General features: G+C 63.1%; 100 protein-coding genes and 1 pseudogene (2 of these 101 only partly in view). 59 read left to right on the forward strand and 42 right to left on the reverse strand.

Annotation, left to right across the window (positions count from 1 at the left end; translation table 11 throughout):
- Positions 1-1306, forward strand: partial view of an MDR family MFS transporter gene (locus VVR12_RS07350; protein WP_368550545.1) — the 3' portion only. It extends 674 nt beyond the left edge of the window; 1306 of the gene's 1980 nt are visible here — the last part of the coding sequence; the start codon falls outside the window, past its left edge; the stop codon is at positions 1304-1306.
- A gap of 19 nt (positions 1307-1325) precedes the next feature.
- On the opposite strand, the gene VVR12_RS07355 is transcribed toward VVR12_RS07350, so the two are convergent.
- The 4 genes from VVR12_RS07355 to VVR12_RS07370 all read right to left on the reverse strand — a co-directional run bounded on the left by VVR12_RS07355 (position 1326) and on the right by VVR12_RS07370 (position 6349).
- The gene (locus VVR12_RS07355) at positions 1326-1889 is read right to left on the reverse strand and encodes a PLDc N-terminal domain-containing protein (RefSeq protein ID WP_368550546.1); all 564 of its coding nucleotides are present in this window, start codon (positions 1887-1889) and stop codon (positions 1326-1328) included.
- 76 nt (positions 1890-1965) lie between these two features.
- Positions 1966-3420, reverse strand: coding sequence for a TIGR01777 family oxidoreductase (locus tag VVR12_RS07360; protein ID WP_368550547.1), 1455 nt, complete (start codon positions 3418-3420; stop codon positions 1966-1968).
- Between the two features lie 105 nt (positions 3421-3525).
- Complete coding sequence (locus VVR12_RS07365) at positions 3526-6045, reverse strand: 5'-nucleotidase C-terminal domain-containing protein (RefSeq protein WP_368550548.1); 2520 nt, start codon at positions 6043-6045, stop codon at positions 3526-3528.
- A 94-nt stretch (positions 6046-6139) separates the two neighbouring features.
- The gene (locus VVR12_RS07370) at positions 6140-6349 is read right to left on the reverse strand and encodes a hypothetical protein (RefSeq protein WP_368550549.1); all 210 of its coding nucleotides are present in this window, start codon (positions 6347-6349) and stop codon (positions 6140-6142) included.
- Positions 6350-6685: 336 nt separating this feature from the next.
- Between VVR12_RS07370 and VVR12_RS07375 the strand changes: the two genes are divergently transcribed.
- Positions 6686-8353 (forward strand): GH25 family lysozyme, encoded by a 1668-nt coding sequence (locus VVR12_RS07375; RefSeq protein ID WP_368550550.1) that lies wholly within the window; start codon positions 6686-6688, stop codon positions 8351-8353.
- On the opposite strand, the gene VVR12_RS07380 is transcribed toward VVR12_RS07375, so the two are convergent.
- Positions 8350-9510: an alpha/beta hydrolase gene (locus VVR12_RS07380; RefSeq protein WP_368550551.1), complete on the reverse strand. Its 1161-nt coding sequence runs from the start codon at positions 9508-9510 to the stop codon at positions 8350-8352. The two genes, VVR12_RS07375 and VVR12_RS07380, sit on opposite strands and share 4 nt — an antisense overlap.
- Before the next feature lie 156 nt (positions 9511-9666).
- Here VVR12_RS07380 and lysX point away from each other — a divergent pair, with 156 nt between their 5' ends.
- The 3 genes from lysX to VVR12_RS07395 are packed head-to-tail and all read left to right on the forward strand — an operon-like array spanning position 9667 to position 14472.
- Entirely contained in the window at positions 9667-12999 is a 3333-nt protein-coding gene (gene lysX, locus VVR12_RS07385) for a bifunctional lysylphosphatidylglycerol synthetase/lysine--tRNA ligase LysX (protein ID WP_368550552.1), read from the forward strand.
- 6 nt (positions 13000-13005) lie between these two features.
- A complete protein-coding gene (locus VVR12_RS07390) occupies positions 13006-13746 on the forward strand; it encodes a hypothetical protein (protein WP_368550553.1) in 741 nt (246 codons plus the stop codon).
- A 3-nt stretch (positions 13747-13749) separates the two neighbouring features.
- A complete protein-coding gene (locus VVR12_RS07395; RefSeq protein WP_368550554.1) occupies positions 13750-14472 on the forward strand; it encodes a hypothetical protein in 723 nt (240 codons plus the stop codon).
- Positions 14473-14523: 51 nt separating this feature from the next.
- Here the strand turns inward: VVR12_RS07395 and VVR12_RS07400 are convergent, their stop codons facing one another.
- The 3 genes from VVR12_RS07400 to nhaA (VVR12_RS07410) all read right to left on the reverse strand — a co-directional run bounded on the left by VVR12_RS07400 (position 14524) and on the right by nhaA (VVR12_RS07410) (position 17814).
- The gene (locus VVR12_RS07400; RefSeq protein ID WP_368550555.1) at positions 14524-14871 is read right to left on the reverse strand and encodes a thiol-disulfide oxidoreductase DCC family protein; all 348 of its coding nucleotides are present in this window, start codon (positions 14869-14871) and stop codon (positions 14524-14526) included.
- Positions 14872-16284 carry a Na+/H+ antiporter NhaA gene (gene nhaA, locus VVR12_RS07405; RefSeq protein ID WP_368550556.1) on the reverse strand — a complete coding sequence of 471 codons (1413 nt, stop codon included), beginning with the start codon at positions 16282-16284 and terminating at the stop codon, positions 14872-14874.
- 168 nt (positions 16285-16452) lie between these two features.
- Positions 16453-17814, reverse strand: a complete 1362-nt coding sequence (nhaA, locus tag VVR12_RS07410; RefSeq protein WP_368550557.1) for a Na+/H+ antiporter NhaA — start codon at positions 17812-17814, stop codon at positions 16453-16455.
- A gap of 300 nt (positions 17815-18114) precedes the next feature.
- On the opposite strand from nhaA (VVR12_RS07410), the gene VVR12_RS07415 reads away from it, so the two are divergent.
- The 7 genes from VVR12_RS07415 to VVR12_RS07445 all read left to right on the forward strand — a co-directional run bounded on the left by VVR12_RS07415 (position 18115) and on the right by VVR12_RS07445 (position 22854).
- Complete coding sequence (locus VVR12_RS07415; protein WP_368550558.1) at positions 18115-18657, forward strand: MarR family winged helix-turn-helix transcriptional regulator; 543 nt, start codon at positions 18115-18117, stop codon at positions 18655-18657.
- 169 nt (positions 18658-18826) lie between these two features.
- Positions 18827-19105, forward strand: coding sequence for a hypothetical protein (locus VVR12_RS07420; protein WP_368550559.1), 279 nt, complete (start codon positions 18827-18829; stop codon positions 19103-19105).
- Positions 19106-19198: 93 nt separating this feature from the next.
- Positions 19199-19741: a stage II sporulation protein M gene (locus tag VVR12_RS07425; RefSeq protein ID WP_368550560.1), complete on the forward strand. Its 543-nt coding sequence runs from the start codon at positions 19199-19201 to the stop codon at positions 19739-19741.
- 10 nt (positions 19742-19751) lie between these two features.
- Complete coding sequence (locus tag VVR12_RS07430) at positions 19752-20330, forward strand: hypothetical protein (RefSeq protein ID WP_368550561.1); 579 nt, start codon at positions 19752-19754, stop codon at positions 20328-20330.
- Positions 20327-20698: a hypothetical protein gene (locus VVR12_RS07435; RefSeq protein WP_368550562.1), complete on the forward strand. Its 372-nt coding sequence runs from the start codon at positions 20327-20329 to the stop codon at positions 20696-20698. Before VVR12_RS07430 ends, VVR12_RS07435 begins: the two co-directional genes overlap by 4 nt.
- Positions 20699-20704: 6 nt before the next feature.
- Positions 20705-22198, forward strand: a complete 1494-nt coding sequence (locus VVR12_RS07440) for a hypothetical protein (protein WP_368550563.1) — start codon at positions 20705-20707, stop codon at positions 22196-22198.
- Positions 22186-22854 carry an ATP-binding cassette domain-containing protein gene (locus tag VVR12_RS07445; protein WP_368550564.1) on the forward strand — a complete coding sequence of 223 codons (669 nt, stop codon included), beginning with the start codon at positions 22186-22188 and terminating at the stop codon, positions 22852-22854. The genes VVR12_RS07440 and VVR12_RS07445 overlap by 13 nt, the downstream gene beginning before the upstream one ends.
- On the opposite strand, the gene VVR12_RS07450 is transcribed toward VVR12_RS07445, so the two are convergent.
- A complete protein-coding gene (locus VVR12_RS07450; RefSeq protein ID WP_368550565.1) occupies positions 22851-23510 on the reverse strand; it encodes a response regulator in 660 nt (219 codons plus the stop codon). The genes VVR12_RS07445 and VVR12_RS07450 overlap by 4 nt on opposite strands.
- A gap of 311 nt (positions 23511-23821) precedes the next feature.
- On the opposite strand from VVR12_RS07450, the gene VVR12_RS07455 reads away from it, so the two are divergent.
- The 3 genes from VVR12_RS07455 to VVR12_RS07465 all read left to right on the forward strand — a co-directional run bounded on the left by VVR12_RS07455 (position 23822) and on the right by VVR12_RS07465 (position 26359).
- Entirely contained in the window at positions 23822-24976 is a 1155-nt protein-coding gene (locus tag VVR12_RS07455) for a sensor histidine kinase (RefSeq protein ID WP_368550566.1), read from the forward strand.
- Between the two features lie 168 nt (positions 24977-25144).
- Complete coding sequence (locus tag VVR12_RS07460) at positions 25145-25894, forward strand: trypsin-like serine protease (protein WP_368550567.1); 750 nt, start codon at positions 25145-25147, stop codon at positions 25892-25894.
- A 108-nt stretch (positions 25895-26002) separates the two neighbouring features.
- Positions 26003-26359: a hypothetical protein gene (locus VVR12_RS07465; protein ID WP_368550568.1), complete on the forward strand. Its 357-nt coding sequence runs from the start codon at positions 26003-26005 to the stop codon at positions 26357-26359.
- Positions 26360-26909: 550 nt separating this feature from the next.
- Here VVR12_RS07465 and VVR12_RS07470 read toward each other — a convergent pair.
- Positions 26910-27983, reverse strand: a complete 1074-nt coding sequence (locus VVR12_RS07470; protein WP_368550569.1) for a pirin family protein — start codon at positions 27981-27983, stop codon at positions 26910-26912.
- Positions 27984-28478, reverse strand: coding sequence for a carboxymuconolactone decarboxylase family protein (locus VVR12_RS07475; RefSeq protein ID WP_368550807.1), 495 nt, complete (start codon positions 28476-28478; stop codon positions 27984-27986).
- Positions 28479-28675: 197 nt separating this feature from the next.
- On the opposite strand from VVR12_RS07475, the gene VVR12_RS07480 reads away from it, so the two are divergent.
- From VVR12_RS07480 to VVR12_RS07490, 3 genes are all read left to right on the forward strand, one after another.
- Positions 28676-29308 carry a superoxide dismutase gene (locus VVR12_RS07480; protein ID WP_368550570.1) on the forward strand — a complete coding sequence of 211 codons (633 nt, stop codon included), beginning with the start codon at positions 28676-28678 and terminating at the stop codon, positions 29306-29308.
- A gap of 296 nt (positions 29309-29604) precedes the next feature.
- Positions 29605-30678: a thermonuclease family protein gene (locus tag VVR12_RS07485; RefSeq protein ID WP_368550809.1), complete on the forward strand. Its 1074-nt coding sequence runs from the start codon at positions 29605-29607 to the stop codon at positions 30676-30678.
- A gap of 14 nt (positions 30679-30692) precedes the next feature.
- Positions 30693-31802, forward strand: coding sequence for an aminotransferase class I/II-fold pyridoxal phosphate-dependent enzyme (locus tag VVR12_RS07490; protein WP_368550571.1), 1110 nt, complete (start codon positions 30693-30695; stop codon positions 31800-31802).
- Positions 31803-31805: 3 nt separating this feature from the next.
- Here VVR12_RS07490 and VVR12_RS07495 read toward each other — a convergent pair whose 3' ends face one another.
- Together VVR12_RS07495 and VVR12_RS07500 are read right to left on the reverse strand one after the other, a co-directional pair.
- Positions 31806-32627 (reverse strand): thermonuclease family protein, encoded by an 822-nt coding sequence (locus VVR12_RS07495; protein ID WP_368550572.1) that lies wholly within the window; start codon positions 32625-32627, stop codon positions 31806-31808.
- A 14-nt stretch (positions 32628-32641) separates the two neighbouring features.
- Positions 32642-33481: an NrtR DNA-binding winged helix domain-containing protein gene (locus VVR12_RS07500; RefSeq protein WP_368550573.1), complete on the reverse strand. Its 840-nt coding sequence runs from the start codon at positions 33479-33481 to the stop codon at positions 32642-32644.
- A 234-nt stretch (positions 33482-33715) separates the two neighbouring features.
- Between VVR12_RS07500 and VVR12_RS07505 the strand changes: the two genes are divergently transcribed.
- Both VVR12_RS07505 and VVR12_RS07510 read left to right on the forward strand, forming a co-directional pair.
- Positions 33716-34786, forward strand: a complete 1071-nt coding sequence (locus VVR12_RS07505; RefSeq protein ID WP_368550574.1) for a flavin reductase family protein — start codon at positions 33716-33718, stop codon at positions 34784-34786.
- Positions 34787-34831: 45 nt separating this feature from the next.
- Positions 34832-35932 (forward strand): fatty acid desaturase, encoded by a 1101-nt coding sequence (locus VVR12_RS07510; protein ID WP_368550575.1) that lies wholly within the window; start codon positions 34832-34834, stop codon positions 35930-35932.
- 62 nt (positions 35933-35994) lie between these two features.
- Here the strand turns inward: VVR12_RS07510 and VVR12_RS07515 are convergent, their stop codons facing one another.
- Positions 35995-36315 (reverse strand): putative quinol monooxygenase, encoded by a 321-nt coding sequence (locus tag VVR12_RS07515; RefSeq protein WP_368550576.1) that lies wholly within the window; start codon positions 36313-36315, stop codon positions 35995-35997.
- 93 nt (positions 36316-36408) lie between these two features.
- On the opposite strand from VVR12_RS07515, the gene VVR12_RS07520 reads away from it, so the two are divergent.
- The 4 genes and pseudogenes from VVR12_RS07520 to VVR12_RS07535 all read left to right on the forward strand — a co-directional run bounded on the left by VVR12_RS07520 (position 36409) and on the right by VVR12_RS07535 (position 40819).
- Positions 36409-36885 (forward strand): SRPBCC family protein, encoded by a 477-nt coding sequence (locus VVR12_RS07520; RefSeq protein WP_368550577.1) that lies wholly within the window; start codon positions 36409-36411, stop codon positions 36883-36885.
- Between the two features lie 20 nt (positions 36886-36905).
- Entirely contained in the window at positions 36906-38429 is a 1524-nt protein-coding gene (locus tag VVR12_RS07525) for a YdiU family protein (RefSeq protein WP_368550578.1), read from the forward strand.
- A gap of 147 nt (positions 38430-38576) precedes the next feature.
- Positions 38577-40037, forward strand: coding sequence for an amino acid permease (locus tag VVR12_RS07530; RefSeq protein WP_368550579.1), 1461 nt, complete (start codon positions 38577-38579; stop codon positions 40035-40037).
- Positions 40038-40453: 416 nt separating this feature from the next.
- Positions 40454-40819, forward strand: a pseudogene (locus VVR12_RS07535) (ASCH domain-containing protein).
- 295 nt (positions 40820-41114) lie between these two features.
- Here the strand turns inward: VVR12_RS07535 and VVR12_RS07540 are convergent.
- From VVR12_RS07540 to VVR12_RS07550, 3 genes are read right to left on the reverse strand one after another with little or no spacing between them, the layout of a single operon-like run.
- Positions 41115-41948 (reverse strand): glycosyltransferase, encoded by an 834-nt coding sequence (locus VVR12_RS07540; protein ID WP_368550580.1) that lies wholly within the window; start codon positions 41946-41948, stop codon positions 41115-41117.
- Positions 41945-42988, reverse strand: coding sequence for a glycosyltransferase (locus tag VVR12_RS07545; protein WP_368550581.1), 1044 nt, complete (start codon positions 42986-42988; stop codon positions 41945-41947). The genes VVR12_RS07540 and VVR12_RS07545 overlap by 4 nt, the downstream gene beginning before the upstream one ends.
- A complete protein-coding gene (locus VVR12_RS07550) occupies positions 42985-45141 on the reverse strand; it encodes a glycosyltransferase (protein ID WP_368550582.1) in 2157 nt (718 codons plus the stop codon). Before VVR12_RS07550 ends, VVR12_RS07545 begins: the two co-directional genes overlap by 4 nt.
- Positions 45142-45243: 102 nt before the next feature.
- Between VVR12_RS07550 and VVR12_RS07555 the strand changes: the two genes are divergently transcribed.
- The 3 genes from VVR12_RS07555 to VVR12_RS07565 are packed head-to-tail and all read left to right on the forward strand — an operon-like array spanning position 45244 to position 48706.
- Positions 45244-46176 (forward strand): WcbI family polysaccharide biosynthesis putative acetyltransferase, encoded by a 933-nt coding sequence (locus VVR12_RS07555; protein WP_368550583.1) that lies wholly within the window; start codon positions 45244-45246, stop codon positions 46174-46176.
- Positions 46173-47315: a hypothetical protein gene (locus VVR12_RS07560; protein ID WP_368550584.1), complete on the forward strand. Its 1143-nt coding sequence runs from the start codon at positions 46173-46175 to the stop codon at positions 47313-47315. Before VVR12_RS07555 ends, VVR12_RS07560 begins: the two co-directional genes overlap by 4 nt.
- Positions 47312-48706: a glycosyltransferase family 2 protein gene (locus tag VVR12_RS07565; RefSeq protein ID WP_368550585.1), complete on the forward strand. Its 1395-nt coding sequence runs from the start codon at positions 47312-47314 to the stop codon at positions 48704-48706. Before VVR12_RS07560 ends, VVR12_RS07565 begins: the two co-directional genes overlap by 4 nt.
- A gap of 15 nt (positions 48707-48721) precedes the next feature.
- Here VVR12_RS07565 and VVR12_RS07570 read toward each other — a convergent pair whose 3' ends face one another.
- On the reverse strand, positions 48722-49078 hold the full coding sequence (locus VVR12_RS07570) for an ArsR/SmtB family transcription factor (RefSeq protein ID WP_368550586.1): 357 nt from the start codon (positions 49076-49078) through the stop codon (positions 48722-48724).
- Between the two features lie 104 nt (positions 49079-49182).
- On the opposite strand from VVR12_RS07570, the gene arsB reads away from it, so the two are divergent.
- On the forward strand, positions 49183-50265 hold the full coding sequence (gene arsB / locus VVR12_RS07575; protein ID WP_368550587.1) for an ACR3 family arsenite efflux transporter: 1083 nt from the start codon (positions 49183-49185) through the stop codon (positions 50263-50265).
- A 30-nt stretch (positions 50266-50295) separates the two neighbouring features.
- Positions 50296-50610, forward strand: a complete 315-nt coding sequence (locus VVR12_RS07580) for a low molecular weight phosphatase family protein (RefSeq protein WP_368550588.1) — start codon at positions 50296-50298, stop codon at positions 50608-50610.
- A 117-nt stretch (positions 50611-50727) separates the two neighbouring features.
- On the opposite strand, the gene VVR12_RS07585 is transcribed toward VVR12_RS07580, so the two are convergent.
- From VVR12_RS07585 to VVR12_RS07605, 5 genes are all read right to left on the reverse strand, one after another.
- Positions 50728-51516: a glycosyltransferase family 2 protein gene (locus tag VVR12_RS07585; RefSeq protein WP_368550589.1), complete on the reverse strand. Its 789-nt coding sequence runs from the start codon at positions 51514-51516 to the stop codon at positions 50728-50730.
- Positions 51517-51835: 319 nt separating this feature from the next.
- Complete coding sequence (locus VVR12_RS07590) at positions 51836-52996, reverse strand: zinc-dependent metalloprotease family protein (protein WP_368550590.1); 1161 nt, start codon at positions 52994-52996, stop codon at positions 51836-51838.
- A gap of 301 nt (positions 52997-53297) precedes the next feature.
- Entirely contained in the window at positions 53298-55283 is a 1986-nt protein-coding gene (locus VVR12_RS07595; RefSeq protein ID WP_368550591.1) for a M13 family metallopeptidase, read from the reverse strand.
- A gap of 137 nt (positions 55284-55420) precedes the next feature.
- Positions 55421-56173 carry an NADPH-dependent F420 reductase gene (locus VVR12_RS07600; RefSeq protein WP_368550592.1) on the reverse strand — a complete coding sequence of 251 codons (753 nt, stop codon included), beginning with the start codon at positions 56171-56173 and terminating at the stop codon, positions 55421-55423.
- 18 nt (positions 56174-56191) lie between these two features.
- A complete protein-coding gene (locus VVR12_RS07605; protein WP_368550593.1) occupies positions 56192-57505 on the reverse strand; it encodes an NtaA/DmoA family FMN-dependent monooxygenase in 1314 nt (437 codons plus the stop codon).
- Between the two features lie 88 nt (positions 57506-57593).
- Between VVR12_RS07605 and VVR12_RS07610 the strand changes: the two genes are divergently transcribed.
- Together VVR12_RS07610 and VVR12_RS07615 are read left to right on the forward strand one after the other, a co-directional pair.
- The gene (locus VVR12_RS07610) at positions 57594-58166 is read left to right on the forward strand and encodes a TetR/AcrR family transcriptional regulator (RefSeq protein ID WP_368550594.1); all 573 of its coding nucleotides are present in this window, start codon (positions 57594-57596) and stop codon (positions 58164-58166) included.
- 100 nt (positions 58167-58266) lie between these two features.
- Positions 58267-59103 (forward strand): hypothetical protein, encoded by an 837-nt coding sequence (locus VVR12_RS07615; RefSeq protein WP_368550595.1) that lies wholly within the window; start codon positions 58267-58269, stop codon positions 59101-59103.
- Between the two features lie 60 nt (positions 59104-59163).
- Here the strand turns inward: VVR12_RS07615 and VVR12_RS07620 are convergent, their stop codons facing one another.
- Entirely contained in the window at positions 59164-59844 is a 681-nt protein-coding gene (locus VVR12_RS07620; RefSeq protein WP_368550596.1) for a DUF4839 domain-containing protein, read from the reverse strand.
- Positions 59845-59939: 95 nt separating this feature from the next.
- Here VVR12_RS07620 and VVR12_RS07625 point away from each other — a divergent pair, with 95 nt between their 5' ends.
- Positions 59940-60572 carry a hypothetical protein gene (locus VVR12_RS07625; protein ID WP_368550597.1) on the forward strand — a complete coding sequence of 211 codons (633 nt, stop codon included), beginning with the start codon at positions 59940-59942 and terminating at the stop codon, positions 60570-60572.
- A gap of 73 nt (positions 60573-60645) precedes the next feature.
- Here VVR12_RS07625 and VVR12_RS07630 read toward each other — a convergent pair whose 3' ends face one another.
- From VVR12_RS07630 to VVR12_RS07640, 3 genes are all read right to left on the reverse strand, one after another.
- Positions 60646-60978, reverse strand: a complete 333-nt coding sequence (locus tag VVR12_RS07630; RefSeq protein ID WP_368550598.1) for a hypothetical protein — start codon at positions 60976-60978, stop codon at positions 60646-60648.
- Between the two features lie 6 nt (positions 60979-60984).
- The gene (locus VVR12_RS07635; RefSeq protein WP_368550599.1) at positions 60985-61260 is read right to left on the reverse strand and encodes a DUF6355 family natural product biosynthesis protein; all 276 of its coding nucleotides are present in this window, start codon (positions 61258-61260) and stop codon (positions 60985-60987) included.
- Between the two features lie 480 nt (positions 61261-61740).
- Complete coding sequence (locus VVR12_RS07640) at positions 61741-62340, reverse strand: YdhK family protein (protein ID WP_368550600.1); 600 nt, start codon at positions 62338-62340, stop codon at positions 61741-61743.
- A gap of 189 nt (positions 62341-62529) precedes the next feature.
- Between VVR12_RS07640 and VVR12_RS07645 the strand changes: the two genes are divergently transcribed.
- Positions 62530-64089, forward strand: a complete 1560-nt coding sequence (locus tag VVR12_RS07645; RefSeq protein WP_368550601.1) for an MDR family MFS transporter — start codon at positions 62530-62532, stop codon at positions 64087-64089.
- 225 nt (positions 64090-64314) lie between these two features.
- On the opposite strand, the gene VVR12_RS07650 is transcribed toward VVR12_RS07645, so the two are convergent.
- From VVR12_RS07650 to VVR12_RS07660, 3 genes are read right to left on the reverse strand one after another with little or no spacing between them, the layout of a single operon-like run.
- Positions 64315-64896 (reverse strand): rhodanese-like domain-containing protein, encoded by a 582-nt coding sequence (locus tag VVR12_RS07650; RefSeq protein WP_368550602.1) that lies wholly within the window; start codon positions 64894-64896, stop codon positions 64315-64317.
- A gap of 27 nt (positions 64897-64923) precedes the next feature.
- Positions 64924-65775: a sulfite exporter TauE/SafE family protein gene (locus tag VVR12_RS07655; RefSeq protein WP_368550603.1), complete on the reverse strand. Its 852-nt coding sequence runs from the start codon at positions 65773-65775 to the stop codon at positions 64924-64926.
- Positions 65775-67457 carry an FAD-dependent oxidoreductase gene (locus tag VVR12_RS07660; RefSeq protein ID WP_368550604.1) on the reverse strand — a complete coding sequence of 561 codons (1683 nt, stop codon included), beginning with the start codon at positions 67455-67457 and terminating at the stop codon, positions 65775-65777. The genes VVR12_RS07655 and VVR12_RS07660 overlap by 1 nt, the downstream gene beginning before the upstream one ends.
- 65 nt (positions 67458-67522) lie before the next feature.
- Here VVR12_RS07660 and VVR12_RS07665 point away from each other — a divergent pair, with 65 nt between their 5' ends.
- Together VVR12_RS07665 and VVR12_RS07670 are read left to right on the forward strand one after the other, a co-directional pair.
- Positions 67523-67789, forward strand: a complete 267-nt coding sequence (locus VVR12_RS07665) for a metal-sensitive transcriptional regulator (protein ID WP_368550605.1) — start codon at positions 67523-67525, stop codon at positions 67787-67789.
- Positions 67790-69177: 1388 nt separating this feature from the next.
- Positions 69178-70176, forward strand: coding sequence for an aldo/keto reductase (locus VVR12_RS07670; protein WP_368550606.1), 999 nt, complete (start codon positions 69178-69180; stop codon positions 70174-70176).
- 91 nt (positions 70177-70267) lie between these two features.
- Here the strand turns inward: VVR12_RS07670 and VVR12_RS07675 are convergent, their stop codons facing one another.
- Positions 70268-71743: a metallophosphoesterase gene (locus VVR12_RS07675; RefSeq protein WP_368550607.1), complete on the reverse strand. Its 1476-nt coding sequence runs from the start codon at positions 71741-71743 to the stop codon at positions 70268-70270.
- Between the two features lie 589 nt (positions 71744-72332).
- Between VVR12_RS07675 and VVR12_RS07680 the strand changes: the two genes are divergently transcribed.
- Positions 72333-72539: a cold-shock protein gene (locus tag VVR12_RS07680; RefSeq protein WP_368550608.1), complete on the forward strand. Its 207-nt coding sequence runs from the start codon at positions 72333-72335 to the stop codon at positions 72537-72539.
- Positions 72540-72629: 90 nt separating this feature from the next.
- On the opposite strand, the gene VVR12_RS07685 is transcribed toward VVR12_RS07680, so the two are convergent.
- Positions 72630-74063, reverse strand: a complete 1434-nt coding sequence (locus VVR12_RS07685) for an APC family permease (RefSeq protein ID WP_368550609.1) — start codon at positions 74061-74063, stop codon at positions 72630-72632.
- 348 nt (positions 74064-74411) lie between these two features.
- Between VVR12_RS07685 and VVR12_RS07690 the strand changes: the two genes are divergently transcribed.
- Entirely contained in the window at positions 74412-76247 is a 1836-nt protein-coding gene (locus tag VVR12_RS07690; protein ID WP_368550610.1) for an excalibur calcium-binding domain-containing protein, read from the forward strand.
- A 108-nt stretch (positions 76248-76355) separates the two neighbouring features.
- On the opposite strand, the gene VVR12_RS07695 is transcribed toward VVR12_RS07690, so the two are convergent.
- Complete coding sequence (locus VVR12_RS07695) at positions 76356-77819, reverse strand: sodium:solute symporter (RefSeq protein WP_368550611.1); 1464 nt, start codon at positions 77817-77819, stop codon at positions 76356-76358.
- Between the two features lie 139 nt (positions 77820-77958).
- Between VVR12_RS07695 and VVR12_RS07700 the strand changes: the two genes are divergently transcribed.
- The 6 genes from VVR12_RS07700 (at position 77959) to VVR12_RS07725 (ending at position 83959) form a co-directional block, all read left to right on the forward strand.
- Positions 77959-78981, forward strand: a complete 1023-nt coding sequence (locus tag VVR12_RS07700) for a hypothetical protein (RefSeq protein WP_368550612.1) — start codon at positions 77959-77961, stop codon at positions 78979-78981.
- A gap of 251 nt (positions 78982-79232) precedes the next feature.
- On the forward strand, positions 79233-80099 hold the full coding sequence (locus VVR12_RS07705; protein ID WP_368550613.1) for a hypothetical protein: 867 nt from the start codon (positions 79233-79235) through the stop codon (positions 80097-80099).
- Between the two features lie 438 nt (positions 80100-80537).
- Positions 80538-81275: a glycerophosphodiester phosphodiesterase family protein gene (locus VVR12_RS07710; protein ID WP_368550614.1), complete on the forward strand. Its 738-nt coding sequence runs from the start codon at positions 80538-80540 to the stop codon at positions 81273-81275.
- A 260-nt stretch (positions 81276-81535) separates the two neighbouring features.
- Positions 81536-81964: a MarR family winged helix-turn-helix transcriptional regulator gene (locus VVR12_RS07715; protein WP_368550615.1), complete on the forward strand. Its 429-nt coding sequence runs from the start codon at positions 81536-81538 to the stop codon at positions 81962-81964.
- A 23-nt stretch (positions 81965-81987) separates the two neighbouring features.
- Positions 81988-82551: a cysteine hydrolase family protein gene (locus VVR12_RS07720; protein WP_368550616.1), complete on the forward strand. Its 564-nt coding sequence runs from the start codon at positions 81988-81990 to the stop codon at positions 82549-82551.
- 1 nt (position 82552) lies between these two features.
- A complete protein-coding gene (locus VVR12_RS07725) occupies positions 82553-83959 on the forward strand; it encodes an MFS transporter (protein WP_368550617.1) in 1407 nt (468 codons plus the stop codon).
- Here VVR12_RS07725 and VVR12_RS07730 read toward each other — a convergent pair.
- Both VVR12_RS07730 and VVR12_RS07735 read right to left on the reverse strand, forming a co-directional pair.
- Positions 83956-84606 carry a lytic transglycosylase domain-containing protein gene (locus tag VVR12_RS07730; RefSeq protein WP_368550618.1) on the reverse strand — a complete coding sequence of 217 codons (651 nt, stop codon included), beginning with the start codon at positions 84604-84606 and terminating at the stop codon, positions 83956-83958. The two genes, VVR12_RS07725 and VVR12_RS07730, sit on opposite strands and share 4 nt — an antisense overlap.
- A gap of 107 nt (positions 84607-84713) precedes the next feature.
- Positions 84714-87530 (reverse strand): multicopper oxidase domain-containing protein, encoded by a 2817-nt coding sequence (locus VVR12_RS07735; protein ID WP_368550619.1) that lies wholly within the window; start codon positions 87528-87530, stop codon positions 84714-84716.
- Positions 87531-87643: 113 nt separating this feature from the next.
- On the opposite strand from VVR12_RS07735, the gene VVR12_RS07740 reads away from it, so the two are divergent.
- The 5 genes from VVR12_RS07740 (at position 87644) to VVR12_RS07760 (ending at position 92487) form a co-directional block, all read left to right on the forward strand.
- Positions 87644-88144 carry a DUF456 domain-containing protein gene (locus tag VVR12_RS07740; RefSeq protein WP_368550620.1) on the forward strand — a complete coding sequence of 167 codons (501 nt, stop codon included), beginning with the start codon at positions 87644-87646 and terminating at the stop codon, positions 88142-88144.
- A 333-nt stretch (positions 88145-88477) separates the two neighbouring features.
- Positions 88478-89437 carry an MIP/aquaporin family protein gene (locus VVR12_RS07745; protein WP_368550621.1) on the forward strand — a complete coding sequence of 320 codons (960 nt, stop codon included), beginning with the start codon at positions 88478-88480 and terminating at the stop codon, positions 89435-89437.
- A 250-nt stretch (positions 89438-89687) separates the two neighbouring features.
- Positions 89688-90215 carry a hypothetical protein gene (locus VVR12_RS07750; RefSeq protein ID WP_368550622.1) on the forward strand — a complete coding sequence of 176 codons (528 nt, stop codon included), beginning with the start codon at positions 89688-89690 and terminating at the stop codon, positions 90213-90215.
- Positions 90215-91507, forward strand: a complete 1293-nt coding sequence (locus VVR12_RS07755) for a glycosyltransferase 87 family protein (protein ID WP_368550623.1) — start codon at positions 90215-90217, stop codon at positions 91505-91507. The genes VVR12_RS07750 and VVR12_RS07755 overlap by 1 nt, the downstream gene beginning before the upstream one ends.
- A 539-nt stretch (positions 91508-92046) precedes the next feature.
- Positions 92047-92487, forward strand: a complete 441-nt coding sequence (locus tag VVR12_RS07760; protein ID WP_368550624.1) for a hypothetical protein — start codon at positions 92047-92049, stop codon at positions 92485-92487.
- 174 nt (positions 92488-92661) lie between these two features.
- On the opposite strand, the gene VVR12_RS07765 is transcribed toward VVR12_RS07760, so the two are convergent.
- Positions 92662-93492: a VIT1/CCC1 transporter family protein gene (locus VVR12_RS07765; RefSeq protein WP_368550625.1), complete on the reverse strand. Its 831-nt coding sequence runs from the start codon at positions 93490-93492 to the stop codon at positions 92662-92664.
- Positions 93493-93746: 254 nt separating this feature from the next.
- On the reverse strand, positions 93747-94307 hold the full coding sequence (locus VVR12_RS07770; protein ID WP_368550626.1) for a hypothetical protein: 561 nt from the start codon (positions 94305-94307) through the stop codon (positions 93747-93749).
- Positions 94308-94592: 285 nt separating this feature from the next.
- Here VVR12_RS07770 and VVR12_RS07775 point away from each other — a divergent pair, with 285 nt between their 5' ends.
- Positions 94593-95183 (forward strand): peroxiredoxin, encoded by a 591-nt coding sequence (locus VVR12_RS07775; RefSeq protein WP_368550627.1) that lies wholly within the window; start codon positions 94593-94595, stop codon positions 95181-95183.
- Positions 95183-95716: a carboxymuconolactone decarboxylase family protein gene (locus VVR12_RS07780; protein WP_368550628.1), complete on the forward strand. Its 534-nt coding sequence runs from the start codon at positions 95183-95185 to the stop codon at positions 95714-95716. Before VVR12_RS07775 ends, VVR12_RS07780 begins: the two co-directional genes overlap by 1 nt.
- A 142-nt stretch (positions 95717-95858) precedes the next feature.
- Here VVR12_RS07780 and VVR12_RS07785 read toward each other — a convergent pair whose 3' ends face one another.
- A complete protein-coding gene (locus VVR12_RS07785) occupies positions 95859-97103 on the reverse strand; it encodes a hypothetical protein (protein ID WP_368550629.1) in 1245 nt (414 codons plus the stop codon).
- A gap of 180 nt (positions 97104-97283) precedes the next feature.
- On the opposite strand from VVR12_RS07785, the gene VVR12_RS07790 reads away from it, so the two are divergent.
- The 4 genes from VVR12_RS07790 to VVR12_RS07805 all read left to right on the forward strand — a co-directional run bounded on the left by VVR12_RS07790 (position 97284) and on the right by VVR12_RS07805 (position 102669).
- Positions 97284-98468: a lysostaphin resistance A-like protein gene (locus tag VVR12_RS07790; protein WP_368550630.1), complete on the forward strand. Its 1185-nt coding sequence runs from the start codon at positions 97284-97286 to the stop codon at positions 98466-98468.
- Between the two features lie 49 nt (positions 98469-98517).
- Positions 98518-99843, forward strand: a complete 1326-nt coding sequence (locus VVR12_RS07795; protein WP_368550631.1) for a M18 family aminopeptidase — start codon at positions 98518-98520, stop codon at positions 99841-99843.
- 189 nt (positions 99844-100032) lie between these two features.
- Positions 100033-101712 (forward strand): glycoside hydrolase family 13 protein, encoded by a 1680-nt coding sequence (locus VVR12_RS07800; protein WP_368550632.1) that lies wholly within the window; start codon positions 100033-100035, stop codon positions 101710-101712.
- A 156-nt stretch (positions 101713-101868) separates the two neighbouring features.
- A complete protein-coding gene (locus tag VVR12_RS07805) occupies positions 101869-102669 on the forward strand; it encodes a phosphatase PAP2 family protein (protein ID WP_368550633.1) in 801 nt (266 codons plus the stop codon).
- A 113-nt stretch (positions 102670-102782) separates the two neighbouring features.
- Here VVR12_RS07805 and VVR12_RS07810 read toward each other — a convergent pair whose 3' ends face one another.
- Together VVR12_RS07810 and VVR12_RS07815 are read right to left on the reverse strand one after the other, a co-directional pair.
- Positions 102783-104432 (reverse strand): alpha-keto acid decarboxylase family protein, encoded by a 1650-nt coding sequence (locus VVR12_RS07810; protein WP_368550634.1) that lies wholly within the window; start codon positions 104430-104432, stop codon positions 102783-102785.
- 101 nt (positions 104433-104533) lie between these two features.
- On the reverse strand, positions 104534-105883 hold the full coding sequence (locus VVR12_RS07815) for a YjiH family protein (RefSeq protein ID WP_368550635.1): 1350 nt from the start codon (positions 105881-105883) through the stop codon (positions 104534-104536).
- 316 nt (positions 105884-106199) lie between these two features.
- On the opposite strand from VVR12_RS07815, the gene VVR12_RS07820 reads away from it, so the two are divergent.
- Genes VVR12_RS07820 through hutH form a run of 5 tightly spaced genes read left to right on the forward strand, consistent with a single transcriptional unit; the run spans position 106200 to position 112732 of the window.
- Positions 106200-106898 (forward strand): IclR family transcriptional regulator, encoded by a 699-nt coding sequence (locus VVR12_RS07820; RefSeq protein ID WP_368550636.1) that lies wholly within the window; start codon positions 106200-106202, stop codon positions 106896-106898.
- Between the two features lie 19 nt (positions 106899-106917).
- Positions 106918-108927 carry a urocanate hydratase gene (locus VVR12_RS07825; RefSeq protein WP_368550637.1) on the forward strand — a complete coding sequence of 670 codons (2010 nt, stop codon included), beginning with the start codon at positions 106918-106920 and terminating at the stop codon, positions 108925-108927.
- Between the two features lie 30 nt (positions 108928-108957).
- Positions 108958-110172 carry an imidazolonepropionase gene (gene hutI / locus VVR12_RS07830; protein ID WP_368550638.1) on the forward strand — a complete coding sequence of 405 codons (1215 nt, stop codon included), beginning with the start codon at positions 108958-108960 and terminating at the stop codon, positions 110170-110172.
- Positions 110169-111176 carry a formimidoylglutamase gene (gene hutG / locus VVR12_RS07835; protein ID WP_368550639.1) on the forward strand — a complete coding sequence of 336 codons (1008 nt, stop codon included), beginning with the start codon at positions 110169-110171 and terminating at the stop codon, positions 111174-111176. The genes hutI and hutG overlap by 4 nt, the downstream gene beginning before the upstream one ends.
- Entirely contained in the window at positions 111173-112732 is a 1560-nt protein-coding gene (hutH, locus tag VVR12_RS07840) for a histidine ammonia-lyase (RefSeq protein ID WP_368550640.1), read from the forward strand. Before hutG ends, hutH begins: the two co-directional genes overlap by 4 nt.
- A gap of 412 nt (positions 112733-113144) precedes the next feature.
- Here the strand turns inward: hutH and VVR12_RS07845 are convergent, their stop codons facing one another.
- Positions 113145-114611, reverse strand: a complete 1467-nt coding sequence (locus VVR12_RS07845) for a family 16 glycosylhydrolase (RefSeq protein ID WP_368550641.1) — start codon at positions 114609-114611, stop codon at positions 113145-113147.
- 651 nt (positions 114612-115262) lie between these two features.
- A protein-coding gene (locus VVR12_RS07850) for a magnesium and cobalt transport protein CorA (RefSeq protein WP_368550642.1) crosses the window boundary here: on the reverse strand, positions 115263-115343 show its final stretch. The gene runs 942 nt beyond the window's last position; the window shows 81 of its 1023 coding nt (coding positions 943-1023); its start codon lies off the right edge, out of view; it ends in the stop codon at positions 115263-115265.

The raw sequence follows: 115343 nt of genomic DNA on the forward strand, positions 1-115343 counted from the left end.
CTGGTGGGGTGCGACCTTCGTCATCGTCACCCTGCTGCCGCTGCTGCTCGTGGCCGAACAGGGCCGCGACTGGGGCTGGACGTCCGCCGCGGCTATCACCTGCTACGCCATCACCGCGATCGGCCTGATCGCCTTCCTCATCGTCGAGGCGCGCCTGGGCGACGACGCGATCATCCCGCTGAAGCTCTTCCGCTCCGGTGCGTTCTCCATGTCGATCGTGCTCGGCACCCTGGTCGGCTTCGGCATGTTCGGCGCAATGATGACCATCCCGCTGTTCCTGCAGATCGTGCTCGGCCTGACCCCCACCGAGTCGGGCTTCGCGACCCTGCCGATCATGGCCGGCATCATGCTCTCCTCGATCCTCTCGGGCATCATGGTCTCGAAGACTGGCTCGTACCGCATCTTCCCGATGACCGGTACCTTCATCATGGCCTGCGGTTACCTGTGGATGACCTTCATGACCATCGACCGCCCGCTGGGGTACCTGATGATCGGCATGTTCCTCATCGGCGCCGGCCTGGGCCAGCTCATGCAGTCGCTGACCCTGGCCGCGCAGAACGCGGTCAAGCCGGTCAATATGGGCGTGGCGACCTCCTCGGCCACCTTCTTCCGCCAGATCGGCGGCACCATGGGCACCGCCGTGCTGCTGTCGATCTTGTTCTCGGTCATGCCCGGCAACATCCAGCACGCCATGGGTAACGAAACCGACCTGCGCGGCGGCCTCGACGCGGCACTGACCCCCGCCGTGGCGTCCGCACCCGAAAACCAGCGCGTGATGGACCAGATCTGGAACCCGATGATCGACCCGGTCAAGGAGAACGTACAGAAACAACTGGACGGTGCAACCGCCCAAGCCACCGCGCAGATCCCGGCCAACGCACCCGCCGCCGTGCGGGAGAAGGTACTGGGCACCGTAGCCGAGAAGGCCCACGCGAGCGTGCGCGACGGCAAGGTGCAGGTGGACTGGGCAGACGCCGGTCAGCGCTCCTACTGGGTGGATCAGCTGGCCCCGAAAATGTCGGAGGAGGTCTCGAAGAAGGCCGACGAACAGGGCGCGGGAGACTCGAAGGTCGAGGGTAGCACCTCGGATACTTCGTTCCTCAACGGTGCTGACGCACGCCTGACTCGCCCCTTCATGCAGGGTTTTAACGAGTCAACCCTGACCATCTACTGGGTAGGTTTCGCCGTGACGGCCCTGGCGTTCTTGCTCTCGCTGTTCTTCAAGGTGCCGCCGCTACGCAAGGTCTCTGGTCTGCAGGAGTCGGCAGACGCCGCCCGCGCGCAGGCCTCGGTGGCCGCCGAGTAAGCGCAGGGTAGGCGCAGAGTTAGAAACTCAACCCTCGGGTACCGTCGGGATTCCGTGTGATGTACGGATTCTCGGCGGTATCTGCCGTTTCGGCCTCGTGTGCGGGGGATGAACCGCGGGACGTGGCACCGGCCGCGTTCTGCGCGGCGGAACCCCAGGAGCTGGCGCGGGTGCGCTCGGGCCGAGGGGCGGCTACCGAGCCGCCGGCGGCGTCCAGGTTCAGCGAGTCGTGATTCAACGGATTGTTGCGCGCGAGGTCATAGTTCGCCGCGGCGTGGACGCCGTCGTCCGGGTCCCAGAGCGAGGCGCCGAGGGGGCCGCGGTTGCGCGGGGCGCCGCCTGCGGCGATGTGCTTGCGTTCGGCGCGGGCGCGGATCAGCCAGGCCAGCGGGCCGACGAGCGGCAGGGCCAGCGTCAAGAGTAGCCAGCCGAGTTTCTGGATCTCGTTGAAGTGCGGGTTGCGGTAAATCGTGAACACGCAGTACAGCGCCAGGCCCAGGCCGATGAAGAAGAGGGCGGTGAGCGTCCAGCCCAGCAGGTTGGGCGAGGCCGGGGTGGTGGCTGCGAGAGTCGTCGAGATCATGGCCTCAAGTCTACCCAGATCCGCGAACTCTCGATTTTTGCACGTTTATGACGCGCACAGTCGGGAATTCGCGGATCTAGCCGAGCTCGTGGTGCAGGGCCGTCGTGGCGTCCTGCGCGAAGAAGCGGTACCCACTGGCCTGCAATTTATCGCAGCTGACCGTCTGGTCCGCCATCGCCAACTGGTCTGCGCCCTCCTCGCCGAGCAAGAGCTTCGGCGCGGCTTGCGGGGCCTTCAAGAACACCGGACGCCGCACTACTTTACCGATCAGCTTGGCCAGTTTCCGCGCGGTCACCGGGGTCGGCGCGACCGCATTGAGCGGACCTTCCACCGCATCGGTGAGCACGGCGTGGGCGAAGACCCCGGCGATGTCGTCGAGGCCGATCCAGCTCTGTACGTTATCTCCGGCGCCTACGCTCGCACCCAGACCCGCCAGGAACGGCGGCAACTGCAGGCGCAAGGCCCCGCCCAGCGCCGAGAGCACCACGCCCACCCGCACGTTAACCACGCGCAAGCCGGCATCGCGGGCGGGTTGGCAGGCGTCCTCCCAGGCCTGGCAGACCCGGGCCAGAAAGTCACTGCCGGGTCGGGAGGTTTCTTCTAAGAGCTCCTGCGGGCGCGAGGCCCCGTAGTAACCGATGGCGCTGGTGCATACGAACGTGCGCGGTCCGCCGTGCGGGGCCAGGCGGGCCAGGGTGGCCGCCAGCAACTCGGTGGACTGCACCCGGGAGTCGAGCATCTTCTGCTTGTTGGCCTCGGTGAAGCGGGTGCTGATCGACGTTCCGCCGAGGTGGATCACCGCGTCTGCCCCGGTGAAGGCGGCCTCGTCGATGGTGCCCCGGGCTGGGTCCCAGGCGAACTCGTGCTCGGCCCGCGGTTCGCGCCGCACCAGCGTGCGCACGGTGTGCCCGCCCGAAGACAACAGCGCGGCCACCTGCTGCCCGATCAGCCCCGAAGCCCCGGCGATCACGACCGTCTGCGGGGTGGTGGAATAGCGGGCGTGGAAGGCCAGGTCGGCCTCGAGCCGGCGGGTGCGCTCGGCGAACATCGCCGCGAAGTACTTCTCGGCGCGCCACCCCGCCACGGACGCCGCCAGCGAGCGTGCGCCGCCGACCAGCTTGGTCGCGGCGGAACCCGCACCGCGCGTCCGGGGTGAGCCTGCCGCGGCGAGGTCTTGACCGGGCAAAAGTTCGTACTCGATCTCGTCCTCGATGAGGGTGCCACCGGTGGGCGCCTCGGAGAACCGGTGGGTGTGCTGCCAGCTGCGGAAGGGGCCCTTGACCATGCGGTCGGTGAAGCTGTGTTCGTTCACCGCGGCGACCTCGGCCACGAGCGGGACGCTGGCCAGCCCGCGCGTGCCGGGAACGGCGGCCTTGATCTCGGCGCGGCTGCCGACCTCCCGCGTGGCTTCGCGGATCACCGCACCGGCCCAGTGCGGGTTGAGTCGCGTGAGGGCGCCGGGGCGGGCGTGCCAGGCGAGAACCTCGCTCAGCGAGTAGGGGACGGTTGCTGCGGTGGTGAAGGTGCTCATAGGGTCAGCCTACTCTCGCCCGCGATCGACGAATCCCCGATTTTTGCACGTTTCGCCTGCGCACAGCAGGGAATTCGCACAAAATCGGGGACTCGCGGATCTGGGTTAGTGGGCGAAGCGGTAGAAGAAGGCCGCCGTTGCGTCGCGCTTGATCGGCTCGTAGGGGTGGTACGTGCCGTCATCCCAACCGGTGGAGAGCCCGCGGTTGTACATCCAGTTCATCTCCTTGTAGAAGGGGTCGCTGGTGGTGACGTCGGTGAACTGCGAAGTGCGGGGAGCGACATACGCCGGGGAGCCTGCAAAGCGGTAGAAGAAGGCAGCCATCGCGTCGCGCTGGATGTCTTCGTTCGGGCGGAAGGTGCCGTCGGCCCAGCCGGTCGTGATGCCCTGGTCGGCCAGCCAGCTGATCTCCTTATAGAAGGTGTCGGTGGGCTGAACGTCCTTGAACTTCGAGGTGGCCGGGGCGGTGTACTCCGGTGATCCGGCGGCACGGTAGAAGAATGCGGCCATCTGGGCGCGGGTGGTGTTGGTGTAGGGGCGGAAGGTGCCGTCGTCCCAACCGCGGGCGATGCCCGTATCGGCCAGCCAGCCGATCTCCTTGTAGAAGACGTCCTTCTCACTGACGTCCACGAACGACGAGGCGATCTTCACCGAGACGTGCGCCTCGGTGCCCACTTTGCCGGTGGGGTCGGTCAACACCACGTCGTGGACGCCGCCGGGGATGTTCTTGCCGGCCAGCGGCACATCGACGTAGGCGGTGCCGTTGGTGACGTCCACGGTGCCGAGCTTCACGCCGTCGACGGTGACGTCCAGGCTGGTCAGCGCCGGAACGTCGTAGCTGCGGGTGTTGAGGTCAGAGACGTCGAAGGTGAGGTTGCCGGAGGCAGAGTAGGAATCCTGCAGGTTCTCCACGCGCACGGCCTGCTTCTCGTAGCGGGGCGAGACGGTGCCCTTGCCCTTGAGGTATTCGATGAACGCGTCGGAGTCCACCAGCGCGGTGTCCTTGGAGTTGGTGCCCTTGGACAGGGTGGTGAAGTTGTCGCCGCCGCCGAGCAGGAACGAGGGGATCGCCACGGTGAAGGTATCGGCGTCGGTGACCTTCTTGCCGTTGACGAAGATGTCCTTGATGTGGTTGCCGCGCTGAGCGTAACCGGTGGCGTCGGGGGCGCCGGTGTAGGTGTAGGTGACGTTGGACGAGAGCCCCAGCTGCAGGTAGGGGCGGGTGGCCATCTGACCCGAGGAGTCCTGCTGCCACTGTTCCTCGAGCACCTGCTTGAGCTGAGCGCCGGTGAGTTCGGTGGTCCAGAGGTTGTTCGCGAAGGGGGTCACGGCCACGGCGTCGGCCACGGTGACCGCTCCTGCCGGGGTGGTGATGTTGTTACGCAGGCCGGCGGGGAACTCGTCGCGCAGGCCGCCGGGGTTGACGATGCCGATGTCGGCGGGGGTGCGTCCGGTGGAGTTAGCGGCCGAGAGGTACATGTCGGCGACCAGGTGGCCCATGGTCGACTCGAGCTGGCGCTGGTCGAAGCCACCCTTGGAGTCTTGCTTGGCGGCGTCCCAACCGGTGGTGATCTTACCGCCGAGCTGTGCGACCTGTTCGCTACCCTTCTGCTGGGCGTAGGCGTTGGCGTCGGTGAGGATCTGCTGTGCCTTGGCGAGCACGGGGTTCGCGGCGACCTGGTCGGCGGTGGGCACGGCGGCGCGCTTGTGCAGGGTGGAGGTGTATCCGGTGACGTTGTTCTGACCGTCAAGGGTCAGTGTGATGTCGCCCAGGTTGTCACCGTAGTTGCCGGTCTGCAGCACCGGGCGAGTCTTGCCGGGCTGGCCGGGCACGGGTGCGTCCACTACGTATTCCTCGTGGGTGTGGCCGGTGAAGATGACGTCCACGGCGGGGTCGGTCTTGGTCACCAGCGGGTCGGCGTTCGCGTCGGCGGAGCGGATGCCCTCGTGGTACTCGGCGACGATCACGTCTGCTTCGCCGTTGGCCGGGTCGCCGTCGGAGAGTTGCTTGGCGTAGTCGTTGGTTGCGGCGATGGGGTCGGTGAAGTTCACGCTAGCGAGGGCCGAGGGGTCGGTCAGCTGCGGGGTCTCCTGGGTGACGGTGCCGATCACGGCCACCTTGGTGCCGTCGGGCGCGTCCAGGATGGTATAGGGCTTCAGCGCGGGCTTGCCGGTGGCTTTGTCGATGACGTTGGCGCCGAGATACGGGAACTGGGCCAGCGGTTCGAGACGGTTCTGCAGGTCTGCCAGACCCTTGTCGAATTCGTGGTTACCCACGGCCGAGGCCTGCAGGCCCAGGGCGTTGAGGTATTCCACGGTGGGCTTGTCGTCTTGCACACTTGAGACGTACAGCGAGGCCGAGACGTTGTCGCCGGCGGAGAGTAGCAGCGAGTTGGGGTTCTCGGCGCGCTGCTGTTCAATGGTCGCGGCCAGGCCCATGCCGATGTCGTTGGTGATGCGGCCGTGGAAGTCGTTGATGTTCAACAGCTGCAGGGTGTGTTCATCGGCGGCCTGGGCAGGTGCGGTGCCCAGGGGGACGACGGTGACGGCCAGCGCTACCGTCGAGGCGATGGAGGTGCGGGTCAGGGCCTTGTGGTGGCGGCCCTGGGAGGTCTTGCGTGCCACGATCTATTCCTTATGAGTCAGTGGGTGTGAGCAGATAGTCAGAGCATAGACCGGGCGGGTGAATTGTGCGTGAACTGGGGCAACCTCTGCGGTTTTAAGATCGGTGGTCGGGCAAGGTACGCCCGGAGTTCTTCCGTGCCGAGTGGACGACGATGGCGGCGATGCCGAAGAACGCTACGGAAACGGCAATGAGCGCCAGAATGTGAGGGATGCTTCCTGCGGCCAGCAACTTGAAGCCAGCGATCATCACTACGGCGAACAGCACAATCAAAACGGACGAGCCTCGGGTAAAGATCTTTTTCATGGTTACTCCTGCCACTAGGGCTTTTAAGGTTAGCCAGCGCCTGCCCCGCCCTCAATAGCTGAGAGCGCGTATTACGAGCCTGCGGTGCCCCACATTTAGACAGGCCTACACGGTAAACGACACGTAAATCAAAGCGAATAATTCTCTCCGCGACTCTCAAATCTCCTAGTCAGCGCTGTGATGTTCAACGTTTATCCCCCAAAGTGTCAGCAAGGTCCTGCCAATCGCCACGCGAAAAGGTTATATTGCAGAGGCAGGGGTTCACTCGCCCCCGTACCGCAGGCACCACCCCATACAGCCTGCGTCCTGACCGCATCCCCCACCCCCTAGTGAGCTATGCACACCACGAATTCTCGTTTGCCCTTCCGCGCGCTCGCAGGCCTCTCCATCACTGCCGTTCTGGCTCTGAGCAGCCTGCCCGCAGCGAATGCCGCAACCGCCACCACCGACCAACTTTCCTCCGTCACCAATGGCGCCGAGACCCCGCAGGTACGCGAAATGCTCCCCGAGCAGGCCGCCCTGGCGCCCGCTCAACTTCCCGCCGCCCCCGACCGCACCGGCAAGAACCCCGGCGCTACCATGGGGCAGAGCATGAAATCTATGGACAACACCTCCCACCTCTCCGAGGCATCCTTGAACGACGCCCGCCAGAAGGTCGCCGACGCCAAGAACGGCAAAGACGTGGCCATCAGCGGCGACGAGTTCGGCCCTGCCCTGGCGCAGGCCACCGCCGCCGCCGAGAACGCACCCGTGGCCGGCGTGGCGAGCGCTGCCGCGGCCACCAGCCCTACCGGCACCGGCGTACTCGGCATGGACGTCTCCGGGTGGCAGCCCTCTGTCGACTGGGCCGCCGAATACACCGAGGGTGCCCGCTTCACCTACATCAAGGCCACCGAGGGCAACTTCTACACCTCTAAGGCGTTCAGCGACCAGTACATCGGCGCCACCGAGGTGGGCATGATGCGCGGTGCCTACCACTTCGCGATCCCCGGCGACACCTCCGGCGAGACCCAGGCCCGCTACTTCGTGGCCAACGGTGGCGGCTGGAGCCCCGACGGACGCACCCTGCCCGGCCTGCTGGACGTCGAGTACAACCCCTACCCCGAGCTGGGCGACATGTGCTACGGCCTGACCCAGACCCAGATGCGGGACTGGATCCAAGACTTCGTGACCACCTACGATTCGCTGACCGGCCGCGTCCCGGCGATCTACTCCACCACCAACTGGTGGCAGACCTGCGTGGGTAGCACCACCCAGTTCAACCACCTGCCGCTGCACATCGCCCGCTACGCCTCCACCCCGGGACAGATGCCCTTCGGCTGGGACACCTACGACATCTGGCAGTACAGCGACTCCGGCCCGTTCTCCGGCGACTCGAACGTTTTCAACGGCACCATGAGCGACCTGCACAGCTTCGCCACCCTGGCCAGCTACCAGCCCATGGGTAACCGCGCCCCCTCAACCGCCGGCTTCGTGGATGTCGACCCCAGCCACCCGTTCTACAACGAGATCAACTGGATGGCCGCGCAGGGTATCTCTAAGGGCTGGCCCGACGGCACCTACCGCCCCTTCGAACCCATCCAGCGCGACGCGATGGCGGCCTTCCTCTACCGCCTAGCCGGCGAACCGGCCTACACGCCGCCGGCGGTCTCGCCGTTCGTGGACGTCCCCACCAACCACGTCTTCTACAAGGAGATCAGCTGGTTGGCCTCTCAGGGCATCACCAACGGTTGGTCAGACGGAACCTACCGCCCCAACGAGCCGATTAAGCGCGACGCGATGGCGGCCTTCCTCTACCGTTTGGCCGGTCAGCCGCAGTTCCAACCGCCGGCCGCCTCGCCCTTCGTTGACGTGTCCTCTTCAGACATCTTCTACAAGGAGATCAGCTGGCTGGCCTCCCGCGGTATCTCCACGGGCTGGGCAGACGGCACGTACCGCCCGTTCAATAGCACCGACCGTGGCCAGATGGCGGCCTTCCTCTACCGCTACGTGACGAACGGTTAGGCCTTCACCGCCGCAAAACCCGGGGCCGCGTGGGCCAGTTTCTCGAGCTGATCGGGAATGCCACGCACCCACACCTGAGTACGATGCCCGCCGACCTTGATCGTGTCTACCACGAGCGAGGTCGGCGCGGTTACATGTGCCGAGAATTCGCGCAGGCCCGAGGTCGCCAACGGGTCGTCGAGGGCGGTGTAGAACAGGAGCGTCACGTCCGGACGCTCGCGGCTGACCAGATCGCCCAGCAGGTAGCGCGGGTCGTGCGGGTCGTTCCACTGTTGATCCTCGGTGTAGATCGGTGTGAAATACCCCGACTGGCTCATACCCGCCGAGAAAACCTCGGGGTGGCGCATGGTGAACATGGTCGCGCACCAGCCGCCGGCCGAGTAACCCGTGGTCGCCCAACCGTCGCGTTCATGATGCGTGCGCAGGTTCTGTTGTAACCAGGGCACCAGGTCTTTGATCACAAAGGTCTCGACGCGCGGAGAATCCTTCGCGGTACCGTCTACGCATTCGCTGTCGAGCTGGCCGGGGGAGACGTCCGGAACCACCACGATCGGTTCCTGCATCTTTCCGGCGTGCACCTGTTCCAGCACCATGTCGCCGTAATCTATCGCCTCCGAGTAGTTACTCGTGGCTCCGGGGAATCCCGTAAATCCCATGATCACCGGAAAGTACCGGTGGGGGTCGGTGAAATACGAGGGCGGCAACCAGATCAGAACGTCGTGGTTTTCGTGGCTGACGGCGCCTCCCACCGAGGCGTGCATGTACACGCCGCGGCTGCGGTCAGCGGGAATCTCACCGGTCAGGTGTGGGTTGTGCGCCGGGTCCCGCTGTAAGGACGTCGGTTCACCCGTAACCAGGTGCCCGGCGGGTTGCACTCGCGGTAGCTCGGCGCCGTAGGTCGTCTGGGTGAGGCTCTGCGCGGAGGGCGGGGTGAAGAGCGAACTCCACGAGCCAAACCAGTGGTTTTGCGCGTTGAGGATGGCCCCCACCGCGGCCAGGATCAAGAGACAGGTCACCAGCACCGAGACCGTCTGAGCCACAAACTTGAAAACCGGCCGGTGCCAGGTGTGGTGGGGGATCAGAATGATCGTTGTCACGAGGGAAAGCCCCGCGGCAACGCAAACGATGGTCACGAACAGGGCGCCGGTGATCTCCAACGTGGCCCCTCTCAAGAAAACAACAGGAAAACGCGGTACATTTTTGCACAAACCCGTATGGCATAATCAGACATTCGTCTGAGTTCGGCCTTGTCCGGAATAAATAGCTTGCCTCAGTATCCCCCTTGACCCCCGGAAAATCTAGAAAGACACCGAGTGAAAAAAGACCGTTCCGCCGGTAGCCTACCGCAGCGCATTACCGCACACCGTGAAACGATCGCCACGTGGCTCATCGGCATTTACGCTGTAGGTACGTTGCTCTCTCTCTTCTCGTGGATACTCTCGCCGTTGCATAAAGGCCGCGGTTACACGTGGTGGGAATACGCCTTCGGGCTGATCAACGTGCCCGTGAGCCATTCGTTGGTTTCGGTGATCGCCATGATGATCGTGACCTCACTGTTGCTCAAACGCCGCCGCCTGGGTCTCTACGCGGTGATGTTCTTTCAGATCGGTGGAATTCTGCTCACCTTGCCGATCGCGGCGAACCTGATTTTCAACGACACCTCCGTCACCCTTTTCACGCACTCCTACCGCCCGTTGGCCGATCTGACCTCGGTGGCGGTGGCCCTGGTTACCCTGGTGGTGTTGATCTTGATCCGCCCGGCGTTCCCCGCCCGGATCGCCCGCACCCACTGGCGCTGGGTCTGGTTGGTGGCGGGCCTGGGCCTGCTGTTTTCTGTCGGCCTGGCCTTCGCATTCGCGGTTATTCAGGAATCCCATCATCAGGGTGAGCTGACCCCCGTCGCCGCCGGGTACGTCCTTTCCGGTCTCGGAATTCGCATTCCCGAGTTGATGCCTACCGGGTACCGCCCGGCCATCTACTTTCGGCTGATCGTCGAGATCGCCTTCTCGCTGACCCTGCTGGCCACAACGATCACCTTCCTGCGTTCTCCGCGCGACCGCGAGAACTGGAAACCCGCCGACGAGGTGCGCCTGCGCGAGATGCTCCGCACCCACGGTGAGGACGACTCGCTCGGTTACTTCGCCACCCGCCGCGAGAAGTCCGTGATCTTCTCCGACGACGGCCAGGCGGCCGTCACCTACCGCGTGATCAACTCCGTGTGTCTGGCCTCGGGCAACCCAATCGGCGCGCCCGGATCGTGGGATTCGGCGATCGCCAACTGGAAGAACTACGCGCGCACCTACGGTTGGCACCTGGGCGCGATCAGCGTCAATGAGGCCGGAGCCAAGGCCTTCGCCACCGCCGGGCTGTCGATCACCTACATGGGCGACGAAGCCGTGCTTTCCACCGACCGCTTCAGCCTCAACAACACGACCCTCACCGAGGTGCGGCAGGCCACCCGCCGCCTGAACGCCGAGGGGCTGACCGTGCGCGTGCGTACCCACGGCTCGCTGAGCCCCGCAGAACTCGCCGAGGTTAACCGCGAGGCCGACTCCTGGCGTCACGGTGGCACCGAGCGCGGTTTCTCGATGGCTCTGGGCCGCGTGGGAGACCCCGCGGACGGCCGCAACCTGCTGGTCACCGCCCACGGGCCGGACGGGCAAATGCTCGGTCTGCTCTCCTTCGTGCCCTGGGGCCGTCGCGGGGTCTCCCTGGACCTCATGCGTCGTTCCCCGAAGGCACCCAACGGCATCGTCGAGTTCATGGTCGCCTCCCTCATGGAGGAAGCCGGCGAATACAACATCGCCCGCGTCTCACTGAACTTCGCGATGTTCCGCAAGACCTTCGTCGAGGCCGACCACTTCGGCGCTAGCCCCTGGACCCGCGCGTCCGCCTCAACCCTGGGCTTCTTCGACCGCTACCTGCAGCTGGAGCGCCTCTACCGCTTCAACCAGAAGTTCGACCCCGAGTGGCTGCCGCGCTACCTTGCCGCCGAGACCCTCTTCACCCTGCCGCAGGTGGCCGTGGCCGCCGGCGTGGCCGAGGGATTCCTCCCGCAGCTGTTCTCGGGCCGCTCCGCCACCGACCGCACCCTCGACGAACAGTCGCTGGCGCAGGTGCACGAGCTGCACCGTCGCGTGGATACCCCGGTGATCGAGCACCGCTATTCCGATCAGACCAAGCACCGCATCCGTCACCTGGAACAGCTGCGCGAGGCGGGCATGAATCCATACCCGCAGGGCGTGGGCGCACAGTACACCACCGCCCAGCTGGCGCGGATGCTCGAGGAGCCGAACTCGCTGGCGCCCTCCCATACCCTGACCGTCGCCGGGCGCGTGCGCAACATCCGCTCCTACGGTTCGGTGGTGTTCCTCGACCTCATCGAGGGCGCGCACACCGCCCAGGTGGTCTGCGAACGGTCCGCGCTACCCGCCGTGGGCGCGAACCTCGACCTGTTGCGCCGCACGGTAGACACCGGCGACATTCTGATCTTCACCGGCACGGTGGGGACCTCCCGCAACGGCACCCCCTCGCTGTTGGCAACCGGCTGGCAGATGGCGTCCAAGAGCTTGCACGCGATCCCGTTCGGCAACTTCACCGACCCCGAGGCACGCCTGCGCCGCCGCTCCACCGACCTGTTGGTCAATCCCGAGCAGCGGCAGTTCCTGCGGCAGCGCACCGCGATCATCACCTCGATCCGCAAGACTCTGGACTCCTCGGGCTTCCTCGAGGTGGAAACCCCGATTCTCAACACGATCCACGGCGGTGCGACGGCGCGTCCGTTCACCACGTTCATCAACGCCTACGGCGCCGACCTCTACCTGCGCATCGCCCCCGAGCTGTACCTGAAGCGCCTGGTGGTCGGCGATATGGGCCCGGTCTACGAGCTGGGCCGCGACTTCCGCAACGAGGGCGCGGATGCCACGCACAACCCCGAATTCACCGTGCTCGAGGCGTACAAGCCCTACGCCGACTACAACGTGATGCGCGAGCTGACCGAGGCGCTGATCAAGAACGCGGCGTTCTCGGTGTTCGGTTCTGAGTCGCTGCCGCTGGGGGAGAAGAACTCCGAGACCCGCACCCTGCAGGATGTCTCCGGCCCCTGGCCGGTGAAGACGGTCTGCGGTGCGCTTTCGGAGGTGCTCGGCCGTGAGATCACGCTGGAGACCGACTTCGAAGAGTTGCTGGCGCTGGCCCGCGAACACGAGATATATGTTCGCGACGGCATGGGTCCCGGCGCGATCATCGAGGAACTCTACGGCGAGCTCGTGGAGGCCGCGACCGTCTTCCCGACCTTCTACATCGACTTCCCCGTGGAGACTTCGCCGCTGGCCGGCCCGCACCGCAGCACCCCGGGCCTGGCCGAGCGCTGGGATCTAGTGGTCAACGGTATGGAGCTGGGTACCGCTTACTCCGAAATGGCAGACGCGCTGGAGCAGCGTCGTCGACTGACCGAGCAGTCGCTGAAGGCCGCCGCCGGCGACCTTGAGGCGATGGAGATCGACGAAGACTTCCTCTATGCCCTGGAAACCGGTCTGCCGCCCACGGGTGGTCTGGGTATCGGCATCGACCGTCTGGTCATGCTGATGGCGGGCACGCAGATTCGCGGCGTGCTGACCTTCCCCTTCGTGAAACCGCAACGGTAGGCGTAGATGGGTTCGGCACACTTCTTCTCGCTGATGGCCCCGCTGGCACTGGCGGCGATCGACCCGGTCTCGGTGTTCTTCGGCCTCTACTTCTTGGCGAAACACCCGGGGCCGCGCGGCCGGCGCACGGTCATGACCTTCTGCCTGATGCTCATCATCGGCATTCCGCTGTGGGGCATGGTGCTCTTGGCGTTCTTCGGTGAAGACGTAGAGAACATCCCCTGGGACCGGGTGTTAGAGACTCTGCACAGTGCGGCTACCGCCGTGGTGGCCGTGGAGGCCCTACTGGGTCTGGCTTTGCTGGGGTTCGCGTGGTTCCGCCTGCGCCGGGCGCGCACGCGGGTGCTCGTCTCGGGTTCGGTGGACGACCCCGAGTTGCCGGTGCAGAACGAGCGTAGTGCCCTGGGTCTGTATGCGCTGGGCGCGGGCATCATTCTTTTCGTGACCACGAATGTGCCGTTCTTGGCATATGTTGCCCTGGCGGCCCACGAGCCGGCGGGTGTGCAGTTTGTGGGGCTGCTGGGATGGAGTTCCATCTCGCAGATTCTCACCCTGAGCCTGTTGCTGGCGCTGATCTTCCGCAAGGAGCGCGGCCTGGCGCGGGTGCTGATCGCGATGCGGCGTCGTCTGGCGCCGATCTGGGCCGTGGTTTTCCCGGTGCTCTGCATGGTGCTGGGCGTAGCTTTGGTGCTGGACGCCCTGGCGTATCTTGTGCTGGGTGTGAACCTCGTGGAGTGGTTGGTGTAGGCCGTGGTGGGTCACTTCTTGTCCCTGGCCGCTCCGATGGGCGTGGCGGGTTTTGACCCGGCACCGCTCTTTGTGGCCCTCTATTTTCTAGCGAAGAACCCCGGCCCGGCCGCGCGCCGGGTGGTCGTCTGGTTCTGCGCGTTCTGCCTGGTGGGCGTGGCGCTGTGGGGTGTGACGCTCACCCGGTTGTTCGGCGATGCGCTGACCCGGATTCCCTGGGCGCGGTTTGTGCACGCCCTGTTGCACGCCGGCCCGTGGACGGTGGTGGGCAAGCTGGTGATCGCCTGCGGCCTGCTCGGCTGGGGCGTGTATGCGATGCGGAAGAAGCTGGCGGCCCGTGGGGTGGAGGCTCCGCAGAAGGAGCGGAAGAACCGGAGTGCGCGCGGGTTGTTCCTGTTCGCGGTCGGGTTCATCGTGGTGATCACCGCAGATATGACGTTTGCGGCATACGTTGCGATCGCCTCGCCCGAACCGCTCTGGGCGCAGTTCTTGGGCTTTCAAATCTGGAGCCTGGTGGCCCAGTTCCCGCTGACGATCTTCTTCGTGATGTTGCTGCTGGGGCGGGAGCAGATGTTCACCCAAGCCCTGGACCGCCTGCGGGCGCGCTGGGGTTCGAAGCTGGTGCTGACGCTGCCAGTCGTGGCCATCGCGCTGGGCCTGACGTTGCTGATGGACGTGCTACTTTACCCGCTGGCGAACCTGACGCTGCTGCCGTTTTTGCACTAGGGGTTATGGGTCTCGGGGGCGTGAGCAATCCAACCTGAGGCAACCAACTTACTAGAGCCTGCAACTCGACCCCGGCAGAGCACCGCGGTGCGCCGCCACGAAGGCGTAGACCGGTTCAGCCACGCGGCGCACCGGCGGGGCGAGGAGCAACCGCCCGGCCGCGCGCACCTCGCGCCGGGAACTCGAACCCAGCGCCAGGCCGAAGGCCACCACACCGAAGGCGACCCTGCCGTCCTTGCAAACCAGCGCCACCGCGTCGGCGAAGCGAGCAAGATCCACACGCTCGCGGAACTCATCCGTGCTGAAACCTGGCAGTACGCCGGCGCCCAGGGAGAGCCGCCCCAAAACACCGGCGCAACGGGTGCAGAAGCCGCAGTCGGCGTCGTAGTAGAGGTTCATCTAGCGTTGCTGCAGGCGAGCCGAATCGTCGGCGAAAACGTCGGGAACGCCGTCCTTGTTTTCGTCCACCTGCTCGCGCTCGAAGATGCCCTTGTAGTGCTTGTTGCGCAGGGCCAGCAGGGTGCCACCGATGAGCGCCGCAGAGACCGAGCCGACCAAGATCGCGATCTTGGCGTCTTCGGTGTGCGCCGAACCGTGCGAGAACGAGAGCTCGGCGACCAGCAGCGAGACGGTGAACCCGATACCGGCGGTGACGGCCATGCAGATCACGTCTACCCAGGCGACGTCCGGGTCGAGGTTAGCCTTGCGGAAACGGGTTACCAGCCACGTGGTGGCGGTGATGCCCGTGGTCTTACCCAGCACCAGGCCGGCGATAATACCGATCGCCACCGAGTCGGTCAGCGCGGTGCCCAGGCCAGAGAAGCCACCCACGTTCACGCCCGCCGAGAAGAACGCGAAGATCGGTACGCAGATCAGGGTCGAGAGCGGACGCAGGCGGTACTCGAGCACCTCGGCCAGGCCGGATTGCGCATCGGCTGCCCGGGAGCGCTGGTTGTAACGCACCGGCACACAGAAGCCCAGCACCACGCCGGAGATCGTGGCGTGGATACCCGACTCCAGGAACAGGGCCCAGGTGATCAGACCCAGCGGCAAGAGCAGGGCCCAGGCGCCCCAGGAGTGCAGGTGGAAGAATTTCTCGAGCTTGCGCGCCAACACCAGGTAGATCACCACGGGGATGACGGCCAGCATCAGGTACAGCGGCTTGAACGAGTTGGTGTAGAAGATCGCGATGATGAAGATGGCAATCAGGTCGTCCACCACGGCCAAGGTCAACAAGAAGGTGCGTAGCGCCGAGGGCAGGTAGCGGCCCACCGCCGTCACCACGGCCACCGCGAAGGCGATGTCGGTGGCGGTGGGAATAGCCCAACCATGTACGGCGGTCTCGTTGCCGGCGTTGAGAGCAAAGTAAATAAGAGCCGGGGCGGCCACACCGCCAAACGCTGCGGCCACGGGGACGATGGCGCGGCCGGGGTCGCGCAGGTCGCCGATCACGAACTCTTTTTTAAGTTCGAGACCGGTGAGGAAGAAGAAGACCACCAGCAGGCCGTCGGCGGCCCACTGGCTGACGTTCATGACGAGGTGATGAAAGCCGGGAATGTGGGGGCCGAGTTCGGTGTCTCGCACCCCAAAGTAGAAGTCTGACCACGGCGAGTTAGACAGCACGATCGCCAACACGGTGGCACCGAGCAAGATGAACCCACCCAGGGACTCCTTGCGGAGGATCTCAGAGATGCGTCGAGATTCGGCGTAGGTGCCGCGCGAGAACGACGCATCGACCTGGCGTTCACGGTTTTCGGAACCGTCGTGGTCGTGCGGCGGTTGCTCGGATGGTGCGGAGATAGAACTCGACATGGCTGAGCGATCCTTAGAAAAGTGAGTTGATGGACAACGCGTATTTTTTCACTTTACTGTGTGCCAGGGCCGCATCGAAAACATCCCGCTCGCTTAATTCCGAATGATGGATGGCCGCCAGGAGGGATTTCCTGGCGGCCATCTGAACCGTATTTGAGGCTATTGAATCTAGCGGGCGGCGCTGTCGTCTGCGAAAACGTCGGGAACACCGTCGCGGTTGACGTCCACCGTCTCTTTCTGCGCCAGCTTCATGTAGTGGCGGTTGCGCGACCCCAAAATGAGGGAACCTAACAGGGCGGCCAGCACGGAGGCGGAGAGGATCGCGATCTTCGCGGCGTCGTTCATCGGCGAGCCCACGCCGAAGGAGAGTTCGGCGATCAATAGCGAGACGGTGAAGCCGATACCGCCCAGCGCGGCCAGGCCCACGACGTCCACCCAGGCGATGTCTGGGTCGAGGTTGGCCCCGCGCAGGCGGGTGACCAGCCAGGTGGCGCCGAAGATGCCGAGGATCTTGCCGCCGACCAGCGCGACGATGATGCCCAGGGCAACCGGCTGGCTGATCGCGGAGGTGAAGCCTGCGATTCCGCCGATGGTCACACCCGCCGAGAAGAAGGCGAAGACAGGCACGCAGAAGCCGGCAGACAGCGGGCGGATACGGTGTTCCAAGACCTCGGCCAGACCGTGGTCCGCCTCGGCGGCGCGGGTGCGCTTGTTCTCACGCACGGGGATCATGAACGCCAGCACCACTCCGGCGATGGTGGCGTGGATGCCGGAGTTGAGGAATAGCACCCAGACGATGAAGCCAAGGGGCAACAGGATCAGCCACGTGGACGCGGCGTTGAGGTGGAAGAGTTTCTCACCCTTGCGTGCCACGAAGGCGTAGATCGCGATCGGGACGATGGCCGCCAGCAGGTAACCGATGTGCAGGTCGGAGGTGTAGAAGATGGCGATGATGATGATCGCGATCAGGTCGTCTACCACGGCCAGGGTGAGCAGGAAGGTGCGTAGCGCGGCGGGTAGGTAGGTGCCGATCACGGCCAAGACCGCCACGGCGAAGGCGATGTCGGTGGCCGCGGGGATCGCCCAGCCGCCCAGCGCTTCGGCGCCGTTGTTGAAGTTGATGGCGGTGTAAATTAGCGCGGGGACTGCCACGCCACCGGCGGCGGCGACCACGGGAACCAGGGCCTTGCCGGGGCTGCGGAGGTCACCGATCACGAACTCTTTCTTGAGTTCGAGGCCGGCGAGGAAGAAGAACACGGCGAGTAGGCCGTCGGCGGCCCAGTGGGCCAGCGAGAGGTCGAGATGCAGACCCGCGAAGTCTTTGCCCAGGCGGGTGTCGCGCAGGGTTTCGTAGAAGTGCGCGGCGGGGGAGTTTGCCAGTACCAGCGCGAGGACGGTGGCGGCGAGCAAGACCGCGCCGCCCACGGATTCTTTGCGCAGGATCTCGCTGATGCGCTGGGATTCTTTGTAGGTGCCGCGCGCGAGGGTTGTCTCGGGGGCGTGCTGGGGCGAGTGGGGTGGTGTAGACATGGTGAAGTCTTTCCGGTTGCGTACATTTCAAAGCTACCGGTTCTCAACGCCTGTTTCGCGGCGGAGAACCCGGTAGGCCGACCAGACTTCCCGGCACACCTGAATTGAACTGCCACCCTATCACGCAGCTGGCAGGTCGCGGGAGGGGGCGTGGTGGGGGCTGGCGGCACAGGGGGAGTGAGATGGAGCATAATGCACCTCACATCATCACTAGGGTGGATGTAGATAGCTTTCCGTTTGTGGTAAAACTACACTGGTATAAAGGTAAAAACTATTTACTTCGAAAATAATGAGGGTGAGATGACTGGGCAGAAAAAAGGCTCTGTAGAGAAGAACGCACCGTGGCTGAACGAAGAAGAGCGTGAGGGTTGGCTCTTTCTGTGCTCGGTGTTCTTTAGCCTGCCCGGCCAATTAGAGAACCAGTTGCAGCGTGATTCAGACCTGAGCTTCGTGGAGTACATGGTGCTGGCCATGCTTTCTGAGGCGAACAACCATGCGCTGACCATGACCGAGCTAGCCCAGCAGACCAATACTCTCTTACCGCGTCTTTCACGCGTGGTCTCTCGCTTGGAGAAAGATAACTTCGTGGAGCGTTCGGTCTGGTCGAAAGATCGCCGCGTCTCGATCTGTCACCTGCGCCCCGAGGGCCTGCAGAAGGTGCAAGACGCCGCGCTCGGCCACGTCATGGAGGTTCGCCGCCAGATCTTCAACCGCTTGGGCGCTCGTCAGGTCAAGCAGCTGGCGAAAATTGGCGAATCGGTGTTGGGCGCGCGCCCTTCGGAGGTCATCAACGTCTCGAACACCACCGACCTCAGCGATTCCGTGCCGCTGCGGGAGCAATAAACCGAAAGTACCGGTCTGCGGTACTTAAGTACTCCTCTGTGGGGAAACTGTTGAGGTGCCCTGATCGCTATGAAAGATTATTCATGTGATCAGGGCACCTGGTCATAAAAGCTACACAAGATGTTTGAAAAAAGTAGCTTTCAACAACCACACAAAGAGGAGAATATCCATGCAGAAGTCCAATGTAAAGACCAACGCCACCTCGCTCTTCGCTGCGGTTCTCGCCGTTGCTGGTATCGCTACCGCATCGATCGCTAGCATGTGGCTGACCGGCACCCTGGGTGTCAGCACCGCAACCGCAACCTCTATCGCAAACGCAGTCGAAGTCGGCAGCTGGGCGATGTTCCTGGCTTCCATCGCAGCTACCGGCGGTCTGGTCGGTGCCGCTATGTGGGGCGCGCTGAAGCTGATGCTGAAGAACGCCGGCAAGGCTGCCGTCGTAGCATAAGGGCAAATAACGGGTTCTCCCCACTGCGTTGTCTGCCATGGCACGTAGTGGGGGAACCTTTCCCTCTATCCCATGGTTAAGAAAGATGTATTTGTGGCCGCAGTCCTGGCCTGTGTTCTCTTTATTGTCTCGACGGTAGCTGGATATCTGCTACTGGACAACAACTCTCTAGCCTCTGCGATTGAGCCCCAAAAATCTCCCTCCTACTTCAGTTCAGTGGGGCATATTCTTCAGACGAATGTGCCGACTGCGCTTTCACTGTTTGCCGGAGTAATTACTTTAGGAGTCGCGGCGCTCTTTCTCCTCCCGCTCGTGGGAATGTTCTTAGGTGCTTCTATGAACGTGGCGGTGAGCATTTATGGCCCGGGTGAAGTCGTGGCCCGCACGGTTCTCTATACCCCCTTCGAGATCGCTGGTTTCGTGGTCGCTGCAACTGCGGGCGTACTTCCGTTAGTCGTCTTCACCCGCCGATTTATCGCGGGAGCACATTCAGAGACTTCCAGGAATGCACCCCGGAACAGCTTCCGGCAAACATTGCACTCGGTTCTCAATACATCTCTCAAACTTTTAGGTTTGAGCTTGGTCATCCTGGTGGTAGCGGCCTTCGTTGAAGGTTTTGCTGTTCTACAGGTGTAGGAGGAAAAACATGAGTTCTGCAAGCGTTTCTATTCCACGCTATCGTCGTCCCGATGAAAAACCAGCCGCTTCACTCGGTGACTACCGAGGCAGGATCTTCGCAGGTCTGCTTGCGGCATGTTGCGTGGGTAGCGTTCTCCGGTATCCCTTCACCCGTGAGTTTGTAGTATCTCGGTTGGATCCAGAGATGGTAGCAGAAGCCGGCGGGTCTACGGACGCGATGGTCACCTTCGGCACGGTATTCGGTTTGGTTATTTCCTCCGTGTGCGTGCTTTTCGTCGGGTTAGGGATCATCCACCAACTCGGTCGGGCCGCGCAGAACCGCCCGGACCTGGTGAGTTTCGCGAACATTTCCATCGTGGCAACGATGCTTGCGATGGTGGTGCCACAACTTCTCTACGTGGTTCTTCCCCTGCAACATGCCGGTGTGATCGCGGCGGTGATCTACTCAGTAGTTATCGCTGGTGCGGCGTGGGTAGCACGAAGAACACTGAGTGGGTTGAGATGGAAGGTGCTTCTTCCACTATTCCTCGCCATCGTGCTACCGCTGATATTCTTTGGTTCCCTATTTATTGGAGTGATGTCATGAATTACCGTCTCGTCTCGTGGGCCTGGGGGCTGAGCCTGTTAGGTCTGCTATTCCCGCTCTTTGCCACCGGTTATGAGCTCTTCAACGGTGATCTTCACTCCCCCAAGGGGCAGGGTAGCGCTGCCGTCTTAGTGCTCGTGACACTACTTTCTGTTCTGGGCATGGGTATCAGTAAGAAACGCCCGGGGTTGGGTCTGATCTTGGGCGCCATGAACGGGGTGATGGTTTTTGCCACCAACCAGTTCCTGCCCTCGGTCGTGCAGCCAATACTGATCGTCGTGGCCCTGATCTTCTTCGTCATCGCCATCTGGAGCGCCCTCGAAGCGATGAACCGTCAGAAAGATCAGCGGGCAAGCTACATCGACTAGCGCGCCATGACCTCAGCAACGAAAGAACGGTGGCGCCCCGGTACCACCCTGCGATTCCTGCTGATCGCCAGCCTGCTGAATCGCATCGGCGTGACAGGTAACCCCCGGCGTTTACTTAAAGCGGTGATCATCCCAGCGGTCCTGGCCGCTTGGTTGATTCTCGCGGTCACCCTGGCGATCCTGTTGCCGCAATGGGGGCTGATGCTCCGGCGCAGCTTCCCCAGCGTCCCGGGTCTGCCCGGTTTTACCGGCGAGTACTACCTGCTGATCTTCACCCTGGTGCCGATCTGGCTCGACTCGATGACTCGCGCCTCAGCGGTTCTCTTCGGCGCCTCGTCCTTTCAGAAATTTCAGGTTCCGACCGCCACCCTGAATCTGCTGGGCATCGACCGGAAGGCCTACTTCTGGCATGCCCACCAGGTGATCTCAGGGATCAAACTGGCCTTCTGTGTGCTCCCATTGATTTCCGTTGTGATCTGGGCCGGAGACAATGCCCCTACGGTGGCTCTGGGACTCGCCCTGCTGGGTTGTTACGTTGCGCTGATCGCCCTTGAGGCCGTGGCGAGCTTTCATCGCGCGTCCTACACAGAAACCCGCATCGGTACCAACCCGTGGCTGACACTGGCCAAGGTGACGGCCGCCATCGGACTGGGGTATCTCACCGCCCATGCGGTGCTGACAGTACTTGCCGCGCTTAACATTGGCATGCCGACAAGCAGTATCAACCCCCACGTGGCCGCCGGTGTTACGTTCCTTGGGCAACGAGGCGTTGCCACGTCGGTGGCGGCCATCGGTCTCCTCTCGGCGCTCGTCGGGTACGCCTACATCCTGCGGTCACCTCGCACGGCCACGGGCCTGTACGCACCCACCCGCAAGCGGAAAGCCAACGCCGCCGATTCCGGCATCTTCTTCCCCGTGGTGGGAACCCAGTATTTTCTGTGCATCTATGGCGCCCGTGCGGGTCTGGTAACCTTTTTCGCCGCCGGAGCGCTCTGGGCGCTGGGCGGAACCCTACACGTCCCCGAGTCGCTACGCACGGCCGTGGCCATCGCCTGCATCTCGTTCGTGGTCGGCAGCACCTTCGAACAGACCCTCCCGCTCAGTTTCAGCCGAAGTCGCGAGCGCTATCGCTTCATGTACGAAGTCGGTGCACCCATCACCGAGCTGGCACCCAAGATCGTTTTGGGGGTGATCGGTAGCGCTCTCCCCGGCCTCACCGTAGCAACTGCGGCACTATTACTGGCTGAAACACCTGCCTCAGACGCCCTCATCGTGGTCAGCGGCCCGATCTGGGGATTGCTACTCAGCGACAGCTTTCTCAGCACCCGAGTGCGCGCCGAGGGGTTCCGATTCACCTTCATCGCCCTGGCACAGATGGTTGTTTCCCTCATGCTCTACGCGGCAACCCTGGCGCCATTTGTGATCACCCTGGTGGTATTTCTGGGGGTCGGCGTTGCAACCGTCCTGGCTATTCGAAAGGCAATCCTATGTATGAACTAGATATCTCTGGGCTGTCCCTGGGCTATAGCCGAGATACCCCGATCTTCACCGGCCTCAACGGAAAGATCTCTGGCGCCGGTCTCTACCTGCTGACCGGTAAGAACGGTGCCGGAAAATCCACCCTCCTGGAAGCGATCGCCGGTTACCTACGTCCGCTGGCAGGGCAGATCAACTTCTCGACCAACGAGCCCGGCAGAGACTCTTCTGCGGCGCTAGTGCGCACCGCCCCCTCGCTCGTGCCCTTCCTGACGGTGGGGGATAACTTGCGGCTCTTCACCAAGCGTTTCGGCGCCGACCGGGACCAGCTGGATCGGGACATCGCCGAACTCGAACTCGAACCGCACCTGAACAAACTATCGCACGAGGTATCGACGGGGACGCTCCGTAAGGCTTGGTTGCTCTGCGGGCTACAGCTGAATCACGGACTCATCGGTTTCGACGAACCCTTCAACGGCTTGGATGCCGAATCCACCGATTACGTATGCGCTCGTATTGCGGAGCTGGGGGAGCGGGTCATGGTAATCGTAGTCAGCCACGTAGTTCCGTCGGCTTGGGCCGCCACGCGGGACGGTGCTTCCGTACCGCTACGTAGCGGCGGGGAACAGCTGATGGCTGTACGCCGCCTTGTAAGCGCAGGCAAGACACGGCAGGTTTAGGCGTCCAGCGGGAAGGAGAGCTTGGCCGCCTTGATAACGATCTGGAGGCGGCTAGAGACCCCCATCTTCTGCATGATGCGGGAGATCGTGGATTTCACGGTGGACTCCGCCAGGTAAAGTTCCCGTGCAATGGCGCGGTTGCTCAAGCCATCGTAGAGGGCCTTGAGCACCTTCTTCTCGGTGCCGGTCAGCGAGTCCCACAGGTCCTGATCGACCGTAGCGACCTGCTCTGGTTCGGCCAAGCTGGCGGTGATTGTCTCGATCGCGCGCTGGGAGATGACCGACTGGCCGCGGGTTACCGCAAGGATCGCGTCGGTGATCTCCTGGGGTCGGGCGTCCTTGAGGAGGTACCCGTGCACGCCGGCCTTCAGTGCGGGTATTACGTAGTCGTCGCTGTAGAACGTCGTGATCGCCAGGATCTTGGTGTGCGGGTTCTCCGCGATGATGCGCTCGGCGGCGGTGACGCCGTCCATGACCGGCATTTGTAGGTCAAGCAGAAGGACGTCTGGATCCACTTGACGAACCAGGTCGATCGCCTCGGCGCCGTTGGCAGCCTCACCAGCCAGAGTGAATCGTGGTTCTTGTTGCACGTAGGTGGTGAGCGCTTGGCGCATCAAAGGAATGTCATCGGCCACGGCAACGCTGATCTCGCTCATGAGAACCATTTTACCTCTGACCTGTTCGAACACATCCTAGATGACGCCATTGAGCGGAATATCGGAGTGCTTAAGAGACACATGGAGAAGTACTTAAGTTGGTACCCGCGTGGATCTTCGCTCAGTAGAGTCGATGGTGAAAGGAGACACACATATGAAAAAGAAACTCACTACCCTTTGTGTAGCCGCTTGCCTCATGGTTGGATCCACAGCACCCGCTCAGGCCATTGAAATTAGTAAACCACTGGATATCGGTACCTTCAGGTGCAAAATTTTCAAGACTTTCTGCTGACCCCCGTAAAGTAGCTCCCATGGCACACATCTGGGAGAGCTTCGTCCACACGCGATTTCGCGCACCGCACGTGCTGGTGCGCGTTTTTGCGTTGGCCATCATCATTCCCGTGGTGGTCTCGGCACTCACCAACATGCAGGGTGAACTGCGCGTTCTGACCGTATGCATTTGCATGGCCGCTATTGTCTCTGCGGTGCTCCTCGCCGCCAAGCTGTGGTTGGCGGTGTGGTGTTTCTGGATTGTACTCGCACTCGGATCTCTCCCTTACTTCGACGATCTTTTGACCGCCCTGGACATTGTCCTCTTCTATGGCGGCGCAGTGGTCTATAGCTCCTCCTGGCGGCAGAATATCGTCAACCTGTTGCTCCTGCTGGCCTTCTTTGTGCCCCGGGTGTGGACTGCTTCCCCCGTGGACATCGCCTACTCCCTGATCTTCGGGCTGGGAGCCACCTACCTCGTCCCGCTGGCTCTGCGGCTTCTGGTAGAGCGCCACAGCGTGCAACGCAGCGACTTCCAGGCGCGCATCGACGAGGGGGAACGCCGTCTGGACGAGGGGCGCAAGGAGCTCGCCCGGGAGCTGCACGACGTGGTGGCCCGGGAGCTGACCATCATCGCCCTGCACTCTTCGATGGCACGTACCTCTACGGATCAGCAGTTGCGGGATAACACCTTCGACCTGATCGGTGAGCAGTCACGCAATTCCCTGAACAACCTGCGACGCTTGGTGAAGGTGTTGCGGACCAGCAGCAATCCCAGCAAAGCACCGGTGTTGTTGGGGTCTACGGTGGACCTGCCGGCGGTTGCCTCTCGCGTGCGTTCCGACCTTGAGATGGCCGGATACGTGGTGCAGCTGACGACGGAGGGCGAGCTGGGAACGATCCCCGATGAGCTCAAGCCGACCGCCCAGCGTGCCCTCGAGGAATTGGGGATTAACGCGATCAAACACGGTGACCGGTCGCGGCCCGTGGAACTTGCGGTGCAGGCGGATGCCACGCGGTTGAGAATTTCTTGTCGTAACGCGATCAACAAGGACGCCCGCTTGTCGGGACAACTGGGGATGGGTTATGGACTGGCCGGGTTGCGCGAACGGTGTGAGTTGCTGGGTGGTTCTCTGGACTCTCGCCTGCGAGGAGGCGCGTGGGAAGTGCATCTCACGCTGCCGTTCGAGGCGTAATTTGATGTGTTCTGCGTCATATTTAAGCAATCTTTCCCTGCCCTAACAAAAACCGACATTTTCGCCTGGTCATGTCTGAAAAAACCGGGTAGGGTGGTGCGGGTCAAGCATTATGGCTTGTCAGAGACATATCGAACCATTCCCCACGTTCCCCGTGAAGGAGAAAAAATGTCCATCCGCACACACACCCGCGCATTCGGCGCGTGCGCAGGGCTGGCGCTGAGCGCCCTGGCAACCGTTGGTGCCGGCACCGCCGCTCAGGCCGCCCCGGTTCAGGAAGCCGCACCCAGCCCCTACATCATCGAGGGCCACGCCACCAATAGCTCCTACATTGTTCAGCTCGAGGGAACCTCCGGCCGCGACGCCTTCGGTTGCACCGGCGAAGCGCTGAATGACGAGTGGGTTCTCACCGCCCGCCACTGCATCGACGGCATCGACTCGATGACCGTCTACTATGACAACGACACCGTGAACCGCCAGAACCCGGTCGCCGCTGACCGCGTTCTCGCTTCCCCCAACGGTGGCGACGTTGCCCTCGTGCACCTTTCCCAGAAGAAAGCACTGAACAACTACGCCAACCTGGCCGACTCCTACCAGCCCCAGCGCGGCGACCAGGGTGACATCTTCGGTTACGGCCTGCGTGCTTGGCAGGTTCGCGCCGACTGGCTCTACACCGCTCACGTGAGCGTCCTCGGTGAGTCCACCGACGCCTACGGTGGCTCGGCCGTGCACGTCAAGGGTGTTGACGGTGCCGCTAACCACGGTGACTCCGGCGGCCCGCTGGTTATCAACGGCGAGATCGTGGGCGTCTGCTCCACCGGTGACGACGTCGATCCCGGCGGCAACGCACAGGCATCCAGCAACTACGCGAACTTGACCGAAAGCCGCGACTGGATCCGCCAGACCACCGGAGTCTAAGAACTCACAAACCTGACAGTGATGTAGCAGAGCCTCGGCCCACCTGTTTCCCGCAGGTGGGCCGAGGCGTATCTTGGGGGCGTTGGCCCAGAACACGAGGAGCTTGAGATGACCTTCAGCCGAGACCTTTCCCAACCGCGTTACGAAGGCGTGCGTGAGTGGAGCGGAGAAAGCCCGCAGCTGACCGTGCGCGCGCAGGTTCAGGACGCCGGCCGCGGCCTGGCCTTGCAGGTAGACACCACCGCGGGTGGGGAGATGATCCGCGTGGAGCAGGTGGATTTCACCGGCGCGACCGGCGGGGTGGTTTCTTTCTTTCCACAGGGGGAGGTACCCGAGATTCTTCCCGGTTCGGTGGCACGCCTGAGCTTTGTCTCCTCGGGGGAGATCCCGCCGGTGGTCACCTCGACGATGCTCCACGTTTCCTACACCGATCGCCCACTGGTGCCGCTTTTCCCGGTGGAGTAGACCGTCGTTTTTACTGTCTCATCTGTTTATCCACAGCGCTTATCCACACCGTGGAAAACTTACACAGGTGTGATTACAGCGCTGTGGCCGCGGTGGGTGTCGGTGACGGGTGCCTCGTTGCCCCGTGTGCATGCCTGGGATACCGGCTCGTCGATTCTTTGTAGTCCGCCGTTAAGGTAACTTGATCCGAAGAAATAGTCTCACCCACAGCCCGAGTTTCCACACCTGTGGATAACTCTGTGAACAATATCCACTTAAAGTGTGTAAAACCTTCAGCACATGTGCGCAACTGTGCACAAAAAACCGCCCAAGCCCCCGAAAACTCGCAGTTTTTCGGGGGCTCGGGCGGTTATTCCACAGGGTTTATCCACACGGTGGAAAACTTACACAGGTGTTATTTTCGAACGGTTTTCGGGTGTTCGAAGCTCGAAGACCTCCGTCTCGGCGACGTGCGGGGAAGAAAAACCTTAACAACCCGTAGACATGTTCGAAATACCCACAGACTTATCCACTGCCTGTGGATAACCTTGTGCACTTAATGCACAAAACCCTAGCCACGGAGCTTCAAACGCACATTGGGCAGTTGCGGTGCAGGCAGCGGTTCGGGTTGACCGGGTGGGAACTCACCGAACTGGGGATATTCCTGACCGTCCTCGTACGACCGACCGAGAGCGTCCTCGTCCACAGCCTCGCTCACGCGGCCCGTGGCGGCGGGGGAGGCCTCGTCGGCGGGGTCGAAGCCCATCTCTTGCATGTAGCGGGCCCGCCAGGTCTGAATCTCTTCGTTGGTGCGGCCTACGAAGTTCCACCACATCATGATCTGCTCACCCAGCGGCTCTCCACCCAGGATCACCAGCGTGACCGGCTCATCGCCAGAGTCGATTGTGAACTGGGTGCGCCCGGTCGGGGCCACGCCGATCGCGTGCTCGGGGATTTCCACACCGTCTAGCCACACGCGTCCGCGGGCCTGTACCACTCCGTGTTCGTGGTCGGCGGGTACGTCGATCGTCACGTTCTTGTGAGGGTCCAGGCGCAGCTCGGCGCCGGTCAGCGGAATGAAGGTCAGCACCGGCGAGGTGCTACCCAGCAGCGAACCGAGAAACACCTTGGCCGTGAAACCCTCACCGTGCACGGTTTCGGGGTGGTAGCTGGTCAGGTTGGGCTCGCTGAACCTGTGCTCGTCGGGTAGGGCGTACCAGAGCTGCAAGCCCTCGAGCACGGTGGTGTCTGCGGTGGAATACTCCTGGTGGGTGATGCCGGTGCCGGCGTTCATGAGGTTCACCCACCCCGGGCGCACTGTGGCCCAGTTACCCGCCGAATCCACGTGGTCGATCTTGCCCTGGAACATCCATGAGACGGTGGCCAGACCCGTGTGGGGGTGCCGTGCCACGGTCATGCCGCCGGTGGCCGAAACGTCGTCGGGGCCGTAGGCATCGCAGAAACACCAGGCGCCGATCAACGAGCGACCCTTCTGCGGCAGGGCGCGGTACACGGGCATCGCGCGCGGCCCACCGAGGGGCACTGCGCGGGGTGAGAGAATCTCTACCTGGCCGTTATCGGTCTCGTGCACGGTAACGCCGCTGGGTAGCTGCGGCGAGAACGACTTATTCTCTGCGGTGCTCATCTATTTCTCCTGACGCGGTGCGGGGTTTGGGCGGACGGGGTGATGCGACATGATCGAGACTCGGTTGGTTACGTTCATCACGATGGCAAGCCAGTGCACGGCGGCGAACTGCTCGTCGGTCAGCTGACCGTGGGAGATCATCTGTGCGAAGTCTCGATCTTCGGCGTCGGGCAGGGTGGTCACGGCCTCCGCCAGGCGCAGAGCCGCCTTCTCCTGCTCGGTGTAGACACCGGCGTCCTGCCACGCGGGGAGCAGGCCGAGGCGTTGCGGGCTCACGCCGGCGCGCACGGCCCGACGGGTGTGGTCGTTGAGGCAAAAGGCGCACCCGTTGATCTGGGATACGCGCAGGCAGACCAGTTCGACGAGCTCTTGGTCGAGGCCGGAGGACGCCGCCTGCGCCTCGGCCGCGGACGAGAGGGCCCCGACCGCCCGCCAGGCTTCGTCGTTGGACTTATCGAGATAAAACTTGAGGGGATCGCGTCTGCTGTCATGGATTCAAATGAACCTCTCGGGAAGTGTTAGACCGTTAACGTTGTAGGCCGGTTTACAATTCCCAATTGTCAGATAGATGAACGAAAATGACATACACCTGCAAGCCCGCTGACAATTCCCGGGGCAGAGGGTGCATCGAGCTGGCTTCATGCGTAGACTGATGATTGAAAGTTGTTCACGTCATAGAAAGGTGACTACTCATGGCAGAGCAGTACGTTCTTCCCGACCTCCCCTACGACTACGCAGCACTGGAGCCCCACATCTCGGCTCGCATCATGGAGCTGCACCACGACAAGCACCACGCAACCTACGTTGCCGGCGCTAACACCGCTCTCGAGAAGATGGAAGAGGCTCGCGCCAAGGGCGACTTCGCCAACATCGGCAAGCTCTCCAAGGATCTGGCGTTCAATCTCGGTGGTCACACCAACCACTCGATCTTCTGGCAGAACCTCTCGCCCGAGGGCGGCGACAAGCCGACCGGCGAGCTGGCTGCAGCTATCGACGAGTTCTTCGGCTCCTTCGACGGCTTCCGCGACCACTTCACCAACGTGGCAACCACCATCCAGGGTTCCGGCTGGGCAATCCTCGCCTGGGACACCGTCGGCAAGCGCCTCGTCATCGAGCAGCTCTACGATCAGCAGGGCAACATCTCCGTTGGCCTGATCCCCGTTCTGCAGCTGGACATGTGGGAGCACGCCTTCTACCTGGACTACCAGAACGTGAAGGGCGACTACGTGAAGGCATTCTGGAACATCGTCAACTGGGCCGATGTTCAGGAGCGCTTCACCCGCGCCACCTCGCAGACCAAGGGCCTGATCATCCCCGAGGCATAAGCCTCGTAACGATCACGGGCGGAGCCCCGGGTTATCCCGGGGCGCCTGCCTGATAGTGAAAAGCGCCGCGTCTCCTGTGGAGGCGCGGTGCTTTTGTGTATGAGGGATGGGCGGTAGGGAATTGACGACATAAAACAACCGATGTGTAGTGGGTCAATTCGTACAAAGTTTATTCAGCTAAAAGAAGGTCAATATCCAGCTAATATAAATTTTGTTATTCTCCACACTCTTTGATTAGGACTCCCCTCATGCATGCCCGCCCTACTGTGACACTTGTCGTCTTATCTACCTTGTTGATGACTGGTTGCTCTCAGAACTCCACCTCCTCAAACAGTTCAACACCTTCTGGTTCTCCAGAAGAGAATACGGTGAAAGTGGTGCGCGTAATTGACGGCGATACTGTAGACGTAAAGAAACCAGGTGAAACCGAAAATACACGGGTACGGTTGCTTAACGTGGATACGCCAGAGACTAAACACCCCAACAAAATTATTGAGTGCATGGGGCCCGAAGCCACGAAGTATCTAGAAGACCTGTTACCCGAGGGAACACCCGTGACCCTCGAACACGATATCGAGACCCACGACAACTATGGCCGTGAGCTTGCGGGGGTTTACAAGGACGGCACCCTCGTTAACGCAGACATCGCTCGCGAAGGCCTGGGTGCCGCAGTGCTGATCGAACCGAATAAGAAGTTTTATCCGGAAGTTCTCGAAGCGCAGAATGAAGCTGAACAGGTTGGGAAGGGTCTCTTTGATCCGACCGCCGAGTGCTCGATCCCTGCTCAGGCTCAGCAATTAAACCAAGCTCTGGACCAGGCACCGACTTCCGAGTTGGGTCAGTCGGTAGAAGAAGCCTCTCAATTCCTCAGCGACCTCGATGAGCTGACGAAGAACTACCCTCACCTTTCGGGATTGCTGAAGGTCGCTGCAGTTAAGGAAGCAGTGTCTGGGTTGAGGGAGACCCTCAAAGAAAAGCGTGAGGAACAAAAGGCCGCGCAGAACGCTACAGAACAAAATAATGATTCTGTTGTGGATGTTCCCGCCGCACCAGTTGCGCCCCCGGCTCAGACGGAGAACCGCGACGACAATCAGCCTATTCAACAAGCACCGGCGGCACCGGTTATCCCGGAGGCCCCGCGTCAACCTCAGGTGCCGGAACAGCAGCCGCAACAGCGAGCACCGCAACCGCCTCCTGTTCCGCAGGCTCCTCCGGCCCCTGCTCCTGCACCCGTTGAGCCTAATCCGGCACCGACGCTCCAGCGACAACAGCAGGCACCCGCCCCAGCCCCTGCTCCTGAACCCAAGTACACTGGTTGCCGATCGTATGCTCCAGGTGGAAAGTCTTGGACGCCTATCCCCTGTAACTAACACAAGGAGTCCCCGTGAAAATCACCCCGTTTGGAGTTGAGCTCTGGCTCAACGAATTCGAAGACCGCGCCCGGCTCAACCTCGCCGAGACCTCCATCTCGGCCCTGAGCACCCGCGAACTATTGGAACTGATTGGGGCGGGCCAGGCCCAGGTCGACGAACTTCTCGACGCCCGGCTGAGCTACGGTCACATTCCCGGATCCCCGCGTCTGCGTGCGGCCATTGCCGCCACCTACCGCACGGTGGCCGCCGAGCGCGTCCTGCTGGCACACGGCACCATCGGCGCCAACCACCTGGCCCACCTCGTGCTCACCGGGGCCGACGACCACGTGGTGACCTTCGCGCCCTCCTACGACCAGCACGCCGCCATCGCCGAATCCATCGGCGCCGAGACCACGGTGCTACCGCTGGCCGCCGAGAACCGTTACCTACCCGACCTCGAGCAGTTGCGCGCCGCCGTCCGCGACAACACCCAGCTGATCTGCCTGACCAACCCCAACAACCCCACCGGCACCCTGATCCCCACCGAGATGCTGCGCGAAATCGTTGAGATCGCCCGCGCGAAAGACGCCTACGTGCTCGTCGACGAGGTTTACCGCGGCGTAGAGGCCGAGGGCGTGACTCCCACCGAGTCCATCGCCGACCTCTACGAGAAGGGCATCGCTACCGGAGGGGTCTCCAAGGCTTTCTCTCTGCCCGGCCTGCGCGTGGGTTGGGTGGTCGTGCCCGACGGGCTACAGGCAGACTTCGGCGACCAGCGCGACTACTCGATTATCTCGGTGGGCGTGCTCGACGACCTGCTGGCCAGCATCGCGCTGGAGCATCGAGAGGTTCTGCTCGAACGCTCCCGCGGGATCATCAACCGCAACCGCCGCATTGTCGAGGAGTGGCTCGCCGAGGAACCGCGCGCCAGCTGGATCGCGCCGGACGCCGGGTCCGCCGCACTGCTGCGCCTGGAAACGTCCGTAGACTCCCGCACCTTCGCCAAGCGCCTGCTGGAAACCCACGGCGTGCTACTCACCCCGGGCTCGGCCTTCGGGGTGGAGGGACACTACCGGCTGGGTTACACCTGCTCCGAGGAGACCCTGCGTGAGGGGCTGCGGCTGATCAACGCCTCCCTTTAGGGGTTACTGAGGACGCCCGGTCGGGCTGGCCGTCGCCTGATCGGCCTCCGAGACGCCCTCCTTGTTGTAGTAGTTCTTACCCAGGTCGGTCTTCAACTCTTCCAGCTGCTGACGCACCGGTTCCAGGGTCACGATCGAACCCACCCACTGGGCCGGGGCCGAGACCTCATCGTTCAGGTCGTTGTACACGGTCGAGGCTTCTTGATAGGCGATCTTGCGCTGCTGTTCGTCCTTGATGTCCTTGGCCGACTTCGCTTTCTCTTGCGCCTGGGCGATCATGTGGGGGATCGTGCAGTCGACGTCCTTCGAGTACAGGCCCACGGCGTCCTTCGCGGCGTCCTGCTGTGCCTGCGAAATCTCGGGGTAGAACGTGTCGTTCTGCGTGGTGTAGGTGGTCGCGGCCATGCCGTCGCGAGCCACCTGCTTGTTGATGAACTGGTCGCCCGAGTACATCGCGGCGTCCAGGTAACCGGAGGTGCCGACCTGCGCCTTGTCGAACTTCAACGTGACCTCCGAACCGGCCGGAAGCTTCTTCTTCAGGTAGTCGGTGGACTCCTGAATCAGGCAGGAGCCCGAGGGCACATTGTTGTTCTTGCTGGGCGCGACCACGTTGAGCAGGCGCACCTGCTCGGTGGAGCCGTCAATGTCAACGGTCACGGTGTTGGCCGATTCCACCGACTTCACGGTGGCCTTCTGGCCGTCTTGGTAGGTCTTCTTCGCGGGGGAGGACGTCGGTGCGGGCGCCGCCGCTTCCTTCGAGTCGGTGCAACCCGTCAGGGCGAGGGCCGCCAAGCAGGCGACGGTTAGGGCGGAGTGAATTTTCATGCGTACCTCTGAAGTTAGTTATGTTGCGCCTCGTGTTTGGCCGCCCGGTACATACCGAGCGGGCCCTGGTCCGCGAAGGCCAGCGAGTGGTCGTAGCGGTACAGGCGCGGGGGACGGTGGCGTGTTCCCTCAACACGCTTTCCGGTGTCGATGATGGATTTCGACGCGGAAATCTGGCGGCGGAAGTTCGCCGGGTCGAGCTCGCGGCCTAGGATCGCCTCGTAGACCTCACGCAGCTGCGCGAGGGTGAACTCCTCACCGAGGAAGGAGTGGGCGATGCGGGAATGCTCCACCTTGCGCTGCAGGCGGTAGAGGGCGTACTCGATGATCTCGTTGTGGTCGAAGGCGAGCACGGGGAGGTCGTCGGCGGGGAACCAACGGATGTTCTCGTGCACGCGGGTGCGGCTGACCTCGGTGGCCGGGATGGAGGCCCAGTACACCACCGAGACGGTGCGGGCGGCGTCGTTGCATTCGATGTTTTCGGGCGGCACGGGCAGTTCGCCACCGGCCCGGCGCAGGCGCGCCTCGGGGGTGCGCTGCACCTCACCGAACGCGTAGAGCTGTTCGAGGTAGCGCGGCTCGAGCGCGGTGGCACGCTTCAGGGTGGACGCCGCGGCCTGCTCGAGCGAGAGATTCGAGGGGAGCGGGCCACCGGGTAGCGCCCACTGGCCCTTGTACGGTTCGCGCAGGCGGCGCACCAGCGGTAGCCACAGGGAGTGGCGGTCGGCGCCCTCTTTCTTGCGCAGCGCCAGGATCACCGTGGAGACCGCCAGAGTCACTGCGCCGGCGCCCGAGTGCTCGTGCTCGGATCGTTCGGATGCCAGGTGGTCGGAGCCGTGCGCAGGTACAGTCATAAAGTTCTACTCCCGGAAGATGCCGTGTCAGGTGGTTCTTACACCGTCCATTGTAGTGAAGAACCACGGGGATGCGCCGCCGCCCACGCGTTGCGGGGTTGGGTTGAACATAACTGCCTGCCGCGCCCATAAAATCTAATTTTTGAAATATTTGCGCTAATGTTTCAAAAAGGCCGTGGTTTTGTTCAAAATCCACGATTCTTCAACCGCTCGCATCACAGGAAGGGTAGAGACGTGGCCAAAAACCTGATCTCCCGGATTGCCCTCGGTGGCCTCGGGATGCTTACCCATCCGCAGGATCCTCGCGAATTCATCCAGGTGTTCAACCCGCTCGCCAGCAGCCACTACACGCGCGGGCTGGTCACCGGCGTCCACCGGGAGACCGCAGACAGCGCCACCATCACCTTCAACGCCGGCGAAGGGTGGGTCGCGCACAAGGCCGGGCAGTGGGCGCGCATCGGGGTGTCCGTGAACGGACGCCGCCTGTGGCGCCCGTACTCGCTGAGCGCCGGCGAAGACCACAACCCCAGCGTCACCGTCACCGCACGCGGGGTGGTCTCTAATGCGCTCGTGCACCACACCGAACCTGGCGACGTGCTCTACCTCGAAAAACCCGCCGGGCAGTTTCTGCTCGACGCCAGCCCCACCGCGCTACTCTTTCTCACCGCAGGCTCGGGGATCACGCCCGTAATGTCGATGCTGCGCACCCTCATGCCTCGCCGCCCCGACCACGATGTGGTGCTCATCCACTCCGCCCGCGACCGCGCGTCCGCCATCTTCTACGAAGAAATCCTCGAACTGGCCGACCAATTCCCCGGGCTGAAACCCACCTTCCACTTCACCGAGCACGCCGGGCGCCTACCCCTCGCCTGCGCCACCGACCTCACCCGCGCCTGCCCCGACGCCGCCGAACGGACCACCTACGTGTGCGGCCCCGACGAGTTTGTGCGCGACGTCGAAACCGCCGCTCAGCAGCTGGGCGGGGGAGTGGTCGTTGAACGCTTCGACACCGGTCCCCTGCTCGAAGACACCGGCGGGCCGGGAACCGTCACCCTCCGTACCGCACCCGGGCAAGAACCCGCCGAGGTGAACGTCGCCGCAGGTCAGAGCATCCTCACCGCCTGCGAGGACGCCGGTCAGCAGCTACCCCACGGCTGCCGAGTAGGCGTATGCCGCAGCTGCTCGATCATGATGACCGACGGCGCGGTACAGAACATGCGCACCGGCGAAGTCACCCGCGAACCCGGCATGATCCAGAGCTGCATCTCGCGGCCCGCACCGCAGGCGACCATCGAGCAACCCTAAGTTCTACCCTGAATCCCCAACAATACGCAGACCAAGGACCAATCCATGACAACAAATGCGACAGACGCCCCCGCCACAGCGAACCGCGACACCAGCGCCTACGGGCTCACCGAGACGCAACTGGCCGAGGTAGAGCAGAAATTTGACGCCATCCGCGCCGACATCTTCGATCAGCGCGGAGAACGCGACGCCCGCTATATCCGCCGCGTGGTGCGCTTGCAACGAAGCCTGGAAATGGCCGGACGCACCAGCCTGCTCTTCTCGCGCCGCAAGCGCTTCTGGTGGGCCGGTGTCGGCGCGCTGACCCTCAGCAAGATCCTCGAAAACATGGAGATCGGGCACAACGTGCTCCACGGCCAATGGGACTGGATGAACGACAAAGAGATCCACTCCACCACCTGGGAATGGGACTTCGTCACCCCCTCCTCCGGCTGGAAGCGCACCCACAACGACGCCCACCACGTGTGGACCAACGTGGTCGGCAAAGACTACGACGTGGGATACAACGTGCTGCGCATGGATGAAACCCAGCCCTGGCGGCCCAAGAACCTGCTCAACCCGCTCATCAACATGGTGCTGGCCCCCGGATTCGAATGGGGTATCGCCCTCTACGACATCGAACTCAACCGCTACTTCGACGGCACCAAATCCAAAGAAGACACCCTGCGCGACATCAAGCGCACCCTCGTGAAACTGGCCCGGCAATCGGCCAAAGACTTCGCGCTCACGCCGGCGCTCGCGGCACTGACCGGCTCGGGGAAGTCGGCGGTGAAGGGATTCGTGGCGGCCAACGTCCTGCGCAACCTATGGGCGCACTCGGTGATCTTCTGCGGGCACTTTCCCGACGGTGTGGAGGTGTTTTCGGAGGCCGATATTGAAAACGAGACCCGCGGCGGGTGGTACGTGCGGCAGGTGATGGGCTCGGCGAACATCGACGGCTCCAAGCTCATGCACTTTCTCTCGGGCAATCTCTCGCTACAGATCGAGCACCACCTCTTCCCTGACATGCCCTCGAACCGGCTTGCAGAAGTGGCCCCGAAGGTACGCAAGATCTGCCAGGAATACGGCATCTCCTACACCTCGGGGCCACTGCCGGCGCAGGTGTTCAAGGCATGGCGTAAGGTCTTCCGCCTCGCGCTGCCCTAAGCACGCGCTGGTTTTAACCAACACGGGGTGCGGACGCCCGCCGCACCCCGTACGCGAAAGCGCTAGTCGATCTGGAGCTCGCCCATTTCGTCCCAACCCTCGCCCTCGATCTGACGAGAGAGGATCTTGGGGGTCGCGGTCAAGAAGGGGCGCATGGTCTCCAGGCCCTTCTTGAAGTGATCGGAGTTCACGTGAGCCTCGGCGGCGTCGTCCTTGAAGGCCTCCACGAGAACGACCTCGTTGAGGTTAGACTCCGAACGCGACCACTCGAACCAGAGGTTGCCCGGTTCTGCGCGGGTGTGCTCGGTGAACTCTTGGGTGGCCTTAAGGAACTCACCGACGCGGCCGGGGGTAACGGGGAACTTCACCACAATGAAAATCATGTTTTCTCCTTTGCTTTGTTCTGTATCTATTCTCGGCAGACCGGTTCGGCAGGGTCAATCGACTTCGCTGATAGCCGGTCTTAGACTGGCGGTATGAGTAACCTTGTGACCTTTCTTGAATCTGAACCGCGCACCATCAGCGCCGAAACCACCCTGCGTGCCACGCCCGAGCAGGTGTACGCGCTGGTGGCGAACCCGGCTAACCATGCTGAACTGGACGGCGGCGGCACCGTCCGCTCCCTCCGAACGGGTCAGGACGGCCTGGTCTCGGTGGGAGACAAGTTCTGGCAAAACATGGTGCTGGGGATTCCCTACACCCTGCCGATGACGGTGACCCGCGCCGAGACCAACCGCGCGGTGACCTGGCGCCACCCCGCCGGCCACACTTGGGGTTGGGAGATCGACGACCACCACGACGGCACCGTGACCGTACGCGAGACCTTCGACGCCTCGGAAGCGGGCGTTTTTGGTCTCTCGCCCGCACCCCTCTACGCTGTGCTGGGTAGCTTCGCGGCCAACCGCAAGAACATCGCCCTGACGCTGGCGAACCTGCACCGCATCTTCGACTGACCTCTCGTTCTAAGGACGCCATGACTGAACCCCAGGTTTCTGCACCCCGCCTCGAGCGCACCTACGCCGAGGCTTTTCCCGCATTGGCGGCCGAGGCGCGTCCGGTGATCCCCGCGGCCTCTCGCGTGGCGTGGGTCAACGAGCCGCTGGCCGCCGAGCTGGGGTTGGACGCCGCCTGGCTGGCGACCGCCGAGGGGCTGGCCTGGCTCACGGGCTCGGGCGAGGATGCCCCGCACCCGGTGGCGCTGGCGTATTCGGGCTTTCAGTTCGGCAACTTCTCGCCAGTGCCCGGTGACGGACGCGCCCACCTGACCGGTGAGCTGGCGGGGGATACTCGGGTCGACCTACACCTGAAAGGGAGCGGCCTGACCGGTTTTTCGCGGCCGGGTTCAGACGGCAAGGCGCCGCTGGCCGCGGTGTGGCGGGAGGCCGCGATCGGTGAGGCGCTGCACGGGCTGGGGGTGCCGACCTCCCGCGCGTTGGCGGTGATCGAAACCGGTGAGCAGATTTATCGCCGCGGCCCGCGTCCAGAGCCTGCCGGGATTCTGGCGCGGGTGGCGGCTAGCCACCTGCGCGTGGGAACATTCCACTACGCGCATATGAACTTGTCAGTCGAGGATCGCGAGCGTTTGGTGCGGTATAACCTGCAACGGCATTACCCGCACCTGCTGACTGACGGTGAAGAGGCTGAACCTCAGGCGAAGACCCTGTTGCGGGCCGTGGCCGAGCGTCAGGCGCAGCTGGTGGCCGCGTGGATGGGGCTGGGCTTCGTGCACGGTGTGCTCAACACCGACAACGTGAGCATCTCGGGGCAGGCCATCGACTTCGGCCCGTGTGCCTTTATCGACGAGTTCTCCCGCTCGGCGGTGTTCAGTTCGATCGACCGCCAGGGCCGCTACGCCTACCGCAATCAACCGGGCATCACGCAGTGGAACCTGGCCCGCTTCGCCGAGTCGTTGCTGGACCTGATTCACGAGGATCCTAACCGTGCGGTCCACGAGGCCACCGACGTGTTGGCCGAGTTCGAGGAATCTTATCGACGGGCCTACCTCCGCGTGTTCGCCGCCAAGCTGGGCGTGCACCTGAGCGAGGGCGCCCCCGCCGCCACCGAGGACGACGTCGCCGGGCTGATCGAGGCCACCCTAGATATGCTCGAGGCGGCATCTATCGACTTCACCGGTTTCTTCCGCGCCCTCACCGAGACGGAAGACCCCGCCCACCTACGCCTGCCCGGCGATTCCCAGGTGCCCGAGTCGGGCGAGGTTTCGCTGGCTGAGTGGGCAGCTCGCCTGACCCGTGTGCGAGAGCTGACGGGAACGTCCGAACAGGCCGCCTGCGAACTTATGGAGGCCGCCAACCCCGTCTACATTCCGCGCAACTGGCGCTTAGAGGAGGCCCTGAACCAGGCCGCCGCCGGTGACTCCACCGAGGTGTTGCGCATCATCGACGCGGTGCGCACACCCTTCACCCGCGACCCCCGCTTCGCCGACCTCGAGGACGCCCCCGCCTCCTCGACCGGGTTCGTCACCTTCTGCGGGACGTAGGAAAACGCTTGGTTTGTGAGTCGACATTAGGGTGAGTCACGTCCTAATTCGACTGTGGAAAACAAGTAGACTTATGGCATTGAACTGTGCCCCCTTGATCAGGAGACACGTTCGGAATCCTATAAACACATCACTGCAAGGCACCTCATGGAACGCGTGACAGAACAACAACACCTCTCAGAAGACAACCTGGAGAGAGGCCTATCTAACCGCCACCTGCAACTCATCGCCATCGGTGGCGCGATCGGAACCGGACTCTTCTTCGGTTCCGGCAAGCTCATCAACCTCGTGGGGCCTTCTGTGCTCTTCGTGTACATGATCATCGGCTTCATGCTGTTCTTCGTGATGCGCGCCCTCGGTGAGCTCTTGCTCTCGAACCTCAACTACAAGACCTTCGGCGACATCGCCAAAGACAATATTGGCCCCTGGGCCGGGTTCTTCGTCTCGTGGAACTATTGGTTCTCCTGGGTCATCGCCTGTGTGGCTGACCTCGTGGCTATCACCGCCTACGTGCAGTACTTCAGCCCCGACGTCCCCATCTGGTTGCCCTCCTTCTTGACCGCCGTGATCCTGCTGATCCTCAACCTGCAGCCGGTTAAAGCCTTCGGTGAGACCGAATTCTGGTTCGCGATCGTCAAGATCGTCGCGATCCTGGCCCTCATCGTGGTCGGCCTCTACCTCATCATCACCGGTTATCAGAACCCCAACGGCACCCACGCCCACTTCTCGAACCTGTGGGAGCACGGTGGATTCTTCCCCACCGGGCTCAGCGGCTTCATCCTCGGTTTCCAGATGGGTATCTTCGCCTTCATCGGCATTGAGCTCGTCGGTACCACCGCCGCCGAAACCGAGAACCCGCACCGCAACCTGCCCAAGGCGATCAACTCGATCATCCTGCGTATCCTCGTGTTCTACGTGGGCGCACTGGCCGTGATCATGATGGTCACCCCCTGGACCGAAATCAGCCCCGAGCAGAGCCCCTTCACCTCCATGTTCGGCATGGCAGGCTTCACCGGCGCCGCGTTCGTGGTGAACCTCGTGGTGTTGCTGTCGGCGGCGTCCAGCGCTAACTCCGGGGTGTATTCCGCAAGCCGCATGGTCTACTCACTCGGCCTGGACAACCACGCCCCGCACAAGCTGACCTACCGTAGCAAGCGCTCCGTGCCCCGCAACGCGGTGTTCTTTACCTCGGTGTTCACCTTCGCCGCTGTGCCCCTGTTGCTCGCCGGCGACACCTTGATCTCCGCGTTCACCGTGATCTCCTCGATGTGCGCGACCTGCATCCTGTTCACCTGGGGCAGCATCGTGGTCAGCTACATCCGCTACCACAAGCGTCACCCCGAGAAGCATGCCGTTTCGCAGTTCCGCTTGCCCCTGCCCAAGTTCACCCCCTGGATGGTGCTGGCCTTCTTCGCTTTCATCGTGGTGGCGCTGGCGATGGGTGAGAGCACCCGCATCGCCCTGGTGCTGGTGCCGCTGTGGTTCGTGGTGCTGACGATCTGCTGGAACATCACCAAGAAGAAGCTCGTGCGCGAGAACCTGCCGATGACCGGTGCGATCCCGGTGCAGAGCCCCGAGGAGATCCGCCGGAACTTCGAGGAGAGCTAAGGGGTTACTCGCCGAAAGGCCGTCTGGCTCGGGTTCCTCCCTCGAAAGGCCGCCTCATTGTCGAAAGGCCGCGTGACAAGCGGCCTCTCGACGATGGGGCGGCCTTTCGCGTTGTGGAAGGGCGTGGCTCCGGCTGTTACTCAACTTTTCGTGGATTTGCACCCTTAAAAACGCTTTTTAAGGGTGCAAATCCACGAAAGGTGGGAAAGAGGGGCGGCGGGTTTCCGCGGTCGCAATCGGTTCCGACCGTGAACCTCGGCGGTCGCTAGGGGACTTCAGCGGTCATAAACCCGAGACCCACGACCAGCGAAAAGATAAGTAAGATTCGGGGGCTTTAGCGTGTCTTACGGAGCAAAGAAAGGACCAACATGAATCTTGGGCAACTTCCCGAAGGGCATTTCGGAGCCCCGGGTCCGATGCGAGACAGGTTGGTTGCTGCGATCCTTAGCGGCGAGAAAACCGGCACCTCGTCGCTGGTTTACGAATATGAAGCGAACAATGAACCTTTGCCAGCTGTGGGCGACCGTGAGGCCGTCCTTGATTCAGAAGGCAAGCCAGTATGAGCTATAGAAAATACGCGCGTAGAGGTAACGACCTTCGACTCCATCACTCACGAACAAGCTCTGGCAGAGGGCGAAGGGTTTACTGACGTCGCTGATTGGCAACGGGTCCACCTCAAATTCTGGGAATCAGCCGAGTTCCGCGAGTGCCTGGGAGATGCCTATCAACCGGTGAGCGGCGAGACCCGGGTAGTCTATGTGAACTTCCGAGTAGTGGGTTGAAACGTGAAGACTGTTTAGATCTTGCATCCCACTGTTGGCCGAAGCGCACCTTTTATAAGAAGTTTTATGAGAGCAAACCTGTTCAAAGTGGGCTAGAGTGGCGATCTTTCGCCGTTTAAGGTGCCGGTTGCGACCGCTAACGTACCTTCGCGACCAGAAAAGTACGGTCGTGAGGGTACTTCGGTGGTCGCAAACCCGGGGGTGGGCAAGGTCGCGGGGTGCGAGGACGCCGCCCGGGAGTCTCGCGGTCAGAAACCGAGGAGGCGCGAGGAAGGCACCCACCGCACCCGCCGCGCTAGACCTGCCGCCAGCGTCCTGCGTGGAGTTCGACCGCGCCCGCCTTTTCGAAGGCGCGCAACCAGTCTTCCATGGGCCATAACCCCCACTTGTCGTGGAACACGTTGGCGTTGACCACGATGTCGGGCAGGTTCTCCCACGGCGGGGAGCTAACCGGGTGCCACACGTGAAACGCGTGCGCCCCGCCGACCCACCACAGCGGCACTTCGTGCTCACGCAGCTGCCAGCCGAAGTCGGTGTCTTCGCCGCCGTAGCCCGAGAAGTCTTCGTCGAAACCGCCCCACTCGCTGCGCAGTCGTCGCCAGGTTGCCCCGGTCAGCGCGAAGGTCAGCGACCAGAACACGCTGTACTCCTCGTCCGTCGCCACCCGCTCGGCATCTTCTGCCAGGCGAGGACGCGCCTCGTGCGGATCCGCTAACCCGACCAACAAACCCGGGTCGGCCACGAAAGACGCCACCCGCTCGTCACCGGAATCGCTCTCCGCCAGGTAGGTGACCGGCCCCGAGACCACCGCGTCCGGGTGCTCTGCCAGCGCCGCCTCGTAGCGCTCCACCAGCCCGGGTGCGGGCAGGCAGTCGGCGTCTAAGAAGATGATGACTTCGTCGTCGCCCGCCTGCGCCGCCCAGTCCCCGGCGAGGTTGCGCGCGCGGGCCAGGTGCGGTTTGGGGGAGTTCACGTGTGCGATCAGCTCCACACCGGGCACGCTAAACTCCTGCTCGCGTAGCCCCACCACGCCGTGACGCACGCGGGGCGTAATCCGTTCTAAAACCTGGTGCTGGTTGGCCACGCGTTGTGCGCGCCGGTGATCGGCGAGGGTTACCAGGGTCGTCATGCTTGGCCTCCTATGCCGGCACGGGAATACTGTCGGGCCGTATCTCGTAGGACGCCCGCCGCCCGATCTGCCGCACCCGGCAGTTGCCAGCGGGTCCAGTCGGCGCCGGCGCTCAGCGCGCGATCCAACAGGGAGGGCCACGCCTCGGGGGCCGGGGGTTCCTGCAGAACCGTCGCCAGGCTGAGGCTTTCCAGCGCCGTGCCGGTGGCCTGTTGCTCGTCGAAGGCGCGATCTTGGGGTATGAAGATCGCTGGGGTGTTTGCCAGCGCGATGTCGGCCACCGAGTTCTGCCCGGCTGCGCTGATCACCAGGTCGGCCTGCGCCAGGTAGGGGAGCGGGTTCTCCACTCGGTGCGATCCACCCAGAACGGTGAACCGCCACCCGGGGCAGGCTTGCTCGACCGAGGCCCAGAAGTCTTCGGTCCACGCTGTGCCGCCCTGGCCCTGTAACACTACGGCGTGGCGCGCCCCGTCACCTGAAAATTCCGGCACCTCAACGGTGGCACTCGCCCGGTACTCGGGGGTGTCAAAGCGGGATATGCCGCCCACGGTATGCAAACGATCCGCGTGTGCGACCAGGTCTTCCGGAACGGGAACCTCCCCGGGCCACCCGGCGATGAGGGCGCTGGCCTGGGCGTACGCGAGCTGGTGCGGGGCGTCCGTGCGGCGACCGGGCATGGCCACGGTGACCACCGGAACCCCGAGCAGGCGCACGAGCAAGCAGACCTCGACCGAGACGTCCACGAAGAAAACATCGGGGCGGTTCTCGGCGACCCACCCCGCGATGGCGGCCATGCGATCGCGCAGGCCGGGGACGTTCAGCGGTGCCCAGTGAAGCGTGCCGCCGGCGGAATATTCGGGGTAGTCGTCGCGGCCCTCCTCAACGTCGAGGGGGAGCACGACGTCCGCCTCGGGGCGTGACGACAGGATGGTCACCTCGACCGGTTCGCCCGAACCCGCCAGCGCCGTAGCGATCGCGCGGCAGCGTTGCAGGTGGCCCAACCCCTGATGATGGGCGTACATTCCGACGCGCAGAGTCATCGCGCACCTCCCAGGGATTCGACGAAGAGCTCGGTGTAGCGCCGCGCCAGGCGCGGGCCGCCGAAATTCTCGTGCGCCCAACGGGAAACCTCAGCGCGGTTCAGCGCCAGCGCCTGCGGGACGGCGCGCGCCAGCCCCTCAGCCCCCGTAGCGGGGTCCACGACCAGCTGCGGGTAGTCGGCCAGCACCTCGGGCACGCCCCCGCGGCCCAAGGCCACCGCCGGCGTCCCGCAACCCATCGCCTCGGCGACGACCAGGCCGAAGGGTTCGTCCCACTGCGGGGTCACGAAGCACACGGCCGCGCCGGAGACGATCCGCGCCAACTCCCCCTGAGGACGCTCGGGGAGCAGATCCACGCCGTCACCCAGGCGCGGGGCGATCTCATGCTCGAAGTAATTCTTTTCAACCACGCGGCCCACCATTGTCAGCGGAAGCCCAGCGGCGCGGGCGGCGTCGATGGCCAGGTGTGGGCCCTTCTCGGGGATGATGCGCCCGAACCACACGGCCCCGCGCGGTTCGCGCTCGGTGTCGTAGGGTCGCCAGATGCGCTCGTCAACACTGTTGGGCACGATGTGCGCCGGGGAGGGCAGTCGCCAGGTCTCGGCGGTCTGTGTGCTGACCGCGACGAACATCCCCGGGTCGGCGGACTCATCGATACCGGTCTGCATCTCTTCGAAGGCGGGGGTATGCAAGGTGGTGACGAGTCGGTCGCCGAAACCTGCCCCGAAGAGTTCGGGGTGCAGGCTGTTGTTGTGAATCGCGTCGATCTCGCCGGCGCGCACCCGCTCGAGCAGGTGTTCGCGCAGGCGCACGAAAGCGCGGTCTTCTTTCTCTCGCTCACCCGGCGGATAGGTGTGGTCGGTGCGTTCGTGTTCGTAGCCTGCCCAGTCCACCCCGGGGAACTGCACCTCGGGGTGTTGGCCGGGGGAGCCGGTGACCGCGTAGAGGTCCACGCGGTGCCCGAAGCGACGCAGGGCGGTCACGGTCGCGCCGCAGAAGGCCTCTAATCCGCCGGCGTAGGGCTGGCGGATGGGGAAACGAGAGGGGGCCACGAAGGCGATGTTGAGCTTGGGGCCGGCCAGCTCGTCCATGATGCGCCGGTGCGCCTGCACCACCTCGTTCAGTTGTGCCTCGCGGTGGCCGCGGTAGGGTGCGGGCGTATTCTTCAGCAGCAATAAGGCCTGGTCAGCGGCTTGTTTACCGTCACCCGTGCGGTATTCCAACACCGCCTGCGGGTCGTCCGCCTGACCGGCGTAACATCCACAATCGGGCACGGCCACCGGGACGTTGAGGTCGCGGCACATCTCTAACCAGCCGGAGTGGGTGCCGCCCTGATACGGCAGGATGATCGCCTCGCACGAGGCCACCGCGGCGAAGAGCCGCTCGTCGTCGAACTCCGCGTGCAGGCGCAGGTCGATGTTCTCATCGGTCTCCAGTTCCAGGTGTAGCTCGGTGCCGCGTTGGTCGTCGTGGAGGAACACGCTCAACCGCTTGCCCGTTGCCGCGCAGGAGGCCGCGGCGTCCCGATAAAAGCGCGCCTCACCCACCACGTTGGCCCGAACCGACTTCAAGAAGGTGGCGATCTCCGCCGGACGCGCCTCGCCCCTTTCGCTCTCGACGGCGCGGACGCGGCGGGCGGTCTCCAGGGCCCGCTCACGCTCGCTCGGGGTGACGATGCGCGGGTGCGGCACCATCTGCACCCCGGCGGGGTCCATGCCGAACTCGGCCACCAGCCGGTCCTTCGCCGAGGAGGTCAGGGTGAGCACGCGGGCGGCGTCGTCCAGCAAAATCTGCAGCTGACGGTGGTAGTCGGTCTGATCGGGTAGGTGCGGATTGTCGATGTCGTGCACGGTCAACACCAGCGGCACCCGGCGACCCCGCAGCGCCGCCACAAACTCCCGCGTCTGCTCCACCGTCAGGTGCTCGAAGCCGAAGTGCACGTGCACCGCTTCGATCGACTCCTTGACCTCCCAGGGGGTATCGGGAGTCTCCTCGGTCCACCAGCTCGCCTCGTACGCCGGGTGCGGCCACCAGCGTTGCGGTTCGTTCGGGTCGAGCACGGGGTCGGGCAACACCGCCACGTCGTCCTCACCGGCGCGCGGGTAAACCGAAAGAACGTAGGGATGCTGGGAGGGTATAGACAGAATGGGCACGCGAATCCTCTCGGCTGGGCGGGGCGTACTCGCATCATACGTGTTCCCGCCCCAAGAGTCAGTATGCTGAATATATATCAGCGGAGACCCCTGGAAGGCGCCATGACCCCCACCAACCCCGTGCGAGAAGCACCCACCGACCGCGATTATCACTATGGCGAGTTCTACCGCCTCAAAGAGCCGCCGCGAACCAGCGGCCCGCGCGTTGCGGTGGTGGGCAACTGCCAGGGTGAATCCCTGCGCATCCTGCTGGCGAGTTCGGGCGCGGTGACCAGCTACCGTGTGCCCCCGATCCACGAGTGGGAGGAGGCAGACCTGCCCTTCGTCGAGGCCGCGCTCGCCGAGACGGACGTCCTCATCAGCCAGCCCGTTCGCGACGACTACCGCGGTCTGCCCTGCGGCACTGACCAGCTGGAGCGCCTGCTTCCCGAGGGCGGCCGAGTGATCACCTACCCGGTGTTGCGTTTCAATGCGCTCAACCCCGCGATCGCGATCATCCGCTCGCCGAAGAACCCCTCGCTCAACCCGCCTGTGGTGCCCTACCACAACCTGAAATATCTGGCCGAGCACGCGGGGTTGGAACGCACCGGTGAACCCGATTACCGCGCCTGTCTGGCCCAGACCATCGAACAGCTGGCCAGCCGCGAACGCGCTCACGACTGCGTGACGATCTCAGACACGCTCAACGAGATTCCCGTCTGGCACATTCTCAACCACCCCAGCAACGAGACCCTCATCGAGCTGGCGCGGCGAGTGCTACGCGCTATCGACCCTGAGGTCTCCGCGGAGGCGTTGGAGCGCATCGGGGCCGAGTTTGAGCTGCTGGGCCACCTGCAGGCCCCTATCGATCCGGACGCCGCCGCCGAGTTCGGCGTGGACATTCACCGCCCCACCTGGACGCTCGAGGGAGAACCCCTCGACGAACTGAAGATTCGCGCCGAACAGTTGCGCTTCTACGAAGAGAACCCCGACGTGGTGCAGGCCGGGCTGACCCGCCACCGCGAACTTCTGGGATACCTGGGGTACGCGGTATGAGCGGCGGTACCACGACACTAGCTGCGGTAGTGCACCTGGTGGTCGGCCCCGAGGAACACGGCGTGGTCGAGTACGCCCTGCGCTCACAGGCGGCCCTCGAGGCCCTGGCTCATGACGCCGGTTGCCGGGGTTCCGAAGAGGACAAGAACCCCGCACCGGGCCTGAACTCTGGCCCGCGTGTGGTGCGCGCGGCGAGCTGGGAAGAGCTCGACGAGCAGATCGTGGCCGAGGCGCTGAACGCCGGCACGAGCATGGATCAGGGAGCGAACCCCGCCTCCGTGGCCACCCTGCATGTGTGCTTCACCGATCACCTCTTCGGCCCCACCCCGCAGGATGCCGTGGATCGGGTGGTCCGCCTGGCGCGGGGGCGTCGGCTCAGTGTCTCCTTCCACGACATCCCGCAGACCCAGGAAGGTCGGGAACGATTCGAAGAACGCGCGACGGCCTACGCCCGATTGGGCGACCGGGCTGACGTGCTGGCGGTCAACTCACGCCACGAAGCGGCCTTTTTCACCGAACGCTGCGCCGAGGCGCACCCGATCGTGATCCCGTTGCCGCTGCCCGAGGTGGTGGGGGCGGTGTCCGATGCCGAGGTAGGCAGCGGGGATGGCGCCGGCGGCCCCGTGGTGGCCGTCATGGGATTCGTCTACCCCGGCAAGGGCCACCGCGAACTCATCGAGGCGCTGGCCGGAACCGGCGCCACCGTGCGCGCCCTGGGCGGCCTCTCCGAGGGGCACGACTGGTTGCGCGACCAGCTCGAAACTGCCGCCCGGGAGGCCGGCGTTGAGTTTGAGCTGACCGGCTACCTGGCCGAGAACGAGCTGGAGGCGCAGATGCTGGCCGCCGACGTCCCCGTCTGTGCGCACCGGCACTTCTCGGCCTCGGGTTCGCTCATGAAGTGGATCAGCCTGGGCCGCCGCGTGCTCGTGGCCGACTCACCCTACGCCCGCGAACTCGCCGAGACCTGGGGCGAACACATCGTGCCGGTGAAAGACGACCGCTGGGCCGAGGCGATCGCCGCCCTGCCGGCGGACTTCGTACGCCGGGTTGCCCCCGCCCACTCCTGGACCTGGGCGGACGTCGCCGCCGCCTATGCACGTGCCTGGACCGGCGCGGATTCCGGTGGGGGCCGCGCATGAGCACGCAGAAAGGGCCTGCCGCGGTGCCCGGCGCCTCCGGAGTGGTGGGTCATAGTGAGCAGGGCTGGCCCATCGTCTCCGTGGTGGTGCCGTACTTCGAAAATCCACAGGGGCTAACCCGGATCGTCGAGGCGCTCGCCGCGCAGACTTATCCCGGGGAGATCGAGCTGGTGGTCGCCGACGACGGCTCCTCGCCGGAACTCGCGCCGCGCCTGCCGGAAGATCCCGGGTTTCCCGTGCGCGTGGTCGCCCAGGAAGACCGCGGGTTTCGCGCCGCCGCGGCCCGCAACCTGGGAGCCAAGCACGCCACCGGGCAGGTGCTCGCCTTCCTCGACGGGGACACCGTGCCCCGCCCCGACTACCTCCGCGAGGCGGTCACCGCGATGGCGGGGGAGCTTCGCGCGCTCGTGGTCGGTACGCGCCTGCACGCCGACGGCCGCGAACCCGACTGGCTCGTCGACGCCTGGAAACAGACCGACCACCTTGCCGCCGCCGACGATGCCAGCTGGCGTTTCGTCATCTCGGCGGTGTTGACCTGCTCGCGGTCGTTCTTCGAACTCGTGGGCGGCTTTGACGAGACCCTGGTCGGTTACGGCGGGGAAGACTGGGAGTTCGCCTGGCGCGCCTGGAACGCCGGCGCCCGCTTTGCCCACGCGCCCGCCGCGATCGCCGACCACCCCGAGAACGACTGGGGCAATCGTCATGACGACCCCGCCCGTGCCGCGGCCGAGAAGAACGTCGAGTCGATCGCGCTGGCCCGCCGCATCAGCCACCCGATGGCCCGGCCGGCGTCGGTGCACTTCAACACCCCGGACGTCGCGGTGTGCGTCCCCACCGGTTTCACCCTGGACGTCGGTCAGGGCGCACGCGGTTGGGCCCCCGGCGCGGTAATAGCGGTGATCGCTGACTGGTTAACACACCCGGGGGTGCACGTGGTGGTAGATGCGGAACTGGACCGCGCGGGGGTGGCTGGCACCCAGCACCTTGAGCTCTTTGCCGACGATCCCCGAGTGCACGTTAACCCTGCGGGGCCGGATTGGCAGGAATATTCTGCGCAGGGATCAGAGCAGACCGGTCTTCTGTCTGATGTGGAACCGGATCTGACTGCGGGACCGTTGGGGGCTCGTGTCTGGGTGCGGCTTCTCGCACCCGCCGCGCCGACCGACCTCGAGGATATTTATCGGGTGGCGCGCATTGGCGGGAATGCGCTGATCACCGACAGAAGTGGCACTCATCTGGCGCGGGTAGAAACCCGCCGTTGGCATGCGATCCACGATGATGAGGCGACGGTGGGTACTCAATCGACAGCGTCCGAACGCCTTACCGTTCTTCACCCCTGGACCCTCCGCGATGAGCCTACCCGGCTCGAAGGAGTCTTCGCCGGGTGGTGAGTGAACACGCTGGGCCTATGGGATTGCGATACTTAACAGCTGCTTGCTGAGGCCCTCGAGGCTTCCCGGGCGCTGAGAGTAGTGCACCCATGTGCCGCGTTTTTCGCGTAGCACCATACCCGCCTCGGTAAGGATCTTCAGGTGATGGGAGACCGTGGGTTGCGAAAGGTTCAGGGCTGCGGTGAGTTCGCAAACGCAGATCGTCTCGGGGGCCTGTGGTAACAGGGTCAACAGCGTGAGACGGTTGGGGTCGGCGAGGGCCTTGAACTGGCCTGCCAACCGCTGGGTCTGTTCAGGCGGCACGGGCGGTCGCCGCGTGCCGGAGCAGGTGGCGGTCTCATCGGGCCGGGACGGGTGCGCCAAGAGGGTCATAGACGTATTCTCGCACATATTGACAATGATCGATATAGCCGTGAGACTTATATCGATCATTATCAATATGTGAGGACGCGCGTCCTCCTAACCGGAGCCAACACATGCCACACAACTCACCCCAGGCCGAGCGGATAGATCACGACTCCGTCACCCGCCGGCTCTCCACCCTTGACAGGTTTCTGCCGGTATGGATCCTGGCAGCCATGGCCCTCGGCCTGCTCTTGGGTAACCTCGTACCTAACCTGAACCGCGCGCTGGAAGCCGTGAAAATAGGCGAGGTTTCGCTACCCATCGCCATCGGCCTGCTGATCATGATGTACCCCGTGCTCGCTAAGGTTCGCTATGACAAAGCCGGTCAGGTGCTCGCTGACAAGAAGCTCATGATCACCAGCCTCATCATCAACTGGCTGATCGCCCCCGCCTTCATGTTCACCCTGGCGTGGATCTTCCTGCCCGATCTGCCCGAATACCGCACCGGTCTCATCATCGTCGGCCTTGCCCGTTGCATCGCCATGGTCATGATTTGGAACGACCTCGCCTGCGGTGACCGCGAATCGGCCGCCGTACTCGTGTTCATCAACTCCATCTTCCAGGTGCTGGCCTTCGGTCTGCTCGGTTGGTTCTACCTGCAGGTGCTACCGGGCTGGCTGGGTTTGCCGACCACCAGCGCCGAGTTCTCGCTCTGGGCAGTGACGCTCTCCGTGGTGGTCTTCCTCGGTATCCCGCTGTTGGCTGGGTTCCTCACGCGCCTCTGGGGTGAGAAAACCAAGGGCCGCGTTTGGTACGAAGAGACCTTCCTGCCCAAGATCGGCCCGTGGGCTCTCTACGGCCTATTGTTCACCATTGTCCTGCTCTTCGCGTTGCAGGGTAAAACCATCATTGACCGACCCTGGGACGTCGCCCGCATCGCCCTGCCGTTGCTGTGTTACTTCGTGGTCACCTTCACGGCGGGCATGATCCTCGGACGCGCCCTGCGCCTGGGGTATGAGAAAACTACCACCCTCGCCTTCACCGCAGCGGGCAACAACTTCGAACTTGCCATCGCCGTGGCGATCGGTACCTTCGGTGTGACCAGTGGACAGGCTCTGGCCGGTGTCGTCGGCCCGCTCATCGAGGTTCCTGTGCTGGTGGCTCTCGTCTACGTTGCCCTGTGGGCGAAAAATCGTTTCTTTACCGTCAAGTAACCACCCCTATTTCTCGAGGAGGAGAACACCATGAAAACCGTACTTTTTGTATGCAAGAAAAATGGCGGCAAGTCTCAGATGGCGGCGTCCGTCATGCGCAAGGTCGCCGGCGACCGCTATCGGGTTCTTTCCGGTGGAACCCACCCGGGTTCGGCGCTGAACGCCGAGTCGGTCCAGGCGCTGGAAGCCCGAGGCTACTCGGTCACCGGTGAGCACCCCAAGGCGATTGACGAACAGACCCTGGCAGAAACCGACGTGCTGGTCATTCTGGGCAACGAGGCGCAGGTGGACGCCCCCCCAGGGCGTGCGCGCCGAACGCTGGGACACCGTGGAACCCTCTGTTGATGGTGTTGAGGGTATGGAAAGAATGAACCTGATTCTCGATGATGTGGAGAAACGCGTAAGCCAGCTAGTTAACTCACTCGATTAAAGGTTTCCCGGTTTAAGAAAAAGCCGAAAAATCTATCCCGATGGATTTGTTGTGGTAATACCAGCCTGTGGCAAGCTATCTCCAGCTAACCCATTTTCACGGAGTAGGTCGCTGATGTAGGTGCTGAACCCGTGCTTCACGCGACCCTCCGTGCGCGCCGAGGTGACCGCCCGAACGCGGTCTGTCTTGAGCAGGGTAAAACCGGCTTTTTCGAGGGTGTCGACGAGCGTGACGTCCTCGGAGTGTTCCAGCGGCAGAAAGCCGCCGACCGCCTGGTAGGCGCCGAGCAGCACGCCGAGGTTGGCGCCGAACACGTGGCTGTGGCCTTCGCGGAAGTCGTGGCGTTCGCGCCAGAGCCGGTAACCGAGTTCGCCGATCTCCTCGACGCGCGGTTGCACCGTGCCAACCACCGCGTGCACTCCGCTTTCGGCGGCGGCTACCTGATCGATCAACCAGTGCACGGGCACCACGGTGTCTGCATCGGTCATGGCGATCCACGTGGTTGAGGCGTCGCAGGTGGACCCGGTGCGTGCGCAGTAGTCGATGAAGCGGTGGATGCCCAGGTCGCGCGTGGGGCCGGGGGAACGGTAGCTTGCCTGCACGAGGTGCACGTCGGGGTTGTCCCCCATCAGGTGGCGAACGGTCGCCACAGTGCCGTCGGTACACGAGTCAGCCACGCACCAGATCGAGAAGTTAATGTCAGGACGCTCGGCTCGGCAGGCGTTGACGGCTGCGGTGGCGGCCCGGACGCACCGGACGATCTCGCGCTCCTCGTTGTGCGCGGGAATAATCACTCCCACGTGACTCAGGCGCACGGTCATAGAAACTTCTCCCCATAAATAGACATAATGATCTGCCCGCTCATCAGCGAGCCAGGGAAGGTGTCATCAGCCGTGCGGTGCTTTTATCAACCTTCTTATTTGTAAGTGTAGATTAGACAAGCCTGAGAAACGAGAACCCCCTGTGAGGGGGGTGGGGGCCCCTTTCGCTGAGGGGCCGCGTCCCTGTCGAGGGGCCGCCCTGCTGACGGCCTTTCGACGGTAGAGCGGCCCTTCGACGAATGCCCGCCCTGCTGACGGCCTTTCGACGGTAGAGCGGCCCTTCGACGAATGCCCGCCCGGGGGGGGGCTGCCGGCGTCCTTAATCGAGCAGGTCGTGAGAGTGTGCCTCGTGCACGGTCAACTCGTCGTCGGCCACCTCGGTGCGCAACACCCCGGCACCGTATCCGTAGTAGTAATCGCCGCGCGCACGTGCCTGGAAGCGCATCAGGCGCAGGTCGTTCGGGGCGCTGAGGTGGGTGTCCAGGTAACCGTCGTTATTCACGTCGGCGCGTACCGGCCCGTCATCGATGCGTCCGGAATCGTTAAAGTCGATGGGCTGATCGGCGTGGGCGTTAGGGCGGTAGTCATAGAGCCAACCGCGCGCCGCCTGGCCCAAGCCGTCCTCTTCGTAGATCTCCTGTTCGTTCAGCGGAGTGTACTCATGATCGGAGTAACCGAAGTAGCGCGAACCGTCGGTGCGCGGCACGCCCTTAATCTGGTACCGGTAGTTCATGATCGAGAAATAGTTGGGTTTGAAGTTGACCTCGTCATTGCCGCCGTGGCGCAGACCCAGGTTGTGACCCAATTCGTGAATGAACGTGCCGATGGTGGTTTCGCTAGAGACGTTACCCCAGTGGGTCGGGCCGAGCGTGACCGCGAAGTTCAAACCGTTGATCTGCGCGATACCCGAGGAGCCGGGGGCGTCAGTGTAGTAGTCGCCGAAGACCATGTAGTGGAAGATGCCGTGACGCGCGGGGTCGGAGTAGCGATCGCGTAGCTGACCCACGGTCACCTCGTTCTGCAGGGTGACGTTGGGGATCTGTTCGCCACCGCCGAGGTCGTATTTGGTGCCGGCGTAGATGCGTCCGGCGTCGATGTGCAGATTGATGCCTTGGCTACCGTTGGGGTTGGGCACGGGGTAGCGCGCGAAGGTGTCAACTATGGCGTCTAGTTCAGACTGGCTGGCCATGAGCCCTTGCATATAATCCGCTTCAACGAAGATGTCTTTCTTCATCGGGTCTGCACCCCAGGCGGGAAAATCCAGGTCGACTCGGCCGTCGTTGTTCGCGTCGTAACCCTGGGTCTCCCAGGAGTCGGGGATGCCGTCTCCATCGGAGTCGTAGGTCGAGGACGAGCTGGTCGCCGGGGCGCCGGCGACTTCGGCTGCATAGGGGTATGCCTGAGCAGGGACGCCGGTGCTCGTTGCGGCGAGGGCGGCCAGTGCGATGGCGCTGAGGGTGGTTCGCAGGTTCATTCGCATGAAGACACTCACTTCTGTGTGATTGGTTGGGTGCCTCTATGACTGTGCGGGTGACGTTTCGAGAATAATCTGGAAATTCGGTGAGGCGAACCCGCTATTGTGCGGCTAGATATGCGCCTGATCAGGGGATATATTCCCACTTAAAGTGGACGCCAGCGCCACTTCTTCGCCGAGAGGCCGGGTTCTCAACGAGAGGCCGCATGACATACGGCCTCTCGCCAAAAACCCGGCCCCTCGGTGGGGCGTCCCTGAGCGGAACACCCATAGACGCAGTTCCAATAAGCGGAACCCCTGTACCGACCTATAGCCAGATACGAACCCGCTCCTCCGGGGGCAGGTACAGGGCGTTCTCTTCGGTCACATCGAAGGCTTCATAGAATTCATCCACATTTCGCACCACGCCGTTCACGCGGAACTCGTCGGGGGAGTGCGGATCCACCGAGATCATCATCTCGGCAAGTTCCCGCCGCGACTTGGTGCGCCAGGCCTGCGCCCATGCGAAGAAGATGCGCTGCAGAGCGGTCATCCCGTCGATCACTGGAGCGGTCTCTACGGTCAACCCCTGGTCTGCTAGCGCGATCTTGTAGGCGCGCAAAGCAATCGAGAAACCGCCCAGGTCGCCGATGTTCTCACCCAGGGTCAGCTCACCGTTGACCTTGAACTGCTCCGGGTCCAGGCCCTCGGGGGTGAATTCGTTGTACTGGTCCACCAGCTTGGCGATGCGGGCGGTGAATTCCTTGCGGTCGGCGTCCGTCCACCAATTGTTCAACGCGCCGGTGCCGTCGTACTTCGAACCCTGATCGTCGAAACCGTGGCCGATCTCGTGGCCGATCACCGCACCGATGCCGCCGAAGTTCGCGGCGTCGTCGGCCTCGGGATCGAAGAAGGGCGGCTGCAGGATGGCCGCCGGGAACACGATCTCGTTGGCCGGGGGCATGTAGTAGGCGTTGACGGTCTGCGGCGACATCAGCCACTCGTTCGGGTCCACCGGGGTGTTGATGCGGCCTAGCTGAAAATTGTGTTCGAATTGCGCCGCCCCCCGGACGCTGGCGAGCAGGTCGCCGGGCACGACCTCCATGAGCGAATAGTCGCGCCAGCTATCGGGGTAACCGATCTTGGTGCGGAACTTTGACAGCTTCTCGAGAGCGCGCTGCCGGGTCTCATCGGTCATCCAGTCCAGGCCCTCGATGGAGCGGCGGTAGGCCACGAGCAGCTTCTCGACCAGTTCCAGCATCTTCGCCTTGTACTCGGGCGGGAAGTGCACGGCCACGTACTTGCGGCCCAGCTCTTCGCCCACGGCTCCCTCGACCAGGGAGATGCCGCGTTTCCAGCGCTCGCGGAGCTCCTCGCTGCCGGAGAGCTTCTTATAGAACTGGAAGTTCGCCAGCACGATCTCGTCGGTGAGGTAGGGTGCGCGGGCGTGGATGGTCAGCCACACGAAGTAGAGCTTCCAGGTCTCTACAGAGGCGGAGTTCCAGAGGTTGCCGATCGCCTCGAAGTAGCTGGGCTGACCCACGATTACGGTGCCGAACGAGTCCACCGAGGAGCCCAGCGCCTTGATCCAGCCGGTGTAGTCGAAACCGGGGAAGGCCTCGTTCAGCTCGGCGGCGGGGTAGGGGTTGTACTTCTTATCGGCGTCGCGCAGCTGCACACGGTCCCAGTGCTTCTGGGCGATCTCCGATTCGAATTGGAAGATATGGCGGGCGATGTCTTGCGGACGCATGTCGAAGGGCTTGTCGAGCCCGGTCAGCTCGAACATCTGCGCTACGTGTTCCTTGAAGGCGGCGGTGATTTCGCTGTACTTCTCGTCGCGGTAGTAGCTTTCGTCTGGCAACGAGAGGCCCGACTGGGTCAGGTGCACCACGTAGTGGGTGGGGTTCTTCGCGTCGATGGAGGTGTACCAACCGAACGGGGAGCCGATACCCACCTGATCTAGTTCGCCCATGAGCTGCAGGAGCTCTTCGCGGGTCTGCACGGCGAGGATCTTCTGCACCTCGTCGATCAACGGGGCCACACCGTCGGCGTTGATCTTCTCGGTGTCCATGAACGCGTTGTAGAGGGCGCCGATGCGGGAGGTGGGCTCCTCCTCGGCGATGCGTTCGACGATCGCGCGGATGTCCGCCTCGGCTTGGTCACGCAGGGTGTAGAGGCCGCCGTCCTTGGGGCGGTCTGCCGGAATGACGTGGGTGTCGAGCCAGGCGCCGTTGACGTGACGGAAGAAGTTGTCACCGGGGGCGGTGTTCGGGTCGATGTGTTCGCGGGTGATGCCGGAGGGTTTATGAGCCATGGCACTTATCTTATGACGCGCCGGTGCCGGTGATAAATGGGGCGCCGGCAATTATGCGGGCGGTGAAGCCGAAAATGGTGATCACCTGCCACGCACCATGGGGTACGTGGCAGGTGTCGGTGGGTATGGTTTTATCTTTATTTGGGTGCGTAGAGTATGCGGGAGAGTTGCACACCCCAGTCCGCAGGAGGGTTGGTCTCGGCGGCGTCGGTCATGCGCTCGTAGGCTGCCTCAACGAAGATGTCACGCAACTTCGGTGCCCGTTCCGCGTTGGCGTTCGCTAGCGCCTGCGGTAGTTCGTCGAGGGTCAGGTCGGTGCAGTAGGCGGGGTTGCCCGGTTGGATTCGCCAGGATTCGGTGATGGCACCGGCGTCGTAGGCATCGAAGCCTATGTCATTGATGAGGGAGATGGTGGTTGCCTTGTCCTCTTCGCGGTCACCAGTGATGGGGATGGCGATCAGGCCGGTGGCCCAATCGGGGCGGCCGTCGCCGGCGAGCGCGGGCGCGCCGATGGCGTTGAACGCCTTAACAATGGGGCGGCCCAGGGACTCTTGAACCCACTCAGCCTCGATGTCCTTACTATCTTCAAGTAGCTTTCCATCTCGCATGGGGTAGTGGTTGGAGGTGTCGATGAGCACCACCGAATCATTCAGGCCCATGGCGAGTTCACGGTACTCGGGCAATACCTTCATGGGGATGGAGAGGATGACCACATCCACGTCTTCAAACACCTCTGTGGCGGTGACCGGTTGAGCACCGTCTTGCAACAGATCCGCTTCAATGGTTTCGGGTCCGCGCGAGTTGGCGACCTTTACGCTGTGGCCTGCCGCTGAGAGTTTCTTAACCAGGGTGGCGCCGATGTGGCCGGTGCCTACGATTCCGATATTCATGGGATTTCCTTTCACGGGTTAGTTGTTGAGGCCGTATTGGTAGGGTGCGCCGACGTGGTCGCGGAGGGTCTCGCCCTCGTAGTCGGTGTGGAAAAGCCCGCGTGCCTGAAGGATCGGTACCACGCCGTCGACGAAGACGTCGATGCCGTCTTCGTAGACGTCGGGGGAGACCCAGAAGCCGTCTGCCGCGCCGGCTTCGAACCATTCGGTCATGTGGTCGGCGGTGACTTCTGCCGGGCCGATGGGTGAAGGGTGGTAGTCGATGATGCCGTGGTAGAGGATGTCGCGCACGGTCCAGCCTTCGCGGGCGATCTCTAGGGCCTTGGCGGAGCGGGGGTCTGCGGGGTTAGGACGCGCGTGGGTGAGGAACTCGGGGTCGACCGGCTTGTCGAGGTCCTCGGGGTAGAGCGTGGTTCCCAGCATCATGCCGAGGTAGGAGACGCGCTGGCGGATCTTGGGTTCCACGAACTTTCCGCGGCGGTCGAGGGCTTGGCGCTTGGTGGGCGCGATGGTGGGCATGATACCGGCGATGAACTTGATCTCGTCGGGGTCGCGCCCGAACTGTTTGGCGGCGTCGCGTACCCGCTGGCGCTGTGCGATGGAATCTTCGATGGTGAAGGTCGCGCCGATGACTACGTTGGCGTATCGGCCCGAGATGGTCAGTGAGTTAGGAGAACCACCGGCGTGGAAGATCACAGGTTGCCCCTGCTTGGACGGCGGGATCGGTAACGGCCCCGCGGAGGCCAAGTGGGTGCCGCTGAGATTAATGGGGCGGATCTTGGACTTGTCGGCGAAGATGCCCTTTTCCTTATCTGCCACCCAGGCATCCTCACCCCAGGAACCCCAGAGTGCCTGTGTGATCTGAATGAATTCGTGGGCGCGGGTGTAGCGTTCTTCGCTGGACTTCATCTCTTCCCCGAAATTCGCCGCGGAGCGCGGGTCGGAACCGGTCACGGCATTCCAGCCGATACGGCCACCACTCATGACGTCGAGTGTTTTGAGCTGGCGGGCGAGGTTGTAGGGATGGTTCCAGGAGGTGGATGCGGTGGAGGCCATGCCGATCTTTTTGGTTTCGCGGGCGATAGCGGCCATGGTGATAAAGGGGTCCATGGTCAGCTGCGGCGCCTCGGCGTTGGAGGCCTGGCTGTCGTTTTGAAAGTCGGGGAAGAAGAGGAACTGGAATTTACCGCGTTCGGCTTTTTGGGCATAGCGCACGTGGGAGTCGAGGTTGGTGTAGTTGAGGGGGTCAACTCCGGGGAAATTCCATGCAGATACCTGTGAACCGTAACCGTTTCCCAATTGCATGCCGATGAGCATTTTTCGGTCTGTCATGGTCAAACTTTCTATGTGGAGGGTTATTCCGTTTACTTGTTAGAGTATATGGAGAACCCCTCCACTTATCAAGGTTAGAATAAAAGTTATGTCTGAACCCCGCTCCACCGGCCGCCGTCCCCGCGCGGACGCTGCCCGCAACCGCCAAAAAATCCTGGACGTCGCCGCCACCGTTTTCGAGGACGACGGTCTGAGCATCTCCATGGATGCCATCGCTAAGAAGGCGGGTGTAGGTGCCGGCACCCTCTACCGCAACTTCCCCAATCGAGAGTCGCTGGTCGCCGCGGTATTAGCCGAGCGAGGGTTGCGTAAGCCTGATGTGCCTGTTGAAGCTCTGAGTAATGGTAAGGACTCGCTGGCCGCCCTCACCGTCTGGCTCAAAGCCCTCGGTGATTGGTTCGCTACCTACGAAGGATTGACCGACCCCCTACGGCGTGCGGTGGATGAATATAACTCACCACTCTCCATGCAATGCCAAGATGTGATCGCCGAACTCGATGCGCTCCTGGCGGTGGCACGTGCAGACGGATACGTACGGGAAAGCGTCAGCGGCAGAGAGCTCTACCTAGCCACACTGGGAATGGCGTGGGCCACTCAGCACTCTGCCGAACCCGAGGTCTTTTTCGAACTCTTGGCTACCGGCTGGCGTCTAAAGCCATAGCGGTCTACCCCACGGCGCGGGTGATCCTGCGATTGTTAACCCGCAGGGGCTAGAGTAAGGGGCAAACGCTCATCATCACACTGTTCTGAAAGGACTCACCGTGGGCAAGAAAAAGATCGAGCCGAAGCTGCCGAAGTCGGTTAAGCGTTCGGAGTCGAAGGTTCAGGAGCGCTTTGTGAAGGCGTTTGAGAAGTCGGTAGCTAAGCACGGTGACACCGAGCGCGCGCTGGATAAGGCCCAGGAGAAGCTCGAGAAGAAGTACGAGAAGGTCGACAAGGTCTGGGTGCCTCGCGAGGACGACAAGAAGACCAAGAAGGCGGATTCGAAGAAGAAGGAAGCCAAGAAGTCGGATAAGAAGGCCGAGTCGAAGAAGGCTGAGAAGAAGTCGCTCGACAAGAAGAAGGACGCCGGGGTCAAGAAGGCCGATGCCAAGAAGGCCGCTACCAAGAAGAAGGGCGAGAAGGCCCCGAATCGTGCGGACCTCGAAGAGCTGAAGAAGCCCGCGAAGAAGAACGCCAAAAAGGCAGAGAAGTCTGCCGAGAAGCCGGTGAAGAAGTCGAAGAAGCAGACCCCGGAGAAGCCGCAGCAGGTGCCTGATCCGGTCGCTCGGGAATCGAACGACGACACCCTGATCGAGTTCGGCGGGGCCTCCGAAGAGGTCGCCGCCTCCGCCGTGGAAACCTCGAGCCAGGTCGAGGACTCGCGCGCGAATGCCGCAGACGTGGCCGCCGCCGAAGCCGCCCTGACCACCCCGTCGGCGACCCCGGCGTCCGGCAGGGAACAGCAGACCCTGCCGGTGGAGGTGACCGACGACGAGTTCCGCAAGATCACCCGCGCCGAGCTCTACCGCGAGGCGACCGCGCTGAGCATTCGTGGGCGCTCGCGGATGTCGAAGCTGGATCTTTTCAACGCCGTCAAGGCGGCCAAGGCGCAGTAAGCTCCGCTTCGGCGTATGCCGGTGAGGTCGGGTCGCCGTGAACCGGCACCCGGCCGCGGGTTAGTCGACCGCTCGGATGAAGAACAGACACTGTTCGCGTTCGTAGCGGTCGACGACTGCTTTAACGTGAACTTCTTGCCCCGCTCGGGTGGCGGTGACGGCGGAGTCTGCGGGGTTGAGATCCCCGGGGATGTAGATGAACCGAGGGCCGGTCAGGTTGCCCTCGGGTCCGGCGTAGAGCACGCGTCGGGAGTCTTTCGAGCGGTGTTCGACGTAGGCGATGTGTGCGTCGAATTCGATGGTGCGGCCGCGGTTGTTCTGGGCGAAGTCGCCGATGCGCGCGTCGCACTCTTGATCGCGGAGGATCTCGGCGAACTCTTCGTTCTCGGCGGTGATCACCGGCTGGGTGGTGTCACGGTTCTGGATTTCGTGGGGGAGCAGGTCTGCGCCCGGTCCGGAGACCGCCCCGTTCGGCGACATGGTTGCGGGCATGGTCTCGGTGGGGTGGGGGTCGTTTCTACCCACGATGCACGATTCGAGCGCGACGAACAGCAACACGCACGCCGCGATAACCGCGGCGATCCACCCGAGGCGGTACACGGTAAGTTTCTCTGACTTCATCACCGGACGCGCGCGATCCACATGCCGCGATTCGGCACTTCGGCGCCGAGAACGTTTCGGGGTTTCGGGGAGATTCTGATCGTTCTCGGTCTGGGGCGCTGAGTGCTTGTCAGAGGTCATGTGGTTGCTTTCTGGCAAGTAGGCCGTGGTTTCGGGCGTGCGGGTAAAGGCACTAGCATAGCGAATAGACCCACGTAAGGAACCCTGTGTCTCATATGCACCAGTTGTCGCAGACCACCCCGGAGGGCCCCCGGCAGACCCCGAACCGCGCACCGCGGCATGCCCTGGCGACCGCCGTCACCGAGGTGTTTTCTCCTTTCTTCCTGGTCGGTTTTCTGCTCACCTTGATCGCGGTGGTCACCGATCCCACATGGGTAGCGCCGGTGGCGATCTGTCTGGTGTTTTTGGTGGGGATCCCACAGGCGCTGTCGATCTACATGCACCGCACGGGCAGCACCACGGATCGTTTCATTCAGGTGCGGCAGCAGCGCACCCGGTTCTACGTGATTTCGCTGGTGTCAATGCTGGTCGGCGCGGTGGCCTTGAACTTTGCCGACACCACCCACGAGGTGCGGCTGATGGTGAACCTGGCGATCGGCACGCTGGTGGCCGTCCTTCTGATTAACCTGAAGATTAAGATCAGCATCCACGCGTTCATGGCGGTGCTGACGGCCCTGGTCGCCCCGCTGTACCTGCCGGCTCAACCGCTGATGTTCGGCGCGGGCGCGGCGATGTGGGCGGCCACGGTGTGGTCGCGCTATACGCTGAAGCGCCATAGCGGTCCCGAACTCGTGCTCGGGACGCTGGGCGGCTGTCTGGTTGCCGCGCTGTTCGTCTGGTTGCGGTGAGGCTTGCATGAAGAACTAGGAGGGGCCGTCTCGGGTGAGACGGCCCCTCCCTAATTCTTAACTGGTTTCGGGGTTAGAAGGCGGTGCGTTGAGGTGTGCGGGTGAGTACCCACCAGAGCGCGCACCATGCCACTAGCTGTACTGCGGCGAGTGCGAAGATCACGACCACAGGCAACGCCTGGGCGGTGAGCGCGCTCAGCGAGATGACGGTAGAGAGGGTGCTGACCGCGACGACCGGAACTGTGCTGTTCTTACCCGTTTCTGTCTGCGCCGTGCTGGCGTAGAGGGTGAACCCGACCGAGAGGAGCATGGCCGCCAGTGCGACCGGGGTGAGCCCCTGAGAGCCGACGAAGGTCGCACCCAGGGCGAAGCAGGCGGCGGTGATCAGACGTAGGTGAAGTGTCATGTTGATTTAGCAGGAACCATTAGCGAAGACATTGGTGGGGCGGTTTAAGGTGCGAGACACCGGGGTAGCACCGGGGCCAAAACAGGCTTCTTCGTTGCCAATAAGTCGATCCACCTGCACCTGAACGTTGCCGGTGCCGCAATGGTTGTACCAATAATCATGGCCTAGAACCTGAAAACCACATTCCATAGCCAATGCGGGTGTTGTGGCGGGGCCAAATCCGGCAGTTGCTAGCGCAAGGGTTGCTGCACCGACGGAGAGCTTTTTAAAGTTTCTATTCATGACGGCCAACCCCTCGAGTGATTGTGTTGTGTGACACATTAAATCTAACACGAGGCATCTGATCCTGAAAGTAAATAAATATTGTTACTTTGAGGGGCCCGTGAATTTTCTCGGGGCTTGTGGTAGATGGAAACAACCCGGGTGTGGAACAACCCGCAGGGTGGACCTAGTGCTGGGGTGGTGGTGACGCCCCGTCTGGGAGCTGTAGCTCCGCGACTCAGGTGCAAGCGAAATGTATCTGGCGGATTGCGAGAAACTCTTTCTGTGTTAAGAATTTGAAATAAAAATATACTCACTAAAAATATTTCTCACGTCACAATCTGTATGGAAAATTACACGAAGATCTAATGGCTGTGGCGCGGCAGGTATTCCGAGGGCCATTAGAGACTTAAGTGCATCAAAGCAAAGCGAGGGCCTAAACGGGGTCTTCGCGTTTGCTCTCTCCGCTTCTCTGCGCGCTGGCTTTTAGCGACGACGCAGTTACTTTGCCGGGGCGACCTCATCCTCAGTGACCCACTTGTGGTTGGTCATCGTCATGCCGTCGGCCTCATAATCGACCATGTACACGGTCTGGTCGGTGACCTCGGCGATCGTCGCCTCCCCACCCTTCATGCCCGGCATGTGCTCTGCCTCGATCACAGCCTTGTCGCCGACCTTCAGCGGGTTCTTGCCGGCGTCCTTCAGCTCCTCCTGCACCACCCACTTGTGGTCCTTCACCGGCTCGCCGCCGTCCGTGGGGGTGTAATCCACCGCGTAGGTGGTCGTCTTATACGCACCCACGATCTTGCCCGGGGCGCCCTTCATACCTTCCATGTGGTCGGCGTTCAGCGTGACCTTGGTGCCCACCGGGTACTTGGGGTTGGTGGCCTCGGCGATACCGGCAGGTGCCGCGCCGCCGTCCATGCTGTGCTGGTGGTGGCCGTGACCGTGACCTGCCATCGACTCGCTCGCCGACGCCGCGGCCGACTGGCTCGACGACGAAGACTGGCTGGTTGCATCGCCGGAACCGTTCGCCCCACATCCGGCCAGGGTCAGGGCGGCCACCGCGGCGGTGGCGAACAGGGCGGGGGTGCGGAACATATCGGATACTCCTTCTCTACAACGGTCGCCCGAACTCCGGCGCGACCAGGTGTCATGCTGATTTAATGTGGCCCTGATCTCAGGATATGCCGCAGGGCTGGGATGTCCCTGAAAGTCCGCCGAATATGACCAACGCCTAACCTCACAACTCTTCTGTTGCCCCGCCGACGACCGGTAGGGTTGATACTTGTGCATGAAACCAATTCTCCCCAGCCCAACTCCACCGGCGAGCTGCACCCCGTGACCGGGTCGCAGGCCGCGTCCGGCTCTCACGACGCACCGATCAATCACCACAAACTTGATCGCGCCGATTTTCTGCTGCTGGCAGTCATGGTCGTGGCCGCCTTCATCCTGATTCTCAACGAGACCCTGCTTGGCGTCGCGTTGCCCTCTCTCATTGAAGACTTCAACATCGACGCTCGCACCGCCCAGTGGTCCTCCACCGGGTTCATGCTCACCATGGCCGTGGTGACCCCGGCCTCCGGATTCATCATCTCCCGCTTCAGCATCCGCACCGTCTTCTGCGGCGCGATGGCGCTCTTCTGCCTCGGCGCGCTCTCCGCTGGTTTGGCGCCCACCTTCGGATTCCTGATCGCCGGGCGCATCCTGCAAGCGATGGGCACCGGCATCATCATGCCGCTGCTGATGACCACCATGATGCGGCTCGTGCCGCCGGCCCGTATCGGACGCGCCATGGGGCTGATCGGCATGGTGATCTCCGCCGCGCCCGCCCTCGGCCCCACGGTCTCCGGACTGATCCTCGGTGTGGCCAGCTGGCACTGGCTCTTCCTCGCCGTGCTCCCCATCGGCCTCGTCGCCCTGCTGACCGGCGCGCGGCTGGCCCCGGCGTCACTCCCCGAAGGCGGCGCCGACCAAAAACTCGACCTGCTCTCGATGGTGCTCTCCACCCTGGGCTTCGGCGGACTCGTGATGGGGCTCTCCACCCTGGGCGGGGCGTCCCACGGCGCGGGAGTCACCGAGGAATCCACCGGCCCCGCGGTCAATCCGTGGCTACTCATCGTGGTCTCGCTGGTGATCCTGGCGGTCTTCGTCTGGCGGCAGCTGCGACTGCAGCGCGGCGCGAGCCCCTTCATGGACCTGCGCGTGTTCACCTACTACCCGTTCGTGCTGACCGTGCTCATGACCTCCACCGCGATGGGCGTGCTGCTGGGCAGCTCGGTGCTGTTACCGCTCTACACCGTGAACGTGCTGGGCATGAACGCGCTGACCACCGGCCTGGTGCTCCTGCCCGGTGGCGTGGCATCTGCCCTGCTCAGCCCCGTGGTCGGCGGGCTCTCCGATAAGTTCGGCGCCCGCGCCCTGGTGATTCCCGGCGCGATGGTGTTCTCCGGCGCGATCTGGCTGATGACCTTCTTCGGCGCCGGCACCCCGGTCTGGTTCATCGTGGCCACCTACTTCGTGCTCAGCGCCTCGATCCCGTTCATGAGCACCCCGATGATGGGTCTGGGCCTGGGGTCCTTGCCGGGCCGCCTCTACTCCTACGGTTCTTCGGCGATGACCACGGTGCAGCAGGTTGCCTCGGCGGCGTCCACCGCGATCTTCGTGGCGCTCATGGGCATCGGCGCCCAAGCTTTCGACGGCGACCCCACCTCGGTGTCGGCTCAGGCAGCCGGCGTGCACCTGGCGTTGTTGGTCGCCGCGTGCCTCTCGCTGGTGGCCGTGGTCGTGGCGCTGATTTTGCCGCGTCGGGCCGCCCTGCCGGCGTCCGAACAGGTGGTTGACCACTAAGGACGCAGCGGGCAACGCGGTCTCCCCGTGGGGTTGGCCGCGGTTCGGGTCTTCGGTTGGCCGCGGTGCTGACCGCGAAATGTTGACCGCGGCCCCGTCCCCGAAAGTTTGTACCCGCAAAATCACCCAGTATGTCCTTATTGACATACTGGGTGATTTTCGGGGTACAAACTGCCTCACGCCCGGGCGTTTCGCCAGCCCACACCGGCGTCCGGTAGGAAGAACCTACTGGGCGCGGTGCTCACGCAACTGGCGCTGCGCCTCCTTGAGCGAGACGTCCTTGCCCTTGTTATAGGGCAACTTCGCCAAGGCCTCACCCATCATGCAGGAGTTGCTCACCGCGGCGTACACGAGGCCGCCACCGATCGCCCCCGAAAGCCACTTTGCCTTCGGGAACACGGTGCTGGTCAGAACGCCCGCGCCCACAATAGAACCGGCCACCAAGCGCACCTGACGCTCCATATCCCAGCGGGCCTTACCCTGGTTGAGCGGCAATTCCTTGGACGAGCGCCATGCCTCCATGCCGCCCTCCAGTACTGAAAGCCCAGTGATACCCACGCTCTCCAGTTTTTGTTGCGCTCGCTGCGCGCGGGCGCCCGAGCGGCAGATGATGACGGTGTCGCGATCAATGTCGGCGCTGAGCTCCTCGGGATGCTCATCAATCAGATTCAGCGGAACGTTGACGCTACCGGGAATGTGCGAGCTTTCGTATTCGGCGGGGGTGCGCACGTCGAGCAAAAGCAGGTCGCGGCCCTCCTCTCGCATCTGAGCCAGATCAGTAACCGATGTCTTGAAGGGAAGTGCCATGATAGTTCTCCTAGAAATAGTTATTTTTTATGAAAGATGAAGGACGTTCTGCGCCAGCATGTAGAGCGCCACGAGAATGAGGAACCCGGCGAAACCGCGCTGCAGTACGTGGCGAGGAACCTGAGACATGAGTCGGGCACCGGCCACAGTGCCGAGTATCGTCGCGCCCGCGAAGGGGGCCACGATCGTCCAGTCGAGTTGCGCGAGCTCACCGGCGCGTAGCCCCAGCGTGACCAGACTGTTGATGAGCATGACGAGCAACGAGGTGCCGATCGCCGTGTTCATGCTGAACCCCAGCACGAGCGAAAGCGCCGGTACGATCGCGAACCCGCCGCCTACGCCGAAGAAACCGGTCAATAGACCCACGCCGCTGGCCGTTGCCACCAGGCGCGGTTTGCTCACTCCACCCAGGACGCCGCCGGCCGGCCCGTTCTCCCCGGTGCGGTCTGCGCTCGCGGTGGGTTGATCGGCTGGATCTGACTGCACCGTCCGATCCGCTCGGCGAGGCGCTGGGCCCCGCAGGCTCTTGCGGATCATTAACCCGGCAACAATCAGGAGTAGCACCGCGAACAGGGTGAGCAGCAATCGACCGTCGATGCCCACGGCCAACCGGCTGCCGATAAACGACCCGATGATGCCCAGGCCGCCGAAAATCGCGCCTTCCCGCCAGCGCACGTTGCCGCGGCGTAGGTGCGGGGCCAGGCCGGCCAGCGCGCCGATGCCCACGATGATCAACGAAGCGACGGTGGCCTCGTGGGCCGAAAAACTTGCTCCGTAGACCAACACCGGGATGCTGAGGATTGCTCCACCGCCGCCGAGCCCACCGATGAGCAGGCCGACCACGATTCCACCGATGAGGGCAATGAGCAGTGTAGACATTAGCGAACCGACTCCGTTTGAGTAGCGGGTTGGGTGACAGCCTGGCCGGCAACCCACGTCTTAAAACCGCCGTCCAGGTTCTTGGCAACGACGTTGTGTGCTGCCAAGATGCGGGCAGCGGTGTGACCGCGTACACCTACCGCGCAGTGCACGATTACCTCTTCCGAGGGTATCTCGTCGAGACGATCCCGAAGTTCATCGACGGGGATGTTGATCGCACCGGGGATTGCTCCGGCTGCGAACTCACCGGGGGAGCGCACATCGATCACCGTGGCTCCTGCCTGTTGGGCGGCGGCCAGTTCGTGCCACTGATTGGAGTTCGCGGTACCGTCTGCCAGGTTCTGGTTGACGTAACCGAGCATATTCAGCGCGTCTTTGGCGGTACCGTAGGCCGGTGCATAGGCAAGCTCGAGGTCGGCCAGATCGGAAGCCCTCAGCCCACCAGCCATTGCCGTTGCAATAACGTCGATGCGTTTGTCCACGCCGTCTTCACCCACGCCTTGAGCGCCGAGGATGGCGTCGGTGTCGGGGTCGACGAGTAGCTTCAACGCCATGGGTTTGGCGCCGGGGTAGTAGGTAGCGTGTGCGAAGGGATGCGTGTGTATCGTGCGGAACTTCTTGCCTGCGGCGAGTAACCGCTTCTCGTTCCATCCGGTGGCTGCCACCTGCAAACCGAAGACGCCGACGATCGCGGTACCCAGCGAGGGGCGGTCTTTTTGAACGCGCCCACACAGGATATCGGCGAGAACGCGACCCTGGCGGTTGGCGGTGTTTGCCAGCGGGACGAGCGCGGTGGCTTGCCCGATGCCGTCACGCTTCTCCACGGCGTCGCCGATTGCAAAGATATTGGGGTCCGAAGTCTGCAGTTTCTCGTTGACCGCAATGCCTCCCAACGGGCCCAATTCCAGGCCGGCGTCCTGCGCCAGAGTGGTCTCGGGGCGTACCCCGATCGCGGCGATCACGACGTCGGCGGGTATCTCTTCGCCGGTGTTGGTGGTGACTCCGCTTGCGGTGATCGCCTGGGCTGCGGCGTTGAGGTGCAGGTGAACACCGTTATCGCGCAACCGGTCGTGGACGAGGGAGGCAAGTTCCGGGTCGAGGGGCGCCATCACCTGCGGGCTGAACTCGATGAGGTGAGTGGTGATGCCGCGATGGGTGAGGTTTTCTGCGACTTCTACTCCGATGAAACCACCGCCTATGATGGCAACACTCTTGGCGTTGGACACGGCCGAGTGGATGCGGTCGGTGTCTTCGATGTCTCGCAAGGTGAAGGCGTTTTCGATACCGGGGATAGGCGGTAGGACGGGCCGGGCGCCCGGTGAGAGCACGAGCTGGTCGTAGTGCAGTTGGTACGTTTCATTCTCGCCCGAGCGCACGGTGAGAACCTGGTTTTCACGGTCGATGGCAGTCGCTTCGGCGTTGACGCGTACGTCAAGGGCAAACCGCTCGGCGAGGGACTGCGGGGTCTGAAGAAGGAGGGCGGAGCGGTCGGTGATGACCTCACCGACGTAGTAGGGCAGACCACAGTTGGCGAACGAGACATATCCGCTCTTTTCGAGCACAACGATGTTGAGGTTTTCGTCGAGGCGACGCAGGCGGGTGGCGGTGCTCATGCCACCAGCCACGCCGCCGATAATGACGATGGTGCGAGGGGCACCTGAGGGGTCTGAAGAAGTTTTCATAACTCTATAGTGATACCCCTGGGGGTATTTGTCAAATACCCGCGGGGGTATTGTAGAATAAGCGTATGCAACTAGATACTGAAGAACTTCAAGGCGTGGTGCGCCGCCTCAAGCGCGCCCAGGGTCAGATTGGCGGCATCATCAAGATGATCGAAGAGGGTCGTGACTGTAAGGACGTCGTCACCCAGCTCGCTGCCGTGTCGAAAGCCCTCGATCGCGCTGGGTTCGTGGTCATTGCCACCGGTCTACGTGAGTGTGTTGTCAATGGTGAAGATGGCGAGCAGGAGCTCAATATTGCACAGATGGAGAAGATGTTCCTCTCACTAGCGTAGGGAAGGTTTGGAGCATCTGATGATGCCCCGTGGATTACTCGAAGGTCGTTGCTGGCCGGGGAGTGATGCACGGGGCATTTCTGTCTTAATCTCATCAACCGCATCTGGGCGTGTCTCTGTGGGTAGGTGTGGTCTGACTTTCTCGGTTGGTGCCGCTCATTGGTGAGTAAACGCCGATTTGCCCCATATCGTCGGCGGCCCGGCGTGACGGTCTTTTCTGAGTCATGAGGGTGGTTGGGTAAAACCGGCTCCTATGGGTCGGTCAAAAAAGGGGGGGTGGACTGGGAATGCTTTATAAATACGGACAACATCGTTTCTGTTTCTTAAGCAACGAGTGTCTATCGGGTCTCATGTGATGCAATTTTGAAATGTTTTCCTGATGAAAGTAGATGAGGGCTACAGGGCCAAACTAGAGGTTGTCGTTTTAGACGACACGTGTAGTGATTACTCAGAGGTAATGTATGGTAAACCGCGCCGCGGGGTGCATCCTCCCACATCAGCGGCGGGTGTCTCGACTGCAGGGTATGGAGGGTGGTTCGGTATTGAGGTCATTCTTTGTGCCGGGTTGGTAGGTGGGAACTGCCGGTGGAAACAGGGGTTATATGAATGTCGTTAGAGCAAATATGAGACCTGGTTGGTAGAAACTAAAGAGACTAAACATTAGTGTGGTCAGACCTTAGAATATATTTCTCTGTAAAGTGTTAAAGTAAAGTTGAGAATAGGTTTTGTAAAGATAGCTGTCTGAATAGGCTGTGCACCACATGGGAGAAACCTGAAAGGCCGTGGGGAGGTCGGTTGCGGCTGTGGGTTTTCTGGGTGATAGACTTCGCCCGTTTAGGGGAGCTTATGGCGCAGCGTCATGTCAGCCAGTCTTTTCTCACCCCTCGCTGTCGTGTCGCGCCTCCCGGCCGCGATGAGAGTGTGAGGCGAAGCTGGGTCGCGACGAGTGGTTCACAAGGCTCTAATCGGCCCCTGACTAAGGGTGTTGATAGATTACGTTAACTAAACTGATTGTCGCGTATCTTCCGCCGGGCTCCCTTTTTAAAATATTTCTCAAGAAATGCTCTCTAAGATATGGGAATCGATAAAATTTACGTGTATAAATGAGTAGTCGGTTGACGCGAAACAACCGCACTAAGGACGATCCTCAGTATCTGCTAAATCTGAGATCCGTCCGGATTCCTCGATTATGGTGAGCGCAGCGTCCGACGTTGCTCGGCGTATGCGCTGATTTCCCCAGCCCCTCGGCATTTCCCCTAAGATGTCGAGGGGCGTCGAGGTATCTGAGGGCTTTTACTCCCTGGCCTGTTACAACCGGGCCGTGCGGTTCTTCCGATCCCTGTTTCTACCCCGTTTCTTCCGCGCACCGTGCCGCGTAGGCTGGTGGTATGAGTGAATCCATTGAATACCGCCAGCTCGGCGCCTCCGGCCTCACCGTCTCAACTGTGGGCCTCGGATGCAACAACCTGGGACGCGCCGGAACCCCCACCGAAGATCAAGACGGAGTCAACTCCGTGATCTCGGCCGCCTACGAGGCCGGCATCAATCTCTTCGACGTTGCTGATATCTACGGCAAAACCCCCGGCACCAGCGAAAAAATGTTTGGCTCAGCCCTCCAACACCTGGGTTCTTCCGCACGTGATGACATCGTGGTCGTGTCTAAATTCGGCATGGACATGAAGGGCAGCAACGGCACCGACCACGGCGCGCGCGGCTCCCGCCGCTACATCATGCGCGCGGTCGAGGCGTCCTTGAAGCGGCTGGGCACCGACCACATCGACCTGTACTTCTACCACACCCCAGACGGTGTGACCCCGGCCGAAGAAACGCTCGCCGCGCTGAACACCCTGATCGACCAGGGCAAGGTTCGCTACATCGGCCACTCCAACCACGCCGGGTGGCAGATCGCCCAAGCCGAGTACATCGCCCGCGAACTGGGCGCGCAACGGTACGTGGCGGCCGAGAACCACTACAACCTGCTCGACCGACGCGCCGAACTCGAGGTCATGCCCGCCGCCCGCCATTTCAACCTCGGCGTGTTGCCGTACTTCCCGCTGGCGAACGGCCTGCTGACCGGCAAATACCGCAAGGGGCAGGCCCCCGAGGGATCCCGGCTTTCTCACTCGAAGAAAGAGGTGCTCGAGAATGCCGACTGGAACCAGCTCGAGGCCTTCTCTGCGTTCTGTGCAGAGCGCGGGATCACCGAGGTGCAGGCGGCCTTCAGTTGGCTCGCCGCGCAGTCACCGGTGGCCTCGGTGATCGCCGGGGCAACCACCGTCGACCAGGTGCGCACCAACGCGGCCGCGGCGTCCGTGGAATTCACCGCGGACGACCTCGCGAAACTCGACGAGATCTTCCCCGCACCCGCGCGGATCGCGCTCTTCTAGGCGGATGCCCGCCTGGGCGTACCGGTTCGCCCCGCACAACTATTCCCGAAAATACCTTTGGCGCCACCCCAGTGTGGCGTCAACGGTATTTCTAGAGAACCTCAGACAGCGTTGCCGTCAGCTCGGTGGTCGCGAGTTTCTTCTGCGTGGCTCGCAGGCCCAAGTCGGAATAGGGCACCGTGAACTCCTGGTGCTTCGGCTGGAGCCGCCAGCTAGTGCTCGAATAGCGCTTGAGGTACGGGGAATAGGTGCGCATGAGAACCTTGCCGCCCCGGTTGTCGAAGTGCATGAGCCGCACGAACGACTGCCCACCCTCGGGCAGATCTTGATAGTCGAAGAGCACGTTGTGCACGGTGCGTTGCGAGCCGCCGTCGCTGAAGCGGTGAAGCGTGTGAAGGGCCCCGTGGTAGTGCCCGCCGATCACCATGCGCACATTGGGGTTCTTGGCGACCACCTGGTCGTGCAGCGCCGTGGCCGAACCGGGGTAGCTACCGTCGACGTCTAGGTAATTGTGCACGCAAATGATCGCGGTGCGTTCGGGGTGCGCCGCCAGCACCTGGTTCATCCACGCGAACTGGTCGGCGCCGGGCATCCAAGTCATGTACAGCATCAAGAAGTCGTGACCGCCGGCATTGATCAGGTCGTAGTGGCCGCGGTTGTTCTGGTGGCTACCGCCGTACCACGGACGCCCGGAAAAGCGGGACGAGCCGAACCAGTTGCTGTAGATCGGAAAGCCCTTGAAGTCGTACTGCCCGACGTCGTGGTTGCCGCCCAGTACACCGTAGGGCAACGCGGCGCGGTCGAGCAGGCGGTAGGCGGCGTCCGCCCGCTCCCACTGGATGGGTTGATCGTATTCATCGACGATATCCCCGGTGTGGAAGAGGTACTGCAGGTTCATGTCGCGGCGGCGACGCAACAGGTAATCGTGGATATCGAGTTGGCGCTGCGGGAATTGCTCGTTGTAATACTGCGTGTCGGTTTCCCAGGCGAGGGTGAAGTCGTAGGCCGAGCGGGGAGTATCCTCGGGGTGCTCGTAGGTCACGGCCGAGTCGCGGAACGACAGGTTGCCGCCGGCGTACCCCACCGAGTGTTGCACCACCACGCGGATCGCGTTGTTGATCAGGCGACCGGCGACGTCCACGGACGCCTCCAGGCGGGCCGAGCCGTCCGCAGCTACGTGGGTGCTCGCCACCTCGTCGTACCCAGAAATTCCCGCGTTCCAGACCAGCAGGCGCACTAACTGACCCGGGTTGGCGGTGCCGCGCCAGACGAGGCTCACGCATTGCCCGCTACGTACCGGCACGTCGAATTGTTCGAAGGGCAGGGCGTCCCAGGAGGTGACGGTGGCGTGCTCCGAAATTTCGTAGGACGAGCGCCACCCCTGGTTGGCGTCCCGCACCTTGCCGGCGCGGACGGTGAAGTCGCCGCCGGTCAGTGAGAGTGTGGTGGCTGCGTGGGAGGGAGCGGTTGCGCCGAGAGTGAGCCCCAGCCCGGCGGTGGCGGCCAGCGAACCGGTCAACACGGTGCGGCGGGGGACGAACGAGGTTTCGGTCTGGGAAGCGTTCACGGTGTCTCCTGTGAGTGATGAATATGCCCCTTCAGTAGTACTGGTGGGGTCTGAACGGAACGCTAATTCTGTGTGGCCTGCACCTGGCGCGGGTGGAAACTGTGTTCTCCTGGTCAGCGCGGGGTCCTGGGCGGGGGGTGACCGCGAAAGTTCCGTTCTGACCGCGAGATGTTGAACTCGAATCGTTCATGACCGCGAAAGTGTCGAAATGACCGCCACATGGCGGTCATTTCGACACTTTCACAGTCACGATCAAATCGGGGGGGGGGGTAGGGGGCCGAGCGTCTTAAGGCCCCCGGACGCCCCGGCGCCCGGAACGCCCGGACACCCGACGTCGTGCCGTAGCGGGCAATCGGCGCTGTGCCGCAGCGGGCGTCCTCACCGGTCCTCCCAGAAAATAAAAAAGAGACTCGCCGGGCGCCTTGCCGCAAAACTGTGAAACTCGCGTAGAGTGAAGCTCAGTGTTCAACGGTTGGTTGAGTAAGTTTTGAAGCAGTAACAGTTTGAATTTTTGCGGTTCCTCTCGGAAACGAACACTACCTCTTAGCGCTCGAGGTCTGAGCGCAGGTTTTCCAGGAGGAAACTTCTTATGGCAACTGGCACCGTTAAATGGTTCAACGCTGAAAAGGGCTACGGATTCATTCAGCCCAACGACGGATCGGCCGATCTGTTCGCACACTTCTCCGCCATCAACTCCAATGGCTTCCGTTCGCTCGATGAGGGCGACAAGGTTGAGTTCGAGTCGGAGCAGGGCCCCAAGGGTCCCCAGGCTACGAACATCAGCGTTCAGCGCTAATAACTTGAGCCGGGCAAACGCCCGGTGACAGCACAAGGGCCCGGCATCTTTCACGATGCCGGGCCCTTTCGCGTGCACCCGCAGTCTTCGCTAGTGCCGCAGGTCGTTCTGGGCCAAGTTTTGACCTAACCGGGAGTGCTTGTACCCGTAGAGGGCGTAGTAGACGAAGGCTACCGCGATCCAGAGCAAGCAGACCAGCAGGGTGATCGGGCGTAGGGTCACGATGATCACCACACAGCCGATGGCCGAGAGGATCGGCACCACCGGGTAGCCGGGAACGCGGAAGGAACGCGGGAGGTCGGGGTGGGTGCGGCGCAGGATCATCACGCCGATGGACACTACGAGGAACGCCAGCAGGGTTCCGATCGAGGTCATTTCGGCCAAGAAGTTGATGGGAACAACACCGGCGAGGATCGCAATCACCACGGTTACGATCCAGGTGTTGGCGACCGGGGTCTTCGACTTCGGGTCAACGCGGCGGAAGATCGGCGGTAGCAGACCGTCGGCAGACATCGAGTAGAGAATACGGGTCTGGCCGTAGAGCACCACCAGGGTCACCGAGATGATCGAGACGATCGCGCCCGCTGCTAGCACGGTGGAGAAGATGTTCGAACCAGTGACGTCGTTGAGGATCGCAGCGAGACCTGCCTCTTGGCCGTCAAACTTCGCGACGGGTTGGGCGGCGATGGCGACGGTGGCCACCAGCACGTAGAAAGCGGTGACGATCACCAAGGACAGGATGATGGCCAGCGGCATGTTGCGGCGGGGGTTCTTGGCTTCCGAGCCTGCGGTGGAGACCGCGTCCAGGCCCACGAAGGTAAAGAACACGACGCCGGCCGCCCCGAGGATGCCGCTCGCACCGGCGTCCCAGAACCCAGCGAAGTGGTCGGTGTTCCATCCCTGAATGCCGAGGATCACGAAGAAAGCCAGCACGATCAGCTTCATGGCGACCATGATCGCGTTGAGCGTGGTCGACTCGCGGGCACCGCGGGAGAGCAAGAGACCGCAGGCGAAGATGAGGACGACGGCGGGCAGGTTGATCATGCCGCCTTCCTCGGGTGCGTAGGAGAGCGCGTCGGGTAGCGCGAAGCCGAACAGCGTGTTGGTCAGCTCGTTAATGTACTGCGACCAGCCGACGGCCACCGCCGCCACCGAAACGCCGTATTCGAGCAGGAGGCAGGCACCGATGAGCACGGCCACACCCTCGCCGAGGGTTGCGTATGCATAGGAATACGACGAACCAGACACCGGGACGGCACCGGCCATCTCTGCGTAGCACAGCGCGGTCAGACCTGCGACGATGCCCGCGATGATGAACGAGACGATGGTAGCCGGGCCGGCCATGGGCACGGTTTCGGACAGGATGAAGAAGATACCGGTGCCGATGGTGGCACCGACGCCGAGGGAGGTCAGCTGTACGAGGCCGAGATTGCGGGCTAGGCCGGTTTTGCCGTGCGCGTCGTCGATGTCGTCGTAACCCCCGATGGGTTTGCGACTGAGGAGGCGCTCTTTAACGGTTGCCATAATGGGTGGCTCCTGGTGACGTGGATTCGCGGTGACCCCGCGGTGAGAATGGAATAATTATACATACATATGTAATTTATGCATCTTGTGTGATGTGCGACATGTGTGTATCCTAGACCACTTAAATGCTGATCGGAACCCATCAACTCTGGGTGTGGCGGCGGACATTGAGGGCGGCTACCCCTCGCGAGGTCACTTTCTGGTGAAAATTTTGAGAGATTTCTCAGGAAAAGTGCGACACATATCCAAATTCCGTTGTGTGACCGCTTACTATGTTCAATAAATGTCCCCCATACTGGGGAATGCATCCCCCATATCACTCACATTCGCACATTCCTGGAGAACACGATGTACCCCCGTTCGAAGAGGACCATCCTTACTACCGCTTCACTTTCTTCGGCCACGCTGGCCCTGCTTTTCTCTGGCATTGCCCCCGCTTCTGCCATTGAATACCCCGGCCCGTTGCCTGCTCCCGCCGCCTCTTCCGTGCCCGCGCCGACCCTGGCGTCCGCGGCGGCGACTAGCGATTACCCCACCCTGGAAACCGGTGTTCAGCTGCCCCCGGGTTACCTGGCCGGCACCGTGGTGACCGTCGAGCAGAACGTGCACCGCCAGACCTGGATCGATCAGCTCAAGCAGCTACGCTCCGACATGTGGGACGAAAACCCCGTCTTCAACACCGACGGCGCGACAGGCACCCAAACCCTGCAGGAATTCCTGGCTCAGCACGGCATCACCACCAAGGCCCAGTACCTCGACAACGTGCGCTGGGATGCCAACCTCGAGAAGCTCGCCCTGCAGCGCGCCGCCGAGATTCAGGTGTTCTACACCCACCAGCGTCCGACCGGGCACGGCCTAGACTCGACCGGGTACAACTTCTTTGAGAACATCGCCCTCGACTTCCGCGTCGATGAGCTGATCCAGGCCTGGGGTTACGACGAACTGCCGGCGCTCAAGCAGTCCGGTGGCGCGTTCGGCCCCGCTAACGGGCACCTGCACAACATGCTCAACCCCAGCGCCGACGGCTTCGCCATGGCTTTCTTGCCCGGCACCAATGGCACCCTGGACGCCGGCGTGTGGGTTGCCCCGCTGCGCTACTCGGGCAACAGTGTCGGCGAAAACCTCGACGGCACCTATCTTTCGAAGTTCACCCTTCCCGAGTCGCTGGTGGCCAAGTACACCATCTCCACCGCCGCCAGCCAGATCAACGTCGGTCAGACCACCGACGTGGTGATCAACCCGGCCACCGACCCCGCCTACCCGGGGCTGGGGCAGACCCAGCTGCGCGGCACCTGGTCGTCTTCTAACGACGCGATCGCCACCGTGGACGCCGACGGTCGGGTGACCGGCCTATCCGGCGGCACCGCGACCATCACCTTCACTTCCGACCAGGAGGCGGCGATGGTGGCGGCGGCCCCCGAGTCGTTCAGCGTGGACATCACCGTGGTGGGTGCGGCCGCGGAGCCGACCCCGGCCCCCGCTGACCCCACGCCGACCGAAACCGCGCCTGCTCCGGCTCCGGCGCCGAGCGACCCGGCACCGGCTCCCGCGCCGACTGATCCGGCACCCAGCGAGCCTGCTCCGTCTGCCCCCGCGCCCACCGAACCCGCACCTACTGAACCCGCCCCGAGCGACTCCGCACCGGCCCCCGCCCAGCCGAGCCAGCCCTCCACCGTGCTGCCCGCACCTGCGACCCCGGCCCCCGCTGACGCGGCACCCGCGCCGGCACAGCCGTCCGCACCGGCGCCGAACAACAGTGCCGATGCTGACTTTGAGTACAAGAACTGCGCGGCGGTCTGGGCGGCAGTTGGCGGCCCCATTCACGTCGGTGACTACGGGTACGGCCCCGGCCTGGACGCCGATCGTGACGGCACCGCCTGCGAACTTGCCCCCGGTTACGAGAACACCGGCAACGGGAGCACCGGTCAGGACTTCCACCTGGCTGATTCGGCCTACACCGGCGGTGGTTACTACGCCGGTGAAAGCTACTACGCTGACGACTCACAGGGTTACTCCGACCCCCAGTTCTACCCGGCAGATAGCTCGGCCGATGAGTCGTACTACGGCACCCTGGCCAACACCGGCTTCGGCGCAGTGCTCGCCTTCTCCGGCGGATTGTTCCTGCTCGCCGTAGGCACCGCAGCGGTGCTCGGCGCGCGTCGTTCGGGACGCTCCACCCGCTAAGGCTCTCGCCTCAGGCTCACGCTTCAGGCCGCGCCGCAAAAAAATTGCCTCGGCAACCCTATCTGGAGGGGTTGCCGAGGCTTCTTTAATGTGTCGATCGGGTAACGCTTAGGCCCGCTCGGAACCGAGGGCGGCGCTTGCGGGGTGCGACCCAGCCGCAGCGTTCTCCTCGGAGGCAAGTGCGGCGTCCAGCCCAGCGCCGGGGTTCGGCTTGGTGAGCAGCGAAACCACCACATAGGCCGCCAGCGCGCACCCCAGCCCGATGTAGATCGGCTGGTTTGCGGTCACGCCGAAGATCGCGATGCCCGCAACCACACCCGCCGCGCCGGCCACGATCGAGGCCAGGGCACCGGCACCGGTCGCACGCTTCCAGAGCAGGCCGCCCATCGTGGCCACCAGAAGCCCGCCGATCAGAATGTTGTAGGCGGTGCGCAGTGCGGTCACCGTGTCGGTCATGTACAGCGCCAGCACCGTGGCCAACGCACCGAGTACCACCAGGTACACGCGGTCGGCGGCCACTGAACCCTCGTTGCGTCCGGGGGCGGGCTTGCCGGTGAGCATCGGCACGATATCCACTCGCATGATGGTGGATGCCGCGATCAGCGTTCCCGAGGCAGTGGACATCATCGCGGCCACGCCGGCAGCCAACACCACTCCGCCCAAACCGGCAGGAAGGTAATTCTGCGCCATGGTGGCGAAAGCGTCGTCGGCCTTGGTCAAGTTGGGCTCCAGCACCCGTGCGCACATGCCGATCACCGCACCAGCCACGCCGTAGGCGGCCACGTAGATACCGGCGACGGTACCGCCCCAGCGAGCCACACGTGGGGTGGCTGCGGTGAACACGCGCTGCCAAATCACCTGACCCGAAAGTTGACCCAGGGTGTACAGCACGAACATGGTCAACAGGGAGGGGAAGCCGACGGAACCGGGCTGGAAGAACTCGGCATCCAGGCGCGAGGTCAGACCCGACCAGCCGCCGGCGTTCGCCAGCGAGACCGGCAACAGCAAGAAGAACATACCCACGGTCATGAAGGCGAACTGGAACATATCGGTCAGGGTGATAGCCCACATGCCACCGAGCATCGAGTAGAGAATCACCACGACCGCACCCAGCAGAATCGACCAGGTGCTGTTCAATCCGAAGAGCACGCGGAAGATCGAGGCGTAGGCGGTCGTGGAGGTCACTGCAATCATGATGGTGAAGGCCAGCATCACGATCGAAGAGACCCGGGTGGTCAGCTTCGAACCGTAGCGGGCAGACAGCACCTGCGAGACGGTGTAGAGCTTGAAGCGGGTGATGGTGGGCGCGAAGAAGAGGCTGAGCAGAATCACGCCCGCCGCAATAGAGACCACGAGCCACATGCCTGCAATGCCCTGTGTGTATCCCAGGGCCACGCCACCGATGGTGGACGCGCCTCCCAGTACCAGCGCCACCAGCGAGCCGGTATAGAGTACGGGGCCCAGGCGTCGGCCGGCGACGCGAAATTCTTCGTTGTTCTTGGATCGATTTCGGCCGATAAACCCGAAGATCACGAGCGCGAGAACGTAGATCGAAATGATGAGAACGTTCATTGTTCCTCACAGGTGGTTCTACTAAGACGCTTCATTCTTGCACATATTAAGAGACTATGACGCGCGCGAGTACGGCGGTTCTCCGCGCGGGAGTAGGGTTGGCGTAACCCCTGTTGTATTCCCCCTGGAAAGAACCACAATGTACCCCTCAAAATCATCTCTTTCTGTGATCTCTCTCGCATGCGTGGCGGCGCTCGCGCTGGGCGGCTGCTCGGCCGGTTCCGACACCTCCGCACAGGACGCCGGTGGCAAGTCCTCTGCCTCATCGCAGGCCTCTGGTTCGGCGAATTCTTCTAGTTCCGCGCAGTCCTCGGCGTCCGCGGGGCAGTCGGGGGCGGCGTCCTCGGAATCTCCCTCGGCCACCCCCAGCCCCTCGGCGGACACCTCGGCGAAGATCTTCGACGGCAAGCGCTACGTGGCGCTCTACGGTGCGCCGGGCAACCCTGCCCTGGGCGTGCTGGGGGAGCAGGGCCCCGCCGAATCGGTCACGCGCGTGAAGCAGCTCGTGGAGCAATACCAACCGCACTCTCAGGAGAAGGTGGTGCCCGCGTTTGAGGTGATCGCGACGACCGCCTCGAGCGTGCCCGGTGCGGACGGCGACTACTCGGACGAGGCGTCCGTGGAGAGCCTGAAGCCGCTGGTGGACGAAGCGGAGAAGAATGGCGTATATGTCGTGCTCGACATACAGCCTGGTCGTAGTGACTTTTTGAGCCAGATCAAGCGGTACGAGGAGCTGCTGAAGCGGCCGAACGTGGGCGTGGGTATCGACCCCGAATGGCGACTGTTGCCGTGGCAGGTGCACCTGGAACAGATCGGTTCGGTGACGGCTGAGGAGGTCAACCAGTCGCTGGCCTACCTGGCTGAGCTAACCGCGAAGAATGGGTTGCCGCAGAAGATGGTGGTCGTACACCAGTTCACGCAGTCGATGATCTCGAACCGGGAACTGCTGGATGTGTCGCACCCCGAGCTGGCGCTGACCCTGCATGCCGATGGGCACGGTACCCCCGGGTTGAAGAAGGACACCTACGCCTCGCTGTTGCAGGGGTTGTCTCCGCAGATTAAGCCCTCGTGGAAGAACTTCTACGACGAAGACACCCCGATGCTCACCCCCGCCGAAACCTACGCGCTGACCCCGAAGCCCTGGGTGGTCACGTACCAGTAGGCGCGCTCTTTTGGGTTGCGACCGCGACTCGCCCGGGTCTTCCGGTTTTGTACCCTGAAAATCACCCAGTATGTCAAAAAGTGCATACTGGGTGATTTTCGGGGTACAAACCCGCTCATGTCTGGTGTGTCACCGCGCCTGCACTGCGTAACACAATCTAATTGTGACTTGAATCACTGTAGAATGGGTAAACCTCATCAACACCCACCGAAGCTTCCCTGTGAGGCGTACCTACCGAATGAGTGATACCCATGAAGTCCCCATCCGTACCCATTCCATCACTTCTTCTTGGGCTGGCATCCCTGACCTTACTGGCTGTCTGTTTCCGCGTCACCATGCCGACTGCCGCGGGGCGCCTGACCACCGGAGACCTCCTGGTTTCCGGGGCCGGTCTGGCCGTCACGGTGTTGGCGGCCCTAGCCCTCGCACGTCGCGACGCTAAGATTGCCAGCCAGCGAACGATGCGCGTCCGGGCCTTGACTCTTATCCCGCGTGCTGTGGCCTACTTTGGGGCCGCTGCCGCCCTCTGCGCGCTGATCGCATGGTTCCTTGATGCCAACATCTTCCCGAACGAGATCACCAGGCCGGCCATTGCCTATTCTTCGGGTCTCAGCGCGCACGCATGGGAGGCTCATGGTCTTTATCACGGTATTGCCTGGGCGCAATTCATGGTCTTTTTCGCCGCGGTTTTGCCCGGTACCCTACGGTCGTTGAAGGTCCCTGACCTCTGGATCCTGCCGGGGTCTGCGACTCTCGGAGGGCTCTTCTGGGTGGAACAGGGTTTGGCCGTGGCTGTTCCCGCCGGCCTCTTCGCGTGTCTGCTTTCGCTGATCTGGTTGGTCGCACGGGGGCTCGGTGCGGTTCTGCTCAGTGCGGCATTCACCCTCAGTTGCTCGGCGACACTGCCCCTGCTCTCACCAGTCGGGCAGATCGAATTCACCGGGTGGCTCAACAGTGCGATGAACCTCAGTTTTGTTGTGACCGTGGCTGTGATCCTGGCAGGGTTGTTCGTTGCCATCCGCAACTCGACCCGTGGTGCGATCCAAGATGACGGCCCCTCCATTCATGAACAGCGGTGGCGGGCCTTCGTCCGGTCGCAGATCTTGGCTGGTCCTTAGGGAACCCCCGGACCGGGCTGGGACTCCCGGTTCTCTGTGCTTCCAGATCGCGAGTCGCCCGGGACTTCCGGTTCTGTACCCTGAAAATCACCCAGTATGTCAAAAAGTGCATACTGGGTGATTTTCTGGGTACAAACCCGCCCATGCCGAGCGTGTCACCGCGCCGGACGCCTCATCCCGGCCGCGTCCGTTCCAGACCCCGCCCGTCCCGCCGCGCCGCGCACCCCGCCCAGTCATGCTCTCCCGTCCCGCCCCGCCTTACCTCCCCTCACCGTTCACCCAGGGTTTACCGCGCGGTCACGCCCGCGGGCGTCCCCGTTCAGCTCGGTCTCCTAACGTGGGCACCTTGAGGTGAGGCCGACGCGCCGAACCCCGCGTCCGGGTGGGTGCCGCTCCGCGGAGGGCCCCGCCAGCACCGAAGGCAACACAGGAGCCCACATGACCCGCCGAATCTTCGCCCATCGCGGCCTCAGCGCGATCGCACCCGAAAACACCCTCGCCGCCATCGGTGCCGGGGCGGACCACGGGGTGCGCTGGTTCGAAACCGACGTCGACGTGATCGGCGACGGCACCGCGGTCGTGCTGCACGACCCCACCCTCGACCGCACTACCAACCGCACCGGCCCCGCCACCGCGCTCACCGCCGCAGACCTCCCAGACGTGGACGCCGGCGGCTGGTTCTCGCCCGAATTCGCCGGTCAGCCGCTGCCCACCCTGGGTCAGCTGGTCGATCTGATGAACGAGAAGAAGCTCGACGGCAATATCGAACTCAAGCCGCACGCCCCGTCGAAGGAGGGCGTGCTGAAGCTGGTGGAGGCTGCGATCGCCGAACTCGAGCGGCTCGATGCCGAGCGTCGGGTGGTCATCAGCTCCTTCCATCACCTGGCCCTGGCGGAGTTTAAGCGCCGCGCCCCGCAGTATGAGGTCGCCCCGCTGATGTGGGCGCAGGGGCTGGAGGTCAGCTGGCAGTCACAGCTTGAAATGCTCGACTCCACCACCATCCACCCGCACCACCTGGCGCTCACTCCCGAGTTGGTGGCGCAGATGAAGGATGCCGGGATCACCATCAACACCTGGACGGTCAACGACCGCGCCCGCACCAACCAGCTCTTCAACTGGGGCGTGGACGGCGTGATCACCGACCTGGCCCACGAGTTCGTGCACCTGGAGCGCTAGGTTCTGAGCGCCCGGGGGGCGGGTGGCCAGCCCGTAACCCCGCGACCCGACCCGTAGCCCGCACTGGCTCGGGCCGCGCCTGCCCCGGCTTGCGGCGTCCGACCCGCGTCCCCGCATTGACGCGCCGCCGAGCCGACCGCCCGCCCCGCCCCGCCGTGACGACCCACTACCGGGGCTTCTCCGGCCCAGCCATACCCCCGCCACACCCCAAACTAATCAGTTTTATTGATAAGTTTTCCTGATGGGTGTAGCCTGGCGCCATGAGCAAAACATCCACACGTGTACTGGCCGAGCGCGTCCGCGAGTTCGCGTGGCGCCTGAACCGACGAGCCTCCGCCGCCTCCGCGGGAGTGGGTCCCTTCACCGCCTCGCAAGAGCTGATCGCCGTGCGCATCTTCCAGCGTCCGGGGCTGACCGGCGCCGAACTGGCCCGCCTGCTTCTGCTCACCCCGCAGTCCATCAACGCCACCGTGGCCACCCTGATCGAGGGCGGCTGGGTGACCGTGGAACGCAGCGAAACCGATGGACGCCGCCGCGAACTTCACCTCACCGCGGCGGGTTGCCAGGCCGTTGAGCAGATCCGCTCCGCCCGTTCCGCGTGGCTCAGTGAACTACTCGACGAGCGCCTCAGTGCCTGCCAGCGCGCAGACGTCAAACGAGCGCTCGACCACCTCGACCAGATTTTCTAAACCTCTCAGAGAAGGAGTTTCCCATGGCTATCACCGCCATCGATCAGAACGTTGCACTCATCGCCGTAGACATGCAGCAGGGTATCCTGGGATTCGCCCCCGAATCCGAGGCGCAGCGGATCATTCAGAACACCACCCGCATCGCCGACGAGCTACATCGCCGCGGTCTACCCGTGGTCTGGGTTCGTGCGCTGGGCATGCCCGAGGGTCGCAAACAGATCAACCCGCCGGTCGGCGAGCCCGATGAGAACTTCGCCGCCCCCGCCGAGGGCCTTCCCATCGACGAGTCCCTCGACCTCGAGGTCTTCAAGAAGGCGCTCTCCGGTTTCACCCAGCCCGCCCTGCACGAGTTCCTGCAGAAGCACAACGTCACCCAGGTGCTCATCACCGGACTGGCCGCCGGCGTGGGTGTGGAATCCACCGCACGCTCGGCCTTCGACCACGGGTACAACGTGGTCGTGGTGTCCGACGGCCTGACCGACCCCGACCCCGAGCGTATGGCCAACTCGTTGCAGCGCACCATGCCCGCCTTCTCCGAGATCGGCACCACCGAGGACGTCCTGGCCCAGCTGAACGAAGCCCGCTAAGGTGACTGCCACGAACCACATCACCCCGGCCGCTTCGTCGACCCACAGTAACCGTTCCCCGCTGACCCCGGGCTTCACCTTCGCGGTGTTGCTGGGGGTCACCCTCAACCCGCTCAACACCTCGGTGATCGCCACCGCGCTGGTAGGTATCGGGCGAGACTTTGGCGTGAACACCGCCGAGCTGGCTCTGCTGATCTCGGTGCTCTATGTGGTCAGTGCCGTGGCTCAACCGCTGATGGGCCGCATCGCCACCCGCTATGGCGCCCGGACTGTCTATCTGGTCGGATTGGTGCTCGCCGGCTTGGGTGGGGTGATCGGTTGGGGTGCGCCGTCCTTCGGGTTTCTCATCGCAGCACGCCTGGTGCTGGGCCTGGGCACCGCCGCCGCGTACCCCACGGCGATGATGATGATTCGGCAGATCACCGAACGACATCGGCAGCCCGTACCGGCCCAGCTGCTCTCATTGGTGGCGGCCTCTGGGCACGTCATGGCCGCCGTGGGCCTGCCCGTGGGTGGCCTGCTGGTCTCGATCTTCGGATGGCGTTCGGTCTTCGCCATGAACGTGCCGCTGGCGCTGATCTCCCTGGTGGCGGTGCTGGCCTTTGCTCGCGTGCCCGGCGCCAACGACCGCGTTGACGACGGCACCGGTTGGCGTACCTTCGACCCGGTGGGAGTGTTACTCTTTGCTCTCTGCATCACCGCCACCATGATCACCCTGCGCGATTTCACCCACCTCAACGTCTGGGCGGCCGCCGTCATGGTGCTCACCGCCGGTGCGCTGTGGGTGTGGTCGCATCGGGCCGCCGCGCCCCTGCTGGACGTCCGCAAACTCGGTTCCAACGGCGCGTTACTGCGCACGTACCTCCGGCTGGTCTTCACCTTCGCGGTGCTCTACGCGATGCTCTACGGCGTGAGCCAGTGGCTCGAACAGGCCCGCGGGTTCGACCCCTCAACGGTTGGCTTCTTGATGATCCCGATGTCTGCACTGAGCGCTTTGGCTTCGATGGCGGTTGGGCGCGGCGCTCGGGTGCGTTCGCTACTGGTGGCCTCGTCGGTGCTGATGGTGGCAGCCGCCGCCGGTCTCGTGGCGGCCGCCCTCTGGCACAGCGTGTGGATCGCGGTCGCGGCCGTGAGTGCCGCCGGCATCGCGATGGGCATGAACAACGTGGGTAACCAGGCCATGCTGTACCTGGCCAGTCCCGCCGCCGACATGGGCGTGAACAGCGGCTTCTACCGCACCTTCTCGTATGTGGGCGGGTTCGTGGCCACGGGCCTGCTGGGCACCGTGTTTCTGGACGCCGCCACGGACGCCCGCATGGGCGTGCTCGCCGCCGTCTTGGGCGGGCTGGGTGTGGCTCTCGTGGCGCTGGTGGCCCTCGACCGGAAGATCCCGGCGCGGGCTAACTAACTCTCCGGGGTGCTCAACCGCTCGGTGCGAAAGCCCGGTTCCGGGTTGCAGGTGACCTTGTACTTGGTGTCTGAGAGCTTGGTGATCTTGCGGACGTAATTCTGGGTCTCGCCAAACGGCGGAACGTCCTTGTACTTCTCGACCGCACCGGGGCCGGCGTTGTAACCGGCCAGCGTCAACTGCATCAACCGGGTTTCGTCACCGTGAGCCAGCGGCTTGAGGCGATTCTTGAGGTAGGCCAGGTAGCGGCCCTGGGCGGCGATGGAGTCGTGCGGGTCGTTGATGTCACCGCCGTTGCCCCAGCGATCCCAGGTGTCGGGGGTGAACTGGGCCAAACCCTGCGCCCCGGCATGCGACGACACCCCGCTGCGCCAGTGCGACTCGGTCTCCAACTGCGCGGCGAGCACACCGGGGCGGAACCCCGCCTCGTCCGCGGCTGAACGCAGAGAGTCGCGCACTTCCACGGGGGCGTACCCCAGGTCGGTCATTCCGCAGTAGCTGTCGTGGGTGGCGGCCAGACCCGCCACGCCGGTTCCCAGCAGGACGCCCGCGGCCAGCACCTGCCAGTGCGCCAGCGCCCCGGCGGTCAGCTTTTGTACGCCGGAGTACTTGGGTCGAGGGGACTCTGCAGGATGTTGCTCTTTCATCGTCACTAGACTAGCGCACGCGGTGGAGGCCTCGGCGTGGCCGCGAACCGTGATTCCCCGCACCGCGGGCGTCCTGGGTTGCGGGGAATCCTCCGAGTGAACCAGGTTTAGCGGGTCACCTTAATCAGGCCGCGCGCCCCGCGTTCGGCCTCGGCGAAGGAGTGGTTGACGAAGGTGTAGGTACCGGGTTCGAGGAACTCCATCTCCACGAATCCGCCCTGTGCCGAGGCGAGGTCCAGCGACTGCGCGTGCCCACCGGTCACGCCGAACGCGTCACGACCCTCGCGGAGTAGGTAACCGCCCTCCTTGTAGACGGTGTCGAATTGTGAACCGACCACGTGAAAACTGATGCCCTTCGAGGGGCCGGCCGCCAACACCCACATACGCACGCGTTGCCCGACCTTGGCCTCGAGCGGCTTCTTGACGTACTGGGTCGCGTGGCCGTTGAACATGGTCACGGTGGGTACCCCCGCGGCCACCCCCTCGGGGGAGACCTCGGTGAGCTTGGCGCCCTTGCTCTGTTGGCCGGTGTCGGTCAGGTACGTCTCGTTCTGCACCAGCACCCATTCGTGATCCACCGGCGCGATGGAATCGGGGTCGATGACCACGGCGCCGAACATCCCGGCGGCGACGTGGGAGCTCATGGGCATGGTGGAGCAGTGATACAGCCAGATGCCCGAACCGCGCGCCTCGAAGCGGTAGGTCAGCTGCTCACCCGGGGCGATGGTGCGCATATTGCCGTCGGGGGAGACCATGCCCGCGTGGAAGTCGATCGAGTGGCCCATGGTGCCGCCGTTCTTCAGGGTGATCTCGAAGAGGTCGCCGCGGGCGCCGTGCAGAACCGGGCCCATGTACCGACCGTCGTAGGTCCACGATTTCATGCGCACGCCCGGCGCGATCTCGTTCTCGTTCTCGGCCACGTCGAAGGTCATGCGGTGTACGCGGCGGCCGCCCTCGGTGCTGAGCGTACCGAAGTCTGGCTTGTCGAGGGGCACCAGCACCGCATCTCGCGGGGTGAAGTCGGCCCCGGTCTCACCGGCCAGATCTATGTCAGCGCTGGTCATGGTCGACCCGGACATTGAGTGCTGGTGGGCGCCGTGGCCAGAATGGTCCGAACCTGCCTGGTTCGTGCCAGACTGACCCGCTGCCCCGGTCGCCACGACCTTGAACGTCATGCCCATCGCGCGGTGACCGATGATCGTGCACCAACCGTCTACATCCGAGGTGATCACGCCGGCGTCCAGGGTCTTGGTCTGACCCGGGTCGATGCGGCCGGTGTCTACGCCGGTGGCCAGCGCGAGGTCGTGCACGTTGGTCTGGTCAACGTTCTTGACGTCGATGATCAACCGATTGCCCACCGGCACCTCCACAGAGGCGGGCACGAAACGCATGTTCCCGTTCGCCTCGACGGCCACGCGGGTGGTGGCTCCCGTTCCCTCAGCCGAGTTGCCGGCGGCCATGAACCGCCGCAGTCCCGTGGACGAGGGGTTCACCGCCACGCCCGCGGCCACCGCAGCCAGCACCGCGCCCGAGCCGATCAGCAGCTCGCGCCGGGCGCGGGGAGCGGCGGGGGCGACGTCCTCGGGGGTGCGGTTGACCGGCGCCTCACCACGTGCGCGGGCCGCGATGACCTCTTTGCGGGCGGCGATGGATTTCTTGACCCCGCGTAGCATGAAGGGAATGAACAGGGCCAACGTCAACGCCCCGAGCACCGAGGTGGTCGCCCGCACCCAGGATCCGGTGATCGAGGCGGGCAGGGCGAAGAAGATGAGGCAGAGATTGATGATCGCAATGCGCCCAAACGAGAAGCGGGTGAACTCTTTGTTCGCCGCGCGGACGGCGGCCGGGCCGCCACCCATGCCCACCGGGAGCAGGTAGCTCATCGCGCCCAACAGCACCTGGAGTAAGAACCCGGCCACGAAGATCGGGGTGGTGGCGCGTAGCTTGAGGTCGGCGAAGTCATGCGTGGCGAGCATGACGATGTTCACGAGGACCCCGACCATCAGCCAGGCGACACCCGCGGCCACCGATAGGGTGGTGTACTCAATAGGTCTCTTCTTCGTGCAGGTCTTGACCATGAGGGTCGCCGCGATGGCCACGCCAACCAGGTAAACCCCGAGGCCGGTCATCGCCACCGGACGCCACCCGGCCAGCGCACCCGTGACAGTCACCGCGATGCCGGCGCACATGAGACCGAGGGCCTTCTTTGAGAAATCCAGCGCGCGCGGATGCATCTTGGTCCGCAGCATGGTCGGCCACAGCGTCATGAGCGTGCCGATCACGGTGATACCCACGAAGCCCAGCACGTTCACCGACTCGTGGGCGACCAGCAGGCGCATGTGCCAGTCGGTGCTCAGCGAATCGTTGGCGAGGATCGCGCCGAAGGTTGCTCCCACCGGCAGTAACCAGGCGGCAGCGATGTAGAAGCGAACGGTCGCGTCGAAACGGGCGGGTAGGGCCTGCCGGAGCTGCTTCAACAAGTACAGGCCGTGGTAGGCGACGATGCCCCCGACCGCGACCGACCCCACGATGGTCAGCGGGTAGATGCCGAAGACGACCCCGACCATGAGCACCACGATGCCCGCGTTGAGCGCGTAGACCCGCTTGACCTGACCGCCGCGCTCTTCGTCGGGCCGCCGGTTCTTCAGCAGGGCCTCGGTGAAATGCTGGCTCCAGATGAGGATCGAGTTGGTGATCAGGCCCAGGGCGACCATGTGCACCATGAGCCAGATCGAGTTCGGGATCCAGCGGTGCACGAAGATCGAGACGAACAGCACCATCATCCACACGCTGACCGGCTTGGACGCCTTGCGGTGCCAGCTCGCCCGCGCGGAGGCCTTGCGGGCGATTTGCTCTGGGGTGAGGGCGGGTTTTTGGTTATCAGCGCCTCCAAGCAAGTTGGGGCGGTTCGGCTGTTCGGTCACGGCGATCCTGGGGGTTGGTGGGCGGTCACCCTAAATAGGTATGTCTGGTACCAATTATAGGACGTTGGGAGCGGCTCCCGGCGTCCGGGCCTGCGCCCCGTAAACTTACTGACATGACCCTAGCCATTATCGTCACACTTATTGCCGCCGTCCTGATCGGAATCGGAATCGTCGGCATCATCTACCCGATTCTGCCCGGGTCTCTTTCCGTGCTCGCCGGCATCGTGCTCTGGTCGCTGACCGTGCGCGGCCCCGAAGGGTGGACCACCCTCGCCCTGGGCGGCTTGCTGGTGATTATCGGTATGACAGCGCAGTTCTTGCTGACCGGCCGCACGCTCAAGCGTGAGAAGATCCCCAACCGGTCGACGCTTTGGGGCGCGGTCGGCGCGGTCGTGGGAATGTTCGTGATCCCAGTGGTTGGTTTGTTTATTGGCTTCGCCGTGGGTCTGTACCTGAGTGAATCCGCACGTCACGGCAACTTTGCTCGTGCGTTGCCCTCGACGGGTAAGGCGCTGAAGTCGATGGGAATGGGCATTGTGGTGGAGTTAATGTGTGCGCTCGCCGCCGGCACGGTCTTCACGATCGCCATGTTCACCTATTTTGTGACTGCCTAGGTTTCTTCGCCGATCCGCGAGATCCCGATTTTTCACCGAGAGGCCGCGTGTAGGACGGCCTTTCGCAGAGAGGCCGACTCCCTGCCGAAAGGCCGCACTACAGACGGCCTTTCGGCATTAACCCTCCAGGGACGCGGCCTCTCGATGAGAGAACCTTTACGGGAACGGCCCTCGGCGCATGCATGTAATAACGGCCACATAAACCAACGCAAAGCCACGTAAAACCGCTTAAGTACTTAGGTCACCTTTACCCTAAACCGTTGAGGAACAAGAAAAGTAGGGGTTTGATAAAACCAACTAAACCAACTTTCTGGCGTGACCTCTGGAGTTTGCATGCACACCATCAGCCCCTACCTGGCGGAATTTCTCGGAACGATGATCATGGTGACGCTCGGCTGCGGCGTCATTGCCACCGTTGAACTCCGGCGCTCCAAAGGCCACGGTGACAATTTCTTCACCATCGCCTTCGGTTGGGGTTTCGCAGTCGCCTTCGGTGTTTACGCTTCGCACCATTATTCCGGCGGTCATCTCAACCCTGCCGTCTCCATTGGTCTCGCCGCCTATGGGGAATTTCCCTGGGCCAAGGTTCCCGGGTACATCCTCGCTCAGCTCTTGGGAGCGATGGCCGGTGCGTGCATGGTCTACCTGAACTACCTGCCGCACTGGAAGGCTACGGGTGACCGAAAGATTAAACTCGGTATCTTCGCCACGGTGCCCGCGATCCATAACTATTTCACCAACGCCCTCTCCGAGATGATCGGCACCTTCCTGTTGGTCTTCTCAGCGCTCTACGTCGGCGTCAATTTCACCCCGGAACTCAGCGGTTCGGCACTCACGCTGAACCTCAACGACGTCCTCAAGCCCATCGCCTTCGGGTTCATGGTGACCGTGCTGGTGATCGGCCTGGGTGGCCAGACCGGGTTCGCCCTGAATCCCGCCCGCGACCTCGGCCCGCGCATCATGCACGCCCTGTTGCCCATTCACGGCAAAGGACGCTCGCGGTGGTTTTACGCCTGGGTTCCGGTGGCGGCGCCGATCGCCGGCGGGCTGATGGGTGGCTCCTTCTTCACGCTGTACTACCACGGACGCATCTCGGGCTTCCTCTTCCTTTCCATCGCCGTAGCTTTGCTGGTGCTCGCCTTCGGTCTCTGGGCCAATAAGCACATGTATCGCGCCAAGTCGGCCGAGGTGATCCCGACCTTTGAAGACACCCGGGCGACAGCGGCGTCCGCGGCCAAAACCTACATCCCCACCGGTGAGGTGCCGGTGGTCAAGAAGAGCTTCTTCGAGTAGCCGCTCATTCCGGACGCCGGCGGCGGCTCACCCTCCCGCCGGATCCGCGAGATCCCGATTTTTCGCCGAGAGGCCGCCTCACTGTCGAGAGGTCGCATGTAGGACGGCCTTTCGACAGGGAACCGGCCCCTCGGCGAGGGAGCCTCCAAAAACCCCATCCTTCCGCCGGGAGCCCCCAGCCCCCAGGCAGTGTGCCACCCCTCACCGCACGTCCCGCCTCGCTACAACCGCAACCGGTAGACTAACCTGCGTGAAATCTTTGCTTACCCCGATCATCCTTGCAGCTACCGCCGTCTTCCAGGCGTATGGGTCATTTCAGTTCACCGGCGACACCGTAGTCTTGGCCGGCAAGATCTTCTTCCCGATTCTTTTCGCGCTGATGGCCATCTTCCTGGTGTGGCGCAATCCAGATACCGCCGACCGTTTCGGCGGCCCCCACGTCCTGTTGCTGGGGCTGAGCGTGATCGCTCTGCTGGCCTCGATCGCCGGCAAGGTGGCGTCCATCTTTCAGCTGTACCCGCAGGTGCTGATCTACTACGCGGTGTTCGCGTTGCTCGTGGTCGAGCTGGGATTGCGCATCGCCGCGTTGCCGAAGCGGGTCAAGGAGCGCAAGGTCTCGAAGCGCCAGGCACGCCGCAACCGCGGCACCAACCTGGTGGCCACCCCGAAGGGTGCCTCCGCTTCCCAGGACGCCGCCCGCGGCACCGCCGCAGACGGCAACTCCCAGAGCGTCGAGTCTGAGAACTCTTCCGCTGATGTTTCTTCGGAACGAGCATAATGCCCCGGATCTCCTCGCTGCGGGTCGAAGCCCCCAATAAGTTCGCGGTGGCAGCCTCGTTCGCCGTGCTCGCGTTCGTGCTGTTCTACACCATGCACTATGCGCTGACGATCGGCGCGCTCGACTTCACCGTGTACCGCGCCGGTGCGATGACTGTCTTCGACAACGAAGGTTTCACCAAGGATCTCTACGTCATCGACCTGATGCGGCTCTCCGATACGTTCTCGCTGCCGTTCACGTACCCGCCCTTCGCCGCGCTGATGTTCGTGCCGCTGGCGTTCATGCCCAAGTGGCTGGGCGTGGTGCTGATGATGTTTCTGGCGTGGGTCGTTGCGGCTTGGCTGGCGCTGGTGATTTACAACTACGCCGCCCAGCGTGGCCGCAATCTGCCGTTTCAGCCGGTGCTAGGACGCTGGGGCACACTGGCGTTGTTGCTGGCGGTGATCCTGTGGTCGGGCCCGTGGCTTCGCGGCATGGGTCTGGTGCAGATTAATCCGCTGATTATGGTGCTGGTGCTCTGGGATTTTCTGCGTCCGGCGACTCGTGTGCCGCGCGGTGTGCTGATCGGTATTGCCGGTGGTATTAAGCTCACCCCGCTGGCTTTCGGCCTGATCCTGTTGATGCGCAAGGACTTCAAGGGCGTGATCGCCCTGGGCGTTTCGTTCTTGGTGACGGTGGCGATCGGTTTCTTGTTGCTGCCGGCCGAGGCGGTGGAGTTCTGGACTTACGCGGTTTCCGATCCCTCGCGCGTGGGCAACATCAACTACGTGGACAACGTCTCGATTCAGGGCTGGCTCATGCACCTGGGCCTGACCGGTGCGGCGCTGAAGGTGTTGCACTATGGCCTGATTCTGGTGCTGTTGGTGGGTACCGCCTGGTTGATCGCGGTGATTGAGAAGCGCGGCATGGTGATGTCGCAGATCGCGCTCAACGCGTTCCTGATGCTGCAGATGAGCCCGATTTCGTGGTCGCATCACAATACCTGGTTGCCGCTGATTGCCGCCGCCCTCTGGTTGGATGCCTTCCCCAGCTTCTTCGCGCTGTGCGCCCGGTGGGTGCAGGTCTTGGCGATGGTGCTGGCTTGGGTGGGCGTGGTCGGCCTGTGGATCTCGCCGATGTGGATCGGTTCGAAGCTCTATGGCTCCTCGGAGGAGCTGGACTACATCTCGTCATGGCCGCTGATCATCTCGGCGATTCCGATTATCGCGCTGTTCTCGGCGATCATGCTGTGGATTGGGGTGGCTTTCGCTAAGCGTCACGCGGCGCTGCCCCGCGTGGATCAGCCTACCTAAAGGCACCTACAGCCTTCGGCCCCGCCGCCCCGCGGGCGGAGGTCTCCGCTATGCGCTCCAACTCAAACATTAAACGCCAGGACGCCGCCTCCCACCTTCCCGAGTTCCGTTGGGTTCTCGAGGGTGAGGGGTGGCGTCCTAGCGTTTAAAGCTCGCGAGTCGCGGCTACCGGCGACCTGCGTCGCGGGCGGAGTCCTTGCGTGAGGTGGGTTTTGCCAGGGCATTCATGAGCGCCATCACCGCACCCCCTCCGATGCTGCCTAGCGCAATAGTAGCTAAAGGTTTGAACCAAGAATCTATGCCTGCGGTAAGGCGGCCGGCGATCATAAAAACGGCTATTACCAACATGAACGTAATAATTGCGATGATGACTTGCTTCACATTATCCATGTGATCTAGAATACACGGGTATAAAATACAAAGCTATATCACTCTTAGTTGTCAGCTCTCTTCTAATACCAGTGGGATCAGCTTCTGGGTCTGAAGGTTTTTACTTGCAGAGCAGGGAATCGCCTGTCAGCCCTATAGGGGTTGCAGAAATGTATTCAGTAACTACACCTGAACAAACCATCGTGCAGGCCTTGGAGCACGCGATGCCACACATGGATGATCCAGAGAGGTATCAGGCTTCATTTATTAGCTATTTAGAGGCCAAGGGCTTTTCTGCAAATCTCTCACTTCCCACTGATGGGGTTTCAAAATCATCCGCTCCCACTCCATCCGCAGTACCTGCGGTTATCATTGCGGCCCGTTTTGCATTCTGTGTCTCAAGTGCCTACACCATTCTTGCGGATATTCCCGCTAATGCCTCGTACACAGATAAGGCTATGAGGGTAGGTGCAGCTATTGCAGGTTGTATTGGGGGTGGAGCCGCTGGAAATGTAGTTGGGCGCTGGATCATTAATAACCCGAGGATGGCCGCTAGCGTGTTCAATGCGGTTGGCTTAGGACATTTGAGTGGGGACTCCGCTCGTAGATAAAGGATGAAATAGCACCTTAAGATCGCATCTATTAAAAATGGACGCCGCCCCTCACCCTCGAGAACCCAACGGAACTCGGGAAGGTGAGGGGTGGCGTCCTTGTATTTGGTGTGTGAGTTTAGATCAGTTACCGCTGGTCTGCAAACAACCGATCTTCAACTCACATCGCAACCGCTAGGCCACCGAGACGCCGAGCAACATGCCCAGTCCGTAGGTGACGGCCAGGGCCAGCGCGCCGCCGATGACCACGCGGGCTGCGGCGCGGATGTACTTGGGCGATCCGCCCCACTTGGCGCCCAGGGTGCCGGTGATCGCCAGAGCGATGAGCACGCCGGCGAAGGTCAGCGGAATGCGGATGGATTCCGGCAACAACAGAATCAGTAGTACGGGCAGGAGCGAGCCGAGCAAGAAGGCACCCGCCGAGGCGAAGGCGGCCGACCACGGGGAGGGAATGTCTTCGGCGTCGATGCCCAGCTCGAAGTCGAGGTGGGCGTGCAGGGCGTCCTGTTCGGTGAGTTCGATGGCCGCCGAGCGTGCGGTGCGCTCGGAGAGGCCGCGCTGCATGAGGATCGCGGTCAGCTCGTTGAGTTCGGTCTCGGGGTCTTCGTCGAGCTCCTTGGTCTCCTTGGCGATCAGCGCCTGTTGGCTGTCGACCTGCGAGGAAACGGAGACGTATTCACCCAGCGCCATGGAGATAGCGCCACCGACTACGGCGGCCGCGGCGGCGATGCCGATGGTGTGGGTGTTGGTGGTTGCGCCGGCCACACCGACGACGGTGGCGGCGACGGAGACGATGCCGTCGTTGGCGCCGAGCACGGCGGCGCGCAGGCGGTTGAGCTTCTCCTGGTAGGCGGAGTTGTTGTGGGGTTCAAAGTCGTGCTGGTTGAAGCTGGAGGGGGCGTCGTGGTTGACGGAGGTCAACAGGTTGGCACGGCGTTCGAGGGAAGGGCGAGCCATAGCGAGGACGTCGGCTGCGGCCGGTGCGGGGTTGATTGAGGTGCTCATGGTTCGAGTAAACACCGGAAATTTCGGGTTTTCTAGCAAGGTTGCCATGACTGAAGGTGAATTTACGGTGCTCTAAAAATCCGCTAAGGCGCGCCTTAGTTTCCCGTGTTTGCGCGGTGGGAGCGGCGTCTCGGCCCACAATCCTCATCGATGATGGGTCAAAAATATGACGCACAGCGGCGGCCCCCACCCGTGTCGGATGGGGGCCGCCGCGTTTCACCTACCGCTAGTGCGCGGTGGGGCGGGTGTCTGCCTTACTTGGCGTCAACCAGATCGATGTTGGTGACGTTGAACTTGCTGGTGGCGTCACCCTGAACCTGGTAGGTGCAGGTACCGAAGTTGCCGGTCACGGTCACCGGGTAGGAGATGTGGGTGACGTGCTGGTCATCGGTGGCACCACCGGCCGAAGCTGCCGAGGAGTCTGCCAGGCGGAAGCTGGGAGCGAAGGCCGCGCCGCCACCGGGGAAGATGCCGCTAATGGTGCCGCCGGCTACCACGGGAGCGGTATAGGTCTGTCCGTTGAGCAGGGTGACCTCAGCGGGGCCCGCGGTTAGGGTTGCGGGGGTGCCTGCGGGCAGGTTACCGCCGTCCCAGTAGGCGCCGAAGGTGATCTGCTTGTCGAGCAGGTTGCCGCCGACCTCGGTGTGGGAGGGTGCGGAGAGGCGGAAGTCGTCTGCGGTGGGGCAGGCGGTGCCCTGTGCGGCCGCCGGTGCCTCCTGGGGTGCCGGTGCCGGGGCTGCGTTGGCGGCGGGTACGGCACCTGCGAAGAGGGAGCCGGCCATTGCTACTGCTGCGAGAGTTGCCTTAGTGCGCATGATGTAAGTCCTTTCGTTCGATTACTAAGTTGTCTTATCAACACTAGGTAACCATTGTGGGGCCTGTCCAACAAAATAACCTACATCTGTGGATTATTTGGGGGGTTACGAATGAAATCCCTCCTCAGGGCGCGGTTTTGAGTGAAGTGAAATAAATCACCGGGACCCTCTTGATTATTATGAGTTATTCATAATAAGCTAGTAACCAAGACGTTGAGGAACACTCAGCGGAATAAGAGACCTACCCGCCCAGCGCGCGGGTTAGCACAAGAGAAAGCGTGAAAAATGCCTGTACTGACCATTGGCGACGAATTCCCCGAGTACGAACTCACCGGCGTGATCCCCGGTGACCTCTCTAAGGTCGACGCGCAGCAGCCCGAAGACTACTTCACCACCGTCTCTTCCAAGGATCGCGACGAAGACCAATGGCGCGTCGTCTTCTTCTGGCCCAAGGACTTCACCTTCGTGTGCCCCACCGAGATCGCAGCTTTCGGCAAGCTCGCCGACGAGTTCGAGGCTCGCGACTGCCAGGTGATCGGCGCTTCCGTCGATAACGAATACACCCACTACGCATGGCGCCGTTCGCACGAGGAACTCAAGGATCTGCCCATCGTGATGGCATCCGACCTCAACCGCGAACTGGTCACCGCACTGGGTATCAAGAACGCTGACGGCGTTGCAGACCGCGCAACCTTCATCATCGACCCCAACAACGTGATCCAGTCGGTCTCCATCACCGCTGACTCCGTTGGTCGTAACACCGACGAGATCCTGCGCCAGCTGGACGCTCTGCAGTCCGACGAACTGTGCGCATGCAACTGGAAGAAGGGTGCTGCAACTATCGACGCTTTCAAGGAAATGGGTGGCGATAAGTAATGAGCATCGAAAACCTTCGTTCCGCACTGCCTTCGTACGCGAAGGACATGAACCTGAATCTTTCTTCCCTGACCCGCATCGGCTCGCTCACCGAGCAGCAGCTGTGGGGCACCATCCTCGCTACTGCGGCGGCCACCAAGGTGGACTCGGTCATCACCGAAATCGCCGCAGAAGCGAAAGAACACCTCTCTGAAGAGGCGTTCAACGCGGCACTGGGTGCAGCAACGATCATGGGGATGAATAACGTGCTGTACCGTACCCGCGGATTCCTCGACGGTGCTTACGACGATCAGCGTGCCAACCTGCGCATGCAGATCATCGGTAAGTCCGGCGGAATCGAAAAGGTTGATTTTGAGTTCTTCTCACTGGCTGTCTCCGCGGTCAACGGTTGCTCGCACTGTGTAGCCGCACACGAGCACACCGTCCGCGAAGAGGGCATGAGCAAGGACCAGGTCAACGAAGCCCTCCGCATCGCCTCCACTATGGCGGGTGTGGCGCAGGGTATTCAGCTTGCTGAGGCACTCGGCGAGTAACTATTACCGCATCAAAAAATACCGCGCGTTACCTTCTCGGTAACGCGCGGTATTTGTTGACCCGCGGCGCCCTGCATTTCACTGACAGGACGCCGCGACGGGGGATTGACGGAGACCGGCTGGCCGAAAGCTGCCCGAGTGATTACTCGAACTTGACTTCCCAGTCTCCGCCAAAGTTGTTGTCGACATACATCGGGGTGTCTTTACCCAGATTGTCGATGGTGGCGCTTCCCTCGTAGGACATATTCGAGGTGTCTACCACCGAATCGAACATGCCGTACTTCTTCTCGAGCGCCTCGAGACGGAAGGACGAAGATTCATCGTTACCCTTGAACTTCACCGAGGTCTTCTTGGCGTCGCCCTTGTAGATGAATGCCTGCGAGACATTACCCTTCACGGTGTCGCCCTTGCCGTAGCGGGGAGCGTCACCGGTTTCGTGAACGCGGACCACCCAGTCACCGGTGGAGTCCACGTTGATCTTGGTGGTGGGCTCGTAGTATTCCAGGTTGTTGTCCATCCACGCAGAACCCTTGACGGTTCCTGTGGTTCCGCCCTGCAGGGCGAAGAAATCGGTCATGCCGCCCTTATCGTCTGCACCCTCCAGGGTGATGGAGTTGTAGGAGCGGTCGTTGCCCTTGAACTCAAACTCGACCCACGCGGCACCGTTGGTGCCCTCGGGCTTCTCGATCTTCAGGGTTTCGTCACCGCTACCCTTGTATTCCTTGAACTTGCCCTTACCTTCGGAGGGAACGAAACCGGCGGTGCCCCTCGACGAGGAATCCTTGGACGGTTTCTCTTCAGCCACCGCGCTACTCGATGAGCTGGAGGACGGCGAGGCCGCGGGTTCGCTGTCGTCGTCCCCACCGTTGAGCAGCGCGGCGATCAGCAGACCCAGGCCCAAGAGGAGAGCCAGCAGAACCGCGCCGATGATGGTGAGAATACCGGCGGTGGTGGTGAAGAAGTTCTTCTTTTTCTGCGGGTCGGGTGCCGACGAACCGGTGTTGTACTGCGGGCCGGGGGAGTAGGCCCCCTGGGGCTGCGTGTTGCCCACGTGCGCGCCATTGCCCCCGGAGACAGAGCCGGCTGCCGCGCTCCCGGCGGCGGCAGAACCGGCAGCGGCTCCTGCCGGCGCGGCGGTCGATCCCGCGGTCTGGTTGGACGCGGTCGATCCGCCTGCGGTGTGACCCTCGACGTTCGATCCCACCGCGGTGTTGTCGGCATTGGTCAGGTGCTGAGCCTGAGATGCGGTCTCTTGCTCATCGTCTACCCAAAAATTCCAGCCCTCAGGTGCCGGGCCCCACGCAGGATCGGGTTGCCATCCTGGATCGGGCTGCCACCCGGCAGGAGGCTGAGGCCAGTTCGGCGGTACATTAAATCGCTGAGCCATGACGGTGCACCTTTACTAAATGTGTGTAAGAGAAGATGAGTCTGGTGTGTTTACTCACTGTATCTGGGACCGGTAAAGAGCAAATAACCTCTCGGCTAATTGTTACGTGGGGTGAGAGAACGGGGAATCTACTCCCTGGGGCCGAGGCGGGTGCGATTGCAACTGGCTAAGCTAAAGGATATGAGCGAGAACTATCCCGGTGCGCCCAACGAAACCCAAAGTCAGCCCAAAAATGCGGGGTATCCGCCGCTGGAAGGTAACTACTTTCCACCGCAACAAAACCTCGGTGGGCCGGTGCCGCCTGAATCATTACGCGGTGTTCAACCAGGTCAACCACCGGTAGCTCCGCCCGTGCCTCCTCAGGCCGCACCGGGCGTCCCCTCGCCCCCTGTGGCCCCCTGGCAGACCCAGGCGCCCGCCCCGTACTGGGCGCCCCCGGCGCCACCCGTGCGAGCGGAACAGCTGCAGTACCACCGCCTGGCATTGGCAGACCTCAACCACCGCTGGTGGAAGCCGCTCGTCGAGGCCCTCATCGCCGTGCCGATCTTCCTGGTTCTCTCGGTACTCATCGCTGTGGCCTATCTCGGGCATCTCTTCGTCACCGGTCAGCTCGACCTCGGTTCCGCCATGATGAACCTGGCCACCATCCAAGATAACTCCCTCACCAACCCGGCCACGTTCCTGTTCATGTTCACCCCGGTCATCATCATGTGGCCGGCGCTGTGGATCGGCCGACTCTGCATGGGGCCGCGCCCCTGGGGACTGATCCACTCGGTCGCCGGGCGCATCCGCTGGGGATGGCTCGTGCAAACCTTCGCGATCTCCATCGTGCTCTACGTGATCATCCCGACCGGTTTCGAACTGCTCAACGGCGCTGAGCTCCGCCCCGAAACCGACGCATCGGTGGGGCATATCGTGCTCATGCTCGCGCTCGTCCTGCTCATCGTGCCCTTCCAGTGCTACGCCGAAGAACTCGTGTTCCGCGGCTACCTCATGCAAACCATCGGACGTTGGCTCAAACACCCTGCCTTCGCGATCGTGCTGCCCGCCCCGCTCTTTATGCTCGGCCACGCCTACGACTTCTGGGGGCAGGCCTCCATCTTGGTCATGGGCATCGCCGCCGGATTCATGGCCTGGTACACGGGCGGCCTCGAAGCCGGGATCGCCATGCACGTGGTCAACAACCTCAACCTCATGGCACTCGGGGTGCTCGGACTGGCCGACCCCTTCGCGCAGAGCGGGGTGGGTTTCACCGACTTCCTCTTCGCCGCCGGCATCGAGATCGTGCTGGTTCTCGTGGTCATGTTCGCCGCCCGCAAGGCCGGAGTGGCGCGCTCGCAGGAATACCGGGTGGTCGACCGGTAACACTTCTCAACACCTCGACCGCCGAGTACCCCCTGTCTAGGATGGAGATATGACAGACCAGATCGCGCCCACCGTTGACCCCCACGAGAACATCGCCGACCTCACCCAGTTCGTCATCGATTCACCCACCAGCTACCACGCCGCCGCGTCAGTGGCGCAACGCCTGCAGGCCGCCGGGTTCAGCGAGCTGCGCGAGACCGAGTCGTGGGATGCGTCCGTGGCCTGCGGCAAGCACTTCGTGATCCGCGACGGTGCGATCATCGCCTGGGCCGGCCCGTCGACGGCCACCGCAGGCGCCGGGTACAAGGTGTTGGGCGCGCACACCGATTCGCCCTCCTTCAAGGTCAAGCCGAAGCCCTCGATCACCACCTTCGGGTGGAACCAGGTGGGCGTGGAGGTCTACGGCGGGGCGTTGCTCAACTCCTGGCTCGACCGCGAGCTCTGCCTGGCCGGCCGCCTGACCCTACGCCGCGGATCCGAGTTGCGCGAGGTGCTCGTGAAAACCGGGCCGCTGGCGCGCATCCCGCAACTGGCAATTCACCTCGACCGCTCGGCCAACGAGGGCCTGACCCTCGACAAGCAGAACAACATCTACCCGGTCTGGGGTGCAGGAACCACCGCCAACGACGTGCTCGGGTACGTGGCCGAGACCGGTACCGAAGAAAAGATCAACGCCGCCGACATCGTGGGTTACGACCTGCTCTTCGCCGACTCGCAGCCGCCGCGCGTCTTCGGGGCCGGTGAAGACTTCTTGGCCTCGGGGCGTCTCGATAACCTCTCTTCGGTGCACGCCGGACTGTGCGCGCTGGAACGCTACGTGGCATCGGGCGCCGAGGCCGCAGCCTCCGAGACCGTGATGCTGGCGGCCTTCGATCACGAGGAAATCGGCTCCGGCACCCGCTCCGGAGCGGCAGGACCCTTCCTCGAGGACGTCCTGGTGCGGCTTTCCGCGGCCCGCGGCGAGAGCACCGAGGCCTACCGTCGTTCGATCGCCGCTTCGGTCTGCCTCTCCTCCGACGCCGGGCACCTGGTTCATCCGAACTACGTGGGTCACCACGACGTGGTCAACCGTCCGGTGGCTGGCGGCGGCCCGCTGTTGAAGATCAACGCCAACCAGCGTTACTCTACCGACTCGGTGGGGGCCGGAATCTTCGCGCTGGCCTGCGACAAAGCCGGGGTTCCCTACCAGGAGTTCGTCTCGAACAACAACGTGCCCTGCGGTTCGACGATCGGCCCGATCACCGCCACCCGCCTGGGCATGCGCACCATCGACGTGGGCGTGGGGTTGCTGTCGATGCACTCGGCCCGTGAGATGGTCGCCGTGGACGACATGGCGTACCTGACCCGTGCGATCGAGGGCTTCTACCTCTCCTGATCCGCGAACTCCCGATTTCTGCACGAATTCCCTGCGCACAGTCGGGAATTCGTGCAAAAATCGGGAACTCGCCGATCGGGGTGGAGAAAGTTTCAGATTCTGGCAACCGCCCCTCTCCCCACCGTCGATGTGACCCAGCTAGCGTTAAAACCAACAGCAAGACCGTCGACGCTCTTGAAGGAGAACCGGATGACCACCCCGCAGAACCAGCACCAGACACCCCTCGGTATCGACCCCGACTGGTGGCGCCAAGCCGTCGTCTACCAGATCTACCCCCGCTCCTACGCCGACCGCGACGGCAACGGCATCGGCGACCTCAAAGGCATCACCCACCGCGTTCCCTACCTCAAAGAACTGGGCGTGGACGCCGTCTGGCTCTCCCCGTTCTATCCCTCCCAGCTGGCCGACGGCGGTTACGACGTCGACGACTACCGCGATGTCGACCCGAAGATCGGCACCCTGGACGACTTCGACGAGATGGCCGCGACCCTCAAGGACGCCGGGATCAAACTGATTGTCGACATCGTGCCGAACCACACGTCCAACCAGCACGAATGGTTCAAGGCCGCGCTCGCCGCCGGCCCCGGATCCCCCGAACGTGACCGCTACATCTTCCGCGAAGGCAAGGGGGAGAACGGCGAAGAACCGCCCAGCGACTGGGTCTCCATCTTCGGCGGCCCCGCCTGGGAGCGCGTCGAAGACGGCCAGTGGTATCTGCACATCTTCGCCACCGAACAGCCCGACCTCAACTGGCGCAACCCCGAGGTGCACGAAGATTTCAAGAAGACCCTGCGGTTCTGGTCTGACCGGGGCGTCGACGGCTTCCGCATCGACGTGGCCCACGGCAATGCCAAGGGCGACATGTGGGGCGACCTCCCCTCCGAGGCCGAACTGGCCGAGATCCCCCAGGAGGGCCAGCATCCCATCTGGGACCGCGACGAGGTGCACGAGATCTACAAGGAATGGCGCAAGGTCTTCAACGAGTACAACCCGCCGCGCACTGCAGTGGCCGAGGCCTGGGTGCAGACCCACCGGCGTCCGCCCTATGCTGCCCCGGACGAACTGGGCCAGGCCTTCAACTTCGACCTGCTCTCGGCGCGCTTCGACGCCGGCGAATTCCGCGACATCGTGGCGGAGAACCTGCGGCTCTCTGCCGAGTCGGGTTCGTCGAGTACCTGGGTGCTCTCTAACCACGACGTCGTGCGTCACGCTACCCGCTACGGCCTGCCGACCGTGGCGGATCGAAAGAACGAGGAGGTCGCCCGCGACTGGTTGCTGCGCGGTGGTCCCGCCGAGGAACTCGATCGTGCCCTGGGCGCCGCCCGCGCACGCGCCGCGACCCTGTTTATCCTGGCCCTGCCCGGGTCGGCGTATCTCTACCAGGGTGAGGAGCTGGGACTGCACGAGGTTGCAGAGATCCCGGACGCCGAGCGGCAGGACCCAACCTTCTTCCGCTCCCCGGGTGTGAACGTGGGCCGTGACGGGTGCCGCGTACCCCTGCCGTGGACGCGATCGGGCGAGTCGTTCGGCTTCGGTGAGGCGGGTGCGCACCTGCCGCAGCCGCAGTGGTTCGCTGAGTACTCCGTAGAGGCCGAAGATGACGAGACCGACTCAACGCTGAACCTGTACCGTTCCGCCTTGGCACGTCGCCGCGAACTGCAGACCGGGGAGGACCTCGAGTGGCTGGACACCGGCTCGGACGAGGTGCTGGCCTTCCGTCGTCTGAACGGCTGGGTGAACGTGACGAACTTCGGCACCGTGGCGGTCGCATTGCCGGCCGATCTCGCTGCGGCGGAACCGGTGGTGGCCTCCGGCGCATGGGACGGAAAGAACCTGCCGGGTTCGACGACGGTTTGGTTGCAGGTCTAACCCTTTTCTCCTGATCCGCGAGTTCCCGATTTCTGCACGTTGTGGACGCGCAGAGTCGGGAACTCGCGCATTTTTCGGGAATTCGCGGATCGGGGCGGAGCGGGGTGGCGGCCGCTTTCAGCCGGTTTTCAGTAACCGCGGGTAATTATTGAAGCTATGACTCAAGAAACCGGGCCTCGGAGCCCACAGAAAACCACCTACTCGCGCAGGGGTGTGTTGCGGGGCGACGAGACGATCGGTTCCATCACCCCCGGATCGACCAACAGCGAGACCGCCAATCGCGTCAACCAGATGGACGAAGCGCAGGCACGCGCCGCGCTCAAAACCCAGTATCACCGCGTGCGCCTGCTCAGCCTCGGGGTGGGCGGCCTGATTCTCTTCATCGCTCTCATGCTGGTGAACGTGCACAGCCCGGCGAATCCGGTGGACCAGGCGATTTGGGACGCCTTCATTGACATCCGCACCGGGTGCCTCAACCGCCCCGTGGAGATCTTCACCAGCGGCTTCTCGGTGTTGCCGGACATGTGCTACTCGATCGTGGCGATTGTGGCGATCGGCCTGTGGCGGAAGTCGTGGTGGCCGGCGGTGACGATCGGGTTGTCGATGATCCTGGCCCCGGCGGCGATGGTGTTGGTGAAGAACATTATCGACCGCACGCGTCCGCCGCTGATCGACCGTTTGGTCAGCGAGACGTCGTTTTCTTTCCCGTCGGGGCACGCCACCGGTGTGGCCGCCCTGGTGGTCTCGGTGTACCTGGCGATGCACGCGGTGCTCAGCCGCACTGCCCGGCGGGTAGTGGGAATGTTGCTGGCGGTGTTGGCGATCGCGGTGGCCTGCTCCCGCCTGTATGTGGCGGTGCACTGGGGCACGGACGTCCTGGGTGGCTTGACCCTGGGCACCACGGTGACCTGCCTGGTCTACGCGATCTTCCCCAAGATACTTTTGCCCCTGCGCTAGGGCGTCTTCCCCTCCTCCCGATCCGCGAGTTCCCGATTTTTGCACGTTGTGGACGCGCACAGTCGGGAACTCGCGCATTTTTCGGGAACTCGCGGATCAGCTCGGGTGCTAACCTACAGGCCCTCAACCGCCTTGCGTAGCTCCTCAGGCGCGTCGTCGTAGGAGGTCACGACCTCCAATAAGACCAGCTTCTCGGGGTTGTCAGCCGTTACCTTCAACGCCTCGGCCAGTTCCCGCCCGGTGGTTGCACGTAGCACCAGGGAGTCTTCTTCGCGCGCACCGAAGAAGGGCAGCGCCAGTTCCCAGCGCCAGGTCGGGATCTCGTTGTACTGCTCTTCGGGGCCGTGAATCACGCGTTCCACGGTGTAACCCTCGTTGTTGACCAGAATGATCACCGCCGGTAACCCCTCGCGGATCACCTGGCCCAGCTCCTGCACAGTCAGCTGCGCGGCACCGTCACCGATGAGCAGGATCGGACGCTTAGAACGGTCGGCCATGCCCGCGCCGAACATCGCCGGCAGGGTGTAACCGATCGAACCCCACATGGGCTGACCGATGAAGAACGCCCCGGCGGGCAGGCGGTGAGTCGACATACCGAAGTAGCTGGTGCCCTGGTCTGCCACCACGATGTTCTCGGACGACAGTGCCCCGGTGACCTGCGCCCAGAGGTTGTCCTGGGTGAGCGGGGCGTCCGAGGTGTCGGGGGTTGCGCTCGCCTGCACCTCGCCTTCGACCGCGGTGCCCTCGGTGTGGTTTTCCACCAGAACCTTGGTGAGAATCTCCATGGAACGCTGCAGCGAGAGCGGAGTGAAAGTCTCACCCCCAACCTTGGCCACGTGCGCCTTGAGGTCCACGGTGCGGGCGGGGTCGATCTGCATGGAGAACCCGGCGGTGGTGTTGTCGGTGAACTCAACACCCAGGCTCAACAGCATCTCGGCGTCTTCGACCGCGGCGCGGACCTCCGGTGATGACGAGGAGCCCGAGTAGATCCCGATGAACTGGCTGGAAGACTCATTGACCAGGCTCTTGCCCCAGCTGAGCGTCCCGACGGGCAATCGGTTCTCGGCGAGCAGGGTCTCCAGTTCGTCGGTGGCACCCAGGCGGTGCACGAGCAGGTCAGCCAGGATGGTGGCCTTCTTGCCGGGCACGAATCTGCGGAGGGCGTCCTCGAAGGCTTGTGCGGCGGCGTCCGTGGTGGTTTCGGTGATGAGTTCCAGGGCAGAGGACGGCGGTTGGCAGGGGGTCTTGGCGACGTCCGCGGCCAGCATGATCATGCCCGGTTGCTTGGCGTACATAACCGAACGCAGCACACGGTCGATCTCCCAGGTGGCGGTCGGTGCGTTCAGGTTGGAGGTGGCGCAGCAGACCTCGTCGGCCATGCGGATGAAGTGCTCGAAGTCGCCGTCGCCGAGGGAGTGGTGGACCTTGCGCCCGGCGGCCTGGATCTCTTTGCTAGGCGCGCCCACCACGTGCACCACGGGAACGTTCTCGGTGTAGGCGCCGGCGATGGCGTTGATGGCCGAGAGCTCCCCGACGCCGAAGGTGGTCAACAGGGCACCGATGCCGCGCACGCGCGCGTATCCGTCTGCGGAGTAACCGGCATTGAGCTCGTTAGCCGAGCCGACCCAGCGGATCTTGTCGTGGCTGATAACCGTGTCGAGAAAGTGCAGGTTGTAGTCCCCGGGGACTCCGAACAGCTCGGTGAGCCCGAGCTCAGCCAGGCGATCGAGCAGGTAGTGCCCGATGGTGTAGGTAGATGACATAGGGGGTTGGTTCCTTTCTTTACCGTCTGCGAGTTCCCGATTTTTGTGCGTTCAGGACGCACACAGCAGGGAATTCGCGCAAAAAGCGGGAGTTCGCGGATCTAGAGGAGAAGGTGGGCGACCGGCGCCGTGAGCAGGATGCTCAACACCACGCGCTCAAACCAGATGACGATCAGGTGCCAGAACTTGACCGGGATGTCGGTGGCCATAATCGAGGGGACCATCGCAGACAAGAAGATGATCTCGGAGATGGCCACCACCGCCACGATGAAGGTCAGCACGGTCGCCCCCAGATCGGCGACCTCTGTGGCGGGGAGGAACATCTCAACCAGCCCCAGGCTGATGGCTTTGCCACCCAAGAGTGCATCGTTTACGCCCGCCAGTTTGAGGAAGGGCACGAAGATCCACCCCAGCCAGTCGAAGATGGGGGTGTGCTTGGCGGCCAACAGACCCAGAAGTCCCACCGACATGATGGAGGGCAAGATAGCGGCCGCCATGAGCACTCCGTCTTTGAGATTCAGCCACATCGTGGGGAAAACGCCGGGGTTCTGCCGCAGGGTGCCGCGTGCCTGGGCCCAGGCGGTGGCGAACTTTCGGCGGGGCACGTCCTGTTCGATGTTGGGAACGGAGCCGGGGTAGTGCTCGTCGGGCACGCTGGCGATCGGCGGGATCCGCACGGTGATGGCGGTGACTACGAAGGTGACGATCAGAGCGGTGAAGAAGTACTGCAGCCACATGTCCATCAGCCCCAGGGTCTTGGCGACGATGACCATGAAGGTCACCGACACGGTGGAGAAACCGGTGGCGATGATGGCGGCCTCTCGGGCGGTGTATCCACCGGCCTTATAGACGCGGTTGGTCAGCAGGAGTCCCAGCGAGTACGAGCCGACGAAACTGGCCACGGCGTCCACCGCGGAGCGTCCGGGGGTGCGCCAGATCGGTTTCATGACCGGGCGAACGAACACGCCCAAGAATTCCATCAGCCCGAACCCGATCAAGAACCCGAGGAAGATGCCACCGATGGGCACGATGAGCCCCACCGAGGTGACGAGCGTGTTCCAGAGGAAGGGCCCGATGGACTTCTCGGCCAGCCAAGCCGGCGGGGAGGTCATCATCAACACCGCCGCGACCAGTCCCAGGATGTTGAGGAAGGCGAAGATGGTCTGGGTGGCCGACCGCCGCCAGTGTCCGGTGACGAAAGGGCGCACGGTGCCGAGCACGATCAGCGCCAGCATCAGCCACGGCACAACCGGCCCGGCGTAGGTTTTCACCCCTGTGACGAGGTGGTCGAGTGAGATAGAGCTTTTGCCACCGATTTCGATCGGGATGAAGAACATGAAGATGCCGAGGAGCGAACACAGGATAAGGGTGAGTGCGTCTTTGCTGGCACCCGGTGTGCCCACCGGGGTGAGCGCGGCGGTCTGTTGCTCGCTGATGAAGTGCTCAGACATGAAACTCCTTTTCGTCACGGCCGATCGGCGAACTCCCGTTTTTGTGCGTTCAGGACGCGCACAGTCGGGAATTCGCGCAAAATCGGGGACTCGCAGTGAGAGGTGTGGGTGTTCTGGGTCACGTCTACTGTACTACCCCGCGTACTCCTTCCAGTTTTCACCTAGTGAAAATTTAATTTTGTTCTGTGAAACCCTCCTGATAAATAAAGAGTCAGCCATCACATCTGTGTAATGTTCTGAATCACAGGGTTCATCTGTGACCGCCGCCACCCGGCGGTCCTCATTGCAGACTCGCGACAACGAAAAGGAGGGGACCGTGCCGGCAAACACCACCCGTTCAGTAGAAAGAGCCCTCGATCTTCTCACCGTCGTCTGTGAAAACCCCGGCATCAACCTCACCACGGCAGCCCAAGAAACCGATCTTTCCCCCTCCAGCGCCCTGCGCTTGCTGCACACCCTGGTCGAGAACGGCTTTCTGAACCGCGACTCCGCAGGCCTCTTCGAAGTGGGCCCGCAGATGCTCCAGCTGGGCTTCCACGTTTTAGAGAAGAACAACCTGCGTTCGCTGTGCCGGCCGATCATGGTCGAGTTGGCCCAACGCACCGGCGAATCGGTCTACCTCTCCATCCGTCAACAAGACGCCGCTCTTTACATCGGTGTAGCCGCTGGAACCCACGCCGTGCAGCACCGCAGCTGGGAAGGCCAGACCATCCCGCTGAAGGGCACGGCGGTGGGCGCCGCCCTGGCTGGTCAGATCCCGCCCTCGCCCGGCGCGTCCGAAACTAACGACCGCCCCTATGCGGCGACCTCCAACGCAGTCGAGCAAGACGTCATGGCCATCGCCGCCCCCATCGTGGTGGGCAAGAAGACCATCGCCGCACTGAGCATGCTCGTGCCGCTCTACCGCATCGACGAGGCCAAGATCCGTGACTACGGTCAGACCATCGCCCACGAGGCGCGCAGAATCTCCGAACTTTTTAATCAGACCAAACCATCCACAACCATCAACCACTAGAAACACCCAAGGAGCACACGTGTACAACAACGTCACCACCGGTGAAGCCATGCAGATCAAGCTCGACAACGAGTTCCCCGAGATGCCCGAATTCGAACCCGGCATTCGCCGCGCACCGTCCCGCGGGTTCCGCCTGACCAAGGCTCAGACCAAGATCGCCCTGCGTAACGCCCTGCGCTACCTGCCCGAAGAGTTGCACGAGAAGGCCGCCCCGGAATTCCTGGACGAACTGCGCACCTACGGCCGCATCTACGCCTACCGCTGGCGCCCGGCCGAGAAGATCGTCGGCAAGCCGCTGGACGCCTACCGCGGCAAGTGCACCGAGGGCAAGGCCCTGCAGGTGCAGATCGACAACAACCTCGACTTCGAGGTCGCCCTGTACCCCTACGAGCTGGTTACCTACGGTGAGACCGGTAGCGTCTGCCAGAACTGGCTGCAGTACCGCCTCATCATGAAGTACCTGGAGGAACTGACCGAAGACACCACCCTGGTCGTGATGTCCGGTCACCCGCTGGGTCTGTTCCCCTCCCGCCCCGAATCCCCGCGCGTGATCATCACCAACTCGCTCATGGTCGGTCGTTACGACAACCAGAAAGACTGGGAGATCGCCGAAGAGATGGGCGTGGCCAACTACGGTCAGATGACCGCCGGTGGCTGGATGTACATCGGGCCCCAGGGCATCGTGCACGGCACCTTCAACACCCTGCTTAACGCCGGACGCTCGAAGCTGGGCATCCCCGCCGAGAAGGATCTCGCCGGCGTCCTCTTCGTCTCCTCGGGCCTGGGCGGAATGTCCGGTGCTCAGCCCAAGGCGGCCGACATCGCCAACGCCGTCTCGATCGTCGCCGAGGTCGATGAATCCCGTATCAAGACCCGCAAGGATCAGGGCTGGGTCACCTACTCCTCGGCCGACCTCGAGGAGGTCTTCCGCATCGCCAACGAGCACATCGAGGCCAAGACCCCCGCGTCCATCGCCTACCACGGCAACATCGTTGACCTGCTCCAGTACGCGGTAGACAACAACGTCGAGATCCCGCTGCTGTCTGACCAGACCTCCTGCCACGCGGTCTACGACGGCGGTTACTGCCCCGCGGGCCTGAGCTTCGAAGAGCGCACCGAACTGCTGGGCAGCGACCGCGAAGAGTTCGCCCGCCGCGTGGACGAAACCCTGAAGAAGCACTACGAGCTCATCAAGACCCTCACCGAGCGCGGCACCTACTTCTTCGATTACGGTAACGCCTTCATGGCCTCCGTCTTCGGCGCTGGCGTCAAGGAGATCGCGATCGACAACGACGAGCGCAACGGCTTCATCTGGCCCTCCTACGTTGAAGACATCATGGGCCCCGAACTCTTCGACTACGGCTACGGCCCCTTCCGCTGGGTCTGCCTCTCCGGTGACCACGAAGACCTGGTCAAGACCGACAAGGCCGCGATGGACTGCATCAACCCCGAGCGCCGCAGTCAGGACCGCGACAACTACATCTGGATCCGCGATGCCGAGAAGAATGCGCTGGTGGTCGGCACCCAGGCCCGCATCCTCTACCAGGACGCCCAGGGCCGTATGGACATCGCCCTGCGCTTCAACGAGATGGTCCGCAACGGCGAGGTTGGCCCGATCATGCTCGGCCGCGACCACCACGACGTCTCCGGCACCGACTCGCCCTTCCGTGAAACCTCCAACATCAAGGACGGTTCCAACGTCATGGCAGACATGGCCACCCAGTGCTTTGCCGGCAACGCCGCCCGCGGCATGTCCCTGGTTGCCCTGCACAACGGCGGCGGCACCGGCATTGGCAACTCCATCAACGGTGGTTTCGGCATGGTGCTCGACGGCTCCGAACGCGCCGACGAAGTTATCAAGTCGTCGCTGCTCTGGGACGTCATGTGCGGTGTAGCCCGCCGTAGCTGGGCCCGCAACGAACACTCCATCGAGACCTCGACCGAGTTCAACAAGGAGTACGCCGGCAAGGGCCAGATTACGCTGCCCTACCTGGCCAACGACGAACTCATCGACTCGCTGGTCAAGTAAACCCGCGCCGAGTCAGAGAAGGAGGTTGCTGTGGCACACAGCAAGCTGTTCACCAACATCGGATCCCTGGTCACCAACGACGCCTCGCTCGAGCGCGGTGCGCTAGGCGTACTCGAGGACGCCGCCGTGGTGGTCACCGAGGGCACCATCGACTGGGTAGGCCCCGCCGCTGAGGCCCCGGCAGCCGACTCCGCCGTCGACCTCGACGGCCGCGCCATGCTCCCCGGCTTCGTCGAGTCGCACTCGCACCTGGTCTTCCAGGGCGACCGCTCGCTCGAATTCGCCGCCCGCATGGAGGGCAAGAAGTACGAGGCCGGCGGCATCCGCACCACTATCGCGAAGACCCGCGCGGCCTCCGACGATGAGTTGCGCGCCAACGTCGAACGCTACCTGGGGGAGTACCTCACCCAGGGCGCGACCACCGTCGAGGTCAAGACCGGTTACGGCCAGTCCGCCGAGTCGGAGCTGCGCAGCGCGCAAATCGCCGCCCAGTGCACCGATGAGGTCACCCTGCTCGCGGCTCACGTGGCACCCGAAGAATACGCCGATCGGTTGGACGATTACGTGCAGATGGCGGTCACCGAGATGATCCCGGCGGCCGCCCCGCATGCCAAGTGGATCGACGTGTTCTGTGAGAAGGGCGCGTTCAACGAGGAGCAGTCCCGCGCCGTCCTCAAAGCCGGCGTGGACCACGGGTTGACCCCGCGCGTGCACGGCAACCAGCTGACCTACGGTGCCGGCGTGCAGCTGGCAGTCGAGTTCGGCGCGGCGTCCGTGGACCACGTGGTCTACCTCTCCGATGCCGACGTCGACGCGCTCGCGAACAGCTCCACCGTGGCAACCGTGTTGCCCGGCGCCGACTTCTCGACTCGCAATGACTACCCGAACGCCCGCAAGCTGATCGACGCCGGCGCCACCGTGGCGCTGGGCGCCGACTGCAACCCGGGAACCAGCTTCACCACCTCGATCCCGTTCTGCATCGCCATCGCCGTGCGCGATCTGAAAATGAGCCCTGACGAAGCCGTCTGGGCGGCCACGGCGGGCGGTGCCGCGGCCCTGCGCAGGAACGACGTGGGCGTGGTGAAGGCCGGTGCGCGCGCCAACCTGCTCGCGCTGGCTGCACCCAATCACGTGCACCTCGCGTACCGTCCTGGGGTTCCGTTGATCTCCGCCGTCATCAAGGATGGCGAACTGGTCAGCGGCACCCTGGGCGGCTCACGCAACATCGCAGGAGGTATCGCATGATCCGCATCGACCACGCCCCGCAGGCGCAGTTCGGCCGTGACGACGGACCCGGGCAGGAACACTTGCGCTGGTTCAAGAAGATCGAGCTGGTCGAGGGGCAAAACCCCGACCTGACCGGTCACGACGTGGTGCTCATCGGTTTCGCCTCCGACGAGGGGGTGCGCCGCAACAAGGGCCGCCAGGGTGCCCGAAACGCCCCGGCCGCCCTCCGCGCCGCGTTGGCTCCGCTGGCCGTCTCGACGGAACAGGCCCACGTGAACGTGGCCGACCTGGGTGACGTGGTGGTCAACGAGACCGACCACGACCCCGCCGCCGACGGCCCCGGTGACATCCTGGCCGAAGGGCAGCAACGCCTCGCTGACAATGTGGCAGCCACCATCGACGCCGACGCCTTGCCGATCGTGCTTGGTGGCGGTCACGAGGTGGCCTTCGGCACCTACTCGGGGGTGGCGTCCGCGAAGAAGCGCGCCGGCAAACGGGTGGGCATCCTCAACCTCGACGCCCACTTCGACCTGCGCGCCGCCGACCGCCCCAGCTCGGGCACGCCCTTCCGGCAGGCGCTGGAAGCTGAGAAGGCCGCCGGCACCGAGCTCTCCTATGCCATCGTGGGCATCAGCCAGCCTTCCAACACTCAGGTGCTCTTCGACACCGCCGAGGAGTTCGGGGTGCGCTACCTGCTCGACGAGAACTGCCAGGAGTCGGATCGCGCCGAGGTGGTGCGCTTCGTCGAGGAGTACGCCGCCGGGGTAGACGTGCTGTACCTGACCGTCGACCTGGACGTCCTGCCGGCGTCCGTGGCGCCGGGGGTCAGCGCCCCCGCCGCGTACGGGGTGCCGCTACCGGTGATCTTGGACGCCACCCGCGCCGCCGCTGCCTCCGGCAAGCTGGTTGCCGCCGACGTCGCCGAGCTCAACCCCGAATTCGACCTCGACTCCCGCACGGCGAAATCAGCCGCCCGCATTCTTCACACCCTTATGTGCAATCACCAGAAGGAGCAATCATGAGCAACGACAACAGTCAGCGACCCCACGTCGAAGTGGGCATCGGCGCCCTCACCTTCGAGCAGGTCATCGATGTGGCCCGCCACAACGCGACCGTATCCCTCTCCGAAGAGTCCCTGAAAGAAATCGCCAAGTCCGCCGACCGCGTGCGCGACCTGGCCAACCACGAGAAGCCCGTCTACGGTGTCTCCACCGGCTTCGGCGCGCTGGCCTCCAAGCACGTGCCGCTGGACCAGCGCAAAGAACTGCAACGTAGCCTGATCCGCTCGCACGCCGCCGGGTCCGGCCCCGAGGTCGAGCGTGAAGTGGTGCGCGCGCTGATGCTCCTGCGCCTGTCGACCATGGCAACCGGCCGTACCGGCGTTCGTCCTGAGGTGGCAGAGGCCTACGCGGCGATGCTCTCGGCGGGCGTGACCCCGGTGGTGCACGAGTTCGGTTCGCTCGGTTGCTCGGGCGACCTGGCTCCCCTGGCTCACTGCGCGCTGGCCATCATCGGCGAGGGCAAGGTGCGCGACGCCTCGGGCGAGCTGCGTGACACCGCAGACGCCATGGCCGAGGCCGGCCTGAAGCCGGTCGAGCTGGCTGAGAAAGAGGGTCTGGCGCTCATCAACGGCACCGACGGCATGCTAGGCATGCTGGTCATGGCCATCACCGACCTGGATCGCCTGGTGCGCCTGGCTGACGTCTCCGCCGCGATGTCAATCGAGGGCCTGGTGGGCACCGACCGCGTGTTCGCCGCAGACCTGCACGAGCTGCGTCCGCACCCCGGCCAGATCGCCTCGGCACAGAACTTCCGCACCGTACTGGCCGACTCCGACATCATTAACCACCACAAGGGCGAGCTGTCTTCGTACGTGCAGGACGCCTACTCGCTACGTTGCGCCCCGCAGGTGGCCGGCGCCGTGCGCGACACCGTCGACCACGCCCGCACCGTGGCCCAGCGGGAGCTGGCTTCGGCGATCGACAACCCCGCCGTGACCAAAGATGGCCGGGTCGAGTCGAACGGTAACTTCCACGGCGCACCCGTGGCTTACGTGCTGGACTTCTTGGCCATCGCGGTGGCCGATGCCGCCTCGATCTCGGAACGCCGCACCGACCGGTTCTTGGACGTCGCCCGCAACCGCGGCCTCAACGCCTTCCTGGCCAACGATCCCGGTGTGGACTCGGGCCACATGATCGCCCAGTACACCCAGGCCGCCCTCGTCTCCGAGCTGAAGCGCCTGGCCGTGCCGGCGTCGGTGGACTCGATCCCCTCGTCTGCGATGCAGGAAGATCACGTCTCGATGGGTTGGTCGGCCGCCCGCAAGCTGCGCAAGGCGATCGACGGCCTGACCCGCGTGCTGGCTATCGAGATCCTGACCGCCGCACGCGGCATCGACCTGCGCGGCCCGCAGAAGCCCGCTCCCGCGACCGGTGCGCTGATCGCCAAGTTGCGCGAGACCGTCGAGGGCCCCGGTTCCGACCGCTTCCTCTCCCCGGAGATCGAAGAGACGGTGCGCCTGGTGGCCAACGGCGAGTTGCTCGACGCCGTGGAGGCCAAGGTGGGCCGCCTGGCCTAGGGGAGGGGTCCGCGGGCGTCCGGCCCGGCCGCGGTACCGTTCGGTTGCGGCGACGCGCCCAGCCCGGTCCCGCCGCGGACGTCCGGCCCGGCCCTGTCGTGCGTCCCGCCTGGCCGCGCGTCCCGGCGCGACTCGCCCGGTCTCTGACGGTTTGTACCCCGAAAATCACCCAGTATGTCAATAAGGACATACACAGTGATTTTCGGGGTACAAAGGGCTCATGTTCGGGCGAGTTGGGGCCCGACCAGGCACCTGAAAGAACAAAGTACACAGGGCCAAGACCCGGGTGAGTCTTGGCCCTGTGAACAGGTGCGAGTGAAGCAACCTGAAAGGATTCCGGCTGACGGCCTCGGACGTCCGAACCGACTCGCCGATGGGAGTGCGACCTCCCATTATTCAGTTATAAATCTCGTTACTTAGCCCAGATGCGGAGGTAGTCGACCTTCAGCACGTGGTCGGCCGTGGCGTCCGTGGGGAAGCCCCAGAAGTTGTTGCCCGCTTGGGTATTCAGGCGGATGTTCACCGGCTCCGAATCGGGCAGAGCGGCCTTGAACTTGTCGTCGTTGGGGATGCGGGCGATCTCCACGCCGTCGAAGCTGTAGACCAGGTCGGTGGCGGTACGCTCGATAACCCAGATATGGTACTCGTCGGAGGACTGCTGGCCAAGCTTCGGCTGCCAGCGGTTGTACTTGTTGTGGCCGGTCTGGTCGTAGTGGAAGGTCGACTCGGCGATGTTGGTCTGGTTGAAGCGCTGCGTGCCGGTGGGGTAACCGAAGTTCTCGGCTACGTCGATCTCTCCGCCGAAGCGGGTGTTGTCGGGACGGAACCAGAGGCCACCCCAGGCGCCCTTCTGATCCGGGTGCGAGTTGGGGGTGCGCATGCGGATCTCGGCGCGGAAGAACTTTGCGGAGAACTTGCCGATCGAGTCGATGTAGGCGGTACCCCATTCGCGGGTGCCCATGCGGGTTCCGGTGACTTCCTGACCTTCGGGGTAGTGGGTGGTCCACAGCTCGAGGGCGGAGTCGGCAACGCGTACGTTGTTGCGGTCGTTCACGCCGATGTCGTGGTTAGACCAGTCGCGGTGGCGGATATTCCACTTGGTGGGGTCGACGTTGGCGGTGCCCTGGTAGCGGACGTCGTCGAAGTCGTCTTCGAAGATCAGCTTGCCCCAGCCGGCCACGGTTTTCGCACCGCGGAAGGAACCGAACTCTTCAGCGCGCTGCGAGTTCATGACGAGGCTACCTCCGACGGTGGAGGAACCGATGAACCCTGCGGCACCGGTGCCGACGCCGGCGGGGGTGGCAGACATGGGGACGGCGGTCTCTTCGTGGGTGACGACCAGCAGCGGGCGTCCGTCGACCAGCAACGCGCCTTCGACCACGTTGGAACGTACGCGGATGGACAGTTCAAAGTGAACCTTGGTGCCTGCACCACCGATGCCGGAGAGCGACTTGCCGGTGAGGTAGGCGGGACGCTCGTTCATGACGCGCTCGATGCTGAGCAAGATGGTGCCGGAGGACTGCACGGTGGCCACCGCGGCGTAGAAGTCGGAGCTATCTGCGGTGCGACGGGCGATGGCACGAGCCTGAACGTCACCGGAGGAAGGCACGGTTGCGGTGTAGTCGGTGGTGATCAACTGGTCTGCGGAACCCTTGATGGCCACGGGGAAGAAACCACGGGGAGCATCTGCCGAACGCACCCACTGGAAGGGGTTGATGTAAGAGACGTCTTTACCGCGAATGATCTGGTCGCGGGTGCGGGACGCCTCGGCGGCGTAGGAGCGGGGTGCGGCGGCTATGGAGGATCCCAGCGTCAAAGCGGAAACCGTGGTGGCTACGCCAAACAAGGCGCTGTGGCGAGTCAGAGCCAGTGCAGACATGGTGAATTCCTCAGGTGTGTAGTGATTGGGGTTCCAAGACGGTCGAGGGGCTGGGGGACAGCTTCGGAGCTGAGCCCTTCGGTACGACCACAACATTAGAGGAAATTTTCTAGCCACGTAACCACGTTGGGGGACAAGATCGCCCCCCCTGGGGTTGTTCGAGTCTATTCGTGCTCTCACATGGGGAAAGTTTGTTTCAACATTGACTCATCTACATCTGCTTAATTAAAGTCTATTAAGCGACACAGACCTTAAAACAATGCCTTTACTAGGGGTTTCTCCACCCATTGTCCCCATGTGGAATAAATCACTTCAAAAATTCTCACCGTGTGCGTGTCTTAATTACTATCGTTGTAAAGTAAACTCCCCGAATCTTTTCTGAGGTGACCTGGATCAACAACCCCGTTATTCCGCCACACATCGCTCATTTTTGACAGTTTTCTGTACACATAAGACGTCAAGTGTCGAAAATTAATGTTTTCCAAATTAACTAACTTAAAAGGTCGCAAACCATCGAATGAACCCGCCTTGGTGACTATGGGGGACAAGAAAAACCCCGGAAAATCAAGGAAAACTGGGGTGAGCGCAAAGAATGGGGGACAAAACAGATGTTTTGTCCCCCACAATCAGAGTTGAAAGCGCTCAGCTGGGTTACATCCACCCCTTGCGCTTGAAGATCAGATAGAGGGTCAAGGCGGCCAAAAACATCATCAACAGCGAGGCGGGGTAGCC

The sequence above is a fragment of the Rothia sp. LK2588 genome, assembly GCF_040946465.1.
GTDB lineage: Bacteria > Actinomycetota > Actinomycetes > Actinomycetales > Micrococcaceae > Rothia.

What these genes read in the sequence shown, in the direction of transcription:
- VVR12_RS07605 (WP_368550593.1), bottom strand. Translation starts at nt 57,505, where the DNA reads ATGACAGACCGAAAAATGCTCATCGGCATGCAATTGGGAAACGGTTAC.
- nhaA (WP_368550557.1), bottom strand. Translation starts at nt 17,814, where the DNA reads ATGTCTACACCACCCCACTCGCCCCAGCACGCCCCCGAGACAACCCTC.
- VVR12_RS07695 (WP_368550611.1), bottom strand. Translation starts at nt 77,819, where the DNA reads ATGAACGTTCTCATCATTTCGATCTACGTTCTCGCGCTCGTGATCTTC.
- VVR12_RS07745 (WP_368550621.1), top strand. Translation starts at nt 88,478, where the DNA reads ATGCACACCATCAGCCCCTACCTGGCGGAATTTCTCGGAACGATGATC.
- VVR12_RS07685 (WP_368550609.1), bottom strand. Translation starts at nt 74,063, where the DNA reads ATGGCAACCGTTAAAGAGCGCCTCCTCAGTCGCAAACCCATCGGGGGT.
- VVR12_RS07775 (WP_368550627.1), top strand. Translation starts at nt 94,593, where the DNA reads ATGCCTGTACTGACCATTGGCGACGAATTCCCCGAGTACGAACTCACC.
- VVR12_RS07560 (WP_368550584.1), top strand. Translation starts at nt 46,173, where the DNA reads ATGAGCGGCGGTACCACGACACTAGCTGCGGTAGTGCACCTGGTGGTC.
- VVR12_RS07470 (WP_368550569.1), bottom strand. Translation starts at nt 27,983, where the DNA reads ATGAGCACCGCAGAGAATAAGTCGTTCTCGCCGCAGCTACCCAGCGGC.
- nhaA (WP_368550556.1), bottom strand. Translation starts at nt 16,284, where the DNA reads ATGTCGAGTTCTATCTCCGCACCATCCGAGCAACCGCCGCACGACCAC.
- VVR12_RS07710 (WP_368550614.1), top strand. Translation starts at nt 80,538, where the DNA reads ATGACCCGCCGAATCTTCGCCCATCGCGGCCTCAGCGCGATCGCACCC.
- VVR12_RS07450 (WP_368550565.1), bottom strand. Translation starts at nt 23,510, where the DNA reads ATGAGCGAGATCAGCGTTGCCGTGGCCGATGACATTCCTTTGATGCGC.
- VVR12_RS07370 (WP_368550549.1), bottom strand. Translation starts at nt 6,349, where the DNA reads ATGAAAAAGATCTTTACCCGAGGCTCGTCCGTTTTGATTGTGCTGTTC.
- VVR12_RS07810 (WP_368550634.1), bottom strand. Translation starts at nt 104,432, where the DNA reads ATGTCATCTACCTACACCATCGGGCACTACCTGCTCGATCGCCTGGCT.
- VVR12_RS07430 (WP_368550561.1), top strand. Translation starts at nt 19,752, where the DNA reads ATGAGTTCTGCAAGCGTTTCTATTCCACGCTATCGTCGTCCCGATGAA.
- VVR12_RS07740 (WP_368550620.1), top strand. Translation starts at nt 87,644, where the DNA reads ATGACCCTAGCCATTATCGTCACACTTATTGCCGCCGTCCTGATCGGA.
- VVR12_RS07400 (WP_368550555.1), bottom strand. Translation starts at nt 14,871, where the DNA reads ATGAACCTCTACTACGACGCCGACTGCGGCTTCTGCACCCGTTGCGCC.
- VVR12_RS07595 (WP_368550591.1), bottom strand. Translation starts at nt 55,283, where the DNA reads ATGGCTCATAAACCCTCCGGCATCACCCGCGAACACATCGACCCGAAC.
- VVR12_RS07510 (WP_368550575.1), top strand. Translation starts at nt 34,832, where the DNA reads ATGACAACAAATGCGACAGACGCCCCCGCCACAGCGAACCGCGACACC.
- VVR12_RS07630 (WP_368550598.1), bottom strand. Translation starts at nt 60,978, where the DNA reads ATGACACTTCACCTACGTCTGATCACCGCCGCCTGCTTCGCCCTGGGT.
- VVR12_RS07495 (WP_368550572.1), bottom strand. Translation starts at nt 32,627, where the DNA reads ATGAAAATTCACTCCGCCCTAACCGTCGCCTGCTTGGCGGCCCTCGCC.
- VVR12_RS07360 (WP_368550547.1), bottom strand. Translation starts at nt 3,420, where the DNA reads ATGAGCACCTTCACCACCGCAGCAACCGTCCCCTACTCGCTGAGCGAG.
- VVR12_RS07520 (WP_368550577.1), top strand. Translation starts at nt 36,409, where the DNA reads ATGAGTAACCTTGTGACCTTTCTTGAATCTGAACCGCGCACCATCAGC.
- VVR12_RS07445 (WP_368550564.1), top strand. Translation starts at nt 22,186, where the DNA reads ATGTATGAACTAGATATCTCTGGGCTGTCCCTGGGCTATAGCCGAGAT.
- VVR12_RS07765 (WP_368550625.1), bottom strand. Translation starts at nt 93,492, where the DNA reads ATGAGCACCTCAATCAACCCCGCACCGGCCGCAGCCGACGTCCTCGCT.
- VVR12_RS07465 (WP_368550568.1), top strand. Translation starts at nt 26,003, where the DNA reads ATGACCTTCAGCCGAGACCTTTCCCAACCGCGTTACGAAGGCGTGCGT.
- VVR12_RS07420 (WP_368550559.1), top strand. Translation starts at nt 18,827, where the DNA reads ATGCAGAAGTCCAATGTAAAGACCAACGCCACCTCGCTCTTCGCTGCG.
- hutH (WP_368550640.1), top strand. Translation starts at nt 111,173, where the DNA reads ATGAGCAACGACAACAGTCAGCGACCCCACGTCGAAGTGGGCATCGGC.
- hutG (WP_368550639.1), top strand. Translation starts at nt 110,169, where the DNA reads ATGATCCGCATCGACCACGCCCCGCAGGCGCAGTTCGGCCGTGACGAC.
- VVR12_RS07640 (WP_368550600.1), bottom strand. Translation starts at nt 62,340, where the DNA reads ATGTTCCGCACCCCCGCCCTGTTCGCCACCGCCGCGGTGGCCGCCCTG.
- VVR12_RS07460 (WP_368550567.1), top strand. Translation starts at nt 25,145, where the DNA reads ATGTCCATCCGCACACACACCCGCGCATTCGGCGCGTGCGCAGGGCTG.
- VVR12_RS07440 (WP_368550563.1), top strand. Translation starts at nt 20,705, where the DNA reads ATGACCTCAGCAACGAAAGAACGGTGGCGCCCCGGTACCACCCTGCGA.
- VVR12_RS07730 (WP_368550618.1), bottom strand. Translation starts at nt 84,606, where the DNA reads ATGAAAGAGCAACATCCTGCAGAGTCCCCTCGACCCAAGTACTCCGGC.
- VVR12_RS07760 (WP_368550624.1), top strand. Translation starts at nt 92,047, where the DNA reads ATGTATTCAGTAACTACACCTGAACAAACCATCGTGCAGGCCTTGGAG.
- VVR12_RS07670 (WP_368550606.1), top strand. Translation starts at nt 69,178, where the DNA reads ATGAGTGAATCCATTGAATACCGCCAGCTCGGCGCCTCCGGCCTCACC.
- VVR12_RS07375 (WP_368550550.1), top strand. Translation starts at nt 6,686, where the DNA reads ATGCACACCACGAATTCTCGTTTGCCCTTCCGCGCGCTCGCAGGCCTC.
- VVR12_RS07790 (WP_368550630.1), top strand. Translation starts at nt 97,284, where the DNA reads ATGAGCGAGAACTATCCCGGTGCGCCCAACGAAACCCAAAGTCAGCCC.
- VVR12_RS07580 (WP_368550588.1), top strand. Translation starts at nt 50,296, where the DNA reads ATGAAAACCGTACTTTTTGTATGCAAGAAAAATGGCGGCAAGTCTCAG.
- VVR12_RS07690 (WP_368550610.1), top strand. Translation starts at nt 74,412, where the DNA reads ATGTACCCCCGTTCGAAGAGGACCATCCTTACTACCGCTTCACTTTCT.
- VVR12_RS07570 (WP_368550586.1), bottom strand. Translation starts at nt 49,078, where the DNA reads ATGACCCTCTTGGCGCACCCGTCCCGGCCCGATGAGACCGCCACCTGC.
- VVR12_RS07650 (WP_368550602.1), bottom strand. Translation starts at nt 64,896, where the DNA reads ATGGCACTTCCCTTCAAGACATCGGTTACTGATCTGGCTCAGATGCGA.
- arsB (WP_368550587.1), top strand. Translation starts at nt 49,183, where the DNA reads ATGCCACACAACTCACCCCAGGCCGAGCGGATAGATCACGACTCCGTC.
- VVR12_RS07845 (WP_368550641.1), bottom strand. Translation starts at nt 114,611, where the DNA reads ATGTCTGCACTGGCTCTGACTCGCCACAGCGCCTTGTTTGGCGTAGCC.
- VVR12_RS07485 (WP_368550809.1), top strand. Translation starts at nt 29,605, where the DNA reads ATGACTGGTTGCTCTCAGAACTCCACCTCCTCAAACAGTTCAACACCT.
- VVR12_RS07655 (WP_368550603.1), bottom strand. Translation starts at nt 65,775, where the DNA reads ATGTCTACACTGCTCATTGCCCTCATCGGTGGAATCGTGGTCGGCCTG.
- VVR12_RS07390 (WP_368550553.1), top strand. Translation starts at nt 13,006, where the DNA reads ATGGGTTCGGCACACTTCTTCTCGCTGATGGCCCCGCTGGCACTGGCG.
- VVR12_RS07610 (WP_368550594.1), top strand. Translation starts at nt 57,594, where the DNA reads ATGTCTGAACCCCGCTCCACCGGCCGCCGTCCCCGCGCGGACGCTGCC.
- VVR12_RS07525 (WP_368550578.1), top strand. Translation starts at nt 36,906, where the DNA reads ATGACTGAACCCCAGGTTTCTGCACCCCGCCTCGAGCGCACCTACGCC.
- VVR12_RS07540 (WP_368550580.1), bottom strand. Translation starts at nt 41,948, where the DNA reads ATGACGACCCTGGTAACCCTCGCCGATCACCGGCGCGCACAACGCGTG.
- VVR12_RS07635 (WP_368550599.1), bottom strand. Translation starts at nt 61,260, where the DNA reads ATGAATAGAAACTTTAAAAAGCTCTCCGTCGGTGCAGCAACCCTTGCG.
- VVR12_RS07815 (WP_368550635.1), bottom strand. Translation starts at nt 105,883, where the DNA reads ATGTCTGAGCACTTCATCAGCGAGCAACAGACCGCCGCGCTCACCCCG.
- VVR12_RS07755 (WP_368550623.1), top strand. Translation starts at nt 90,215, where the DNA reads ATGCCCCGGATCTCCTCGCTGCGGGTCGAAGCCCCCAATAAGTTCGCG.
- VVR12_RS07555 (WP_368550583.1), top strand. Translation starts at nt 45,244, where the DNA reads ATGACCCCCACCAACCCCGTGCGAGAAGCACCCACCGACCGCGATTAT.
- VVR12_RS07545 (WP_368550581.1), bottom strand. Translation starts at nt 42,988, where the DNA reads ATGACTCTGCGCGTCGGAATGTACGCCCATCATCAGGGGTTGGGCCAC.
- VVR12_RS07680 (WP_368550608.1), top strand. Translation starts at nt 72,333, where the DNA reads ATGGCAACTGGCACCGTTAAATGGTTCAACGCTGAAAAGGGCTACGGA.
- VVR12_RS07480 (WP_368550570.1), top strand. Translation starts at nt 28,676, where the DNA reads ATGGCAGAGCAGTACGTTCTTCCCGACCTCCCCTACGACTACGCAGCA.
- VVR12_RS07715 (WP_368550615.1), top strand. Translation starts at nt 81,536, where the DNA reads ATGAGCAAAACATCCACACGTGTACTGGCCGAGCGCGTCCGCGAGTTC.
- VVR12_RS07455 (WP_368550566.1), top strand. Translation starts at nt 23,822, where the DNA reads ATGGCACACATCTGGGAGAGCTTCGTCCACACGCGATTTCGCGCACCG.
- VVR12_RS07625 (WP_368550597.1), top strand. Translation starts at nt 59,940, where the DNA reads ATGCACCAGTTGTCGCAGACCACCCCGGAGGGCCCCCGGCAGACCCCG.
- VVR12_RS07705 (WP_368550613.1), top strand. Translation starts at nt 79,233, where the DNA reads ATGAAGTCCCCATCCGTACCCATTCCATCACTTCTTCTTGGGCTGGCA.
- VVR12_RS07660 (WP_368550604.1), bottom strand. Translation starts at nt 67,457, where the DNA reads ATGAAAACTTCTTCAGACCCCTCAGGTGCCCCTCGCACCATCGTCATT.
- VVR12_RS07700 (WP_368550612.1), top strand. Translation starts at nt 77,959, where the DNA reads ATGTACCCCTCAAAATCATCTCTTTCTGTGATCTCTCTCGCATGCGTG.
- VVR12_RS07530 (WP_368550579.1), top strand. Translation starts at nt 38,577, where the DNA reads ATGGAACGCGTGACAGAACAACAACACCTCTCAGAAGACAACCTGGAG.
- VVR12_RS07665 (WP_368550605.1), top strand. Translation starts at nt 67,523, where the DNA reads ATGCAACTAGATACTGAAGAACTTCAAGGCGTGGTGCGCCGCCTCAAG.
- VVR12_RS07355 (WP_368550546.1), bottom strand. Translation starts at nt 1,889, where the DNA reads ATGATCTCGACGACTCTCGCAGCCACCACCCCGGCCTCGCCCAACCTG.
- VVR12_RS07515 (WP_368550576.1), bottom strand. Translation starts at nt 36,315, where the DNA reads ATGATTTTCATTGTGGTGAAGTTCCCCGTTACCCCCGGCCGCGTCGGT.
- VVR12_RS07770 (WP_368550626.1), bottom strand. Translation starts at nt 94,307, where the DNA reads ATGCGCACTAAGGCAACTCTCGCAGCAGTAGCAATGGCCGGCTCCCTC.
- VVR12_RS07620 (WP_368550596.1), bottom strand. Translation starts at nt 59,844, where the DNA reads ATGACCTCTGACAAGCACTCAGCGCCCCAGACCGAGAACGATCAGAAT.
- VVR12_RS07500 (WP_368550573.1), bottom strand. Translation starts at nt 33,481, where the DNA reads ATGACTGTACCTGCGCACGGCTCCGACCACCTGGCATCCGAACGATCC.
- VVR12_RS07600 (WP_368550592.1), bottom strand. Translation starts at nt 56,173, where the DNA reads ATGAATATCGGAATCGTAGGCACCGGCCACATCGGCGCCACCCTGGTT.
- VVR12_RS07780 (WP_368550628.1), top strand. Translation starts at nt 95,183, where the DNA reads ATGAGCATCGAAAACCTTCGTTCCGCACTGCCTTCGTACGCGAAGGAC.
- VVR12_RS07800 (WP_368550632.1), top strand. Translation starts at nt 100,033, where the DNA reads ATGACCACCCCGCAGAACCAGCACCAGACACCCCTCGGTATCGACCCC.
- VVR12_RS07720 (WP_368550616.1), top strand. Translation starts at nt 81,988, where the DNA reads ATGGCTATCACCGCCATCGATCAGAACGTTGCACTCATCGCCGTAGAC.
- VVR12_RS07415 (WP_368550558.1), top strand. Translation starts at nt 18,115, where the DNA reads ATGACTGGGCAGAAAAAAGGCTCTGTAGAGAAGAACGCACCGTGGCTG.
- VVR12_RS07565 (WP_368550585.1), top strand. Translation starts at nt 47,312, where the DNA reads ATGAGCACGCAGAAAGGGCCTGCCGCGGTGCCCGGCGCCTCCGGAGTG.
- VVR12_RS07590 (WP_368550590.1), bottom strand. Translation starts at nt 52,996, where the DNA reads ATGCGAATGAACCTGCGAACCACCCTCAGCGCCATCGCACTGGCCGCC.
- VVR12_RS07805 (WP_368550633.1), top strand. Translation starts at nt 101,869, where the DNA reads ATGACTCAAGAAACCGGGCCTCGGAGCCCACAGAAAACCACCTACTCG.
- VVR12_RS07585 (WP_368550589.1), bottom strand. Translation starts at nt 51,516, where the DNA reads ATGACCGTGCGCCTGAGTCACGTGGGAGTGATTATTCCCGCGCACAAC.
- VVR12_RS07435 (WP_368550562.1), top strand. Translation starts at nt 20,327, where the DNA reads ATGAATTACCGTCTCGTCTCGTGGGCCTGGGGGCTGAGCCTGTTAGGT.
- VVR12_RS07795 (WP_368550631.1), top strand. Translation starts at nt 98,518, where the DNA reads ATGACAGACCAGATCGCGCCCACCGTTGACCCCCACGAGAACATCGCC.
- VVR12_RS07785 (WP_368550629.1), bottom strand. Translation starts at nt 97,103, where the DNA reads ATGGCTCAGCGATTTAATGTACCGCCGAACTGGCCTCAGCCTCCTGCC.